101 protein-coding genes and 1 riboswitch (2 of these 102 cut by a window edge) are annotated in these 113,726 nt (G+C 70.3%); of the genes, 79 read left to right on the top strand and 22 right to left on the bottom strand.

Annotation, left to right across the window (positions count from 1 at the left end; all coding sequences use genetic code 11):
* A protein-coding gene (locus tag WC969_02425; protein MFA6028691.1) for an ABC transporter transmembrane domain-containing protein crosses the window boundary here: on the bottom strand, positions 1 to 368 show its 5' portion. It extends 1,243 nt beyond the left edge of the window; only the first 368 of its 1,611 coding nucleotides appear in the window; its start codon is at positions 366 to 368; its stop codon lies beyond the left edge, outside the window.
* 81 nt (positions 369 to 449) lie between these two features.
* Positions 450 to 1,187 carry a 6-phosphogluconolactonase gene (gene pgl / locus WC969_02420; protein MFA6028690.1) on the bottom strand — a complete coding sequence of 246 codons (738 nt, stop codon included), beginning with the start codon at positions 1,185 to 1,187 and terminating at the stop codon, positions 450 to 452.
* A gap of 49 nt (positions 1,188 to 1,236) precedes the next feature.
* Between pgl and WC969_02415 the strand changes: the two genes are divergently transcribed.
* Complete coding sequence (locus tag WC969_02415; protein MFA6028689.1) at positions 1,237 to 2,724, top strand: hypothetical protein; 1,488 nt, start codon at positions 1,237 to 1,239, stop codon at positions 2,722 to 2,724.
* Here the strand turns inward: WC969_02415 and WC969_02410 are convergent.
* Genes WC969_02410 through WC969_02400 form a run of 3 tightly spaced genes read right to left on the bottom strand, consistent with a single transcriptional unit; the run spans position 2,718 to position 6,999 of the window.
* Positions 2,718 to 3,698 carry a hypothetical protein gene (locus tag WC969_02410; GenBank protein MFA6028688.1) on the bottom strand — a complete coding sequence of 327 codons (981 nt, stop codon included), beginning with the start codon at positions 3,696 to 3,698 and terminating at the stop codon, positions 2,718 to 2,720. The two genes, WC969_02415 and WC969_02410, sit on opposite strands and share 7 nt — an antisense overlap.
* Positions 3,699 to 3,706: 8 nt before the next feature.
* Positions 3,707 to 5,398, bottom strand: a complete 1,692-nt coding sequence (gene ettA, locus WC969_02405) for an energy-dependent translational throttle protein EttA (protein MFA6028687.1) — start codon at positions 5,396 to 5,398, stop codon at positions 3,707 to 3,709.
* An 8-nt stretch (positions 5,399 to 5,406) separates the two neighbouring features.
* Positions 5,407 to 6,999, bottom strand: coding sequence for a glycosyltransferase family 39 protein (locus tag WC969_02400; protein MFA6028686.1), 1,593 nt, complete (start codon positions 6,997 to 6,999; stop codon positions 5,407 to 5,409).
* An 81-nt stretch (positions 7,000 to 7,080) separates the two neighbouring features.
* Here WC969_02400 and WC969_02395 point away from each other — a divergent pair, with 81 nt between their 5' ends.
* From WC969_02395 to WC969_02350, 10 genes are all read left to right on the top strand, one after another.
* Positions 7,081 to 7,251 (top strand): 4Fe-4S binding protein, encoded by a 171-nt coding sequence (locus WC969_02395; GenBank protein MFA6028685.1) that lies wholly within the window; start codon positions 7,081 to 7,083, stop codon positions 7,249 to 7,251.
* Between the two features lie 57 nt (positions 7,252 to 7,308).
* Positions 7,309 to 8,814 carry a hypothetical protein gene (locus WC969_02390; GenBank protein ID MFA6028684.1) on the top strand — a complete coding sequence of 502 codons (1,506 nt, stop codon included), beginning with the start codon at positions 7,309 to 7,311 and terminating at the stop codon, positions 8,812 to 8,814.
* Between the two features lie 34 nt (positions 8,815 to 8,848).
* Positions 8,849 to 10,486 carry an acyl-CoA dehydrogenase family protein gene (locus tag WC969_02385; GenBank protein ID MFA6028683.1) on the top strand — a complete coding sequence of 546 codons (1,638 nt, stop codon included), beginning with the start codon at positions 8,849 to 8,851 and terminating at the stop codon, positions 10,484 to 10,486.
* Positions 10,487 to 10,488: 2 nt separating this feature from the next.
* A complete protein-coding gene (locus WC969_02380; GenBank protein ID MFA6028682.1) occupies positions 10,489 to 11,295 on the top strand; it encodes an electron transfer flavoprotein subunit beta/FixA family protein in 807 nt (268 codons plus the stop codon).
* The gene (locus WC969_02375; protein ID MFA6028681.1) at positions 11,292 to 12,518 is read left to right on the top strand and encodes an electron transfer flavoprotein subunit alpha; all 1,227 of its coding nucleotides are present in this window, start codon (positions 11,292 to 11,294) and stop codon (positions 12,516 to 12,518) included. The genes WC969_02380 and WC969_02375 overlap by 4 nt, the downstream gene beginning before the upstream one ends.
* Positions 12,519 to 12,616: 98 nt before the next feature.
* The gene (locus tag WC969_02370; GenBank protein ID MFA6028680.1) at positions 12,617 to 13,219 is read left to right on the top strand and encodes a response regulator; all 603 of its coding nucleotides are present in this window, start codon (positions 12,617 to 12,619) and stop codon (positions 13,217 to 13,219) included.
* A 95-nt stretch (positions 13,220 to 13,314) separates the two neighbouring features.
* Positions 13,315 to 14,199: an ABC transporter substrate binding protein gene (locus tag WC969_02365; GenBank protein ID MFA6028679.1), complete on the top strand. Its 885-nt coding sequence runs from the start codon at positions 13,315 to 13,317 to the stop codon at positions 14,197 to 14,199.
* Positions 14,196 to 16,022, top strand: a complete 1,827-nt coding sequence (locus WC969_02360; GenBank protein MFA6028678.1) for an ATP-binding protein — start codon at positions 14,196 to 14,198, stop codon at positions 16,020 to 16,022. The genes WC969_02365 and WC969_02360 overlap by 4 nt, the downstream gene beginning before the upstream one ends.
* Positions 16,019 to 17,593: an ATP-binding protein gene (locus WC969_02355; protein ID MFA6028677.1), complete on the top strand. Its 1,575-nt coding sequence runs from the start codon at positions 16,019 to 16,021 to the stop codon at positions 17,591 to 17,593. The genes WC969_02360 and WC969_02355 overlap by 4 nt, the downstream gene beginning before the upstream one ends.
* Complete coding sequence (locus WC969_02350; GenBank protein ID MFA6028676.1) at positions 17,590 to 18,759, top strand: glycosyltransferase 87 family protein; 1,170 nt, start codon at positions 17,590 to 17,592, stop codon at positions 18,757 to 18,759. Before WC969_02355 ends, WC969_02350 begins: the two co-directional genes overlap by 4 nt.
* Before the next feature lie 12 nt (positions 18,760 to 18,771).
* On the opposite strand, the gene WC969_02345 is transcribed toward WC969_02350, so the two are convergent.
* A complete protein-coding gene (locus WC969_02345) occupies positions 18,772 to 21,321 on the bottom strand; it encodes a M3 family metallopeptidase (protein MFA6028675.1) in 2,550 nt (849 codons plus the stop codon).
* Positions 21,322 to 21,512: 191 nt separating this feature from the next.
* On the opposite strand from WC969_02345, the gene WC969_02340 reads away from it, so the two are divergent.
* From WC969_02340 to WC969_02290, 11 genes are all read left to right on the top strand, one after another.
* Complete coding sequence (locus WC969_02340; protein MFA6028674.1) at positions 21,513 to 22,541, top strand: 4Fe-4S dicluster domain-containing protein; 1,029 nt, start codon at positions 21,513 to 21,515, stop codon at positions 22,539 to 22,541.
* Positions 22,542 to 22,552: 11 nt separating this feature from the next.
* Positions 22,553 to 23,404, top strand: coding sequence for an FAD/NAD(P)-binding protein (locus tag WC969_02335; protein ID MFA6028673.1), 852 nt, complete (start codon positions 22,553 to 22,555; stop codon positions 23,402 to 23,404).
* A 1-nt stretch (position 23,405) separates the two neighbouring features.
* Positions 23,406 to 24,155: a hypothetical protein gene (locus WC969_02330; GenBank protein MFA6028672.1), complete on the top strand. Its 750-nt coding sequence runs from the start codon at positions 23,406 to 23,408 to the stop codon at positions 24,153 to 24,155.
* On the top strand, positions 24,152 to 25,474 hold the full coding sequence (locus tag WC969_02325) for a Ni/Fe hydrogenase subunit alpha (GenBank protein ID MFA6028671.1): 1,323 nt from the start codon (positions 24,152 to 24,154) through the stop codon (positions 25,472 to 25,474). Before WC969_02330 ends, WC969_02325 begins: the two co-directional genes overlap by 4 nt.
* 119 nt (positions 25,475 to 25,593) lie before the next feature.
* On the top strand, positions 25,594 to 26,055 hold the full coding sequence (locus WC969_02320; GenBank protein ID MFA6028670.1) for a hydrogenase maturation protease: 462 nt from the start codon (positions 25,594 to 25,596) through the stop codon (positions 26,053 to 26,055).
* Positions 26,052 to 27,014, top strand: coding sequence for a gluconeogenesis factor YvcK family protein (locus WC969_02315; GenBank protein ID MFA6028669.1), 963 nt, complete (start codon positions 26,052 to 26,054; stop codon positions 27,012 to 27,014). The genes WC969_02320 and WC969_02315 overlap by 4 nt, the downstream gene beginning before the upstream one ends.
* A 7-nt stretch (positions 27,015 to 27,021) precedes the next feature.
* Positions 27,022 to 27,693 carry an autotransporter outer membrane beta-barrel domain-containing protein gene (locus tag WC969_02310; protein MFA6028668.1) on the top strand — a complete coding sequence of 224 codons (672 nt, stop codon included), beginning with the start codon at positions 27,022 to 27,024 and terminating at the stop codon, positions 27,691 to 27,693.
* A 6-nt stretch (positions 27,694 to 27,699) separates the two neighbouring features.
* Positions 27,700 to 29,106, top strand: a complete 1,407-nt coding sequence (locus WC969_02305; GenBank protein ID MFA6028667.1) for an SH3 domain-containing C40 family peptidase — start codon at positions 27,700 to 27,702, stop codon at positions 29,104 to 29,106.
* Positions 29,107 to 29,187: 81 nt separating this feature from the next.
* Positions 29,188 to 30,357 carry a hypothetical protein gene (locus WC969_02300; protein ID MFA6028666.1) on the top strand — a complete coding sequence of 390 codons (1,170 nt, stop codon included), beginning with the start codon at positions 29,188 to 29,190 and terminating at the stop codon, positions 30,355 to 30,357.
* Between the two features lie 89 nt (positions 30,358 to 30,446).
* Complete coding sequence (locus tag WC969_02295) at positions 30,447 to 31,625, top strand: phosphoserine transaminase (protein MFA6028665.1); 1,179 nt, start codon at positions 30,447 to 30,449, stop codon at positions 31,623 to 31,625.
* Positions 31,622 to 32,572: a hydroxyacid dehydrogenase gene (locus WC969_02290; protein ID MFA6028664.1), complete on the top strand. Its 951-nt coding sequence runs from the start codon at positions 31,622 to 31,624 to the stop codon at positions 32,570 to 32,572. The genes WC969_02295 and WC969_02290 overlap by 4 nt, the downstream gene beginning before the upstream one ends.
* Before the next feature lie 62 nt (positions 32,573 to 32,634).
* Here the strand turns inward: WC969_02290 and guaB are convergent, their stop codons facing one another.
* Positions 32,635 to 34,092 (bottom strand): IMP dehydrogenase, encoded by a 1,458-nt coding sequence (gene guaB, locus WC969_02285; GenBank protein ID MFA6028663.1) that lies wholly within the window; start codon positions 34,090 to 34,092, stop codon positions 32,635 to 32,637.
* 192 nt (positions 34,093 to 34,284) lie between these two features.
* On the opposite strand from guaB, the gene WC969_02280 reads away from it, so the two are divergent.
* Positions 34,285 to 35,541, top strand: coding sequence for a DUF1015 domain-containing protein (locus WC969_02280; protein MFA6028662.1), 1,257 nt, complete (start codon positions 34,285 to 34,287; stop codon positions 35,539 to 35,541).
* A gap of 97 nt (positions 35,542 to 35,638) precedes the next feature.
* Here the strand turns inward: WC969_02280 and WC969_02275 are convergent, their stop codons facing one another.
* Positions 35,639 to 36,460, bottom strand: coding sequence for a hypothetical protein (locus tag WC969_02275; GenBank protein ID MFA6028661.1), 822 nt, complete (start codon positions 36,458 to 36,460; stop codon positions 35,639 to 35,641).
* Between the two features lie 156 nt (positions 36,461 to 36,616).
* Between WC969_02275 and WC969_02270 the strand changes: the two genes are divergently transcribed.
* The 6 genes from WC969_02270 (at position 36,617) to arsB (ending at position 42,749) form a co-directional block, all read left to right on the top strand.
* Positions 36,617 to 39,580 (top strand): M3 family metallopeptidase, encoded by a 2,964-nt coding sequence (locus WC969_02270; GenBank protein ID MFA6028660.1) that lies wholly within the window; start codon positions 36,617 to 36,619, stop codon positions 39,578 to 39,580.
* Positions 39,581 to 39,694: 114 nt separating this feature from the next.
* A complete protein-coding gene (locus WC969_02265) occupies positions 39,695 to 39,988 on the top strand; it encodes a metalloregulator ArsR/SmtB family transcription factor (GenBank protein MFA6028659.1) in 294 nt (97 codons plus the stop codon).
* Entirely contained in the window at positions 39,985 to 41,004 is a 1,020-nt protein-coding gene (locus WC969_02260) for a permease (protein MFA6028658.1), read from the top strand. The genes WC969_02265 and WC969_02260 overlap by 4 nt, the downstream gene beginning before the upstream one ends.
* Positions 41,005 to 41,014: 10 nt before the next feature.
* Positions 41,015 to 41,254, top strand: a complete 240-nt coding sequence (locus WC969_02255; protein ID MFA6028657.1) for a thioredoxin family protein — start codon at positions 41,015 to 41,017, stop codon at positions 41,252 to 41,254.
* Entirely contained in the window at positions 41,251 to 41,703 is a 453-nt protein-coding gene (locus WC969_02250) for an arsenate reductase ArsC (GenBank protein MFA6028656.1), read from the top strand. The genes WC969_02255 and WC969_02250 overlap by 4 nt, the downstream gene beginning before the upstream one ends.
* Positions 41,700 to 42,749, top strand: a complete 1,050-nt coding sequence (arsB, locus tag WC969_02245; GenBank protein MFA6028655.1) for an ACR3 family arsenite efflux transporter — start codon at positions 41,700 to 41,702, stop codon at positions 42,747 to 42,749. Before WC969_02250 ends, arsB begins: the two co-directional genes overlap by 4 nt.
* Positions 42,750 to 42,860: 111 nt before the next feature.
* Here arsB and WC969_02240 read toward each other — a convergent pair whose 3' ends face one another.
* The 3 genes from WC969_02240 to WC969_02230 form a co-directional block, all read right to left on the bottom strand.
* Positions 42,861 to 43,553, bottom strand: a complete 693-nt coding sequence (locus WC969_02240; GenBank protein ID MFA6028654.1) for a Bax inhibitor-1/YccA family protein — start codon at positions 43,551 to 43,553, stop codon at positions 42,861 to 42,863.
* A gap of 14 nt (positions 43,554 to 43,567) precedes the next feature.
* Positions 43,568 to 44,338: an SDR family oxidoreductase gene (locus WC969_02235; protein ID MFA6028653.1), complete on the bottom strand. Its 771-nt coding sequence runs from the start codon at positions 44,336 to 44,338 to the stop codon at positions 43,568 to 43,570.
* A gap of 190 nt (positions 44,339 to 44,528) precedes the next feature.
* Positions 44,529 to 44,894 carry a hypothetical protein gene (locus WC969_02230; protein MFA6028652.1) on the bottom strand — a complete coding sequence of 122 codons (366 nt, stop codon included), beginning with the start codon at positions 44,892 to 44,894 and terminating at the stop codon, positions 44,529 to 44,531.
* 166 nt (positions 44,895 to 45,060) lie between these two features.
* Between WC969_02230 and WC969_02225 the strand changes: the two genes are divergently transcribed.
* Positions 45,061 to 46,842, top strand: a complete 1,782-nt coding sequence (locus WC969_02225; protein MFA6028651.1) for a rhomboid family intramembrane serine protease — start codon at positions 45,061 to 45,063, stop codon at positions 46,840 to 46,842.
* A 331-nt stretch (positions 46,843 to 47,173) separates the two neighbouring features.
* On the opposite strand, the gene WC969_02220 is transcribed toward WC969_02225, so the two are convergent.
* Positions 47,174 to 48,955: a metallopeptidase TldD-related protein gene (locus WC969_02220; protein MFA6028650.1), complete on the bottom strand. Its 1,782-nt coding sequence runs from the start codon at positions 48,953 to 48,955 to the stop codon at positions 47,174 to 47,176.
* Between the two features lie 26 nt (positions 48,956 to 48,981).
* Positions 48,982 to 50,694, bottom strand: coding sequence for a metallopeptidase TldD-related protein (locus WC969_02215; protein ID MFA6028649.1), 1,713 nt, complete (start codon positions 50,692 to 50,694; stop codon positions 48,982 to 48,984).
* Between the two features lie 226 nt (positions 50,695 to 50,920).
* Here WC969_02215 and WC969_02210 point away from each other — a divergent pair, with 226 nt between their 5' ends.
* From WC969_02210 to WC969_02140, 15 genes are all read left to right on the top strand, one after another.
* Positions 50,921 to 54,622, top strand: coding sequence for a S8 family serine peptidase (locus tag WC969_02210; protein MFA6028648.1), 3,702 nt, complete (start codon positions 50,921 to 50,923; stop codon positions 54,620 to 54,622).
* Positions 54,623 to 54,668: 46 nt separating this feature from the next.
* Positions 54,669 to 55,061 (top strand): response regulator, encoded by a 393-nt coding sequence (locus tag WC969_02205; GenBank protein MFA6028647.1) that lies wholly within the window; start codon positions 54,669 to 54,671, stop codon positions 55,059 to 55,061.
* A 113-nt stretch (positions 55,062 to 55,174) separates the two neighbouring features.
* The gene (gene trxA / locus WC969_02200) at positions 55,175 to 55,498 is read left to right on the top strand and encodes a thioredoxin (GenBank protein MFA6028646.1); all 324 of its coding nucleotides are present in this window, start codon (positions 55,175 to 55,177) and stop codon (positions 55,496 to 55,498) included.
* Entirely contained in the window at positions 55,488 to 56,027 is a 540-nt protein-coding gene (locus WC969_02195; GenBank protein ID MFA6028645.1) for a TlpA disulfide reductase family protein, read from the top strand. Before trxA ends, WC969_02195 begins: the two co-directional genes overlap by 11 nt.
* A 22-nt stretch (positions 56,028 to 56,049) precedes the next feature.
* Entirely contained in the window at positions 56,050 to 58,665 is a 2,616-nt protein-coding gene (polA, locus tag WC969_02190) for a DNA polymerase I (GenBank protein MFA6028644.1), read from the top strand.
* The gene (locus tag WC969_02185; GenBank protein MFA6028643.1) at positions 58,662 to 59,501 is read left to right on the top strand and encodes a rhomboid family intramembrane serine protease; all 840 of its coding nucleotides are present in this window, start codon (positions 58,662 to 58,664) and stop codon (positions 59,499 to 59,501) included. The genes polA and WC969_02185 overlap by 4 nt, the downstream gene beginning before the upstream one ends.
* Complete coding sequence (gene coaE, locus WC969_02180; GenBank protein ID MFA6028642.1) at positions 59,498 to 60,109, top strand: dephospho-CoA kinase; 612 nt, start codon at positions 59,498 to 59,500, stop codon at positions 60,107 to 60,109. The genes WC969_02185 and coaE overlap by 4 nt, the downstream gene beginning before the upstream one ends.
* Positions 60,106 to 61,467 (top strand): transcription termination factor Rho, encoded by a 1,362-nt coding sequence (gene rho, locus WC969_02175; protein ID MFA6028641.1) that lies wholly within the window; start codon positions 60,106 to 60,108, stop codon positions 61,465 to 61,467. Before coaE ends, rho begins: the two co-directional genes overlap by 4 nt.
* A 211-nt stretch (positions 61,468 to 61,678) precedes the next feature.
* Positions 61,679 to 63,505, top strand: a complete 1,827-nt coding sequence (locus WC969_02170) for a hypothetical protein (GenBank protein ID MFA6028640.1) — start codon at positions 61,679 to 61,681, stop codon at positions 63,503 to 63,505.
* Between the two features lie 44 nt (positions 63,506 to 63,549).
* Positions 63,550 to 64,785 carry a S1 RNA-binding domain-containing protein gene (locus WC969_02165; protein MFA6028639.1) on the top strand — a complete coding sequence of 412 codons (1,236 nt, stop codon included), beginning with the start codon at positions 63,550 to 63,552 and terminating at the stop codon, positions 64,783 to 64,785.
* 28 nt (positions 64,786 to 64,813) lie between these two features.
* Complete coding sequence (locus WC969_02160; protein MFA6028638.1) at positions 64,814 to 65,887, top strand: hypothetical protein; 1,074 nt, start codon at positions 64,814 to 64,816, stop codon at positions 65,885 to 65,887.
* 1 nt (position 65,888) lies between these two features.
* Positions 65,889 to 66,791 (top strand): metal ABC transporter substrate-binding protein, encoded by a 903-nt coding sequence (locus WC969_02155; GenBank protein ID MFA6028637.1) that lies wholly within the window; start codon positions 65,889 to 65,891, stop codon positions 66,789 to 66,791.
* Positions 66,788 to 67,630, top strand: coding sequence for a metal ABC transporter permease (locus WC969_02150; protein MFA6028636.1), 843 nt, complete (start codon positions 66,788 to 66,790; stop codon positions 67,628 to 67,630). Before WC969_02155 ends, WC969_02150 begins: the two co-directional genes overlap by 4 nt.
* Positions 67,631 to 67,650: 20 nt before the next feature.
* The gene (rsmH, locus tag WC969_02145) at positions 67,651 to 69,051 is read left to right on the top strand and encodes a 16S rRNA (cytosine(1402)-N(4))-methyltransferase RsmH (protein MFA6028635.1); all 1,401 of its coding nucleotides are present in this window, start codon (positions 67,651 to 67,653) and stop codon (positions 69,049 to 69,051) included.
* 6 nt (positions 69,052 to 69,057) lie between these two features.
* The gene (locus tag WC969_02140; protein MFA6028634.1) at positions 69,058 to 69,888 is read left to right on the top strand and encodes an RsmE family RNA methyltransferase; all 831 of its coding nucleotides are present in this window, start codon (positions 69,058 to 69,060) and stop codon (positions 69,886 to 69,888) included.
* Here WC969_02140 and WC969_02135 read toward each other — a convergent pair whose 3' ends face one another.
* On the bottom strand, positions 69,889 to 70,794 hold the full coding sequence (locus WC969_02135; protein MFA6028633.1) for an RluA family pseudouridine synthase: 906 nt from the start codon (positions 70,792 to 70,794) through the stop codon (positions 69,889 to 69,891).
* Positions 70,795 to 70,902: 108 nt separating this feature from the next.
* Between WC969_02135 and rpmE the strand changes: the two genes are divergently transcribed.
* The 23 genes from rpmE (at position 70,903) to WC969_02020 (ending at position 93,397) form a co-directional block, all read left to right on the top strand.
* Positions 70,903 to 71,289, top strand: coding sequence for a 50S ribosomal protein L31 (gene rpmE / locus WC969_02130; GenBank protein ID MFA6028632.1), 387 nt, complete (start codon positions 70,903 to 70,905; stop codon positions 71,287 to 71,289).
* A gap of 265 nt (positions 71,290 to 71,554) precedes the next feature.
* Positions 71,555 to 72,610 (top strand): peptide chain release factor 1, encoded by a 1,056-nt coding sequence (gene prfA / locus WC969_02125; protein ID MFA6028631.1) that lies wholly within the window; start codon positions 71,555 to 71,557, stop codon positions 72,608 to 72,610.
* On the top strand, positions 72,611 to 73,501 hold the full coding sequence (prmC, locus tag WC969_02120; protein MFA6028630.1) for a peptide chain release factor N(5)-glutamine methyltransferase: 891 nt from the start codon (positions 72,611 to 72,613) through the stop codon (positions 73,499 to 73,501).
* 303 nt (positions 73,502 to 73,804) lie between these two features.
* Positions 73,805 to 75,055, top strand: a complete 1,251-nt coding sequence (gene murA / locus WC969_02115; GenBank protein MFA6028629.1) for a UDP-N-acetylglucosamine 1-carboxyvinyltransferase — start codon at positions 73,805 to 73,807, stop codon at positions 75,053 to 75,055.
* 235 nt (positions 75,056 to 75,290) lie between these two features.
* Entirely contained in the window at positions 75,291 to 76,634 is a 1,344-nt protein-coding gene (locus WC969_02110; GenBank protein MFA6028628.1) for a Mur ligase family protein, read from the top strand.
* The gene (locus WC969_02105) at positions 76,631 to 77,587 is read left to right on the top strand and encodes an ROK family protein (GenBank protein ID MFA6028627.1); all 957 of its coding nucleotides are present in this window, start codon (positions 76,631 to 76,633) and stop codon (positions 77,585 to 77,587) included. Before WC969_02110 ends, WC969_02105 begins: the two co-directional genes overlap by 4 nt.
* 245 nt (positions 77,588 to 77,832) lie before the next feature.
* Complete coding sequence (locus WC969_02100; protein MFA6028626.1) at positions 77,833 to 79,701, top strand: hypothetical protein; 1,869 nt, start codon at positions 77,833 to 77,835, stop codon at positions 79,699 to 79,701.
* Positions 79,698 to 81,167, top strand: coding sequence for an RNase adapter RapZ (locus WC969_02095; protein MFA6028625.1), 1,470 nt, complete (start codon positions 79,698 to 79,700; stop codon positions 81,165 to 81,167). The genes WC969_02100 and WC969_02095 overlap by 4 nt, the downstream gene beginning before the upstream one ends.
* A 5-nt stretch (positions 81,168 to 81,172) precedes the next feature.
* Positions 81,173 to 81,898 (top strand): nucleotidyltransferase family protein, encoded by a 726-nt coding sequence (locus tag WC969_02090; protein MFA6028624.1) that lies wholly within the window; start codon positions 81,173 to 81,175, stop codon positions 81,896 to 81,898.
* Complete coding sequence (locus tag WC969_02085) at positions 81,895 to 82,518, top strand: hypothetical protein (protein ID MFA6028623.1); 624 nt, start codon at positions 81,895 to 81,897, stop codon at positions 82,516 to 82,518. The genes WC969_02090 and WC969_02085 overlap by 4 nt, the downstream gene beginning before the upstream one ends.
* 28 nt (positions 82,519 to 82,546) lie before the next feature.
* Positions 82,547 to 84,121, top strand: coding sequence for a proline--tRNA ligase (gene proS, locus WC969_02080; GenBank protein ID MFA6028622.1), 1,575 nt, complete (start codon positions 82,547 to 82,549; stop codon positions 84,119 to 84,121).
* Positions 84,122 to 84,385: 264 nt separating this feature from the next.
* Positions 84,386 to 85,351 carry an SDR family oxidoreductase gene (locus tag WC969_02075; protein ID MFA6028621.1) on the top strand — a complete coding sequence of 322 codons (966 nt, stop codon included), beginning with the start codon at positions 84,386 to 84,388 and terminating at the stop codon, positions 85,349 to 85,351.
* Positions 85,348 to 86,415: a dTDP-glucose 4,6-dehydratase gene (rfbB, locus tag WC969_02070; GenBank protein ID MFA6028620.1), complete on the top strand. Its 1,068-nt coding sequence runs from the start codon at positions 85,348 to 85,350 to the stop codon at positions 86,413 to 86,415. The genes WC969_02075 and rfbB overlap by 4 nt, the downstream gene beginning before the upstream one ends.
* A gap of 11 nt (positions 86,416 to 86,426) precedes the next feature.
* Positions 86,427 to 87,011, top strand: a complete 585-nt coding sequence (locus tag WC969_02065; protein ID MFA6028619.1) for a thymidine kinase — start codon at positions 86,427 to 86,429, stop codon at positions 87,009 to 87,011.
* 179 nt (positions 87,012 to 87,190) lie between these two features.
* Positions 87,191 to 87,682 carry a hypothetical protein gene (locus WC969_02060; GenBank protein MFA6028618.1) on the top strand — a complete coding sequence of 164 codons (492 nt, stop codon included), beginning with the start codon at positions 87,191 to 87,193 and terminating at the stop codon, positions 87,680 to 87,682.
* Complete coding sequence (locus WC969_02055) at positions 87,657 to 88,427, top strand: hypothetical protein (protein ID MFA6028617.1); 771 nt, start codon at positions 87,657 to 87,659, stop codon at positions 88,425 to 88,427. Before WC969_02060 ends, WC969_02055 begins: the two co-directional genes overlap by 26 nt.
* A 54-nt stretch (positions 88,428 to 88,481) precedes the next feature.
* Positions 88,482 to 88,823, top strand: a complete 342-nt coding sequence (locus WC969_02050) for a LysR family transcriptional regulator (protein MFA6028616.1) — start codon at positions 88,482 to 88,484, stop codon at positions 88,821 to 88,823.
* Complete coding sequence (gene moaC, locus WC969_02045) at positions 88,823 to 89,296, top strand: cyclic pyranopterin monophosphate synthase MoaC (protein ID MFA6028615.1); 474 nt, start codon at positions 88,823 to 88,825, stop codon at positions 89,294 to 89,296. The genes WC969_02050 and moaC overlap by 1 nt, the downstream gene beginning before the upstream one ends.
* Positions 89,293 to 89,817, top strand: a complete 525-nt coding sequence (locus tag WC969_02040) for a MogA/MoaB family molybdenum cofactor biosynthesis protein (GenBank protein ID MFA6028614.1) — start codon at positions 89,293 to 89,295, stop codon at positions 89,815 to 89,817. Before moaC ends, WC969_02040 begins: the two co-directional genes overlap by 4 nt.
* Positions 89,814 to 91,019 (top strand): gephyrin-like molybdotransferase Glp, encoded by a 1,206-nt coding sequence (glp, locus tag WC969_02035; GenBank protein ID MFA6028613.1) that lies wholly within the window; start codon positions 89,814 to 89,816, stop codon positions 91,017 to 91,019. The genes WC969_02040 and glp overlap by 4 nt, the downstream gene beginning before the upstream one ends.
* On the top strand, positions 91,016 to 91,993 hold the full coding sequence (moaA, locus tag WC969_02030) for a GTP 3',8-cyclase MoaA (protein ID MFA6028612.1): 978 nt from the start codon (positions 91,016 to 91,018) through the stop codon (positions 91,991 to 91,993). Before glp ends, moaA begins: the two co-directional genes overlap by 4 nt.
* Entirely contained in the window at positions 91,990 to 92,418 is a 429-nt protein-coding gene (locus tag WC969_02025; GenBank protein ID MFA6028611.1) for an MOSC domain-containing protein, read from the top strand. Before moaA ends, WC969_02025 begins: the two co-directional genes overlap by 4 nt.
* The gene (locus WC969_02020; protein ID MFA6028610.1) at positions 92,411 to 93,397 is read left to right on the top strand and encodes a putative sulfate/molybdate transporter; all 987 of its coding nucleotides are present in this window, start codon (positions 92,411 to 92,413) and stop codon (positions 93,395 to 93,397) included. Before WC969_02025 ends, WC969_02020 begins: the two co-directional genes overlap by 8 nt.
* Here WC969_02020 and WC969_02015 read toward each other — a convergent pair.
* The 5 genes from WC969_02015 to pal form a co-directional block, all read right to left on the bottom strand.
* Positions 93,373 to 94,596 carry a hypothetical protein gene (locus tag WC969_02015; protein MFA6028609.1) on the bottom strand — a complete coding sequence of 408 codons (1,224 nt, stop codon included), beginning with the start codon at positions 94,594 to 94,596 and terminating at the stop codon, positions 93,373 to 93,375. The two genes, WC969_02020 and WC969_02015, sit on opposite strands and share 25 nt — an antisense overlap.
* Before the next feature lie 127 nt (positions 94,597 to 94,723).
* A complete protein-coding gene (locus WC969_02010; GenBank protein ID MFA6028608.1) occupies positions 94,724 to 95,254 on the bottom strand; it encodes a hypothetical protein in 531 nt (176 codons plus the stop codon).
* Positions 95,255 to 95,361: 107 nt separating this feature from the next.
* Complete coding sequence (tolB, locus tag WC969_02005; protein MFA6028607.1) at positions 95,362 to 96,642, bottom strand: Tol-Pal system beta propeller repeat protein TolB; 1,281 nt, start codon at positions 96,640 to 96,642, stop codon at positions 95,362 to 95,364.
* Positions 96,639 to 97,490, bottom strand: a complete 852-nt coding sequence (gene ybgF, locus WC969_02000; GenBank protein MFA6028606.1) for a tol-pal system protein YbgF — start codon at positions 97,488 to 97,490, stop codon at positions 96,639 to 96,641. Before ybgF ends, tolB begins: the two co-directional genes overlap by 4 nt.
* A complete protein-coding gene (gene pal, locus WC969_01995; GenBank protein MFA6028605.1) occupies positions 97,487 to 98,050 on the bottom strand; it encodes a peptidoglycan-associated lipoprotein Pal in 564 nt (187 codons plus the stop codon). The genes ybgF and pal overlap by 4 nt, the downstream gene beginning before the upstream one ends.
* 130 nt (positions 98,051 to 98,180) lie before the next feature.
* On the opposite strand from pal, the gene WC969_01990 reads away from it, so the two are divergent.
* From WC969_01990 to WC969_01955, 8 genes are all read left to right on the top strand, one after another.
* Positions 98,181 to 100,256 (top strand): hypothetical protein, encoded by a 2,076-nt coding sequence (locus WC969_01990; GenBank protein ID MFA6028604.1) that lies wholly within the window; start codon positions 98,181 to 98,183, stop codon positions 100,254 to 100,256.
* Positions 100,257 to 100,313: 57 nt separating this feature from the next.
* A complete protein-coding gene (locus tag WC969_01985; protein MFA6028603.1) occupies positions 100,314 to 101,276 on the top strand; it encodes a polyprenyl synthetase family protein in 963 nt (320 codons plus the stop codon).
* Entirely contained in the window at positions 101,273 to 101,707 is a 435-nt protein-coding gene (locus WC969_01980; GenBank protein ID MFA6028602.1) for a PqqD family protein, read from the top strand. Before WC969_01985 ends, WC969_01980 begins: the two co-directional genes overlap by 4 nt.
* Positions 101,708 to 101,720: 13 nt before the next feature.
* The gene (locus tag WC969_01975; GenBank protein ID MFA6028601.1) at positions 101,721 to 102,404 is read left to right on the top strand and encodes a response regulator transcription factor; all 684 of its coding nucleotides are present in this window, start codon (positions 101,721 to 101,723) and stop codon (positions 102,402 to 102,404) included.
* The gene (locus WC969_01970; GenBank protein MFA6028600.1) at positions 102,401 to 103,123 is read left to right on the top strand and encodes a hypothetical protein; all 723 of its coding nucleotides are present in this window, start codon (positions 102,401 to 102,403) and stop codon (positions 103,121 to 103,123) included. Before WC969_01975 ends, WC969_01970 begins: the two co-directional genes overlap by 4 nt.
* A gap of 168 nt (positions 103,124 to 103,291) precedes the next feature.
* Entirely contained in the window at positions 103,292 to 104,113 is an 822-nt protein-coding gene (locus WC969_01965) for an XdhC/CoxI family protein (protein ID MFA6028599.1), read from the top strand.
* A complete protein-coding gene (locus tag WC969_01960) occupies positions 104,110 to 105,651 on the top strand; it encodes a glycosyltransferase family 39 protein (protein ID MFA6028598.1) in 1,542 nt (513 codons plus the stop codon). Before WC969_01965 ends, WC969_01960 begins: the two co-directional genes overlap by 4 nt.
* Positions 105,648 to 106,364, top strand: coding sequence for a polyprenol monophosphomannose synthase (locus WC969_01955; protein MFA6028597.1), 717 nt, complete (start codon positions 105,648 to 105,650; stop codon positions 106,362 to 106,364). Before WC969_01960 ends, WC969_01955 begins: the two co-directional genes overlap by 4 nt.
* A gap of 240 nt (positions 106,365 to 106,604) precedes the next feature.
* Here the strand turns inward: WC969_01955 and WC969_01950 are convergent, their stop codons facing one another.
* The gene (locus tag WC969_01950; GenBank protein MFA6028596.1) at positions 106,605 to 107,471 is read right to left on the bottom strand and encodes a CsgG/HfaB family protein; all 867 of its coding nucleotides are present in this window, start codon (positions 107,469 to 107,471) and stop codon (positions 106,605 to 106,607) included.
* A gap of 94 nt (positions 107,472 to 107,565) precedes the next feature.
* Positions 107,566 to 107,671, bottom strand: a riboswitch (cyclic di-GMP riboswitch).
* Positions 107,672 to 107,850: 179 nt separating this feature from the next.
* On the opposite strand from WC969_01950, the gene WC969_01945 reads away from it, so the two are divergent.
* Genes WC969_01945 through WC969_01935 form a run of 3 tightly spaced genes read left to right on the top strand, consistent with a single transcriptional unit; the run spans position 107,851 to position 111,978 of the window.
* Entirely contained in the window at positions 107,851 to 109,608 is a 1,758-nt protein-coding gene (locus WC969_01945) for a hypothetical protein (protein ID MFA6028595.1), read from the top strand.
* Positions 109,605 to 110,117, top strand: coding sequence for a hypothetical protein (locus tag WC969_01940; protein ID MFA6028594.1), 513 nt, complete (start codon positions 109,605 to 109,607; stop codon positions 110,115 to 110,117). The genes WC969_01945 and WC969_01940 overlap by 4 nt, the downstream gene beginning before the upstream one ends.
* A gap of 43 nt (positions 110,118 to 110,160) precedes the next feature.
* Positions 110,161 to 111,978: a hypothetical protein gene (locus WC969_01935; protein MFA6028593.1), complete on the top strand. Its 1,818-nt coding sequence runs from the start codon at positions 110,161 to 110,163 to the stop codon at positions 111,976 to 111,978.
* A 60-nt stretch (positions 111,979 to 112,038) separates the two neighbouring features.
* Here the strand turns inward: WC969_01935 and WC969_01930 are convergent, their stop codons facing one another.
* Positions 112,039 to 112,965: a nucleoside monophosphate kinase gene (locus WC969_01930; protein MFA6028592.1), complete on the bottom strand. Its 927-nt coding sequence runs from the start codon at positions 112,963 to 112,965 to the stop codon at positions 112,039 to 112,041.
* A gap of 225 nt (positions 112,966 to 113,190) precedes the next feature.
* A protein-coding gene (locus WC969_01925; protein ID MFA6028591.1) for a peptide MFS transporter crosses the window boundary here: on the bottom strand, positions 113,191 to 113,726 show its 3' portion. 856 nt of this gene lie beyond the right edge of the window; only the last 536 of its 1,392 coding nucleotides appear in the window; its start codon lies off the right edge, out of view; its stop codon occupies positions 113,191 to 113,193.

The raw sequence follows: 113,726 nt of genomic DNA, 5'->3' as shown, positions 1-113,726 counted from the left end.
GGGAGGGCCGTCGGAGCGGAGGCGGCCGCGGCGGCCTGTGCCGACGCTCCGGGAAGCATGCGGACGGCGGGAGCGGCGGCGGTGAGGAAGGCCGCCGGCTTCGCCGTGTCCGTCGTCAGGCCGCGGTCCGAGCGCGGCCGGAGGGAGGGAAGGGCGGGGAGGATCGTCGGCCCGATGAGGAGGCCCGGCGCGGAGAAGGAGGCGGCGCTCGAAGGAAGACGGACTCCGGAGGGCGCGAAAGCGGGAGCGGTCGTTCCCTGCGGGACCGCGCGGACGACGGTCTGGGCGAACGCCGACCAGGGGCCGGACCCCGGGGCTCCGAGGGTCAGGAGGGCGGTGAGGACGAGCGCCACGCCCGGGCGTCTCATGCGAGGATATTGTAGCGGCGCGGCGCTCAGGAGGGGCGGGTCGAACGGGCCCGCGGACGACGGCAATGGCCCCAGACGCTTCTAGGACCGGGAGGAGGGGATGTCTTGCGCGGCGTCGCGGTCGGCGAGGACGCTCAGCCGCCGGGAAGGGCGCAGGAGCGCTGCCGGGAGGGTCCGCGGCTCCGCGCTCACGTCGAGCAGGGCGCGCAGGGGGCCGGCTTTCCCTTCCCCGGAGACGAGCAGGACGGCGTGGCGGGCCGCGTCGAGGAGCGGGAAGGTCATCGTCAGCCGGGCATAGGGCGGCTTGGGTCCCCGCACGGCGAGGACCCAGCGCGTCTTCTCCTCCAGAGCGGGCGAATCCGGGAAGAGCGAAGCCGTGTGGCCGTCCTCCCCGAGACCGAGGAGGGCGAGGTCGAAGGAGGGCGAGGCGCCGGCGAAATGGCGGCGCAGCTCGTCTTCATGCCGGCGCGCGTCGTCGTCGGGCGACCCCCCGACCGGCATCGCGTGGACCTGCTCCTTCGGGACCGGGACGCGGTCGAGCAGGAGGTCGCGGACGAGGCGGACGTTGCTCTCGGGGTGCGTCGGCGGGACGTGCCGCTCGTCGCTGAAGAAGACGTGCGTGCGTTCCCACGGCAGCCCCACCCCCGCGGGGCCGGCGAGGAGGAAGAAGAGGGCCTTGGGAGTGCGTCCGCCGCAGAGCACGAGCCGGAAGACCCCGCGCGCGGCCGCGGCGAGGGCCTCCTCGACGACCAGGGCGGCGGCGGCCCGCGCGAGCGCGGCGGCATCGTCGAAGACCCGGACCTCGGGACGGGGGTGCATGCGGGGATTGTATGAAAACAGGGCCGTCGTTTTTTCTAGAGTGATGGCGATGGGGCTCCTCCTGCTCGCCGGCATCCAGCTTTTCGGCCTTCTGCTCTACGCGGGCAGCCTGGGCGGGCCGCCGCTCTGGGACGACGTGGCTTACGTCGTCCGCCAGCCCTTCCTCATGGAGTGCTCGAACCTTCCGGCCGTCTTCGCTCCCGCCCACTTCACCCACGTGCTGCCGGTGAGCAATGCGGCCCGACCGCTCTGGCTCGCTTCGACCCTCGCGGCCCGCTGCGCCTTCGGCCCTTCCTTCACGGGGCTGCGCCTCGTCGCGCTCCTCTGGCATCTCGCCGCGGCCTCCCTGGTCGCGGGCGCGGCGTGGGAGCTCCTGCGCCGGCGTCGCGCGGCCTTCCTCGCGGGGCTTCTCTTCGTCGCCCATCCCGTCCTCGGCGAGGCGGTGCGCTTCGTCAGCTTCTCGGCCGAGTGCATGGCGCTCTCCTTCGTCCTCCTCGGCTTCCTGCTCTACCGCGGAGCGCAGCGCGCGCGCGGCTGGAAGAGCGCGGCACTCGCGGCGGCGACGGGCGCGGCCTACCTCTGCGCGATGCTCTCCAAGGAGAGCGGCGTGGTCCTGCCCCTGCTCCTGCTCCTCTCCGACGCGCTCGTCCCCGTGGAGGGCGGCTGGACGCGGCGCGGGCGCGCGGCGGCCTGCGCCGCCCTGCTCCTCCTCTTCGGCGGCTACCTCCTCTTCCGCGCGCCCCGCGCCGGCTACGCCTTCGGCGGGCGCGGCGACCTGCTCAGCGAGCTCGCGCGCGGCGCCGCTCCGCTCGCGCCGGCCGCGGAGGGCTACGCCGTGCCCCCGCCCGTCGAGACGGACCCGATGCCCTGGCAGGAGGTCTACGCGCGTCCGTCGGTGCGCCTCTACACGATGTCGAAGGTCGGCGCGGACTACCTGCGCCTGCTGCTCTGGCCCGTGCGCCTCCAGGCGGACTACGCGCCGACCCCGGTCCGGTCCTGGACGGGGGCGCTCCCCGCCTGGAGCCTCGGCCTTCTGTGGCTGGGCGTCGCCTGGTCCCTGCGGCGCCGCCGTCCGGCGCTCGCGCTGGGCCTGTTCTGGGTCCCGGCCGCGCTCCTGCCGGTGAGCGGGCTCGTGGAACTGCGGAACCTGGAGGCCGAGCGCTATCTCTACGGCGCCGCGGCCGGCTTCTGCCTCGCACTCGCCGCGGCCCTCGAGGCCGCCGCCGAACGGGCTGGAGGCCGACGGGCGGAGGCGGCCGCGCTCTGCGCGGGGCTGCTGCTCGCCGGTCTCTACGGGACGAGGACCGTGCTCCGAGGCCGCGTCTACCGCGGCGAGGAGGAGTTCTTCGCGGCGATCGTCGCCGCCGACCCGGGGGCGGCGCGCGCCCGCTTCAACCTGGCGTCCTTCTATGCGCGCCGCGGCCGCCTGGGGGAGGCGGAGACTCAGCTGCGCGAGGGCCTGCGCCGGTGGCCGGAGAACAGCGCGGCGAACCGGCAGCTCGCGCGCGTGCTCGAGGAACGGGGTTCGACTTACTGAAGGGCGGCCAGCAGGCGTGCGGCCGCGGCGGGATCCTTCCCCGGCGAGAAGCGCAGGAGCTCCGCGTGCGAGAGCGCACGAAGGGCGGCGCGCAGGCGGGAGAGCGCGGACGACGGCAGGACCCGCGCGGCCTCCAGGCTCGGCCGGAGCACGTATTCCGACATCTGAGCGATGCCGTGCCCGACGACGAGGGAGAGCGCGAGGGCGGCGGCCGCCTCGGCCCAGGAAGCCTTCTCGATGGACAGCGTCCCTCCGACCGGTCGGCCGACCAGCAGCCAGCGCAGCGGGACTCCGGAGCGGACGCGCCCGCGGAAGAACTCCACGTCGACGACGCGCTTGAGCCCGTGGGCCCGGCGCCGGAACGGCCGGACGAGCGCCTCGGGCACCCCGCGCAGGTCCGCGCGCTCGCCGAAGCCCCAGCGCAGCGGGAAGGCGGTCAGGATCCCCCGGCGGTCGAGCAGCGGCGTGTCCTCGGAGACGACGTTCAGGCTGGTCCCGCGCAGGAGCTCGAGGGCGAGCGTGCTCTTGCCCCCGCCGCTCGGCAGGAGCAGCAGCCCGCCGTCCCCGTCCCTCTCGAAGCCCAGGGCATGGACGCGGTGCAGCCCGCGCCGGTCGAGCTCTTCGCCCGCGCGAGAGAGAACGGCGAGGTAGGCGAGCTCGCGCAGGAGCTCCGGGTCCTCGCACCAGAGGGTCCCGGAGCGCGCGCGGTAGTCCCAGCGGACGACGGCGCCCTCAGGGTAGCGGATCTCGCGCAGGGGGCCCGCGTCGCGGACGGCCCAGCGGCGCGCGCGCAGCGTCGGGAGGGCGCCCGCGAGCGGCGGCGGGGGGAGGGCCCGCCTCAGCATGAAGCGCAGCGGCGCGGAGACGTCCCCGCCGTCCGCGAACCAGGCGAAGTCGCGGCGCAGCTCCTCGAGCGCCGCCGGATCGCCCTCGAGGAGGACCCCGACGCCGTGGAGGCTCAGGCGGCAGCCCATCTCCGGGCTCAGTGCTTGAGGGCCTTGTAGTGGATGCGGCGGGGCCGGACGGCGTCCTCGCCGAGGCGTTTCTTGCGGTCTTCCTCGTACGACGAGTAGTTCCCCTCGAACCAGCGCGCCGTACTCTCGCCCTCGAAGGCGAGGATGTGCGTCGCCAGGCGGTCGAGGAACCAGCGGTCGTGGGTGATGATGACGCAGCAGCCGGCGAAGTGCGTCACCGCCTCCTCGAGCGCGCGGATGGTGTGCACGTCGAGGTCGTTGGTGGGCTCGTCGAGGAGGAGGACGTTGCCGCACTCCTTGAGCATGCGCGCCATGTGCAGGCGGTTGCGCTCGCCTCCGGAGAGGCCGCTCACCGGCTTCTGCTGGTCCTGCCCCGAGAAGCCGAAGCGCGAGACGTAGTGGCGTGAGTTGACCTGCACCTTGCCCAGCTGAACGAGGTCGAGGCCGTCGGTGACGGCTTCCCAGACGTTCTTCGAAGGGTCGAGGTTCGAGCGGTCCTGGTCCACGTAGCCGAGCTTCACGGAGGGGCCGACGGTCAGGGTCCCCGCGTCCGGCTTCTCCCGGCCGGTGAGGAGCCGGAAGAGGGTGGTCTTGCCGGCGCCGTTGGGGCCGATGACGCCGACGATGCCGTTGGGCGGCAGGCGGAAGCTGAGGTCCTCGAACAGGAGCTTGTCCCCGTAGGACTTGCTCAGGCCCTTGGCTTCGATGACGACGTCGCCCAGGCGCGGGCCCGGCGGGATGTAGATCTCGAGCTCGTCGGCGCGCTTTTCCGGGGCCTCCTCGAGCATCTGCTCGTAGGCGGAGAGGCGGGCCTTGCTCTTGGCTTGGCGGCCCTTCGCGCCCATGCGGACCCACTCGAGCTCCTTCTCGAGGGTCTTCTGGTAGCGGCTCTCCGACTTCGATTCCTGGGCGAGGCGGTTCTTCTTCTGCTCGAGCCAGGACGCGTAGTTCCCCTTCCACGGGATGCCCTCTCCGCGGTCGAGCTCGAGGATCCAGCCGGCGACGTTGTCGAGGAAGTAGCGGTCGTGGGTGACGGCGATGATGGTGCCCTTGTAGCGGCGCAGGTGCTCCTCGAGCCACTCGACCGACTCGGCGTCGAGGTGGTTGGTGGGCTCGTCGAGGAGGAGCACGTCGGGCTCCTGGAGGAGGAGGCGGCAGAGGGCCACGCGGCGCTTCTCGCCGCCGGAGATGACCCCGCACTTCGCGTCGGGCGGCGGGCAGCGCAGCGCGTCCATGGCGAGTTCGAGCTTATGGTCGAGCTCCCAGGCGCCGACGGCCTCGATCTTCTCCTGGAGCGCGCCCTGGCGGTTGAGGAGCTTCTCCATCTCCTCGGGCGACATCGGAGAGGAGAGCTTGTCGCTGACGGCGTTGAACTCGTCGAGGAGCGCTTTCGTCTCGGCGACGCCCTCCTCGACGGCTTCCTTGACCGTCTTCGCGGGGTCGAGCTTCGGCTCCTGCTCGAGCAGGCCGACGGTGTAGCCCTTGGAGAAGGTGACCTGTCCGGAGCAGTCCTTGTCGATGCCGGCGATGATGCGCAAGAGCGAGCTCTTGCCGCTGCCGTTGTCTCCGAGGACGCCGATCTTCGCGCCGTAATAGAAGGAGAGATGGATGTCCTTGAGGACCTGCTTCTTCGGGGGATAGAGGCGGCTGACTCCGACCATGGAGAAGATGATCTGCTTGGTGTCGACGGTGGTTGCCATGTCGGAGATTATAGTATTTCGACGAAGGAGAGCTCGTCGAGCGGCTCTCTCGAGAAGGCGAAGGGGAGGAAGCCCGTCACGTCGCAGTGGAAGCCCGCGTCGCTGGCGCCCGCGCTGTCCAGGCGCAGGGGCAGGCGATGCCCGACGGAGAAGACGCGCACGTCCGCCTTCATCGGACGGGACGGGCGCAGGATGTTCGAGTTGACGGCGGGGACGACGGCGACGTCCCCCCGGCGCAGGACGTTCCAGCCGGCGGGCTTCTCGAGCGCGCGGGCGCCGGCGCGCTCCATGTAGAACTGCAGGCCCCAGTGCCCCGTGAAGAAGACGCGTCGGCCCTCTCCGACGAGACGGGCGGCTTCGACGGAGGCCTCCTTCTGCGCGGCCGCGTAGCGGTAGTCCACGGCGCTGAGGCCGGCGCCGAACGCCAGGACGGCGGCGAGACCCGCGGCGTGAAGCGCGGCCAGGCGCCGCTGGGACCAGCGTTCTTCGAGCTGCGCCGCCAGGCCGAAGACGAGCGGCGGCAGGAGGAAGAGCGTGAAGCGGGCCATGACCGACCAGTAGAGCGACTGCAGCAGGAGTCCGCCGAAGGCCCAGACCGCCCAGAAGGCGCCGGCCTTCGAGCCGCGCGCCTCCAGGAGGATGCGCCAGAGTCCGAGCGCGGCGCCGGCCGCGAGGAAGAGCCCGAGCAGGCGGTCGGCCGCGCGGACGCCGGGGAGCAGGTCGAGCGCGGGGAGGAAGAGCGCGGCCGCGCCGAGCAGGGCGAGCGCCGCGGCGCGCCGGCCGCACAGGAGCCAGGGCCAGAACGCCGTGACGAGGCCGCAGCCGCCGAGGAAGGCGAGCAGGGAGCGGGACTTGTGGGTCCACGCGGAGGTCGGCAGGCGCGCGGAGGCTTCCGTCACGGCGGCCGCCGCCCGCAGCGCGGCGCCGGAGGCGTCCGCGAGCGCGTAGACGGCGGCGCCGGAGAGGGCCAGGGCGGCCCAGAGCGCGGTGCGCGTCCGGCCCGCTCCGCCGCGCCAGGCGTAGACGAGCGCCGGCGGCAGCAGGAGCACGGCGTTGTACTTCGAGAGGAGCGCCAGGGCGAGGAGGAGCGCCGAGCCCCAGAACCAGCGGCCGTCGCGTTCGTCGACGCCGCGGACCAGCGCGTAGAGCCCCGGGAAGGCGAAGGCCGCCAGCAGTTTCTCGGGCATCAGATGCTGCAGGGGGAGCGACCAGGCGGGGGAGGCGATGAGGATCAGCGTCGGGAGCAGCGGGCGGCGCAGGAAGCGCGCGGCGAGGAGATAGGCGCCGAGGGCCGCGGCGGCGTTGAGGGGGAGCAGGAGCAGGCGCATCGCGGCCTCGCCTCCGTCCGTCAGCGCCCAGGTCCCCGCCAGGACGTAGCCCCAGAGCGGCGGGGTGTTGTTGATGGAAGCCATCGGGACGAGCGTCCCGTACCAGTCGAAGGCGAAGGCGAGGGGGCGGCGGGGGTCGGAGAGGATCTGGCGGGCGATGGCGAGGAAGAAGGGCTCGTCGATGTGCCAGGGTTTTGCGAGCCAGAGCGCCGGCAGGAGCGCGGCGACGGCGGCGACGACGAGGAGTTCCCGGCGGCGGGTGTCGGGGCTCATAGGGCGCGATTCTACCTTTATACGGGGACCTGTCGTCCCTGAAGTTGGTATAATAGACGTACGCCGGATTTCGGAGGAGAAATGGCCTACAAGATCGCCGAGAGCTGCACCGCCTGCGGGACCTGCTTCGACACCTGTCCGTCCGAAGCCATCATCAAGGGAGAGCCGCGCTACAGCATCGATGCCGAGAAGTGCATCGACTGCGCCGCCTGCGAGGCTTCCTGCCCCGAGAAGGCCATCGCCGCGGCCTGAGCGTCGACGACCGCCGCAGCGTCGACGACCGCCGCCGGGAAGAGTGAGCGCCCGAACATGAGCCCTCGCGCACTCCCGGCGGCGCTTTTTTGCCTCCTGTTCGCCGTCCCGTCGGTCCCGGCGTCGGCCGTGGGTGCCCGCGCCGCGGGCTTCACCGCCGCGGCGGGAAAAGTCGACATCACGCCGGACCTCGCGCGCGAGCATGTGCTCCTCGCCGGCTACGGCGCGAAAGGCCGCCGGGCGGCGGGCGTCCGCGATCCTCTCTACGCGCGGGCCGCCGCGCTCAGCGACGGGGAGCGAACCGTCGTCCTCCTCTCCCTCGACTCCCTCGGGCTCTTCCGCGAGGACGTGCTCGAGCTGCGCCGCCGCCTCGGCCTCGAGGACGGGCGCCGCTTCCTCTTCGTCACCGCGACGCACGATCACTCCGCGCCCGACCTGCTCGGCCTCTGGGGCCCGCTGCCCGGCGTGCGCGCGCGCGCCAACGACCGTTATCGCGAACGGGTCCTCGCCCTCTGCGAGGGGCTCGTGCGCGGTCTGCTCGCGCGCCTGGAGCCCGTCGAGCTCGTCGCCGCGCGCTCCGAGCTCGACCCTCGCGGGCTCTGCGGGGACCTCCGAGACCCGGCCGTTCTCGATCCCGAACTCGGCGTCCTGCGCCTGCGCGCCAAGGACGGCCGCGCCCTCGCGACGGTCGTGCGCTGGTCCTGCCACGCCGAGGCGCTCGGCCGCGACAACCTCCGGGTCACGGCCGATTATCCGGGCGCCCTCTGCGGCCGCGTCGAGGCGCTCGGCGGGGGGACCTGCGTCTTCCTTCCCGGGGCGATGGGGGGGCTGCTCAGCCCCGACGTCGACCGCCGGGGAGGTCTCGAGAAGGCCTACGCCGAGTCGGACCGGGTCGGCGAGAGCGTCGCAGCGGCCGCGCTCGCGGCCCTGAAGCGGGGGGAGACGGCCGCGTCGGGGAGGGTGGACTTCTCGACCCGGACGCTGCTCCTCGCCGTGGACAACTCGCGCTACCTGCTCTTCCTCCCCGCGCTCGCGCGCGGACACCGGCTCTTCGAGGCCGACGGCCGCCCTCTCCGGCGTGCCCCCTGGCGCCTGGCCCTGCGCCATCTGCTCCTCTTTCCGCTCCCCGAGCGCCTGCGGCCCCGGCTGGAGAGCGAGGTCTCGCTCGTCCGCCTCGGACCGGTGGCCATCCTCGGTCTGCCGGGCGAGCCGTTCCCCGAGCTCGTGCTCGGCGGCTACGACGGGGCCCTGGCGTTCGGCGCTCCGCTCATCCGGCCGGAGAACCCCGCTCCGCCCGCGCTGGAGAAGGCGCCGGAAGGCCCGTACCTGCGCTCGCGGCTCCCCCGCCACGGCTGGGTCGTCGGCCTCGCCGGCGACGAGCTCGGCTACTTCGTCCCGGACTACGATTTCCGCGCTACCCCGACGCGCAGCATGCTCCCCCGCCCGAAAGGGGGGCACTATGAGGAAACGAACTCCCTCGGGCGGCGCGCGAGCGACGCCGTGCTCTCCGCGGCCGGGGAGCTCCTGACGCCCCGCGCCCCGGCACGGCGCGGCCCGATGTAATAGAATACGCCCCGGATACTCCAGAGAGGCCTCCATGCCCGGACTCGACCAGACGACGCGCGGCCTGATGCTCGACAGCCTGCGCCATTACGCGAAGCGGCGCACGCCCTATGACGAACTGCGCCGGCTCGACCGCGACAACGAATTCCCCGCCGAGGTCCTCAAGGAGATGTACGACCCCGAGATCCTCGGCGTCCACCTGCTGCTCATCCCCAAGGAGTACGACGGGCTGGGCGGAAGCCCCTTCGACATCTACCGCATCTGCGAGGCGCTCGCGCACATCGACCTCGGCATCGCGACCTCCGTGTTCGCGACCTTCCTCGGCACCGACCCCATCCGCGTCGGCGGCACCGAGGAGCAGAAGCGCCACTGGTTCGGGCGCATCGCCAAGGAGCGTCTGCTCGTGGCGTACGGCGCCACCGAGGCCGACGCGGGCAGCGACCTCGTGGCCCTGACGACGAGGGCATCGCACGTCGTCAAGAACGGGAAGATCGCCGGCTACCGCATCACGGGCAACAAGCAGTGGATCTCCAACGGCGGCGTCGCCGACGTCTGCACCATCCTGGCGGCGACCCCCGGCGGGCCGTCCTGGTTCGTCGTGGAGAAGGGGACGGAGGGATTTACCGCCAACCACCACGAGGACAAGCACGGCATCCGCCTCAGCAACACCGCGGCCCTCGCGCTCGACGACGTCCTCGTCCCCCCCGAGAACCTCATCGGCGGCGTCGAGGGGCAGGGCCTCCTCCAGGCCCAGGCCGTCTTCGGCTACACCCGGCTCATGGTCGCGGCCTTCGGCCTCGGCGCCGGCTGGGAGGCGCTCGAGACCGCCATCCGCTACAGCCAGCAGCGCATCCAGGCCGGCGGCCCGCTCTCGAAGAAGCAGGGCTACATGCTCAAGCTCATCGTGCCCAACGCGGTGCGGCTCGAGGCCGCGCGCGCGTACCTCGAGGAGGTCGCGCTCCGGCTCGAGGGCGAGCACGGGCTGCAGACCGAGGGCGCCATCGCGAAGCTCGCGGCTTCCGAGTCCGGCAACAAGGCGGCCGAGGACTCCATCCAGGCGCTCGGCGGCTACGGCTACACGAAGGACTTCCCCGTCGAGAAGATCAAGCGCGACGTCAAGATCACCTGCATCTACGAAGGCACCAGCGAGGTCCTCGAGATGACGGTCTGCCGCGGGCGCTGGCAGGAGCACCTCAAGTCGCGCGGACAGTATTACGAGGGGCAGGCCGCCCAGATGGATGCGCTCCATGCCGCTTCCCCCTCGGTCGGGGCGGACTGCGCGGCCCTCGCGCTGCGGGCCCTCAACCGGATCCTCGAGGAGTGCCGCGTCCAGCGCCTGACCCGCCACCAGCACGTCACGATGCGCCTGGGCGAGTACATCACGGCTGCGGAGACCTGCGCGGCCTTCTGCCGCGCCTCCGCCCGGCCGCACTACAGCGAGACCGTCCGTTTCGACTCCGAGGCCTGGCAGGCGATGTCGCGCCTGTACGCGCGCGAGACCGCGCTCGACGTCGCGCTCAAGGGCATGAAGCTCGTGCTTGGAGCGGGGTCGGCGCCCGCCGGGCTCCTCGACGCGCTCGCCCTTCCGGCCATCATGGCCCGGCAGGGAGGATCCATCGAGGACGGGGAGCTCGCCGCGCGAAAACTCACCGAAGTCTTCCGGGGGAGATAGCCATGCGAACCGTGGTCTGCGTCAAGCAAGTCCCCGACACCACCGAGGTGAAGGTCAATCCCGAGACGGGCACCCTCGTGCGCGCCGGGGTCCCCAGCATCCTCAACCCCTACGACCATTACGCCGTCGAGAAGGCCCTCGAGCTCAAGAAGAAGCACGGCGGCGAGGTCACGGTCGTCACGATGGGCCCTCCCCAGGCGCGGACCGTGCTTCAGCTCGCGCTCGCGCTCGGCGCCGACCGCGCGGTGCTGCTCAGCGACCGGCTCTTCGCCGGCTCCGACACCTGGGCCACCTCCTACGCGCTCGCCCGCGCCATCCGCAAGCTCGGCAAGTACGACCTCGTGCTCTGCGGCCAGCAGGCCATCGACGGAGACACCGCGCAGGTGGGCCCCGGCGTGGCCCAGAGCCTGCACATCCCCCAGATCACCTTCTGCGACTGGGTGGAGGTCGACAAGCGCACGCTCCGGGCGCAGCGCCACATCGACGACGGCACCGAGGTCGTCGAGACGAAGCTCCCCGCGCTGGCCTCGATGACGATGCCCCACGACTTCAAGCCGCGCCATCCCTCCTTCACCGCCGTCGCCAAGGCGCTCGACAAGGTCCTGGAGACCTGGAGCGCGGCCGACATCGGAGCCGAACCCGAGAAGGTCGGCCTGAAGGGCTCGCCCACGCAGGTGGACCGGGTGTACGCGCCGCCGCTGCGCGAGAAGGGCGTGATCTTCACCGGCAGCGCCGTGGAGCTGGCCGGCAAGCTCCTGGAGATCCTCCACAAGGAGAACTTCGTGAAGGCGGGCGGGGGTGGGAAATGATCGAGATCACCTCGCAGTGCACGGGCTGCTCCCGCTGCGTCCCGGTCTGCCCGTTCGGGGCCATCCACGTGGAGGACAAGAAGGCCCGCGTGGGCGACGGCTGCACCCTCTGCGGCGCCTGCGTCCAGGTCTGCGCCCTCGACGCGATCAGCATCAGCCGCGAGGAGTCCTCGGCGGACCTCTCCTCCTTCAAGGGGCTCTGGGTCTTCGTCGAGACCGCGCATGCGCTCAAGCTCGGCAAGGGCGGCGCGCTCGAGTGGGCCGACGCTAAATACGTGAAGTCGGTGACGCAGGAGCTGCTCTCGGCCGGCCGGCGCCTCGCCGACGAGCTCAAGGAGGAGCTCTGCGCGGTGCTCGTGGGAGACGGAGTCGAGCCCTTCATCGGGGAGCTCGCGGCCTACGGCGCCGACAAGGTCTACGTCGTCGATCAGCCCGCGCTCAAGGACTACAACACCGACACCTACGCGGCGGTGCTCATCGGGCTCATCACCCGGCACAAGCCGAGCATCGTGCTCTTCCCGGCGACCTACCAGGGGCGCGACCTCGCGCCGCGCATCGCGGCCGAGATCTACGCCGGCCTCACCGCGGACTGCACGGGCCTCTCGATCAAGAACGGACACCTCCTGCAGACCCGGCCGGCCTTCGGGGGGAACATCATGGCCGACATCCTCTGCCCGCGCAAGCGGCCGCAGATGGCGACCGTGCGCCCCAACGTGCTCAAGAAGACCGAGCCCGACCCGCTGCGCAAGGCGGCGATCGTGCGGGAGAGCCCGAAGATCGACGAGAAGATGGTCCGCGTGCGGACCGTCGAGCGCAGGGTCACCGCGGTGCACGGCCAGCAGAAGGTCGACGAGGCGGCCGTGGTGGTCTCGGGCGGCCGCGGCGTGCGCAGCAGGGACCGCTTCAAGACCCTCGAGGACCTCGCCGAGCTGCTCGGCGGCGCCGTCGGGGCCTCACGCGCGGCCGTGGACATGGGGCTCAAGCCGAAGGCGAACCAGGTCGGGCAGAGCGGCACCACCGTGTCGCCCCGGCTCTACATGGCCTGCGGCATCTCGGGGGCCGTCCAGCACATCGTGGGCATGCGCTCCTCGGACGTCATCGTCGCCATCAACAAGGACCCCAACGCGCCGATCTTCGGCGTCGCGAAGTACGGGATCGTCGGGGACCTCCACGAGATCCTGCCCAAACTGGTCTCCGCGTTGAAGGATCGGAAGACGAAGTAGCCGCGCCGAGCGGATCACGCCCCCCTTCCAGCTCTTAAGGAAAGGGGGCGTGATTTTTCCCTTGATTTACAATCGCCCAAAAAGTAAACATATCGAATATGAAAAACACAAAGCGAGCTTTCGGCACCACGGACATCGCGCGGATGTGCTACGTCACCCCTCCCACCGTCGGCCGCTGGATCGAGGAAGGCAAGCTCCCCTGCTTCCGCACCGCGGGCGGGCATCGCCGGGTCTGGGACAAGGACCTCGTCGAGTTCCTGAAGAAGCACAACATGCCCGTCCCCCGCGAGCTCAAGGCCGGGCGCGCCTTCCGCGTGCTGGTCGTCGAGGACGAGCCCACCGTGCGCCGGACGCTGCTGCGCCAGCTGAGCGCCCTCTTCCCCGGCATCGAGACCCACGAGGCCGTCGAAGGCTTCGAGGCCGGCCATAAGCTCGCCCAGCTCGCGCCCGACCTGGTTCTGCTCGACTTCTATCTCCCCGGCATGGACGGCGGACGCATCTGCCGCCTCATCCGCTCCGACGAGAGCCTCAAGCACGTGCGCGTCCTGGCCATCAGCGGCCGGGACCCCGAGAAGACGCGGCAGGCCTGCCTCGACTCGGGCGCCGACGACTTCCTCGCCAAGCCCTTCACGGCCCAGGAGCTTCGGGCCCGCGTGCTGCCCTTCCTCCCCCAGGAACTCGCGGAGAGGATCCCCGAGTGAAGTCCGCGTCGTACGGACTGCCGGCGGCGGCCCTGCTGGCCGCCGCCGCGGCCGCGTCCGTCCGGACGGGCGGGAGCGCGCCGTTCGGGTGACGCATGCCTTCTAGACTCCTCCTCGCCGCCCTTCTCTTCTCCGCCATGGCCCGGCCCGGCGCGGCCGCCGCCGGGGAAGGGGCCCGCATCGTCGCGGTGCTGAGCTCGGACGCGAAGCCCTACTGGGAGGCCTTCGAGAGCTTCCGGAGAGAGGTCGGCGTCCCCGTGACGCTGCTCCAGCTGCGCGAGGGAGCCGTCCAGCTCCCCGCGGACGCCGCGGTCGTCGCGGCCTTCGGCGGCCGCGCGGCCCAGCAGCCTTACCCGTCGGGCGTCCGGCTCATCTACTGCCTCGCCCCCGGCAAGACGGTCTCGCGCGGGAGCTACGAGCTGCCGCCGGTGAAGATCCAGATGACGGGAGACCCCGACGCCCTGGTCTCCCGCCTGCTCGAGCTCCAGCCCAGGCTCAAGCGCCTCGCCGTGTTCTGGTCGCAGGGAGAGAACGAGCACAAGCACAAGGAGCTGCGCCTCTCCTCCCGCGACCGCTTCGAGGTCGTCTCCGTGCGTGTCCGATCCTCGGAGGAGCTCTATGAGGCCCTGCGCGGGCTCAAGGGACGCGTCGATGCTCTGTGGATGACGCCGGACCCCGCTCTCGTGAACGCGGACAACTTCGAGGCCCTGCGCGAGTATTCCTGGGCGAACGCCGTGCCCTTCTACTCCCCGACCGAGGGGCTCGTCGAGAAGGGCGCCTCGGCGTCGATCTCCGCGAGCTACGCCGAGATCGGCCGCGCGGCCGCCGGGGCCGCACGGGACGCCCTGGCCGGTCTGCCGGTCGCCGAGGATATCCACCCGGAGAAGGTCTCCGTCACCTTCAGCGCCTCGGCCGCGAAGCGGGCCGGCCTCGCGCCTCCGGTCGAGACGCTCAAGCGCGTCGAGAGCCTCCTGCCGTGAGACTCTTCGCCAAGTTCCTGCTCGGCCTCGCCGTCGTCATCGCGCTGACCGCCGCGGGCATCCTCTGGTACGCCGGCCGCTCGGTGCACGCGGCGCTCGTCGACGAGACCGTCCGGGCCGCCCTGCGCCTGGGCGACGAACTCGACCGCCGCATCGCTCCCGGCTTCGAGACGCGCGGGGAGGCGGAGCTCACATCGGCCCTGCTCAAGCTTCAGCGCGATACGGGCGGACTCGGCGCCTTCATCGCCGATATGGAGGAACGAGTCGTCGCCCACACCAACGTCGCGGAGCAGGGGGGGACGCTCGCGGACACCTGGGAGCTCGCGGCCCATAACGCCGAGAGCCCGCGCATGCGCGAATTCTCCGTCCGCGGCGAGCCCGCCCTCGAGCTCGCCATCCCCCTGCGCGAGCAGGCCGCGAGCGCCGGCGAGGAGTACATGCTCGACCGGCCGAGCGGGGCGCGCCGCCTGGGCACCGTGTTCCTGAACCTCCCCCTCGCGAAGACCCTGCGTACGCAGGCCGAGATCCTCAAGGGCCTGCGCTTCGTCGTCCTCTTCAGCGTCGTGCTGTCGGCCGCGATCGCCGCGACGCTCATCGGAGGCATGCTCGTGCCGCTGCGCCGCCTCTCCGCCGCGGTCGACGGCGTCGGGCGGGGCGATTACGGCGTGCGCGTCGCGGAGGAGTCCTCCGACGAGCTCGGGGACCTGGCGCGCAGCTTCAACCGCATGGCGGAGGACCTTTCGCGGACCGTCGTCTCGAAGGATTTCCTCAATCGCATCCTGGAGAACATCCAGGACCTGCTCGTCGTCACCGACGCCGAGGGGCGCGTCCGCCTCCTCAACCGCACCGTCTGCGAGACCCTCGGCTACGCCGCAGCGGAGCTCATCGGCCATCCGGCGCGGATCCTCGGCGAGGGCCCGGGCGAGGCGCCGCCCTCGTCTTTCAATTGGGAGGACTGCTCGCAGTCCGTCGAGAATCTGGAACTGCGTCTGCGCCAGAAGAAGGGCGCGGAGATCCCCGTCCTCCTCTCGGCCTCTCCGCTGCGCGACGGCGCGGGCCGCGTCCAGGGTCTCATCATCATGGCCAAGGACATCCGCGAGCGCAGGAAGTTCGAGCAGCAGCTGCGCATGACGGAGAAGCTCTCGGCGGTCGGGCGCCTCGCCGCGGGCGTCGCGCACGAGATCAACAACCCGCTCGGGGTCATCCTCGGCTTCGCGCAGTCGGCCGGCCGCCGCATCCCGCCCGGCGACCCCCTGGCCCTGCCCCTCTCCTCCATCGAGCGGGAGGCGCTGCGCTGCCGCAACCTCGTGCAGGACCTGCTCACCTTCTCGCGCCAGGAGCGCGCGCGCAAGGAGCCCGTGGCCGTGGCGGCCCTCTTCGACATGACCGCCCCCATCATCGAGAGCATCGCGCGCTCCCACGGGGTCCGCGTCGAGCGCTCCAGCGAGAGCGGGCTGAGCGTCGAGGGGGACGTGAACCAGCTCCAGCAGGTCCTCATCAACCTCTGCTCCAACGCCGTCGACGCGATGCCGGAGGGGGGGACGCTCACCCTGCGCGGCGCCCGCGTCCCCGGCGGGGAGGTCGTCCTCGAGGTCTCCGACACGGGGACGGGGATGGAGGCCGAGGTCCGCGAGAAGATCTTCGAGCCGTTCTTCACGACCAAGCCGCCGGGCAAGGGGACGGGGCTCGGCCTCGCGCTGGTGCACGAGATCGTCGGCCGGCATCACGGCGGCATCCAGGTGCGCAGCGAGATCGGCCGCGGAACGACCTTCACCGTCCTCCTGCCTTCCTCGAGCGGCGCGGCGCCGAAGGAGGACGCATGAGCGCGCAGACGGCGAACATCCCCATCCTCGTCGTCGACGACGAGCGCGGCATCCGCGACCTGCTCGTCTACGAGCTCGGGAGCCGCGGCTACCGGGTCGTCCCGGCGGGGGACGCCGCCGAGGCCCTGCGCCTCTTCCGGGAGGGGGACTTCCCGATCGTGCTCAGCGACGTCCGCATGCCCGGGATCGACGGCGCCCGCCTCCTCGAGGAGATCAAAGCGCTGCGTCCCGCCACGGAGGTCATCCTCCTGACCGGCTACGGGACGCTCGAGTCCGCCGTCGCCGCCATGAAGCGGGGCGCCTACGACTACCTTCAGAAGCCCTTCGACGTCGAGGAGCTCGCGGGCCTGATCGCGCGCGCGCTCGAGAAGCGCGAGCTGACGGCGCTCGTGGCTCTCCACGAGGCCAGCCGTGCGGTCTTCCGTACCCTCGAGCTCGAGCGCCTGCTCCCCGAGCTCCTCGACCTCGCGCTCAAGGTCCTGCAGGCGGACGGCGCCGCGCTCTTCGCGCTCGACGAGGGCGGCACCCCGGCGCTCCTGAGCACGCGCGGCGAGCCGGGCTCCGTCGCCGCCGCCTCCGGCGCGGCCCGGCGCCTGGCCGCCGAGAAAGGAAGACCGCTCGGGACCCTCTGCCTCCCTTCCCAGCCCGCGGCGGACCCGCGGCTCAAGGACCTCGAGGGCTTCTCCGCGGCGCGCGGGCTCTTCTTCGCCCCGCTCTGCGCGGGCGGGCGCAGCGTGGGCCTCCTCTGCGCGGTGCGCATGCGCGCCGACGCCCCCACGGGCTTCCTCGACCTGCGCCATGCCGACATCTTCTGCTCGCAGCTCGCCCAGGCCCTCGAGAACGCCATGGCCTATCGCCGCCTGCGCCAGGCCCAGGAGCAGCTCGTGCGCTCGGAGAAGCTCGGCGCCGCCGGGCTCCTCGCCGCCAGCGTGGCGCACGACCTCAACAGCCCGCTCACCGGCATCCTCGGCATCACGCAGGTCCTCCAGGAGCAGCCGGGCCTCTCCCCGGGACTGCGCGCGGACCTCGAGATCATCGCCGAACAGTCGCACCGCTGCACGCTGCTCGTGCGCGGCCTGCTCGGCTTCTGCCGCTCCGACAGCGCCCGTCTCGAGGACGTCCCCGTCCTCAAGGGCCTCGAGGCCGTCCTGCGCCTGCTGCGCCGTGAGCTCTCCGAGGCCGGCATCGAGCTGGTCCGGGATTTCCCCGAGGAGGGGCCCCACGTCCGAGCCGACCCCCTGCAGCTGCAGCAGGTCTTCCTCAACCTCGCCGTCAACGCCATCCACGCCATGCGCGAGCGTCCGCGCCGGCGACTCGAGGTCGGCGTGACGCAGGCGGGCGGGGAGGTGCGCGTCGTCTTCCGTGACTCGGGACACGGGATCCCGGAGGACAAGCTGCGCGCGGTCTTCGAGCCCTTCTACACGACGAAGACGGAGGGCGAGGGGACCGGCCTGGGCCTTTACATCTGCGAGCGCATCCTCGCGCAGCACGGCGGCGGCATCGGCGTCGAGAGCCGGGCAGGAGAGGGGACGACCTTCACCGTGCGCCTCCCCGCGGGCGGCGGCGCGTGAGCCGCGCGCTCCCGCGCTGGGCGCTCCCCGCGCTCGCGTTGCTCCTCGCGCTTCTCGCCGCGGCCGCGACCGACGTCCGGCGCACCGGCTGGGACTTCAAGGCCTACCGGCTCTGCATCGACTCCATCGCGCGGGGGGAGAGTCCCTACCTCTCCGACCGCGTCGTCGACGGGATCCCTTATCCCTGCACCTACCCTCCGCTCGCCTACGACCTCGCCCGACCCTTCGCGCTCGTCGGTCCGGAGAACGGCCTGCGCCTTTGGAACGCCTCGAAGGCCGTGGTCCTCCTCCTGCTGCTCCTCCTCTGGGCCCGGCTCCTGCCCGGCGGCCTCGGCCTGCCCGGGGCGCTCTTCATCCTCGCCGCCTTCGGCTCCCCGTTCTGGGCCGACTTCCGCTGCGGCAACGCCGCGGTCTTCGAGCAGGGCCTGCTCTGGGCGGGCCTCGCCGCCCTCGTCTTCGAGCACGACGGACTCTTCGTGCTCTGCGTCGCCGCCGCCGCGCAGGCGAAGATGCTGCCGGCGGCCCTGCTCGTCCTGCTCCTGCTGAGGCCGAAGCCGCGCTGGGGCCTCTTCGCGGGCGGCTGCGCCCTCTTCGCCGGGTTCTGGTCGCTCAACCGCCTGCTGCACGGGCAGATGGCGCTCGACTACCTGCGCATGCTCTCGGCGCCGGAGAAGGCGTGGCGCTGGGAGCGGGGGGCCGGGAACGCCTCCGGCTACGCCTTCCTCACCGAGTGGGTGGACCTCCTCGGGGTCGGCGGCCCCGCGCGCCTGCGCGCCGCGCTGGGCTCCTGGGCGCTCTGGACGCTGGGGCTGCTCGCGCTGAGCGCGCCGCGCCTGCTCGCGCTCGCGCGGCGCTGGGAAGGGGACGCCCGCGCACGCTTCGAGACGGTCGCGCTCGGGACGCTGCTCTACGCGCTCGTCGTCCCGCGGATGAAGGACTACTCCTACATCCTCCTTCTCCCGCTCGCGCTCCACGCGCTGCGCTGCGAGCGTTCGAAGGTCCTGCGCGGACTCCTGCTCGCGGCGGCGATGGTGGCCTCGGCGAAGGGGCTCGCGGTCCGGCTGGGGCTGGGGGCGTTCGCCTTCACCTTCGAGTACTTCCGGCTCTACACCCTGCTTCTCTCCTGGGCCGCGCTCGCGCGCCGAAGGGAGCCCGAGACGGCGTGAGCGTCGGAGCCCTCAGGTCGTGGCGGGGGCGGCGAGCTTCGCCGAAAGGGCTTCGGCGAGGTCGAGGAGGACCCGGACCTGGACCGCGGGGTCCATGCGGTAGGGGTCCGGGGAGCGCGGGGAGAACCAGGACGACGGCTTGTACCATTTGAAGCGGACCTCGCGCAGCGCGCCCTGCGCCTCCCAGAGGTAGAACATCGTCCGGTAGGGCCCCATCGAGAAGAGCACGACGGGGATGCGGGGGTTCGAGCCGCGCTCGATGGAGAGGCGCAGGCCCTTGTCCATCAGGGCGCGCACGCGCTCCTTCTCCTCCGTCAGCGCGGCGGTGATGGGGTCGAAGAACTCCGGCGGCAGCTTCTTCTCCACCTGGACCTCTCCGGCGGACGTCTTCTCGGCCTTCCCCAGGCCGAGGAAGCGCATGAAGGCCCGCTCGTTCGGCTCGCGGCCCAGGAACTCCTTCATGGACGCGTTCTCGTCGCGGCTCGAGCCCTTCTCGAGGATGGCCCTGCGGTAGGCCCCGCCGGTCGCGGGGTTCAGGACGCCCTCGGCCTCGAAGCGGGAGAAGAGGTCCTGCGCGAAGACGAGCGACCAGAGGTAGCTGTAGTAGCCCGCCCCGTAGCCGCTCATGAGGTGGCCGAAGCTCGCCTGGAAATGCGTGCCCGGCGGCGGCGGCTCGAGCCCCAGCGTCGTGAAGACCTTCGCCATCACGGCCGTCGTGTCGACGGGGCCGGGGAGGAGGTTGAAGAGCATGTCCATCATCGCGAAGCCGACCTGCGAGAGGTTCCCCGTCGCCGACTGGAAGTTCCGCGCGGCGAGCATCTTCTCGAGGAGCTCCTTGGGGAGCTTCTTGTCGGGGTCCCGCCAGTGGCCGGAGAGGCGTTCGAGGACCTCGGGGCGCCAGACGAAGTTCTCCATCATCTGGGAGGGCGCCTCGACGAAGTCGAGGGCGACGCTCGTGCCGGCGTGGTCGCGGTAGCGCGCCTTCGTGAGCGTGCCGTGCATGAGGTGGCCGAACTCGTGGAAGAAGGTCTCCACGTCCATGAGGGTGAGGAGTGCGGGGTGGCCGGGGGTGGGCTTCGAGAGGTTCGCGACCATGGCCTCGATGGGGCGGCGGTAGCCGCCGTCCTCGAGTTCGTGGCCCGAGATGACCCCGAAGGCGGCCGCGTGGGTGTACTTCCCCTCGCGCGGGAAGAGGTCGAGATAGAAGTAGGAGAGGACCTCGCCGCTCTTCGCGTCGGAGATCTCGTAGAGCTGGACGTCCGGATGCCATGCGGTGCGCGTGCCGTTCTCCGCTCGCACCGCCCCTGCGGCGCCAGGACCCGCCGCAGGGGTCTGGTTCGGGAGCTGGCGGAAGCGCACGCCGAGGAGCTCCTGGTAGACCTCGAGCGTCCCCGCGACGACGCGGTCCACGGGGAAGTACTGGCGGACCTGGTCCGCGTCGAAGGCGTAGCGCTCCTGGCGGAGCTTGTCGGCGTAGTAGGCGGTTTCCCAGGGCTCGACGCGCGCGGCATCGGGGACCTCGCGGCGCTTCTGCTCGAGCAGGGCCTTGCGTTCCTCCTGGACGGCGGGCCGCAGTCCGCGCTTGAGCCGGTTGAGGAAGCTCACGACCTTGAGGGGGCTCTCGGCCATGTTGTCGGCGAGCGCGAGATGGGCGTAGGTCCGGTAGCCGAGGATCTTCGCGAGCTTCCCGCGCAGGGCGAGCTCCTCCTCGAGGAGGGGGAGGTTCTTCTCCGCCGCGCGGTTCTGGTACTTGTAGTAGAGCTGGCGGCGCAGCTCGCCGTCCCGGACGTAGCGCATGAACGGGACGTAGCTCGGCTCCTTGAGGTCGACGACGGCCCGGCCCTGCGCGTCGCGGGGGAGGGCGTCGAGGAGGTCCTGGGGGAGCCCCGTCAGTCGTCCGGGCTCGACCGCGAGGGCGTCGTCCTCGGCGGCGATGTTCTGCTCGAAGGCCTGCTCGAGCTCCGCCATGCGCTCGCGGATGGCGCGCAGGTCGGAGCGCTGGGCGACGGGGAGGTCCTTGCCGCTGCGCTTGTAGCTCTCGAGGGTGTCCTCGAGGATCATCTTGTCCTCGCCGGAGAGCGCCTCGCCCTTCGCCGCGTATTCCTTGTACGCCGTGTAGAGGTCGTCGCGGTCGGCGAGGTCGAGGCCGAAGCGGCCGATGCGGCGCTCGATGGCCTCGGCCATGCGGCGCACGCGCCGGTCGGGCGAGACGGCCGAGAGGAAGGTGAGAGGGATGGCCGCCTCGGCGTAGCGCGCCTGGGCCGAATCGAGGGCCTTTACGGTGTTGGCGAAGGTGCGCTCGGCGGCGGGGATGGCCGTCACCGCGTTCACCGCGGCGAGGTAGTCGCGCTCCGCGGCCTTGTAGGTCTCGGCCATGCGGCGCGTCGAGAGGGAGAAGTCGGGGACCTGCGGGGCGAGCGCGGCGCCGACGGCGCCCTGGGCGGCCGCGCCGGCCGCGGCGCCGCCGACGGGCAGCGGCAGGGCCGGGACGACGATCTGGGCGCGGGGGGCGCCCGCGAGGAGGATGAGCAGCGCGATGGAAAGGCGGAGAGGGGTGGGCATATATACGGATTATAAGGAGTGGAGTCGGGTGCCGTAGGTGCCCTAGGACCCAGGAACCGGGCGCCTTTGGACCCCCGTCCGCGCAGTACGCACGGCCTATTCATCGTTTACAAGTCTTTTGTAAAATGACCCCGGTCGCTTATACATCCGTACCGCGCTTTTTCGCTAGAAATCCACCCAACGGGGGACCCATGAGCGTCTCGTTCATCAAAGACAACGACTTCAAGGGCTTCGTCACCGCCCTTATCAAGTCGAAGCCCGTCTACGGCCCGGTCGCCAAGCGCAGCAAGTTCGTCTTCGGCCGGCTCGAGACGCCCGAGGAGCTTCGCCTCGACTACGACGTCACCCTCCTGCCGCCCAAGAAGCTCTTCTTCCCGACGGCCCAGGACCTCGTCCGCTTCGACGGGAACCGCTACGAGGGCTGCATCAAGCCCGAGGAGAAGGTCCTGCTCGGCGTGCACTTCTACGACGTGAAGGCGCTCGACATGACGGACGTGCTCTTCACCGAGAAGAACCTGGACTGGAACTACATGGCCCACCGCGAATGCACGACGGTCGTGGCCTCGAACATCCAGGCCGCCGCGCCGCGCTCCTTCTGGGCCTCCATCGCCCCCGAGGTGAAGCCCAAGGGCCACGACGCCTTCCTCACGAAGGTCGCCGGCGGCTACGTCTACGAGGCCCGCACGCCCAAGGGCGAGGCGCTCCTCAAGCAGGGCTCCTTCGCCAAGGCCTCCGATGCGCAGACGAAGGAAGCGCAGAAGGTCAACGAGGACGTCCTCAAAAAGTGCCCTGAGACCCTTCGCCACGACGCGAAGGCGGTCGCGAGCAAGGTCCGCGGCTCCTTCAAGAAGGAGGAGCTCTGGGCCAAGTTCGCCGAGGACTGCTTCTCCTGCGGCTCCTGCAACACGGTCTGCCCGACCTGCTACTGCTTCGACGTGCAGGACGCCTGGAACGTGGACCAGAAGTCCGGAGCGCGGACCCGCTACTGGGACGCCTGCCTCACCGAGGAGTTCGCCGTCATCTCGCACGGCGCCGGCGCCGGACACAACTTCCGCAAGCAGCGCGGCGACCGCTTCCGCCACCGCTTCATGCGCAAGTCCGTCTACCTCAACGAGAAGCTCGGCGGCCCCGCCTGCGTGGGCTGCGGACGCTGCAGCACGGCCTGCACCGTCGACATCGCCGACCCGGTCCGCGTCCTCGACGCGGTCATGGCCGCGTAAGGAGAGCGAACATGGCAAGCACCTGCTGCTGCGAAGAGAAGACCCAGAAGCCGAACATCTTCCTCCCGCGCGAGGCGACGATCGTCCGCGTGGACAAGCCCACGGACATGGAGCGGCACTTCACGCTGCGCATGGCCGACGGGCAGCCGATGGAGTTCCAGCCCGGGCAGATCGTCGAGGCCTCGCTCTTCGGCTTCGGCGAGATCCCGCTCGGCTTCGCGAGCTCCCCGACGCGCAAGAACACCTTCGACCTCGTCATCCGCACGGTCGGACGCGTCTCCGGGGCCATCAACAAACTCGAGAAGGGCCAGTCGATCTTCATCCGCGGACCGCTCGGGCGCGGCTTCGACCTGGACAAGCTTCGCAACCGCGACCTCCTCATCATCGCCGGCGGCATCGGGCTCTGCCCGACGCGCAGCCTCATCCAGTACGTCATGGACAAGCGCTCGGAGTTCAAGCGCTTCATCCTGTTCTACGGGACGAAGGACCCCAAGCAGCAGCTCTTCCTCGAGGACCTCTCCCAGTGGCGGGGCTCCAAGGAGGTCGAGTACCACGAGACCGTGGACAAGGCCGACCCGTCCTGGAAGGGGAACGTGGGCGTCATCACGACCCTCTTCAAGAAGACGAAGATCGACCCGGAGACCCGGGTCGTCGTCTGCGGCCCGCCCATCATGTTCCGCTTCGTCATCGCCGAGCTCGACAAGCTCGGGGTCCGGCGCGAGAACGTCTTCGTGGACCTGGAGCGGCGCATGAAGTGCGGCGTGGGCAAGTGCGGCCACTGCCAGATCAACGACAAATACTGCTGCATCGACGGCCCCGTGTTCTCCTTCGCGGAGCTCCAGGGCCTCGAGGAGGCGATTTAACATGGCACGACCCAAGGTCGCGTTCTTCGACTTCACCTGCTGCGAAGGCTGTCAGATCGAGTTCACCAACTACGGGGACGCCGCCTTCCTCGAACTCATCAAGCACGTCGACGTCGTCGAGTTCCGCGAGGCGATGAGCGAGAAGACGAAGGACCCCATCGACATCGCCCTCATCGAGGGAAGCTTCTCCCGCGAGGCCGACCGGCCCCGCCTCGAGGAGATCCGCAAGCGCGCGAAGATCGTCATCGCCTACGGGCAGTGCGCAACGACCGGCGGCATCAACGCGCTCAAGAACCACACGACCGACTACAAGAAGTGCGTCTACGGCAAGGACGCCGAGATGCCGCACCTCGACAGCCAGAAGGCGCTGCCGGTCGACGCCGCCATCAAGGTCGACTACAAGGCGTTCGGCTGCCCGGTCAACAAGTACGAGGTGTTGCAGATCGTCTCCCATCTCCTGCACGGCAAGGAGCCGGTCATCCCGACCTACCCGGTCTGCGTGGAGTGCAAGCGCCGCGAGACCGTCTGCCGCTACCAGGAGGGCGACCACTGCCTCGGCCAGGTCGCGCGCGCCGGCTGCGGCGCCCCCTGCCCGGCCGACGGCATCCCCTGCGAGGCCTGCCGCGGCTTCGCGGATTCGCCCAACGAGCCCGCGCTCGAGAAGGCCCTGCGCTCGGCCGGACTGCCGGAGCGCCGCGCGAAGGAGAAGTCGCGCATGTTCACCGCCAACCAGAGGAGCGACTCGAAATGAGCACGGCCACCCAGGACGTCAAGATCAGCGTGCACCATCTGACCCGCGTCGAGGGTCACGGCAACATCGTCGTGGACGTGCGCAAGGGCAAGGTCGAGAAGTGCGAGTGGCACGTCCCCGAGGCCCCGCGCTTCTTCGAGGCCATGATCCGCGGACGCCACTACACCGAGGTCGGCCGCATCACGAGCCGCATCTGCGGCATCTGCTCGGTCGGCCACACCCTGGCCTCCCTCAAGGCGACCGAGGCGGCGCTCGGCATCCAGATCAGCGAGCAGACCTTCAAGCTGCGCGAGCTGCTCAAGCATGCGGAGAACTTCGACTCCCACATCCTCCACGTCTACTTCCTCGCGGCCCCGGACCTGCTCGGCGTGCCCTCGGTGTTCCCGCTGGTCGCGACCCACGGTCCGGTCGTCGCGCGCGCCCTGCGCCTCAAGCGCCTGGGCCACGAGTGGGGCTCGCTGCTCGGCGGGCGCACGACGCATCCGACGAAGGCCGTCCCCGGCGGGTTCTCCTCGCTGCCGACGCGCAAGGAGCTTTCGGAGCTCAAGGCGAAGATGCTGGCGGCGATCCCGGACCTCGAGGAGACGCTCAAGACCGTCGCCGCGCTGGCCCCCAAGTTCCCGGCCTTCGACCGGCCGACCGAGTACATCGCGCTCGCGTCCGACAAGGCCTACGCGGTCTACGACGGCGACATCCAGTCCTGCATGCCCGACGGCAAGAAGCAGCGCTATAAGGTGGCCGACTACCGCAAGGTCACCAACGAGTTCATGACGCCGCTCTCGACCGCCAAGTACTGCAAGAACAAGCTCGACAGCTACGCGGCCGGGGCGCTCGCGCGCTTCAACAACAACTACGACCTCCTCCACCCGGAGGCGAAGAAGGTCGCCCAGGCCCTCGGCATGAAGCCGGTCTGCGGCAATCCCTACCTCAACACCGCGGCCCAGGTCATCGAGATCGTCCATACCTTCCACGACAGCCTGCGCATCGTCGACGAGCTGATCGCCTCCGGCATCAAGGACGAACAGCCGGTGAAGCCGACGAAGTACGCGACCGGCGCCGGCGCCGTCGAGGTCCCGCGCGGCATCCTGTTCCACGAGTACAGCTACGACAAGGACGGGATGTGCACGGGAGGGGACTGCATCATCCCGACCAACCAGAACCACGCCAACATCCAGAAGGACTTCGACAAGCTCCTTCCCGAGATGCTCGCGGGGGGAAAGTCCGAGAAGCAGATCGAGCTGGCGATGGAGATGCTCGTGCGGGCCTACGACCCCTGCATCTCCTGCTCGACGCACTACCTCGACGTCAAGTTCGTCTAGATAAGGACCTCTTAGTCCTTATTGCCTCCCCTGCGGGGGAGGGCAGGGAAGGGGGGATCCTCCCTCATCCCGGCCCTCTCCCGAAGGGAGAGGGAGGCAGTAAGGAAAGAACGAACCCCTTGAAATACCTCATCGGCGTCGGCGTGTACGTCGGCTATGACGACAGCGTCGGCCTGCGCCTCATCGAGCACGTCTCGGAGGGGGGGCTCGAGAAGGGATTTCGCGCCGTCGAGATCGGCGGGAACATGCTCAACCTCTTCTCCTACCTCGAAGCCGGGGTGGAGAAGATCCTGGTCGTCGACAGCGCGAAGATGGGGAAGGCGCCCGGCGACTACATGTTCTTCAAGCCCGAGCAGGTCGAATCCCAGAAGGTCCTCGCCGGCGTGAGCACCCACGAGGGGGACGTCCTCAAGACCCTCGAGCTGGCCCGGCAGACCGGCTACCGCATCCCGCCCATCGAGTTCATGGGCATCGAGCCCAAGCGCGTCGAGCCCGAGATGGGGCTCTCGCCCGAGCTCGAGCGCCGCCTCCCCGAGTACGCGGCGGCGGCCGTCGAGCGCCTCACGCGGGGGACCGCATGAAGAAGGTCGTCACCGTCGGCGGCGGCACGGGCCACTACTCCATCCTGCGCGGGCTCAAGAACTACGACCTCGACCTCACGGCCGTCGTCTCGGTCGTCGACAACGGCGGCTCGACCGGCGAGCTGCGCACCGACTTCGGCATCCTCGCCCCCGGCGACATCCGCAACTGCCTCGTGGCCCTCTCGGACGAGACCGAGCTGCGCGACCTCGCGCGGCTCTTCGAATACCGCTTCCCGCTCAAGTCCAAGCGCCTGGGCAACCACAACGTCGGCAACATCATCCTCGCCGCGCTCACCGACCTCTGCGGCGACATGGCCGCGGCGGTGAAGGTCGTCTCCAAGATCCTGCGCATCCGGGGCCGCGTCCTCCCCGTCTCCCTCGATTCCGTCGAGCTCTACGGTCGCACGCGCGCCGGCCGCGTCCTCGAGGGCCAGCTCGAGGTGAGCTACCCCGAGCGCAAGGACCATATCGACGAGCTCTGGCTCAAGCCCGCCGCCGAGGTCTACGCCGATTGCGCGGACGCCCTGCGCTCGGCCGACCTCCTGGTCATCTGCCCGGGAGACCTCTACGGCAGCGTGCTCCCCAGCTTCCTCACCCGGGGAGTGCGCGAGGCCCTGCACTCCTCGCGCGCCCGCATCGCCTACGTCTGCAACCTCGTCACCAAGCAGGGGACGTACGGCTTCAAAACGAGCGACTTCGCCCGCGAGCTCACGCGCTACTGCGGGCGCCGCCCCGACTTCGTCATCTACAACACGAAGCGTCCCTCCCGCGTCGTCGTGGACAAGTACCGCAAGGAGGCGAGCTACTTCGTCGAGCCCGATCTCCCGGTCCTGCGTACTCTCTGCGGACGCGCCCTCGGCGCGAACCTCCTCCTCGAGTACGACTCGGGCGACAAGCGCATCGTCCGCCACGACTCCGAGCGCACCGCTCGGATGATCATCGACCTGCTGCGCGGCTGAGAGTCTGATGTCGAGATGGAGGAGCGTCCTGCCGGTCTTCCTGGGCGCGACGCTCTGCGTCGGGCCGGCTCGCGGCGCCGAGCCCGCCGCGGCCGACAAAAAGGCCGTCGAACCGGCGTCGATCCTCGACACCCTGGAGGTCGGCCTGCGCGGCAGCGTCGGGCGCGAGGCGAACTCGCGGGACTACGACTGGGGGCCGACGCTGAGTCTCGGCCTCTTCTCCAGCGGCCCGGACGCCCGCAACCGGTTCTGCTACGAACTCGAATACAGCTACAACGACGCCTTTTCCGAGCTCCGCGGCGACGCGTACACCCAGCAGACGCGGGTCAAGACCTCGGAGCTCAAATACGCCAAGGTCTCGCTCCTCAAGCTCGCCGGCCGCGACCTGCGCGAGCGCTTCCATTTCACGCCCTATCTCACCGGCGGCGTGCAGTACGTGGACTCGCGGGAAGAGACCCGGGAGGAGGACGAGGACGGCGAGCTCGCGCTCACGGAGCGGCGCCGCGAGTCCTACTGGGCCCCGACCCTCGGCGCGGGGGTCGAGTTTGCCCTCGGCTCCCGGACGACGCTCGCGCTGGACTACGACCGGAACTTCGAGAGCGGGAACCGGCGCATGCACCGCCTGAACCTCGAGCTCAAGGTGCGCCTGTTCGGGGACGACGAGGAGAAGGAGCGCTGACCTCGCATGACTGATCGAGAACGAAAGCTCGCCGGCCCCGTCCTGTTCTTCGCCTGCGCCGCGGGCTGCGCCGTCCTGTTCGCGGTCGGGGCGATGCTCATGCGTGGACGCTCCTCCGGGTCCGGCGGGGGGCTCTTCATCGGTTCCGAAACGGCGTTCTCGGCCGCGGAGAAGCCTTTGTCCGAGGTGAAGCCCCCGGCCGGCTCCGCGAACGTCGCCGACGGGGAAGGGGAGCGCGAGACGGCTTCGCCGCCGGAGCGCGCGAACCCCTACCGCGATCCCCCGGCCCCTCCGCCCCCGGGAGCCCGCCCGCGCTCGGCATCCGCTCCCGCGTTCGCGCCCGACTTCGCGCGACCCGCGACTCCTTCCGCGCCGCCTTCGAGCTCGGTCCGGGCCTCCTGGAAGCCGCCCATGGACCGGACGCGGCTCGTCACGCGGGGCAGCGGCCGCGGCGAGCCCGTCGGCATGCCCGACGGCTCCGGTGCGACGGCCGCCTATGCTCCGAGCGCCGCTCCCTCGTCCGCTGCCGCGCGGCCGCGCGAGGCGGCCGCGGATGCGCGCGGCCTCGGAGAGTCCGCGCGGGCGACGGCCGGAGGGGCGCTCCCCGGCGGGACCCCGCGCCCGCTCCGGGGCGGCGCGGCCGGGGTCGTCTCCTCCTTCTCCCGCGGCGCGGTCCGGGGGCTCCCCGCGGAGTTCGCCGCGCCGACGCCGGGACCCGTCGCCGCGGTCCCGGCGTCCTCCGGCGACGAGGTGGGCCGCACGCTCTTCGCCCGCGCCGCCGGAGCCGACCTGCGCTCCAAGCCCGTCGACCGCGAGGGCAGCGACGACCTGCGCCTCTCCCAGCTCGTCTCCGGAGAGTCTCTCAAGGTCCTCGGCGAGACCAAGGACGGGTGGGTCCACGTCCAGTCCCAGCGCCTGACGGAGTTCGATCCCAGGACCGGAGACTGGAAGAACACCGAGGGCTGGGTGCGCCGGGAGAACCTGGGCTCGGATGCTTCCCTCTCCATCCCCCGCGAGCCCGTGCCTCCGAGCGGCGCCCGGCAGGCCTTCGTCGAAGCGCTGAAGAAGTTCGAAGGCACTCCGTACGTCTGGGGCGGCACGAACCCGGGCAAGCAGGGCGGCGTGGATTGCTCCGGCCTCATCGTGGCCGCGCTGACCGACATCGGGGTGCGCCGCGTGCCGCGCACCGCCGCGGACCAGGAGCGGGCGGCTCAGAAGCTCGCCGACCCTTCCCAGCTCCAGCCCGGCGACCTGATCTTCGACGGGAACCCCGCCCACCATGTCATCGCCTATCTCGGAGGCGGCCAGACCATCGAGGCCATGGACCGCAAGCACGGCGTGGTCCGCATGGGCCTCAAAGAGCGTCTCCAGTCCGTCAAGCAGCCGTACTACGGCGCCCTGCTGTCGCAATAGCCGGCGGGATCTTGGACGGAAGGAACGGGTGGAATCCCGGACTGGGCCATGCTATCCTTACTCCCCGGACGAACCCTCCCCATGACGCGCTCCCCCTTCCTCTCCGCCCTGACGCTCCTCGTGCTCCTGCTGCGTCCGGCCTGCGCCGTGGAGCTCGCGCCCGACGCCCAGCGCCTGCTTCAGAAGGGACTCGACGGCATCTACCGCATGGACTTCGACGGGGCCGACCGGGCCCTGCGCCAGGTCGCCGAGCGCAGCGGACATCCCTACGCCTATCTCGGGCTCGTCGGCTCCTCGATGACCCGCTTCGTCTACGGGACGGAGCAGAGCGACCTCTCCCTGTTGACCGACTTCGATCGCCGGGTCGAGGAGGCCGCGGAGGCCTCCGAGCGCTGGCTCAAGGCCCATCCCAACGACCCGCAGGGCCTGCTCGCCCTCGGAGCCTCCTACGGCATCGCGGCGCGGGTGCAGGCCCAGCGACTGCAGTGGATCAAGGCCTATATCAGCGCGCGCAGGGGCATCAAGAACGTCCGCGCGGCCCTCGAGGCCGACCCGAAGCTCGGCGACGCCTGGCTGGGTCTGGGGATGTACGACTATTACAGCGACACCTACCCGCGCTTCATCGGCGTGCTCGCCAAGATCGTCCTGCGCGGCAGCCGCGACCGCGGGATCGAGGAGCTGCGCCGCTGCGCGAAGGAAGGGAGCTTCGCGCGGACCGCCGCTCAGCTCATCCTCGTCGAGGTCTTCACCGAGGACCGCTTCGGCTCCCGCGACCCGCGCGAGGCCGTCCGCCTCATGGACGACATCCGCGGGAAGTATCCGCGCAGCGCGATGCTCCATGCCGCCGAGCTCGTCGCCCTCTTCGAGGACGGACGCATGGAGCTCTTCAACGACGGCGTCGAGGAGTTCCTCAACCGCGTCCGCGACGGGGGCTATGAGCCGATGCAGCTCGCCAAGGGCCTGCTCATGCGCGGCACCGTCCGCTGGTCGCAGGGACGCCGGGCGGAGGCGCTCGAGGACCTGCGTGCGGGCGCTCAGGTGCGTTACAAAGGAGGACCGGCCCGCTGGGCGGTGTGGTCGCGCATCCGCTCGGCCCAGCTCCTCGACCTCCTGGGCCGCCGGGACGAGGCGCTCGAGGAGTACCGGGCGGCGGCCGCCGAGCCGGACCACTGGGGACTCCTGGAGTTCGCCGAAGCCGGGCTCAAGAAGCCCTGGACCGCCGAGAAGCCGGGCCATATCTCGCCCTTCTGACGGACCCCAAGGGACGAGCCCCGCAGGCCTCAATCATGTTATCATTGCCGCATACGACTCCCCCGACAGGGGGAAACAGGAGAGAGTCCATGCAGAAACCCGCCGTCAAGACGAAATGCCCTAATTTCTCGTCCGGCCCCTGCGCCAAGCGCCCCGGCTGGACCGTCGACGCCCTCAAAGGCGCCCTCGTCGGCCGCTCGCATCGCTCCAAGGAGGGCAAGGCCCGCTTGAACGAGGTCTCCGAGCGCATGAAGCGCGTGCTCGGCCTGCCGGCGGACTACCGCATCGGGGTCGTCGCCGGCTCCGACACCGGCGCCGTCGAGCTGGCGATGTGGACCCTGCTCGGCCCCCGCCCCGTCGACATCTTCGGCTGGGAGTCCTTCGGCAAGGGCTGGATCACCGACGCGGTGAAGTACCTCAAGCTCCTCAACGTCCGCGAGTTCAAGGCCGACTACGGCAAGATCCCGGACCTGAGCAAGGCCGACTTCTCCCACGACGTCATCTTCACCGCCAACGGCACGACCTCGGGCGTCAAGGTCCCGAACTACGACTGGATCAAGGCCGACCGCGAAGGGCTGACGATCTGCGACGCCACCTCCGGCATCTTCGCCATGCCGATGGACTACTCGAAGCTCGACGTCATCACCTTCTCCTGGCAGAAGGTGCTCGGCGGCGAGGCCGGCCACGGGGTGCTCATCCTCTCCCCGCGCGCGGTCAAGCGCATGGAGGAGAACGAGCCCAAGGTCGCCTGGCCGCTGCCCAAGACCTTCCGCCTCAACGCCGAGGGGAAGCTCAAGCCCGGCGAGCTCGAGTACAACACGGTGAACACGCCCTCCATGCTCTGCGTCGAGGACGCCATCGACGCGCTCAAGTGGGCGGAGTCCATCGGCGGCTGCAAGGCCCTGGTCGCCCGCTCCAACGCGAACCTCGCCGTCCTCGAGAAGTGGGCCGCGAAGTCCGACTGGATCGACTTCCTCGCGGAGTCCAAGGAGATCCGCTCCAACACCTCCGTCTGCCTCAAGATCAAGGCCGACTGGTTCACCCGCCTGCCCGACGAGGAGAAGACGAAGGCCGCCAAGAAGATCACCTCCATGCTCGACAAGGAGGGGGTGGCCTACGACATCAACTCCTACGGCAAGGCCCCGGCGGGCATCCGGGTCTGGTGCGGCGCCACCGTGGAGGCCTCCGACGTCGAAGTCCTCACGGGGTGGCTCGACTGGGCCTACGACGCCGTCGCGAAGGAATACTCCAAGGAGACCGTGAAATGAAGAAAGTCCTCATCGCCGACAAAGCCGACGCCATCTGCGAGAAGGTCCTCAAGGAGCGCGGACTCGAGGCCGTGAACAAGCCGGGCATGAAGCCCGAGGAGCTCAAGGCCTGCATCGCCGACTTCGACGCCATCATCGTGCGCTCGGCCACGACGCTCACCAAGGACCTCGTCGCGGCCGCGAAGAACCTCAAGGCCGTCGCCCGGGCCGGCAGCGGCGTCGACAACATCGACGTCCCCGCCTGCACCGAGAAGAAGGTCGTCGTGATGAACACGCCCTTCGGCAACACCGTCTCCACCGGCGAGCACGCCCTGGCGATGATGTTCGCGCTCGCGCGCATGATCCCGCAGGCCAACGCCTCCACCCACGCCGGCAAGTGGGAGAAGAAGAAGTTCGAGGGCGTCGAGCTCACCGGCAAGACCCTCGGGGTCGTCGGCTGCGGCAACATCGGCGGCGTCGTCGCGGACCGGGCCATGGGCCTGAAGATGAAGGTCCTCGTCTACGACCCGATGATGACGACGGAGCGCTCGCGCGAGCTCGGGGTCCACATGGTGAGCTTGGACGAGCTCTACGCGAAGTCCGACTTCATCACCTTCCACGTGGTCATCAACGACTCCACGCGCGGCATGCTCAACAAGGCCGCCATCGCCAAGATGAAGAAGGGCGTGCGGCTCATCAACTGCGCGCGCGGCGGCATCATGGTCGAGGCCGACGTGAAGGAGGGCCTGCAGAGCGGTCAGATCGCGGGGCTCGCCTGCGACGTCTTCGTCAAGGAGCCGGCGACCGAGCACATCTTCTTCGGCATGGAGAACGTGATCGCCACGCCCCACATCGCGGCGTCCACGAAGGACGCGCAGATCACCGTGGCGCGGCAGGCCGCCGAGCAGATCGCGGACTACCTCCTCACCGGCAAGAAGACGCACGCGATCAACGGGGACAAGGTCTAGAGCTCTTCGACCCGTACAACCCCTCTCCCTGAGCTCAGGGAGAGGGGCTGTCTTTTGCGGTCCTAGCTCTTCTGCGTGTAGTTGGGGGTCTCTTTGGCTATGGCCACGTCGTGCACGTGGCTTTCCCTGAGGCCGGCGTTGGAGATCCGGACGAATCTCGCTTTGCGCCTGAGTTCCGCGAGGTCGCGGCAGCCGCAATAGCCGAGCCCGGCGCGCAGGCCGCCGGTCAGCTGGTGCAGGATCAGCGAGACCGGGCCTTTATAGGGCACGCGGCCTTCCACTCCCTCCGGCACCAGTTTCTCTTTCTCCACCCCGGACTGACCGTAGCGGTCCTTGGAACCGGCTTCCATGGCGCCCACCGAGCCCATGCCGCGGTAAGACTTGTAGCTGCGGCCCTGGTAGAGGATGATGTCCCCCGGCGCCTCGTCAGTGCCGGCCAGCAGGGTGCCGAGCATCACGCAGGAGGCGCCCGCGGCGATGGCCTTGGTGATGTCGCCCGAGAACTTTATGCCGCCGTCGGCGATGACCGGCACGCCTTTCTTCGCGGCGGCGCGGCAGCAGTCGCGCAGCGCGGTCAGCTGCGGCACGCCGACGCCCGAGATGATGCGCGTGGTGCAGATGGAGCCGGGGCCTATGCCCACCTTCACCGCGTCGGCGCCGGCCTTGATCAGGTCCGCGGCGCCGTCATGGGTGGCCACGTTGCCGGCGATGACCTCCACGTGATAAAGACGCTTGACCTCGCGCAGCGTCCGCAGCACGTTGGCCGAGTGACCGTGCGCGGAATCGAGCGAGATGACGTCGGCGCCGGCCTTCACCAGCTCCCCCGCCCGCTCGATGGCGGCGTCCCCCGCGCCGATGGCCGCGCCCACGCGCAGGCATCCCGCCTTGTCCTTGCATGCGTTGGGGTACTGGGAGCGGTTCATGATGTCGCGGACGGTGATCAGGCCCTTCAGGCGGCCCTGCCGGTCCACCAGGGGCAGCTTCTCGATGCGGTGCTCGTGCAGGATCTTTTCCGCCTTTTCCGGGGTCGTCCCGGCGGGAGCGGTCACCAGCTTCTTCGTCATGGCGGCGCCCACCTTTCGGTCCAGGTCCCTGGCGAAGCGCAGGTCGCGGTTGGTCAGTATGCCGGCGAGCTTCCCGCCGGAGACCACCACGAGCCCCGAAACGCCGTGCTTGGCCATCAGGGCTATCGCGTCCTTCAGCGTCTCATTCGGGGAAATGGTGACCGGGTCGACGATCACGCCGCTCTCGTGCTTCTTGACCTTCGCCACTTCGAGGGCCTGCTGATGCGCAGGCATGGCCCGGTGGATTATGCCGAGACCGCCTTCGCGGGCCATGGCGATGGCCAGACCGGACTCGGTCACCGTGTCCATGGCGGCCGAGACCAGGGGGATATTGAGCTTGATGCCGCGGGTCAGCATGGCGGCCACGCCCGCGTCACGCGGCATCACCGCGGACTTGGCGGGGAGCAGCAGCACGTCGTCGAAGGTAAGGGCCAGCTCGATCTTTTCCTGAAGCATGCGGTCTCCTGTATTCCCACCGACTGACGAGGCTTTCGCTTCGAGGCGACAGCGCGGGGGGGGCTGGGGGGGTCCCCTGGCCCCCGCGATGGCATGATATCATAGCGCGAGGAAGGCTCCGAGCAGGGATGGGGACTCCTGATAACGGCCATCATCGGCCTTTGCTAAAATCCCAGCTGGAGGAAAGGACCCATGAAGAAGCTCCCGCTGTTCAATCCCATCTACGGCATCCGGCCGGCGAAGGGCCGCGCGCAGGACGTCATCGCCCCGCCCTACGACGTGCTCGATTCCAAGGAGGCGCGCGAGCTCGCGAAGGGCAAGCCGCTGAGCTTCCTGCACGTCTCCAAGGCCGAGATCGACCTCCCCGAGGGGACCGACGTCCACTCCGAGGCGGTCTACCGCAAGGCCGCGGAGAACTTCGAGAAGATGCTGGCCCAGGGCGTGCTCGTGCGCGAGCAGAAGCCCTGCTTCTACGCCTACCGGCTCAAGATGGGCGCGCACGTGCAGACCGGCCTCGTGGTCGGGGCCTGCGTCGACGACTACGACGCCAACCGCATCCGCAAGCACGAGTTCACCCGCCCCGTGAAGGAGGACGACCGGGTCAACCAGATCAAGTTCGTGAAGGCGCAGACCGGTCCCGGCCTCATCGCCTATAAGCAGATCCCCGAGGTCGCCGCCGTCCTGAAGAAGACGACCGCGCTCGCCCCCGACTTCTCCGCCGAGGGCATCGGCGGGGTCGTCCACACGCTCTGGACCATCGCCGACCCGGCCGACGTCCGGGTCCTCGTGGACGCGTTCGAGAAGCAGAAGGCCGTCTACATCGCCGACGGTCACCACCGCTCCGCGGCCGCCTCGCGGGTCAAGAAGTTCATGGTCGAGCAGCGCGGCGCGGCTCACACGGGCACGGAGCCCTACAACACCTACCTCGCCGTGGCCTACCCCGTCGACGAGATGAAGATCTGGGACTACAACCGGGTGGTCAAGGACCTCAACGGCCTGACGCCCGAGGCCTTCCTCTCCAAGCTCAAGGCGAGCTTCGAGGTGACGGAGACCAAGGGCCGGGCGAAGCCCGCCGCCCGCCGGGAGTTCGGCATGTACCTGGGGGGGAAGTGGTACCGGCTCAAGCCGACCGTCCCCACGCCGACGATGAAGGACGACCCGGTGCTCGCGCTCGACGTGAGCGTGCTCTCGGACCTCGTGTTGGACCAGCTCCTCGGCATCCAGGACCTCCGGAAGTCCGACCGCGTGGATTTCGTCGGCGGCATCCGCGGCCTCAAGGAGCTCGAGAAGCGGGTGGACTCGGGGGAGATGAAGGCCGCCTTCGCCATCTACCCCACCTCGCTCGAGGAGCTCATCTCCGTCGCCGACGACGACCAGGTCATGCCGCCCAAGTCCACCTGGTTCGAGCCCAAGCTGGCCGACGGGCTCGTCTCGAACCCCCTCATCTGATCGGGAATCCCTTTCGGGATTCCCGATAGGGGAGACAAGAAGCCGCTCCCGGGAACGGGGGCGGCTTCCTGCTTGCGCGCTCAGGCTCCCCGGGCGTTCAGCGGGGATCCTGACTGGTGCCGACGATCTCGATGGGGATGAGCGTCCCGGTCGGCGCGGGGAACATCAGCACCTCGTCGCCGTCGAGGCGGAGGGCCTCGATTCCCTCGGGGACGATGAAGTCGACGTAGTAGGGCACCTCCCAGTTCATGACGCGCGACTCGCCCGCGCTGTGCGCGGGGGTCGTGAAGAAGGCGCCATGGAGCTCGGGGTAGATGTCCTTGATGAAGGCGTGCTTGCTCCCGGTGAAGTCGACGTAGGAGGTCTCGCCGGAGCGCAGGACGCCGCTCTCGACGATCTTCCGGAGGGTCTCCTCGTCCTTGATCCAGTGCCGGTAGACTTTGTTCGCGGTCTCGAGCTTCTCGATGCGGCCGGGGACGCCCGCGTATTCGGTGATGGTCTTGGTGTCGTTGCTCGCGAGGACCTTGGTCACCGTCGTGCCGTCCCTGCGGCGCGCGAGGTGGCGCGCGACGAGCTCGCGGGTGATGCGGCAGGCGGCGGCCAGCAGACCTTCGCGGCCCGCGGGCTGGGCCTCGGCGGCGACCGGGGACCCGGCCACGGCCGGGACAGCCGGCTTCGGCAGCGTCGCGGTCACGGCGATGGCGCGGTAGGCGGGCAGCGTCGAGTTCAGAGCGGAGACGTCGGAGGGAAGGCGCAGCGCCGGCGGGGCCTGAAGCGTCGGGACGGTGGGGAGGCTGCCCTGTGGGACGACGACGCGCTGGGCGAAGGCGGGGAGCGCGAGGAGGAGCAGGGCTCCGGCGAGCGGCGCGCGGCGCCGGGCCTTGGCGTTCTCCAGGGAATCCTCCTGAAAAGGCGTCATCCCTCGAAGTATGGCCCCGCAACGGGGGGGATGGGCGTGTCGAACGGCCCACTCAAGGGCCCACGAACGGCCCAGCCCGCCTTGGGACCAATACCGCTCCCCCTTTGGGCCTTTCGTCGGACGCCGGCCTCTCCCGCGCGCACTATACTCAACCCTATGAAGAAGACCCTCTCCCTTTCCCTCGTCCTCGCCATCCTCTTCCCCGCCGGCCTGAGCGCCCAGATCCGGGTCATCGCCGGGTCCGCGGCGCCGATCCTTCCGCCGAGCGCCGTCGGTTCGGCCGCGGCCCTGAAGAGCCCCGGCCTCGACTTCGGCCTCACCCCGCAGAAGATCGCCGGCATCTTCGACACCGCGAAGCTCGACCTCGTCTCCTCCCTCGACCGCGTCGCCGCGGTCCCGGCTCCCCAGCGCAGCTTCAAGAACACCGTGGCGGCCATCGAGGGCGCCTATACCCGCTACCAGGAAGCCATCACCGCCGCCGCCTTCATGTTCTCGGTCTCGCCCGACAAGGCGATCCGCGACGCGGCCCGCGACCTCGACGCGAAATCCGACGACCTCTTCATCGAGCTCTCCCAGCGCGACGACATCTACCAGGCGGTCAAGGAGTACGCCGCCAGGGGCGAGGCCCTCCAGGGCGAGGAGGCGCGCCTGCTCGAGGCGACTCTGCTCGGCTTCCGCCGCGACGGGATGGAGCTCGCGGCCGAGAAGCGCGTCGAGATGGCGAAGGTCCAGAAGCGCCTCGCCGAGCTCGGCACGGCCTTCTCCGAGAACCTCAAGGACTCCCGCGACGCGCTCGAGCTCGAAGCTTCCGAGCTCAGGGGCGTGGACGCCGACTTCGTCGCGTCGCTGCCCCGGACGGCCGAAGGCAAGATCCGCGTCGGCCTCGACTATCCGACCTACCGCCAGGTCATGCGCAACGCGCAGGAGCCCGAGACCCGCCGCCGGCTCGGGAGTCTCTTCAACAACCAGGCCGCGAAGGAGAACGTGCCCATCCTCGAGGAGGCCCTGGGCCTGCGCCAGCGCCTCGCCGAGCTCCTCGGCTACAAGAACTACGCCGAGTACGCCATCGAGCCGCGCATGGCGAAGTCGCCCCAGCGCGTCTGGGACTTCCTTCATCGCCTGAAGGACCTGCTCTTCGCCCGCGCGCAGAAGGAGAACGACGTCCTCCTCGAGTACAAGCGCCGGGAGGTCCCGGGCGCGACGAAGGTCGAGAGCTGGGACTTCTCGTACTACGCGCGCCAGCTGATGAAGGAGCGCTACGAGGTGGACTCCGCGGAGGTCCAGCAGTACTTCCCCGTGGACACCGTCGTGGCCGGGACCCTCGAGGTCTACCAGCGGCTGCTCGGCGTGCGCTTTCAGGAGACGAAGACGGACGCCGCCGGCGTCTCTTGGCATCCCGACGTCCGGCTCTTCGAGATCACGGACAAGAAGGACGGGCGGCGCATCGGCTGGTTCTACCTCGACCTGCACCCGCGCGAGGGCAAGTACAAGCACGCGGCCGCCTTCTCCATCCGCACCGGGCACGCGCTCGAGGGCGGCGGCTACCAGGAGCCGGTCTCGGCGATGGTGGCGAACTTCACGAAGCCGCAGCCGGGCAAGCCCTCCCTGCTCACCCACGGCGAGGTCGAGACCTTCTTCCACGAGTTCGGGCACCTGATGCACCAGACGCTGACGACGGCCGAGCACGCGAGCTTCGCCGGCTCGCGCGTGGCCCGCGACTTCGTCGAGGCGCCCTCGCAGATGCTCGAGAACTTCGTCTGGCAGCCCGAGGTCGTCGACCTCCTCTCCGGGCACTGGCAGGATCCGGCGAAGAAGCTCCCCCGGGCGCTGCTCGACAAGATGCTCGCCGCGCGCGGGGTCTTCTCGGCCAGCGACACGCTCGGACAGGTCGCGCTCGCCGCCCTCGACCTCGTCTACCACACCGCCGTCCCCGTCGACTCCACCGAGGTCATGCGCAAGGTCTTCGTCGAGTTCGAAGGGCAGGAGCCCGCGCCGGGCACGCACTTCCAGGCCCGCTTCGGTCACGTCATGGGCGGCTACTCGGCCGGCTACTACGGCTACCTCTGGTCGAAGGTCTTCGCCCTCGACATCTTCTCGCGCTTCCTCGCGGAGGGGATCCTCAACGAGGACGTCGGCCTCTCCTATCGCCGTGAGATCCTCGAGCGCGGCTCGAGCCGCGACGAGGAGGACTCCCTGCGGGCCTTCCTCGGCCGCGAGCCGAGCGAAGAGGCCTTCCTGCGCTCCATCGGCGTCGAGCCCGAGACCCCGGAACCCCCGTCGCTCGCGCAGTACTTCGAGAGCGCCTACGGCTTCCACTCCTGGCTCGCCGACCGCAAAGCCCTCTCCGGGAAGGAGGCCCTGCGCGCCGCGGTCATGATCGCCGCGGCCCCGCTCTTCGAGAAGGGCGCGCTCATCGTCTCCCTCGAGAAGGGCGTCCTGACCCTCATGTCGGCGAAGGACCCCATGACGGCCCCCGCCGTCCTGAAGCTCGACGCGGTGAAGGCGACCCCCGAGGCCGAACGCCTCGCCGCGCGCATCGCGAAGGCCGCGGCGCAGGACAAGGCGGAGGGGGGGATGTACTTCCGCGTGGCCGAGGTCCTCAACAACATCGCGAGCATCGTCGCTCAGGCGCCGACGCCCGAGAAGCCTCCGCTCACGAAGGAAGAGGACCTCCCGCTCGACCCCGCGCGCCAGCCGCAGGAGTACCTCGCGCGCAAGCTGCGCGACGCGATGCGCTCCGAGGACCCGTACGCGGTGCTCGCCCTCCTGAAGGAGACGCGGACCGACGCGCGCAGAGTCCTCGACTACGGCGCCGGCTCCAAGTTCCTGGAGGGCCTGCAGGCGCAGGGAGCGCTCCACGCCGCCCGCTTCATGCCCGGCCTGCTCGCCGCGGCCCAGGAGGCCGCCGGCCGGGGCGACAAGGCCGAGGTCGAGAAGGTCTTCGACGCCGCCAAGGAGTACCTCGAGTACGCCCCGGGCTGGTACACGAAGACCGCCGCCGCCTGGGAGCAGGCCCAGACGGTCCTCGAGGTCATCGCGAAGTACGGCCCCGTCGACCCCGCCACCGGCCTCCCCGTCCAGCCCGCGACGCCTGACGCTGCTCCCCCGGTCGTCCAGTAATATCTCCCTGCCGTCTGCTCGAAGCCCCTCTCCCGCCGTGCGGGAGAGGGGCGAGCGCGTAGCGCGGGGTGAGGGGCGGCGTAATCGGGCCCAGGCATTTGGTAGAATGGCCAAATGAGAAGGCCCGATTACGCCGCCCGCGCCAAGGTCCTCAAGGCCCTCGCCCACCCCACCCGGCTCCTGATGGTGGACGCGCTCACGCGCCGGGAGCTCTGCGTCTGCGAGCTCCAGAAGCTTGCCGGCTCCGACATGTCCACGGTCTCGAAGCACCTCTCCCTGCTCAAGGCCGCGGGGGTCGTCCGCGACCGCCGGCAGGGCTCCTGGGTCTACTACTCGCTGCGGTGCGCCTGCGTGAGCGGCTTCTTCAAGTGCGTCGAAGGCGTGCTCCGCGGGCGGGGGAAGCGATGAAAGGCCGGGCGAAACGGGCGCTCATCGCCTTCGCGGTCCTCATCGGATGGCTGCTCGTCTATCGGAGCCTGCCCGGGCTCGCCCGCGCTCTCGCCTACGGCGCGTTCGGCCTCGAGGAGGGTTCCCGGCTCGGCTCCGCGGTCGAATTCTTCCTCTACGACACGCCCAAGGTTCTGATGCTCCTGGTCGGCGTCGTGTACCTCATGGGGATCCTGCGCAGCTATTTCACCCCGGAGCGCACGCGCCGCGCCCTTGCGGGGAGGAGCGAGACCCTCGGCAGCGTCCTCGCGGCCCTCCTCGGCGTCGTGACGCCCTTCTGCACCTGCTCGGCGGTCCCGCTCTTCATCGGCTTCGTGGGCGCGGGGGTCCCGCTCGGCGTGACCTTCTCCTTTCTCGTCTCCGCCCCCATGGTCAACGAGGTGGCGCTCGTCCTGCTCTTCGGCCTCTTCGGCTGGAAGGTCGCCCTGCTCTACGCGGGGACGGGACTCCTGGTCGCCGTCGTCTCGGGCTGGGTCATCGGGCGCCTGCATCTGGAGCGCTGGGTGGAGGACTGGGTGCTGGCGGTGAAGCCCGGGGAGGCCGGCGAGGAGGCCGCGCCGACCTTCGACGAGCGGCTCGCGGCGGGACGGGAGGCGGTGCGCGAGATCGTGGGCAAGGTCTGGCCCTGGGTGCTCGCCGGCATCGCGGTCGGCGCCGGCATCCACGGCTGGGTGCCCGAGGCCTTCATGGCCTCCTTCATGGGGAAGGAGACCTGGTGGTCGGTGCCGCTCGCGGTGCTCGTCGGCGTGCCCATGTACTCGAACGCCGCCGGCATCATCCCGGTGGTGCAGGCCCTGCTGGACAAGGGCGCGGCGCTGGGAACCGTGCTCGCCTTCATGATGGCGGTCATCGGACTTTCATTGCCGGAGGCCGTCATCCTGCGCAAGGTGCTCAAGCCGCGGCTGCTCGCGACCTTCTTCGGGGTCGTCGCGGCGGGCATCCTGCTGGTCGGCTGGCTGTTCAACGCGGTCCTCTAGAGGAGTGGGAATGAAGATCCAGATCCTGGGCGGCGGTTGTCGGAAGTGCGCGACCTTGAAGGAGCGGACCGAGCAGGCCGTGCGCGAGCTCGGGCTGTCCTGCGAGGTCGTGAAGGTGTCGGACATGGCCGAGATCGCGCGCATGGGCGTGATGCGCACCCCGGCGCTCGCGGTCGACGGGGTCGTGAAGCTCTCCGGGCAGTTGCCGAGCGTCGAGGGCCTCAAGGAGCTCCTGAAAGGACTCGCGTGAAGAACCCACGCCCTGCGCGCGTCCTCTTCCTCTGCACGGGGAATTCCTGCCGCAGCCAGATGGCCGAAGGCTGGGCGCGGCACCTCTTCCCCGGGAGCGTCGAGCCCTTCTCGGCGGGGACCCTCGCCAAGGGGCTCGACCCCCGGGCCGTGAAGGTCATGGCCGAGGCCGGCGTAGACATCTCCTGCCGGCGCTCGAAGACGCTCGCGGAGCTCCCCGGCGGGGGCTTCGACCTCGTCATCACCGTCTGCGACAAGGCCCGGGAGTCCTGTCCGCTCTTTCCCGGTCGGACCCGGCGCCTCCATCGGAGCTTCGACGATCCTCCCTTCCTGGCGCGGGACGCGAAGGATGAAGAAGACGCTCTGAAGCCGTATCGGCGCGTCCGCGACGAGCTGCGGGCTTTCGTGGAGACCTTGCCGGCGATCCTCGATCAGGAGAACGCAAGATGAACAGCGAACCCGCCATCGCCTCGAAGCTCTCGTTCCTGGACCGTTGGCTGACCCTTTGGATCTTCCTCGCGATGGCCGCGGGAGTGGGCCTCGGCTGGCTCTTCCCGGCCGCCGTGACCGAGTTCAACGCCGCCTCCAGCGTGGGGACGACCTCCATCCCCATCGCCGTCGGCCTCATCCTCATGATGTACCCGCCGCTGGCCAAGGTGCGCTACGAGGAGCTCGGCCGGGTGTTCGCGGACAAGAAGGTCCTGGCCCTCTCGCTCGTCCAGAACTGGCTCATCGGGCCCGTCCTGATGTTCGCCCTGGCCGTGACCTTCCTGCGCGGATATCCCGAGTACATGATCGGCCTCATCCTGATCGGCCTGGCCCGCTGCATCGCGATGGTCATCGTCTGGAACGACCTCGCGAAGGGCGACACGGAGTACTGCGCGGGACTCGTCGCGTTCAACTCCATCTTCCAGGTCCTCTTCTTCTCGCTCTTCGCCTGGTTCTTCATCACCGTCCTGCCGGCGAAGCTGGGCTTGGCGGGCGCCGTGGTGAACGTCACGATGGGGGAGATCGCCAAGAGTGTCTTCATCTATCTCGGCATCCCCTTTCTGGCGGGGATGGGGACGCGCTTCGCGCTGGTCTCGGCGCGCGGGAAGGAGTGGTATCACTCCCGCTTCATCCCGGCCGTCGGCCCCATCACGCTCGTCGCGCTGCTTTTCACCATCGTGGTGATGTTCTCCATCCAGGGCCGGCGCATCGTGGGGTCTCCGCTGGACGTTTTGCGCATCGGCCTGCCGCTGCTGATCTACTTCGCGGTCATGTTCTTCGTCTCGTTCTTCATGAGCCGGCGCGTGGGCGCGGGCTATCCGGTCGCCTGCACGCTCTCCTTCACGGCGGCCTCGAACAACTTCGAGCTCGCCATCGCGGTGGCCATCGCCACCTTCGGCATCGGGCACGGCGCGGCCTTCGCGGCGGTCATCGGGCCGCTCGTGGAGGTGCCGGTGCTCATCGGCCTGGTGAACGTGGCGCTGCGGTTGAGGGGAAGGTTCTTTTAGGACGACTCACCCTCTTCGAGAGTTCGCGCTGACAAGCAGAAGGCCCGCTTTCGCGGGCCTTCTGCTTTTGCGCCCCCTCCCCTCCCGCAGGAAGGGGAGTTGAGGAAGGGGTTATTTGCGTTTCCCAGTAGCGCGCAGGATCTTCAGGAAGAGGTTGATGAAGTCGAGGTAGAGCATGAGGGCGCCGGAGATGGCCTCCTTGGTGTCCTCCTCGGTCCCCTCGTTGCCGATGATGTTCATCCCCTTGATGCGCTGGGTGTCGTGCGCGGTCAGGCCGATGAAGATGGCGATGCCCGCGTAGGTCGTGATGTAGTCGAGCATCGGGCTCTTCATGAACCAGTTGGCCATCGAGCCCAGGATGATGCCGATGAGCCCCATGAAGCAGAGGTTGCCCACCGCCGTCAGGTCGCTCTTCGTCGTGTAGCCGTAGAGGCTCATCGCCCCGAAGGTCCCCGCCGTGATGAAGAAGGCGTTGGCGATCGACGACTTCGCGTAGACCAGGAAGATCACGGAGAAGGTCACGCCGTTGAGGGCCGCGTAGAGCAGGAAGGTCAGCGTGGCCATCGAGGCGGACATCCGCATCACCCAGCCGGCCAGGTAGAACACCAGCAGGAGCTCCGCGATGAGGAGGCCGTAGAACAGGATCGAGTTCCGGACCAGGTTGAGGATCATCTGGGGGTCGTTGGCCATGAAGCCGGCGACGAGGCCGGTGACGGCGAGCCCCGCCGTCATCCATGCGTACACCTGGACGATGAAGTTCCGAGTCTCGATCGCGACCTGGTCCGCGCTGAGCGCCGTCTGCATGTTCGTCCTCCCGTCTAGAGATAGCCGACGATGGAATAGCCGCCGTCGATGAGGATCGTCTGTCCCGTGATCATCCGCGCGTCCTCCGAGGCGAGGAAGGCGGCGCACTTGGCGACGTCCTCCTGGGTGGCCGTCTCGCGCAGGGGGGCGAGCTCGCGGGTGCGCGAGAGCATGTACTCGAACTCGGGGATGCCGCTGGCGGCGAGGGTCTGGATGGGGCCCGGCGAGAGGGCGTTGACCCGGATCTTCCGGGGCCCGAGCTCGAGCGCGAGGCCGCGCACATAGGCTTCGAGCGCGGCCTTGGCCACGCCCATCACGTTGTAGTTCACGACGGCGCGCTGGCCGCCGAGGAAGGACATGGTCATCACCGAGCCCCCGTCCGGCATGTGCGGCAGGGCGCGGCCGAGGATCTTGGCCAGCGAGTGCGCCGAGACCTGCAGGGCCGTCGTGAAGTCCTCGGAGCTGGTCTGGGAGAGCGGCTTCTGGAAGGAGGTCGCCGGCGCGTAGGCGATGGAGTGGACGAGGATGTCCACCGGCGTCTTCAGGGCATGGAAGAAGGAGTCGAGCTCCTTGTCGTTCTGGACGTCGCAGCGGCGGTAGTCGAGCAGGTTGGGAAGCTTCGGCGCGAGGTCCTTGATGCGGCTGTGGTAGCGGAACTGATACGCGAGCAGGATCTGCGCGCCCTGGGCGGCGAGCTCCTGGGCGATGGCCCAGGCGATGGACTCCTCGCTGGCGACTCCGAACACGACCGCGGTCTTGCCCTTCAGACGATGGGTTCTGGACATGCCCCGATTCTAACTAATCGAAGCCGCCCGGATAAGGCCTCCCCTAAATCTCTGAACTCTGACACGGCGTCAGGCGTCGACTTTCGCAACTTATTTGGCAAATAAACCCCTTATATCGCTCGGAGTGCCTGACGCCGGAACTTATGCAACTTTTGGTGCCAGAGGGGGCTGAGGCGGACTTTTGGTTCTTCTATTCGAGGATGACCTTGAAGCGGAGGCGGAAAACGCCCAGGGCGGCGGCGTCGGAGCGGCCCATGAAGGTCCCGGCCAGGGTCGCGAAGCGGCCGAGCAGGCGGACGGGCGCCCGCGCGGCCGAGGCGTCGGCGCCGAGGCGGACGATGTTCAGCGGGCGGGAGGCGCTCTCCGCGAGCGAGGGGCCGCGCTCGCCGCACGAGAGCAGGGAGAGGCGGACGCGGCAGGGGGGCTGTTCGCAGAGGCCGGGGACGACGTGGTCGATGAGGAGGACCGGTGAAGCGTCCGGTGAGGCCTCGGCGCGCGCGGCGGACAGCGCGAGGAGCCCGAATCCAAAATAGAGCGCAGCTCGAAGGTGTCTCATCTCGGCGTCCTCCCGACTCCCGGCTCCGTCCCTTCCTCCGCAGTGTAGCCCCGGACCCGTGTCCCATTTGTTTCCGTTCCCGGCAGCCCTCGTTTTCGCGCAGTATTTCCGTAACCGCCGGTCTTTGCGCTTGACGCTCGCGGGTGCGACTGTTAAATTAGGGGCAATGATCCCCATCCCTTACGCCGACGAGAATCCGGCCCCGAGCCGCAAGACGCTGACCATCACCCTCATCGTCCTCAACCTCGTCGGGCTCCTGTTCTCGTCGCCGCATTTCGTGGAGGCCTACGGCTTCATCCCCTATCACTCGGGCAGTCCGGAACGCTGGCTCTTCTCGCTCTTCATGCACGGCGGCCTCATGCATCTGGCCGGGAACATGTGGTTCCTCTGGCTCTTCGGCGACAACGTCGAGGCTCGGCTGGGGCGCTGGTTCGTGCCTTTCTACCTCGCCGCGGGCTTCGCCGCGCACTGGGGCTTCATGTCCTTCAACCCGGGGACCTTCGTCCCCGCCATCGGGGCGAGCGGGGCGGTGAGCGGCGTCATCGGCCTCTACCTCGTGCTCTTCCCCGGCGCTCGCATGAAGTGCTTCATCCTCGTGCCCTCCCGTCGCGGCGGCGGCATGCTGCACTACAGCATCAGCGCGCTCGTCTTCGGCGCGCTCTATCTGGGCTGGGAGTACCTGCAGCTCGCGCTTCTCGGCGAGCGCGACGGCGTCGCGCACAGCGCGCATCTGGGGGGGGTGGCCTTCGGCCTCGTCGTCGGGGCTCTCGTCCGCGCCCTCGAGCCCGGCGCCTCCAGCGGGCTCTCCGGCGAGCGGGGCGCGCGCCCCGAGGACGCCGCCTCGGCCCCGAAGAGGAAGGAGCTGGAGGCGCTCGTGCGCGCCGGCAGCGAGGACGCCGCGCTGCGCGGCTACGTCGACGCGGTGCGCCGCGACCCCTACTTCGCGCTCTCGGCGCCGGCCCAGCTCTGGGTCGCGGACCGGCTCGCCCGGCACGGCCATCCGCACCTGGCCAAGGACGCGCTGGAGCGCTGCGTCATGCGCGCGCCGCTCGACCCGCTCTGCGCGCACGCCCAGCTCCTGCTCGGCTGGGTCCAGGAGAGCCACTATCACGACTACGCCGCCGCGGCCGCCGCCTATCGCGCCGCCGCGCGCCATCCCCGCGCCGACGAGGCGGTCCAGAAGGACGCCGGCGAGCGCCTGAAGAAGCTGGAAGGACTCGTGACCCGGACCTTCACCGACGCGCCCGAGGCGCAGGAGCCCTGCTGGATCCTGCGCGAGGACCACGCCGCCGATTTCGCGGGAGACGCCGAGCCCGGCGTGCTGGGCAAGGCCCTGCCGCCCGGGGAGGCCTCGAAGAAGGCCGACGCGCTGGAGCGGGAGGGGACCCCGGTCCTCGTCGTCCCCGACGGGCACCTCCTGCCGCTGCCCAAGGCGCGGCTCGCGCTCGGACTCAAGGTGGACGCCGAAGGGATGCGATTCCGCTGCGCGGACGGGGGGGAGGAGCTCCTGCGCTGGCCCGAGACGACGCTCATCGCCGGCTGCGGGGTGCGCATGGAGAAGCTGGAGAAGGAGGGGCTCGGCCTCTTCGAGACGGAGGTCTTGGCCGGTTCCCTCGGGCCGCTCGCGGGCGCCCAGCGCACCTATCGCGGGGTGAAGGCCGTGCTGCCGCTCCTCGAGGTCTTCGGGCGCGAGGGCGCCGTGCGCCTGCGCTGGGCGGCCTCCACCGAGCCCGACCCCTCGGCCGAGAAGCTCGCGGAGTTCTACGGACAACTCCAGCAGGCCGTCCTGCTCGCGCCCAACGTCCCCGTCGACCGCGGCGCCCAGGCCGCCTTCCGCCGCGAGCTCCCCGAAGAGGTCGTCTTCGACAAGATGGAGCGCCTCGACGCCTACCTGTCCTGGCAGCTCCAGCTCGCCGACCTGCGCCGCTCCGTCGCGGCATCCGCGTAAACGCCGCCTTCGTCGCGGCGCGCTCCGTGCGTCGTGCAATCCTCTCGCGCCGCGATATCAGGCACCCCCCAGACGTTGACGGAGTGGAGGGGCGACTCCACCAGGCCCCAGGAGCGGCCTGTCTGCGCCGCGTCCCGTCGCTGAGATTCCCTCTTCAAGATATGTCGTAAGCCCGAGAAGCCGCTACACGGGCATCACTGCGCAGACATACCGCGAGCCGGGCGTGCGGGAAGCCGTCCCGACGCGCCCGTGAGGGGGGCCCCACGGCTTGGGGGGAGCGAAGCTCCGAAGGGCCGGGCGCACGGGAGGGATTCCCGCACGCCCGGCTCTTCTACTTGTCGAAGTAGGGGTGCTTGAGGTAGGGCGGCTTCTCGGGCTTGCGGTCCGTCTTCTTGAACTCCATCTCCGCGAGCAGGACGTCGGGCGAGACGATGCTCGCCTGGGTCTGGCCCCGGCTGACTTTGTAGGGGCCGAGCTGGTAGTAGTTGTAGACCAGCGTCCGGTCGGAGGCCAGCGCGATGTCGCGCAGGGCCCGCAGCGAGACCCCCGAGAACTGGGCGCTGCGCAGCAGCTCCTCCTTGCCCGTCTTCACGTCCACCTTGTAGGCCAGCACCGGCGCGGCCAGGAGCTCGTCCTTGTCCTGGTCGTCTTCTTCCCCGAGTCGCCGGATGACGATGCCGTAGGGGAGGCCGAAGTCGGCGGCGCGCTTGAGGAGCTCCTTGCGCAGGTCCGCGAGCGGGATGGAGGAGCGCGGGACGACGAACAGGTTCGAGATGTGGGCGGTGGGGAACTCCCAGAACGCGCCGCGGCCGTGGCCGTTGGAGCCCTCGCGCTCCTTGATGGGCTCGCGCCCCATCGGCAGGTCCTTGAGGAGTCCCTTCTCCGCGATGCGCACCGGCCTCGCCGCGATCCCCTCGTCGTCGTAGGCGTAGGTCCCGAGCAGCGGCTGGCCCGCGGCGCTCTCCGCGGAGGGGTCGTCGGTCACGTCGAAGAGAGGGGAGATCACCCGCAGCCCCAGGCGCGGCGCGAGCTCGCCGCTGCCGAACTCGCCCTTCACGCCCTCGTCCTCGATCCAGAGCTCGCGCGGGAAGGAGACGTTGTGCGCGAGGAGCTGGTTGAAGAACTCCCCGGCGGCGGGGCCCTCGAGGAGGACCGGGCCCACATAGGGCTCCGCGACGGTCGCGGAGGCGAGGTCGGTGACGTCCTGTGCGAGCCGCGCGGCCTCGGCTTCCAGCGCGGGGAGGTCGGGGAAGTCCTCGATGCGGCGGCGGATGACGCGCCGACGGTCCTTGACGGTCATCCCGTCCTTCGCCTGCCCCGAGGCGGAGACGAGGAGCTCGAAGTCGTCGTCGGGCTGGGCGAGGCGGCGTCCCTCGCTGTCGGCCAGCCGCGTCGTGCGGCGCGAGAAGTAGAGGCCCACCGAGGAGCGCTGGACGGCCGGGTACTTCCGGAACACCGCGGAGAGGCGGCGCACCCGCTCCTCCCAGAGCGGCTGGTCGAGGACGGCGCCGCTCGAGGGGAGGCGGGCCGAAGAGACCGGGTCCTTCGAGAGGTCGGAGATCTTCTCGGTGATGTTGCGCGTGTGCCGGTAGGCCTCTTTCTGCGAGAGCTTCTCGAGCGCCTGCTTGTAGGCCTGGTCGGCGGTCAGCCAGAGCGCCCCGCGCACGGCGTCGTAGTCGTCGTCGATGGGGCCGACGTCGGTGAACGGCTGGTAGTGCCAGTAGTCCTTTCCGACGTAGTGGGCGTTGTCGAACTCGCGGCTTCCGATGCGCAGGACGGTCCGTACGCGGCGGGAGCGGGAGCGGTTGGGGTCCTTGAGGGCGCCGAAGACGCCCTCGATCTCGAGGCGGTCGTCCTCGACGACGGTCGCCGAGACGAAGTAGGGCTTGCCGAGCTTCTGCATCTCCAGTCGCTCGACCGAGCGCTTCACCTCGTCGCCCATCGCGCGCAGGACGGGGTCGTCGCCCTTCGCGGACGGGCCCGCGTGCGCGGCGGCGTCGCGCACGCGCGCCGACCCGACGCCGTCGTTCGCGGCGTCCGCCGCGAACGACGAGGGCGCAAGCAGGGCGAGGAGCAGGAGCCCCGCGGAACTCCGGAGGGAGAGGGTTCTCATGGCCGAGGGAGCGGAGTTTCGCGCGTTCATGGCTGGCCTCCGCCGGCGTAGGGGGGCGGCAGGACGGGCGGCTTCTCCGAGGACTTCGCCTTCTTCTCCACCTCGATCTCGCTGACGAGCACGCTCGGCGCGACGGCCGAGACAGGCACCCAGCCGGATTCGGCGCCGCAGGTCCCGTTGAAGACGTCGTCGTCGTCGGCCGCCGCGATGATCTTGCTGAAGGAGGTCAGCGGCGTGCCCACGATGTCCACGCCGCGCACGACCTCGTCGGGCCTGCCGTCGGGGTAGACGCGGTAGACCAGGAGCGGCATGACCTTGAAGGACTGCGGCCCCTGGCGCTGGGTCCCGGTGAAGCCCCCGGAGATGTCCTCGAAGACGAGCCCGTAGGGCTTCTTCTGGCGGCGGATCTCCTCGATGAGCTTCTCGCGCAGCCGCGGGTAGGGCACCTTCTCGGCGGCGGTGACGATGAGGTTGCCCATGCGCGGGATGACGCCGAAGCCGGGGGAGCGTCGGCCGTGGCCGTTGCTGTGATCGAAGCCTTTGACGGGGAGGCGCGACATGAGGAAGGTCTTGAGGACGCCGTTCTCGATGAGGGAGACGCGCCGGGCGGGGACGCCTTCGTCGTCGTAGCGGTAGGACCCGCGCAGGAAGGTCCGGCCGAAGCGCTCGCGCAGGGGGTCGTCGACGACGCTGAGGAAGGGCGCGACGACCTCCTTGCCGAGCATCTTCGTGAAGGTCTGTCCCTCGTCCTCCATGCGCTGGCGGTGGCCCTCGAGGCGGTGGCCGAGGATCTCGTGGAAGTAGACGCCCGTGGCGCGGGCGCGGATGATGGCCGGGCCGGTGTAGGGCTCGACGAGGGGGGCTCCGCGCAGGGCCTTGAGCTCGTCGGCCGCGCGCCGCAGGTCGGAGAGCATGAGGTCCTCGGAGGGGAGGTCGCCGACGGAATCCCCGTCGTAGCTCTTCGTGCGCTCGAGGTCCATGCCGTCCTCGGTGCGGCTGGAGAGCGAGTAGCTCAGGCGCACGAAGCGGTTGCCGTCGGCGACGCGGGTCCCCTCGCTGGTGAGCGTCCAGCGGTTCTCGGTGCGCAGGGAGAGGCGGACGCCGGAGTCGAAGACGAAGGGGTAGGCCTTGATCGCCGCGCTCAGGCGGCGCAGGCGGCCCCGCCAGGGCTCGAGGTCGAAGACGGGGGCCGCGACCAGTGCGAAGCCGGTCGCGGGGGGCTCGAGGGAGAAGTCGTCGGACTTGTCCTCCTCCTCGGCGGTGACGGCCTTGTTGGTGGCGACCTTCGTGTAGCGCTGGACGGCGTCCTTGTAGGCGTCCTCGGTGCGCAGCCAGAGGTCGGTCCGCAGGCCCGCTTCGTCGTCGTCGACGCTGAGCTCGGTGAAGTGCTGCTGTCCCTGCCCTTCGGACCAGGACTCCTTGCCCTTGATCTGGTGGGTGTTGTCGAGCTTCCGGTCCCCGACGCGCACGTCCACGTCGACGCTGCGGTAGTGGTGCTCGGCCTCGCCGGTCAGCGCTCCGACGTAGGCGGTGACGTCGAGGGTGCGGACGTCGCGCACCTGGTAGCCGAGGTAGTAGAGCGGGGCCTTCTCCGCCTTCTGCAGACCCTTGAAGGCGCGCGCGAGCTCGGTCTCGACCGCCCGCATCATCGGGTCGGGGCCCGTCGGAGCCGCTCCCGAGGAGGCGGCGGACGCCGGAGCGGGGAGGAGCAGGAGGAGCGTCAGAAGGGTGGAGAGCATGTGCCGAGCATAGCTAATTTCCGCGCGACCCAGCGCGGTCGATAGGCGCAAAGGACCCAGGAACTCAAGCCGCTCCAAAGGACCCCCCTCGGGGGGGCCCTAGGACCGCCGCATGGTGGGTCGAATGTTTCGCCCTCCTTGGGCCCTCCGACCCGAACGCTTTGCGCGAAGCCTCCCTATAATAAGGCCAGCAGACTCCGTGCGGGTCTGCGCAGGAGACTGAATCATGGACAAAGCCAAGCGCATCCTCGCCGGCGGACTCTCCGCGGCCCTCCTCCTCCTCTCCCCCGGCTTCGGCCCCTACAGCGCCCTCGCCCAGACCGTCACCGGACGCGTCTCCGCGGTCCCGACCGGCGCGGGCATGACCGGCGCGGTCGGCGTCGTCTCCACCGTGAAGGTCTCGGGCGGGCTCCAGCTGACGCCGGGCATCGGCGGCTCCCTGGCCACGATCGTGCCGGGCGCGTCGCCGGTCGTGCGCACCGCGGTAATCCCCGGCAAGACGGCGGCGGCCTTCACCGGGGTCCGCTACGACGCCGGCGCCGTCCGCGCCGAATATAAGAAGGGTTCCTCGCAGAAGGGGGGGATGCCGGTCGAGAAGCCGGCGAAGGACGACGGCCCGGACTCGACGAACGGCACCGACGACCTCGGCAACCCGAGCCGCCGGGACAACGACGACGGCCCCGACTCGGTCTCGGACGGCTCGGACAACGACCGCTCGGGCAACGACGGCCTCTTCAAGTCCTTCTTGAAGGACTCGAAGGCCTTCGCGGCGCTCAAGGCCGTCTTCTCCAAGAGCTCCAAGAACGGCAAGAGCATGCCGGTCGAAGAGCCGGCCGGGGACGACGGCCCCGACGGCACCGACGGCCTCGACGACCTCGGCAATCCGCGCCGCGGGACCGATCGCGGCGGCCCCGACGACGTCTGGGACGGCTCGGACAACGACCGCTCGGGCAACGACGGGCTCTTCGCCACCCTCGACTTCGCCAAGAGCTCTTCGAAGAACGACAAGAGCATGCCGGTCGAGAAGCCGGGCAGGGACGACGGCTACGACGGGAGCCGCAACATCGACGACCTGGGCAACCCGAGCCGCCGCGACAACAACGACAACCCCGACTCGGTCTGGGACGGCTCGGACAACGACCGCTCGGGCAACGACGGGCTCTTCACCCCGGTGCTCAAGGGCGTCCGGCTGCTCTTCGGACGCCCCGTCGACCCGGTCCCCCCCGGCAACAATCGAGGGGGGGGAGGCGGGGGAGGCGCTCCACGCGTACGCCTGTTCGGGTACGCGGCGCCCATCCTCCTCGGTGGGGCGGCGGCCATCGCTTCGGCGGCGGCCGCGCTCACTCCGATGACGATGGTCGCCGTGTACCTCGGGCTCGTCGTACCCTCCCTGGTCCTCCATGAGATGGGGCACGCCCTCGCCGCCGACATCCTCGGCGACTCGAGCGCCCGGCAGGCCGGCCGGCTCGGCTTCGGGTTCCGGGACCTCCTCACCCACATCGACCCGCTCTTCACCGTCGTCATCCCCGTGGCCGGCATCCTCCTCAGCATGAATTTCCTCGGCGTCCCGCTCCTCATCGGCGGCGCCCGCCCGGTGCAGGTGCAGTCGGGACGCTTCGCCGACCCCGTCCGCGACATGGGGGTCGTCGCCGCGGCCGGGCCGCTGGTCAACTTCCTCCTCGCCGCGGGCTTCGGCGGCGCCTACGCCCTGCTCTCCGCGGTCGGCGCCGTCGCGGTGCTTCCCGCCCTCGCGCTCGGCGTCTGGTTCAACGTGATGCTCGGCGTCTTCAACATGCTGCCGACCACCTTCTTCGGCGCCGCGATGCTCGACGGCGGCCACGTGGCCCGCGCGCTGGCCAAGAAGGCCTTCGGCGAGACTTTCGCGCTCCGGGTCTTCGGCGGGCCCGACGGCTCGATGAGCGCGACGACCCGCGTCCTGCACGCGGTCGGCTTCATCGCCGCCCTCTCCGCGTTCGGCAACGGCCTCTACGCCCTCATCAACGGCCTGGCCGGCGGGCTCCTGCCCGGCGGCTCCCCGTCGTTCATCGAGGCCTCGTCGCTGCTGCCCGGACTCGCCGCGCTCGGAGCCCTGCTCGGCCGCATCGTCTCCCACGGCTCCGACGACGACGTCCTGCCGCCCGCCGAGCCCGGCGCCGAGATGCCGGTCCCCGTGGACCTCATCGTCCGCTTCGAGGGCGCGCCCAGGGCGCTCACCCAGGACCTGCACATGAGCTTCGTGCGCGGCTCGGCCTTCGGCGCCCGCGGGTACACGCAGGCCTACCGCACCGCCCAGGCCGCCATCGTCGGCGACCTCGAGAACGTGGGCCTCGACGCGATGACGCTCGCCTCCTACGGCGCCACCCCGATCGCGACCTATCGCCGCATCAACGCGGCCACGCTCCGCGTCCCCGCCGACTCCTCCGCCGCGCTCCGCGCCGAGCTCGAGCGCCGGGGCTTCAAGGTCTATGACAACGCGGTCCGCCGCATCTATCCCCCGGTCGAGGAGCCGAACCGGCCCGAGGAGGGCTCGCCCGCGGCCCGCGGCGCCGTCACCATCCCCGAGACGCTGAAGCTCTCGACCATGGACCAGGTCCACGCGCTCGCGCGCGCGAGCTGGGGCGCGCCGGCCATCGAGATGGGCTTCTTCGGCAAGCTCGCGATGAGCATCCTCAGCCGCTTCGGCCTCGCCGACCTCCCGCAGCCGCGCATCGCCGTCATCGACACGGGCACCGACACCCGCCATAAGATGCTCAAGGGCGTGCGCAACATCAACGCCACGGGCGGGCAGGGGACCGAGGGCTGGTCGCCGGAGGCCTCCGAGGAGAACAACGACGACAACGGGCACGGCACCTGGGTCACCTCGATGGTTCGGGCCTTCGCCCCCTGGACCACGAACATCACGCACTACAAGGCCTTCCGGGGCGGCAGCGCGACCACCGACGACATCCTCAAGGCGCTCACCGTGGCCGGCAACGACGGCGCCCTCGTCATCTCCAACTCCTGGGGCGACGACGAGGGCGATCCCGAGGGGCCGGACACCCTGCTCGTGAGGAAGCTCGCCGAGGAGGGCCATGTCATGGTCTTCGCGGCCGGCAACGCGGGCTCGGGGAAGAACACGGTCGGCGCGCCGGCCATCACCTACTACCGCGACCCCAAGACCGGGGCCCCGCGCGTCCTCGCGGTGGCCGCCACCGGCCGCGACGGGAAGGTCGTCTACTTCTCCTCGCGCGGCAAGGGCAGCCCCGTCACCTCGCGGGACCCCAAGTATAAGGACTGGCCGCAGCGGCCCGACCTCGCCGAGGAGGGCTCCAACACCGAGGGCGCCTGGCCCACGAACCAGCGGCCGGGGCGCGTGGACCCCGTCTTCGGGCCGGTCAGCGCCATCTCGGGCACCTCGATGTCCACCCCCAAGATCGCCGGGACCATCGCGATGCTCGCCCAGTTCTTCGGCGTCACCGAGGTCGGCGAGAAGCTCGACCTCATCGTCAACGCGGTCATGAGCACGCTCGTCAACCCGCTCGGGCAGAAGCCCGACGACATCGGCCTGGGCTTCAACTCCGTCTTCGCCGCCTACACCGAGATCGCCAAGACGCTCGAGCCGGTCACGCCCAAGCTCATCGCGCGGCTCCTGCTCGGGATGACGACGCTGTCCGCCGCGCGTCAGGCGCGCCTCGACGCCGCCGCCGCCGTGCCCGCCGAGGTCCTCGACGAATATCGGCGCATCCGTGGGGAGATCGGGGGCGCCGGCGCGCACCTTGCGCTCGTGCAGGAGCTCGGCATGCCGCCCACGGGCGCCGACGCGGTCCTCGCGGGCTACCTCCTCTCCGGCGCCGCGCGCGCGGCCCAGCTCGAGCGGCAGCACCCCGGCCTGCGCTACCGGACCTCCCTGGGCGGACGCGTGCGCCTCAAGCTGCGGGGATTGATCTAGGACAATGCGCTGAAAGCGCGCAAACGCTAAACTCAGGATAGAAACCATGTCCACCGCCACCAAGACCACCATCCTTCTCGTCGACGACGACCGCCATTTCCTCGAGACCCTGACCGACGCCATGTCCCTCAAGGACGCGGAGGTCCACGGCGTCTCCTCCTGCTCCGAGGCTCTCACGCACCTGCAGGCGGGGCACGTCCCCTCGGCCATCCTCCTCGACGTCCTGCTTCCCGACATGCACGGCTTCGAGTTCTGCCGCCTCCTCAAGCGCTCCCCGCGCTGGAAGAAGATCCCCGTGGTCCTGCTCTCGGCCAAATACACGGAGCCGGCCGACCGCGCCGAAGGGCTCCTCTGCGGGGCCGACGCCTATCTCTCCAAGCCGGTGCACCCGAACACGATCCTCGACGAGATGGACTACCTTCTTGACAGGACGCGCTGACCCCTGCTAATATCGTTCCGTCGTCGACGCTGACCGTCCGCGCTCACTGCCGCAAACGCCGAGCCCTGCCCCCAGACACCACCATACCGTCCCGCCGAGGAGACTCCTCTAAAATGGCCGAACTCCAGCTGACCGACGATAGTTTCGAGAAGGAAGTCCTGAAGAACCCCCAGCCCATCCTCGTGGATTTCTGGGCCCCCTGGTGCGGCCCCTGCCGGATGCTCTCGCCCATCATCGACGAGCTCGCCAAGGAGTTCGCGGGCAAGGTGCGCGTCGCGAAGCTCAACACCGACGACCATCCCAACGCGGCCAGCCGCTTCAACATCTCGGCCATCCCCACCCTGCTCGTCTTCAAGAACGGGAAGGTCGAGCACCAACTCGTCGGCGTGCACTCGAAGGCCGACATCAAGAAGATCCTGGACCAGGTTGCGGGCTAGAGGGATCGTCGCCGCGGCCGCCCTCCTCGCGCTGAGCGCGGCCGCCTGCCGGAAGCCGGAGGCCGTCGAGCCGCCCGAGAGGGCCCCGGCGAAGGCCGAAGCCCCGGCCGCCCCGGCGTTCGAGCTCAAGGGTCTCGGAGGCGGGACGGTCCGCCTCGAGGACCTGCGCGGGAAGGTGGCGCTCGTGGACTTCTGGGCCACCTTCTGCGAGCCCTGCCGCGAATCCATGCCCGAGCTGCAGGCCCTTTACGCGCGCAGGAAAGGGCAGGGCTTCACGGTGCTGGGCGTGAGCATGGACGCCTATCCCGGAGAGGTGGGGGCGTTCGTGAAGGCGCTCAAGGTGGACTACCCCATCGCGCTCGACCCGGAGAACCGGACCCGCGCGCCCTGGGGGGTGCGCGGCCTGCCGACCGCGGTGCTGCTCGACCGCGAGGGCCGCATCCGGCGCCGCTGGCTCGGGACCGACGAGTCCGCGGCCCGGGAGATGGAGGAAGCCGTCGCCGCGCTGCTCAAAGAGGAAGCCCGCTGAACTTTCCGCCGCATCCCCGCAGATGAGAACCGAAGGCCGCATCTACCTCGTGGACGCCCACGCCTACCTGCACCGGGCCTACCACGCCATGCCCCCGCTCAAGAACGCGGCGGGCGAGCCCGTCGGCGCCCTCTTCGGCTTCGCGAAGACCCTGCTCGGACTCATCCGGCGGGAGAAGCCCGACTACTTCGCGGTCTGCTTCGACGCCCCCGGCCCGACCTTCCGGCATAAGAAGTTCGAGCAGTACAAGGCCACGCGCAAGCCGACCGAGCCCGACCTCAAGAGCCAGCTCAAGCTCTCGCGCGAGCTCACGGCCGCCATGGGCCTGCCCTGCGCCGAGCTCTCCGGCTGGGAGGCCGACGACATCATCGCCACGCTCTCGCGCCGCGCCGTCGCCGCCGGCCTCGAGGTCGTCGTCGTGAGCGGCGACAAGGACGCGCTCCAGCTCGTGGGCGGCCCGGTGAAGGTGCTCAACGAGGCCAAGGGCGTCGTCTACGACCCCGGACGGGTCTCCGAGAAGTTCGGAGTGCCGCCGGAGCGGATCGTCGACTATCTGGCCATCGTGGGGGACTCCTCCGACAACGTCCCCGGCGTGCCCGGCATCGGTCCCGTGGGCGCGGTGAAGCTCTTGATCCGCTTCGGCTCGCTCGACGCGGTCATCGAGGCGGCGAAGAAGGGCGATCCCGCCATCCCGGCGAAGGCCGCGGCGTCCCTGCGCGAGAACGAGGAGAAGGTCCGCTTCGGCCGCGAGCTCGTCACGCTCGACGCCGACGCGCCGGTCCCTCTCGAGGTTTCCTCCTGCCGTCTCGACTTTCGCCCGCGTCCCGAGCTCTCCGGCCTGCTCGAGCGCTTCGAGTTCCACAGCCTGCGCCGTGAGCTGGGCGTCGGCGCCGCGGTCCCCGCGGTCCCGGCGAAGGGCGCGGAGCCCGCGCCCTCCGCGCTGAAGATCGTCCCGGCGAAGGAGCTTCTGAAGGCCGCCGCGAAGGCCGAGGTCTTCGGCCTCGAGGCCGCGGCCGCGGAAGGCGACCTGCTCGACGCGGGGGGCTGCACGCTCGCCCTCGCCCTGCCCGACGGACGCGCCGCGCACTTCGGGACCGCCGAACTCCGGACCCACCGCGCCGCGCTCGCGGAGCTGCTCTCCGGAGCGGCCCTCAAGTGCGCCTACGACCTCAAGGACGCCGGGCGCCTGCTTTCCTCGGCCGGTCTCGAGCTTTCCGGCCCCGTCTTCGACTGCCGCCTCGCCGCCTGGTGCCTCGACCCCGGGCGCGAGCGCCTCGACCTCCACGCCCTGCTCGGCTCCCGCCCCGGGCCTCAGCTCGAGGAGAAGCCCTCTCCGGAAGCCCGCGCCGCCGCGCTTCCCGCGCTCGCCGCCGCGCTCCGCGCCGACCTCGAGGCGGGGGGGCTGCTCAAGGTCTACGAGGGACTCGAGCTTCCGCTCATCGCCATCCTCGCGGACATGGAGCGCGCCGGCATCGCCCTCGACGTCGAGTACCTCCAGGGCCTGCGCGAGGAGTTCGCGGAGGTCCTTTCCGGTCTGCAGAAGGAGACCGACGCGCTCGCGGGCTGCGAGACCAACCTCAACTCCCCGAAGCAGATCGGGGAGCTGCTCTACGGGAAGCTCGGCCTCAAGCCCTTCAAGAAGACCAAGGGCGGCGCCGCCTCCACCGACGAGGAGTCCCTGCAGGCGCTGGCCGCCGAGCACCCCGTACCGGCGAAGATCCTCGCCTACCGCGAGGTCGCGAAGCTCCAGTCCACCTACGTCGAGGGCCTGCTCTCCAAGGTCAGTCCCTCCACGCGCCGGGTGCACACCCACTTCGAACAGACCGGCACCGCGACGGGGAGGCTCTCGAGTCAGGACCCCAACCTCCAGAACATCCCCGTGCGAACGCCGCTGGGTCAGAAGATCCGGCGCGCCTTCGTCGCCGGGAAGGGCCGGGTCCTGCTCTCGGCCGACTACTCGCAGATCGAGCTGCGCGTGCTCGCCCATCTCTCCGGCGACCCCGCGCTGCGCGCGGCTTTCTCCGGGGGGGAGGACGTCCACCGGCGCACCGCCGCCGAGGTCTTCGGCGTGAAGGAAGCCGAGGTCACCCGGGAGATGCGCCGCCGCGCCAAGGCCGTCAACTTCGGCATCATCTACGGCCAGACGCCGCACGGCCTCTCGCGGGAACTCGGCATCCCGATGGCCGAAGCCAAGGACGTCATCGAGCGCTACTTCGCCCGCTACAAGGGCGTGAAGACCTGGATCGAGAAGACGCTCGAGGAGGCGCGCCGCGAGGAGTCCGTGCGCACCCTCTTCGGCCGCGTCCGACGCCTGCCCCAGATCAACGAACGCAACTTCAACGTGCGCAGCTTTACGGAACGCGCCGCCGTGAACACCCCCATCCAGGGCACCGCCGCCGACCTCATCAAGGCCGCGATGATCGCCGTCCACGCGGGCCTCGCGAAGCAGGCGGGCGGGAAGGCGCGGCTGCTCCTGCAGGTGCACGACGAGCTGCTCTTCGAGCTGCCCGAAGGCGCGCTCGAGCCCTTCGCCCGCTGGGTGAAGGGGGAGATGGAGGGGGCCGTGCGGCTCGAGATCCCCGTGCTCGTGGACCTCAAGGCCGGCGCGGACTGGCGGGACATGGAGAAGCGCTCATGAGCAGGAGTCTCGAGCACGCGCCCCTGGACTTCGGCCGGATGTCCTCGACGCTCAAGGCGCTCATCGTCGCGAATCTGGTCATCTACGGCCTGGGCCTCCTCGTGGGCGGGGATTTCACCCGCCTTTTCGGGCTGGTGCCCGCGAAGGTCGTCGAAGGGCGCTGGGTCTGGCAGCCCTTCACCTACCTCTTCCTGCACGGCGGCTTCGTCCACCTCCTCTTCAACCTGCTCGCGCTCTGGATGTTCGGCATCTCGGTGGAGGCGGCCTGGGGGCCTCGCGAGTTCCTGCGCTACTACTTCATCTGCGGCGTCGGCGCCGGGCTCGTGAACATCGCCGTCGCGCCGCACTCGCTGGTGCCGATCATCGGGGCCTCCGGGGCGATCTACGGCCTGCTCGTGGCCTTCGCCATGCTCTACCCGGAGGCGGTGGTCTACCTCTACGGCTTCTTCCCGGTGAAGGCCAAGCACATGGCGATCCTCTTCGGCCTCGTCGAGTTCTTCGCCGGCGCCGCGGACTTCACCCCCGGGGTCGCGCGCCTGGCGCACCTGGCCGGCATGGTCATCGGCTTCGTCTACATCCGCTGGTGGTGGATCATGAAGATCCGCGCCAAGGCGCTGGTGGGGGACCTCATGCCCCGGGGCCCCGTGCCCGTCGAGCGCGCCGCCCGGCCGGCGCCGCGCAAGCCGCGGCGGGCGCCGCTCATGGTCCGCACGCAGGAAGAGGAGATGGCCGAGGTCGACCGCATCCTCGACAAGATCCTCGAGCACGGCGAGTCCGCGCTCACCGACGACGAGCGCGCGACCCTGCGCCGCCATAAGCCGGGAGGGGACGCGTGAAGGCCCGCCGCTCCCTGAGCGTCGGACTCACCGGCGGCATCGCCGCGGGCAAGAGCGCGGCCCTCTCGGCCTTCGCGTGCCGCGGCGCCTGGACCCTCTCGCTCGACGCGCTCGCGCACGAGCTCTCGCGCAAGGGCGGCCCCCTTCATCGGAGCATCCTGCGCGCCTTCGGGCGCGGCGTCCTCGCCGGGGACGGGACGCTCGACCGGGCGCTCCTCGCGCGGCGCGTCTTCGCCGACCGCCGTCTCCTCGCCCGGCTGGAACGCTCGACGCACCCGCTCCTGCTCGCCGAGATGCGCCGGCGACTCGCGCGCTGCCGCGCCGAGGTGGCCGTCGTGGACGTTCCCCTGCTCTTCGAGAAGGGTTTGGGGAAGGATTTCGACCTGACCGTGCTCGTCGCCGCGCCGGAGCGCGTGCGGCTCGCGCGCGCCGTCGGCCGCGGCATGACGCGCGCCGACGCGCTGCGACGCCTGCGCAGCCAGTGGCCGCAGGCGCGCCGGGAGAAGCTCTCGGACGTCGTGCTGGAGAACGCCGGAAGCCTCACGTCGCTGAGGAGCGCCGTTGCGGAGTGCCACGAGGCCTTCCGCCTGATGGCGCGATCCCGATGAAAGACAAAGACCCGAAGGAGACCGACCCCATGGAGACGACCCCCGCCCCCGCCCAGAAGACCACGAGCGGCTCGTCCGCGCCAGCGGACAACACGAAGCAGCTCGACGTCTCGGCGCTCAGCAAGCGCACCATCGCCGACCTGCTCAAGCTCGGCGAGGAGATGAAGCTCGAAGGCATCTCGGGCCTGCGCAAGCAGGAGCTCATCGTGAAGCTCCTCGAAGGCCAGGCCAAGCGCAACGGCACCATCTACGACGAAGGGGTGCTCGAGGTCCTGCCCGACGGCTTCGGCTTCCTGCGCTCGCCCGACTACAACTACCTCCCGGGTCCCGACGACATCTACGTCTCCCCCTCGCAGATCAAGAAGTTCGGCCTGCGCAAGGGCGACACGGTGGCCGGCTACGTGCGCGGCCCCAAGGACGGGGAGCGCTTCTTCGCGCTGCTGCAGGTCTCCAGCATCAACGGCGTGCCGGGCCAGGACCTCCAGTCCCGGATGGTCTTCGACAACCTGACGCCGCTGCACCCGAACAAGCGCTTCAACCTCGAGACGACCAAGAGCGAGCTCACCACGCGCCTGCTCGACCTCATCTGCCCCATCGGCAAGGGGCAGCGCGCGCTCATCGTCTCTCCGCCGAAGGCCGGCAAGACCATCATGCTGCAGAAGATCGCCAACGCGGTCGCGATCAACCACCCCGAGTGCGTCCTCATCGTCCTGCTCATCGACGAGCGCCCCGAGGAGGTCACCGACATGCGGCGCTCGGTCAAGGGCGAGGTCGTGGCCTCGACCTTCGACGAACCCGCCGACCGGCACGTGCAGGTCGCCGAGATGGTCATCGAGAAGGCCCGCCGCCAGGTCGAGATGGGCAAGGACGTCGTCATCCTGCTCGACTCGATCACGCGCTTGGCGCGCGCCTTCAACACGGTGACCCCGTCCTCCGGCCGCGTCCTCTCGGGCGGCCTCGAGGCGACCTCGCTGCAGCGCCCCAAACGCTTCCTGGGCGCCGCGCGCAGCATCGAGGAGGGCGGCTCGCTGACCATCATCGCCACCTCGCTCATCGACACCGGCTCGCGCATGGACGAGGTCATCTTCGAGGAGTTCAAGGGCACCGGCAACTCGGAAGTGGTCCTCGACCGCAAGCTCGCCGACCGCCGCGTGTTCCCCTCGATCGACATGAACCGCTCCGGCACCCGCAAGGAGGAGCTGCTGCTCTCCGAGGACGAGCTCAACAAGGTCTGGATCCTGCGCAAGATCCTGGCCCCGCTGAACTCGGTGGAGGCGATGGAGCTCCTGCACGACAAGCTCCTGACCACGAAGTCCAACAAGGACTTCCTGAAGTCGATGGAATTGTCGAGCATGTAAGTCGTTCGTCCGAAGCGGAAAGGGCCGGGGCGCGAGCCCCGGCCCTTTTTTCACCGGGTCCGGATCCCGCTCGGTCGCGATGATCATGCGGGCGATCCGATTTGTATAGCTTTGCAGGAGGGCGTCAACCGGGAGGGATAGACCCTCTTTCCCTGGGATCCTGGGTATTTCCTCCGTTTCGCCATGGGCGTTCTTCTGTTTCACTATCCCCATGAACACCCAGTCCTCGGCGCCTCGTCCCCTTCGTCTCCTCGCCGCCATCCTTCTCCTCTGCCCCTCGGCCGCCTGGGCCCAGGTCGTCGCGGCCCCGGTCGCGGCGCCGGTCGCGCCGCCGGCCGCGGCGTTCGCGGCCGCGCAGCCCCTCGCGGCGTCCACGGTCCTCCTGCCGCTCTCGACGGCGGAAGCGTCGCTGCGCTTCGCGGAATTCTTCGCGGCGCCCTGGCCGGATATGAAGTCGCTGCTGCCCGCTCTGCCTTCCCTGCACGATCCCGCAGTGGCGCGCATCTACACGGAAGCCGTGGAGAGACTGCTGAAGACCCCCGGCAACGCGACCCTCGAGCCGCGGCGGGCGTTCAAGCTTGCGGTCCTGCGCTCCCCCGTGCTGCAGGCGGCGCTGCCCGAGAAGCTGCGCGAAGCCGTGGCCGCCGAGCAGGAGAAGATCGATCGGCAGCGCTGGACCAAACTGAGCGCGGAGATCGAAGACACCGTCAGCGGATGGACCGCGGGCGAGGATGCCGCGGTCCCGTTCGATCCGGCGCCGAGCCCGCTCGGGTCGGCGAACGCCCTGGTCCTCGCGCAGCCTCTGGGCGCTTCGGTCGCGGCGGATGAGGGGCTGGGCTCGCGGCTCTTCGTCGCGCTTCCTTCCCGCGTGCGGTCATCTTTGGCGCGGCGGAGCCCGGGGTTGCGCGCCGCCCAGATAAGCTCCCTGTCGCGCGAGATCGCCGCCCTGCTGCCGGAGGAGTCCTTCGCCGCGATGGCGTCGCTGCCGCAGACCTCTCAGGATTACATCGTCGGGGACATGCTTCCCAAGGCGCCCGAGGCGGCCGAATCCGCGGTACGCGAGATCGCGCGGCATCCGGAGTGGCCCGACTATATGGTCAACGGCGCCCGATCCGATGCGGACAAGCAGGCTTGGTTCGTGCGGCTCGCGGACGTCAAGGCCAAGCTCGAGGAGCTCGCCTCGCTGCAGAACGAGGACGACCCCGCGCGGGAACGGGCGATGGTGCAGCTCGGGCTGGGCGTGCTTCACGCGTTCTCCTACGGATTCGCCGGAGGCTTGAAACATCGCCATCCCGACGCGGGGCACGATTCCCTCTCCGGCGGCGACCGCGCCTTCGCCGATCTCGCGACCGCGCATCTGCGCAGCGCCCTCGCCCTCTTCGAGGGGGCCGGACAGGAGGACGCCGCGCTGCTCACGCGCTTCCTGCTGGGGAAGCATGCGATCAACGGACGCGTCGCCTACTCGAATCCCGGGCTTTACGAGCGGAGCGGCCGGAAAGTGCCCGAGGAGCCGGAAGCCTTCTCGTACGAGGCGCTCGCCGGAGAGATGCTGAGCTCCGTCCTGTCGACGCTGGGGCCCGGGGCCGCGGGCGCGGGGCATAAGCTGCGGGAGCTGTATTTCGAGACGCTCTACTTCATGGAGATGCTGGGATCCAGCGGGCGTGAGCCGGATCTCAACCCGTTCAGGCTCAGAGGTCCGCGCGCGGACCCGGAGCGCCGCGCCCAGGCGCTGAGGGACCTGCTTACCGACTATCTGCTCGGCGCGCCGGCCGAGCGCATCGAGGCTCAGCTCTCCGCCGGTCATCGATACGCTCTCATCGAAAGGCTGCTCGGGAAACTGCGCTGGGCGCTCCAGGACCTGGGAGACACCCGGCTGCGCGACGCGCTGTTCGAGCATCCCGGCCGGCGGCTCACTTATGCGCGTCTCATTGAGATCCTCATCGCGGACGCCGACTGCGAGCGGCTGCGATCGATCAGCGCCGCCCTGCCCGGGCCGGGCGCTGTTCGCGCGCTCAGCGGAGAGGCCGCCGGGCATTGAGGCATCCGGCGCCGGAGGCATGCTTATTGCGATATAATCCCTCGATGATGGAGCGCGACGAGACCGGATCGGAAGAAGACTTCTCCAAGCTGCTCGGCGACTCGCTCAAGGACGGCGAGAAGACCTACGACGCGGGCGACCGCGTGCGCGCGGAGATCCTCACGCTCGGCGGCGAGGACGCCATCGTCGCGCTCGGCCCGGGCAAAGAGGGCGTCGTGGCCTCCGGCGAGCTGGCCGGCCGCAAGACCGGCGAGAGCGTGGACCTGTTCGTGACCTCGGTCCGGCCCCATGAGATCCGCCTGTCGGTCCATCCGACGGACAAGAACATCGCCCAGGACCTCCGGGAGGCGTTCGAGACCCGACGTCCCGTCGAGGGCCGCGTCGCCGAGGTCTGCAAGGGCGGCGTGCGCGTGAGCGTCCGCGGTAAGAGCGCGTTCTGCCCCATCAGCCAGCTCGACCTCAAGCGCGTCGAGACGGGAGCGGAGTTCGTGGGCCAGACGCTCGCCTTCCGCATCACGGAGTGGGCCGAGGGGGGGCGCAGCGTCGTGCTCTCGCGCCGCAAGCTCCTCGAGGAGGAACAGGTCCGCGCCGTCGCCGACTTCTTCGAGCGCAACCCCGAAGGGTCGGTCGTGACGGGGACCGTCACGCGCCTCGAGAAGTTCGGCGCGTTCATCGAGCTGCTGCCCGGCGTCGAGGGGCTCGCCCACGTCTCGGAACTCGCCTGGTCGCGCGTCGAATCGCCCTCCGACCTGCTGGGCGTCGGCCAGAGCGTCTCCGCCAAGCTCCTCAAGCGCGAAACGGTCGAAGGCCGCCTCAAGATCTCGCTGTCGCTCAAGCAGGCGACGCAGAAGCCCGCGGCCGGCTCGGCCGCCGCCGATCCGTGGGCGAAGTACGCCGCGGGCCAGGTCCACGAGGGCAAGGTCACGCGCAAGGAGCCCTACGGCCTGTTCGTGCAGCTCGAGCCCGGCGTCGTCGGCCTCCTCCACCAGTCGAGGACCGTCGACGACCCCGAGTTCCAGCTGGAACGCCGGAAGGTCGGCGACGCGCTCACGGTGGAGGTCGTCGAGGTCAAACTCGAGGAGCGCCGCATCTCCCTGGGGTTGCCGCGCGACCCGGACGCCGAGGAGTGGCTGCGGCGCCCGCAGGAGGGCGAGACCTTGTCCAACTCCCTGGCCGAGCAGTTCAAGGCCGCGCTCGCCAAGAGCAGCCGCGGAGCTGAGCGCCGCGCGCGGCCGGGCCGGGACGCTCGTCCCGGCCCTTCTCTTGCTCCCGGACTTTGAGCGATAATGGAGCGTCGGAAGGGGTGACATGAAGTTCCTGTTCGTGCTGCTGTTCACGGCCGCTTCCGGGAGCGCCGCCCAGGCCGCGACGGGCAGCGCGTTCAACCCGGACATCTCCGTCATCGGGCAATTTCTGGGCGCCGCCGGCAACGGGAGCAAGGAACCGCGGCCGTTCAATCTCAAGGAGGCGGAGATCGGCCTGCAGTCCGTCGTGGACCCCTACGCCCGGGCGGACTTTTTCCTGAGCGCGAATCCCGAGGGCTTGGAGGTGGAAGAAGGCTACCTCACCTGGCTCACGCTTCCCTGGGGACTCCAGGCCCGGGCCGGGAAGTTTCGGATGGAGTTCGGCAAGTTCAACAGGACGCACCCCGGCGAGACGCCCTTCGCCGACCGCCCCCTGGCCGCGGCCGCGTTCCTCGGCGACGAGGGGCTCAGCGAGGCGGGGGGGCACGTCAGCTGGCTCGTCCCGAACCCGCTGGACCTCTTCCTCCAGCTCGACGCCCAGGTCGCCAACGGGCCCGCAGCCGACCGGAGCCCGGCCTTCGCTGAGGGGCGCAAGCGCGACCTCCTTTATCTGACCCACGCGAGCCTCTATGCCGACCTTACGCGCGCGCAGAACGTCGCGGCCGGGCTCTCCTACGCGCACGGGCCCGACGGGGCCACCTTCGACTCCGTCAGCCAGTCGTCGCACGCCCTCGGCACGGACCTCTTCGGGGTGGACTTCACCTATCGCTGGCGGGAGCCCTCGGACAAGGACCGGTCCCTGACCTGGCAGACGGAGTACTACTGGGCGAACCGCGAGGCGGTGGACCCCGCGGACGCCGCGCGCAAGCAGGACGCCTGTCCCTGGGGCGTCTTCACCTACGCGGATTGGCAGTTCGCCCGGCGATGGCACGCGGGTGCGCGCTACGACTACACGAAGCTCGTCTCGAACACCCAGCGTCGCCGGGGGGAGCTGGCCTTCCTGACCTTCACGCCGACGGAGTTCAGCCTGCTCAGCCTCCAGGGCAAGCACGTCCTCAACGAGTTCGATCAGCATGAGTGGACGATGTTCTTCAAGTTGACCTTCAACATCGGTCCGCATGGAGCCCACCCGTTCTGATATGAGAAAGACACTCCTTTCCTCCTGCGTCGTGCTGCTCCTGCCCTGCTCCTCGTGGGCGGTACTCCGGGTCGTCACGACCACGCAGGACCTGGCGGCGCTCGCCCGGGCGGTGGGCGGAGACCGGACGGAGGTCTCGGCCATCGCGGGGGGCGACGAGGACCCGCACTTCGTCCAGGCCAAACCCAGCTACATCCTGAAGCTCAAGCGCGCCGACCTCTTCATCCAGGTGGGGCTCGAACTCGAGCTCGGCTGGGCGCCGACCCTGCTCAACTCCGCGCGCAACGCGAAGATCCTTCCCGGGAGCGCGGGCTTCATGGAGGCCTCGGCCGGCTGCGACATCCTGGATCTGCCCGGCGGGCAGGTCACCCGCGCCGAGGGCGACGTCCATCCCTTCGGCAATCCCCACTATTGGCTCTCCCCCGAAAACGGCGGGGTCATCGCCCGGAACATCGCCGCGAAGCTCAGGGCCCTCGATCCGGAGCATGCCGCGGCCTATGACGGGAACCTCGCGGCCTTTCTGTCCCGGCTCGACGCGGCGCGCAAGCGATGGTCGGCCGAGGCCGCCCGCCTCAAGGGCGTCGAGGTCGTCACCTATCACCGCTCCTGGCCCAACTTCGCGAAGAGCTTCGGCCTCGAAATCGTGGATTACGTGGAGCCCAAGCCGGGCATCCCTCCTTCGCCGAAGCATACGATCGAGCTTATCCGGAAGATCCGGAGCCGGAAGATCCGCCTCATCATCATGGAACCTTACTTCGACCTCTCCGCTCCCCGTCACATCGCGAAGGAGTCCGGAGCCGCGGTCCTCGTCCTGCCGCCTTCGGTCGGCGGCGCGAAGGGGATCGAGGACTACATCGGCCTCTTCGACTATGACCTGGCGCGGCTCTCCGAGGCGCTGAAATGAGGGAGGTACTGGAGCTTCTGGCCGCCCCGGTCGCGGCGAGCCTGGTCCTGACCGGCATCCTGACCTACTTCGGCCTTCACGTGGTGGAGCGCGGAGTCATCTTCGTGGACCTCGCCATCGCGCAGGTCGCGGCCCTGGGCGCCACGTTCGCGGTCTTCTTCGGGCTCAGCCTGCATGGGGGGGCCGCCTACGCCTGTTCGCTCGGGCTGTCCTTCGGGGCGGCGATCCTCTTCTCCAGCGTGCGCGGCGAGAAGTTCCGCATCCCGCAGGAGGCCATCATCGGGATCACCTACGCGGTCTGCGCCGCGGCCTCCATCGTCGTGATGAGTCAGTCCCCGGAAGGCGGCGAGCACCTGAAAGACATGCTGGTCGGCAACATCCTGACAGTCGGCTGGGGCACCGTCGGGAAGACCGCCGCTCTTTATCTGGCGATCGGCATCCTGCATTGGGCGTTTCGCAGACCTCTCCTCGAGATATCGCAGGATAGCGCGGCGGCGGCCAGGGCGGGCCGCAGGATATGGGCCTGGGACCTGTTCTTCTACGGCACCTTCGGCCTGGTCGTCACCTCCGGAGTAGCGATCGCGGGGGTCCTCCTGGTCTTCAGCTATCTGATCGTTCCCTCGGTCACCGCGATGCTCTTCACGCGCCGGCTCGGGCCGCGGCTCGCCATCGGCTGGGCCATGGGCACGCTCGTCAGCGCCCTGGGGATGGCGTCCTCCTACCGCCTGGACCTCCCGACGGGCGCGACGATCGTCGTCACCTTCGGCGTGGTCCTGACGCTGACCGCGCTCGCGTACTGGGTCTGGAATAAGCTCGTCGGACGGGAAGCGGTCGCGTAGTTCTTCGACCGGAGACAGCCATGATCCCCGTCTGCGCCGCGGTCCTCCTGCGCTCCGGCAAGGTCCTGCTCGCCCGCCGCGGGCCGGGGCGCCGGCACGCGGGTCGGTGGGAGTTCCCCGGCGGCCGCATCGAGGAGGGGGAGAGCTCCGCCGCCGCGCTCGCGCGCGAGCTGCGCGAGGAGCTCGGCATCGCCGCCGAGGTCGGCGCCGAGCTCGCCCGGACCCGCCACGTCTACGATTTCGGCGAGATCGAGCTCATCGCCCATCTCGTCTCCAGGTTCACCGGGGAGCTCACGCTCACCGACCACGACCAGTTCGCCTGGGTCGAGGCGCGGAAGCTCCTCGAGTACGACCTGGTCCCCGCCGATATCCCCATCGCGAAGGTCGTCGCGGCGCATCGCCGGCGCGGCCGCTACAAGGGCACGCACCCGCGGAGCTTCCAGGAGAAGTACAAGGAGCTCGGCGCCGACCCTGAGGAGATGGCCAAGGCGGCCGCGCGGGGCTCGACGCCGGCGGGCGCGCACCTGCCCATCATGCTCGAGGAGACGGCCGGGGCGCTCGAACCCCTGTCCGGAGCGACGGTCCTCGACTGCACGCTCGGCTGGGGAGGGCACGCACGCGAGCTCGCGCGTCGCGCGGGGCCCGAGGGCTCCGTGATCGCCCTCGACCGCGACGGCGAGGAGCTCGCGCGCACCGAGGAGCGCCTGCGCCGCGACGGGGTCGCTCTCGTCGCACGGCAGAGCGATTACGCCGACGCGAAGAGGGTCCTGGAAGGCCTCGGGACCCCGGTCGTGGACGCCCTGCTCGCGGACCTCGGGGTCTCCTCGATGCAGCTCGACCGGCCGGAGCGCGGGATGTCCTTCAAGACGGACGGCCCGCTGGACATGCGCATGGACCGCTCGCGCGGCAAGACCGCCTCCCAGTGGCTCGCGTGCGCTTCGGAATCCGAGATCGCCGACGCGCTCGTCCGCTATGCCGACGAACCGGACGCCCGGGCGATCGCGTCCGCGCTGGCCGCGCTGGCCGCCGAAGGGCGCACGCCGAAGACGACCTGGGAGCTCGTCTCCGCCGTCGGGGTCGCGAAGGGTCTGGGCCCGGGTCCCTTCCGCAAGAAGGACGCCTTCTCCGTCCACCCCGCCGCTCGGGCCTTCCAGGCCCTGCGGATCGCCGTCAACTCCGAGCGCGACTCGCTCGCGCGCCTGCTGCGCGACCTGCCGTCCCTGCTGCGCCCCGGCGGCCGCGCCGCGTTCCTGACCTTCCACTCCGGCGAGGAGGCGCTCGTCGAGGCCTCCCTGCGCGAGGGAGCGGCCGCGGGGCTCTGGCGCGCGCCGCTGGAAGCCCCGCGCAAACCCTCGCCCGAAGAAGTCCGCCGCAATCCCCGTTCGCGCTCGGCGCGGCTCTGGCGAGCCGTCCGACAATGAGGCCCTATGCCTAAAATGGACCCGTTCTTCCACTCCCGCAGGAAGTCCCCGCGCGGCTTCGACGCCGCGCCGCGTGCGCCGCGGCCCCCGATGGGCCGCTTCGACGCGGCGGGGGACCCGCCCCTCGAGTTCCCGACGCTCCAGCTCGGGACGCCGTTCGCCTTCGACGCGGCTCTGGCCCGGCGGCTGGCCCGGCGCGAGGTCAACGAGAAGGAGGCCTTCACCGTGCGCGACGCCTCGGGGATCTTCTTCCGCGCGAGTCTCAAGGAGCTGCGGGCGGACGGCGGCACGGCGGTCGCCTACGAGCGCCTCATCGTCTCGCCCGAGCCGAGCGTCGAGATCACGCTGGCCTGCGCCGTGCTCGCGCGCCAGAGGATGATCTTCGTCGCGCAGAAGGCCACGGAGCTGGGGGTGAGCCGGATCGTGCCTCTGCTCACCGAGCACTCGGTCCCGGCGCAGGGGCTTGAGCACGAGAAGGCGCACGCCTGGCCGGGGCAGATCCTCCGCGCGGCGAAGCAGTGCCGCCGGAGCTCGCTGCCGGAGCTCAAGGCGCCGATGACGCTCGACGCGTTCCTCGCCTCTCCCATGTCCGCCGAGGCGGAACTGCGCCTGTGCCTCGACAACGTCGGGGGAACGTCGCCCGCGCCGGCCGCGGCGCCGCGCCGGATCCTGCTCCTGGTGGGACCGGAGGGCGGCTTTTCCGACGCCGAGAGGAAGAAGCTCGAAGGGAAGACGCTCTCCTGGCTCCTGGGCGGCCGCGTCCTGCGCGCGGAGACCGCCGTGCTGGTGGGCCTCTCCGCCGTGCAGCTCTCCTGGGGAGATTTTCGAAGGACCTGATCAGCTTTCGGACTTCGTGCGCAGGACGGCCGGCGCGGGGGCCTCGACGATGAAAGGCGCTCCGGTCGCGGGGTGGGGGAGCTCGAGGCGCAGCGCGTGCAGGAGATAGCCCGCGTCGCCGGGCACGGCCGCTCCGTCCGTGCGGAAGCCGCCGCCGGGGGCGTAGAGCGGGTCGCCGGCGAGCGGGTGTCCGCAGGCGGCCAGGTGGATGCGGATCTGATGGGGCCGGCCGGTCTCGATGCGGACCTCGACCAAGGTCGTCTCTTCCCGTCGTTCCAGGACGCGGACATGGCTGCGAGCGCCCTTCCCCTTCGGGCTGGCGGCGTGGACGGTCCCGAGCAGGGGGTGCGGGATCGGGCCGATGGGGACCTCGACCTTGAAGAGGTCCCGTTCGGGCAGGCCTTCGGCGAGCGCGCGATAGACCTTCACGACGTGATGCTCGCGCCAGAGCCGCTCGAGCGTGTGCGCGGCGGCCGGGGTCTTCGCGAAGAGGACGACGCCCGAGGTGCCTCGGCCGAGACGATGGACCGGCGCCGCGGCGGGATGCGTGAGCCGCACCCGCGCGAGCAGGGTGTTCTCGAGGAAGCCCGCGCCGGGGAGGGTCGGCAGGCCGGAGGGCTTCGCGACGGCCAGAAGATGGGGGTCCTCGTGGAGGACGGCGTAGTCGAGCGGTGCGTCGGGCTCCTCCCAGGGAGGGCGGACCCAGGTCACGGTCTGGCCCCGCCGGAGGATCTCCCCGGGCCCGGCCGGGCGGCCGTCGACGAGCACCCGGCCCTCGGCGATCCGGGCGGCCCACTCCGGGGCTCCGGTGTGGCCGTAGCGTTCGCCGAGGTGCTCGACGAGCGCGCGGCCCTCGGCGCGCCGGTCGATGCGTTCGACGTAGGTGCAGCCCTGGTTGAGGGGCATGGGGCCTCCATTATACCCGCCGGGAGGCTCCCTTCGAAGGGGATTCCCCAAACGCTCTGAAATAGGTATAATGGTGGAACAATCTCCGACGGAGAAGGACGAACTATTATGAAAACCGGTGTCCACCCCAGCTACTACAACTCCCAGGTCGTCTGCGCCTGCGGCAATACCTTCACCACCCGCTCGACGAAGAAGGTGATCAAGCTCGAGATCTGCGCGGGCTGTCACCCCTTCTACACGGGCAAGCAGCGCCTGCTCGACACCGCCGGCCGCGTGGAGCGCTTCCGCAAGCGTTTCGCGAACACCGAGGGCAAGACCGTCGAGCGCAAGAAGGCCGAAGTGAAGATGAAGAAGCTCGACGCGGTCATGTCGCGCAAGATCGTCCGCAAGACCCTCTCCACCGCGCCGACGCAGGAAGACGTGAAGAAGGGCAAGAAGCCCGCCGCCGGCGCCCCCAAGGACGCCGCCGCCGCCAAGAAGCCGGCGAAGGCCTAGCTTCACGTCCGCGACGAGCCCGCGCCGACAACGGCGCGGGCTCGTCATTTCTCCCCTCGCCCGCCATGCCGGGAGAGGGGGCGGGGGTGAGGGCGGCGCAGGCCGCCCTCCCTCTCGAAGAAGGGGTGGGTAGAACTCCACAACGGAAGCTCGACCCCCTCTCCAGCCTCGCCGGCACCCCGGCGCTGATAGTGCCGGGACCGGGCCGTGAGGAAGCTGATAGCCCGGACTCCCCGCGGGGGGGAGCAGTAAGGAAAAAAGACACATGAAAGACTTCGAGGACATCGAGAAGGAACACGCGGCCCTGGAGGCCGAGTTGAGCGCCCAGCCCCAGCCGGGGCCGGAGCGCCTCTCGGCGCTCATGAAGCGCCACTCCGAGCTCGCTCCGCTCGCCGCCCGGATCCGGGAGCTCCGCAAGGTCGAGCGCGACCTCGCCGAGGCCGAGGCCGTGCTCGCCGGGCCCGACGCCGACCTGCACGAGCTCGCACGGGCCGAGAAGTCCGAAGCCGAGGCCCGGCGCGAGGAGATCCGCTCCGCCATCCGCATGTCCCTGCTCCCCAGGGACCCCGACGCCGACAAGAACGTCTACCTCGAGGTGCGCGCGGGCGCGGGCGGCGACGAGTCCTCGCTCTTCGCCGCCGAGCTCGTGCGCCTCTACACCCGCTTCGCCGAGGGCCGCGGCTGGAAGGTCTCCATCGTCGAATACTCGAAGACCGGGCTCAAGGGCGCCAAGCAGGCGGTCATCCACATCCGCGGCGAGGCGGTCTACTCCTGGCTCAAGTACGAGGGCGGCGTGCACCGCGTCCAGCGCGTGCCCGTCACCGAGGCCTCCGGGCGCATCCACACTTCGACGGTGACCGTGGCCGTGCTCCCCGAGACCGAGGAGAAGGACGTCGTCGTCGACACCAAGGACCTCAAGGTGGACACCTTCCGCGCCGGCGGCGCCGGCGGGCAGAACGTCAACAAGGTCGAGACGGCCGTGCGCATCACCCACATCCCCTCGGGCGTCGTCGTGGCCTGTCAGGAGGAGCGTTCGCAGGGCCAGAACCGCATGCGGGCGATGTCCATCCTGCGCGCCAAGCTCGCGCGCGCGGCCAAGGAGCAGGCCGTCAACGCGCAGGCCGCCGACCGCCGCCGCCAGGTGGGCAGCGGCGACCGCTCCGAGAAGATCCGCACCTACAACTTCCCGCAGAACCGCGTCACCGACCACCGCATCGAGCAGTCCTGGCACAACCTCCCGGTCCTCATGGAGGGGGCGATCGCGCCGATGCTCGAGGCCCTGCGCAAGGACGAGATGGACCGGCTCCTGGCCGGCCGTTAGATGAGCCGTCCTCAAGCCATCACGACCGTCTCCGGTTGGCTCCAGCGCGGCGCCGAGCACCTGCGCCGCCAGGGCGTCGACGAGTGCGAGGCCAACGCCGAGTTCATCATGGCGCACGTCCTCGAGCTCAAGCGCCCGGGCGTCCTCGCGCAGGGGACGCGGACCCTCGACGAGAAGCAGAAGCACCAGTTCTGGCACCTCATCCTCGAGCGGGCCAAGCGCCTCCCGCTCGCCTACGTGCTCGGCGAGCAGCCCTTCCTGGGCTTGGACTTCCTGGTGACGCCCTCCGTCCTCGTGCCTCGGCCGGAGACCGAGGGGCTCGTCGAGGCCGTGCTCGAGGAGCTCGGCGGGACGAAGGGGCCGCAGCACATCCTCGAGGTCGGCACGGGCAGCGGCTGCATCAGCGTCGCGCTCGCGGTGCGCCTGCCCGAGGCCTTCCTCTACGCCACCGACATCAGCCGCGCCGCGCTCGAGCTCGCCGAACGCAACGCCCGCCGCCACGGCGTCGAGCGCCGCGTGCGCCTGCTGCGCGAGGACCTCTTCCGCCCCGAGGCGCGGCCCACCCCTTGGGCCGACGCGCTCGTCTCCAATCCGCCCTACATCCCTTCCGGCGACCTTCGCGGCCTCTCCGCCGAGGTCCTGCGCGAGCCCTTCCTCGCGCTCGACGGGGGCAAGGACGGGCTCGACGCCGTGCGCGCCATCGCGGCCTCCGCGATCCGCCTCCTCAAACCCGGCGGTCTGCTCGCGCTCGAGATCGGCTCCGACCAGGCGGAGGCCGTGCGGGGCATCCTCGCCCGCCAGGCGGCCGCCGGCTGTCCGTTCGAGGAGCCGCGCATCCGCAAGGACCTGCAGGGGCTTGATAGGGTGGTCTTGGCCCGACGTTGCTGCTGACGTAGAGTGAACCCTCACCCCCAGCCCCCTCTCCCTGGCCTCAGGGAGAGGGGGAGTTTTTAGGCGCTCGCTTGACCGGGCGTTGGGGCAGGGCAACGCCCTTCACGGGTGCGGCGCGGCTCGCGGCCATCAGTAGCTTATATTGATACAATCATACGCACGCGCCCGCCCGCGAAGGGCGGCGCCTCAGGCGCCGCCCTTCCCTCACCCCCTTCCCTCGCCCCCGACCCCTCTCCCGCGGGGCGGGAGAGGGGAGAGGATGGATGAGGATCGAGCGAGATTCGTCGAAGAGGAGCATGAACGGTGGATAAGTTCATCATCGAAGGCGGACGGCCGTTGAAGGGCAGCGTCGCGGTCAACGGCTCGAAGAACGCGGCTCTCCCCATCCTCATCGCCACCCTGCTCACCGACGAACCCTGCGTCCTCGAGAACGTCCCGAACCTGCGCGACATCCGCACGACCTACCGTCTGCTCGAGACCCTCGGCAAGAAGGTCGTCGTGCGCGGGAAGACCGTCCGCGTCGAGTCCCGCGAGCGCCTGAAGACCCGCGCTCCCTACGACCTCGTCAAGCAGATGCGCGCGTCCATCCTCGTCGTGGGTCCCCTGCTCGCGCGCTTCGGCCGCGCGCGCGCCGCGCTGCCGGGCGGCTGCGCCATCGGCCTGCGTCCCATCGACATCCACCTCAAGGGCTTCGAGGCGATGGGGGCGCGCACGCGCACCGAGGGCGGCGACGCCGTCCTCGAGGGCGACCTGCGTCCGACCCGCGTGCGCCTGCGCTTCCCGAGCGTCGGAGCCACCGAGAACCTCATGATGGCCGCCGCCGCCGTCCCCGGGCGCACGGTCGTCGACAACGCCGCGCGCGAGCCGGAGATCGCCGACCTCGGGCGCTTCCTCGCGGCGCTCGGAGCGAAGGTCCGCGGCGCGGGGAGCTCCCGCGTCGTCGTCGAGGGGACCCTGCGCCTGCGCGGCGCCCGCCATCGCGTCATCCCCGACCGCATCGAGGCCGGGACCTTCCTCCTCGCCTGCGCCGCCGCCGGCGGGGACGCGACCCTGCTCGGCGCCCGCGCCGACGACCTGCGCGCGCTCGTCGCCGCCGTGCGCAAAGCCGGCGTCGAGGTCCGGGCGTCCCGCCAGGGCCTGCGCGTCCTCTCCGTGGGGCGGCCGCGCGCCGTCTCCGTGCGCACGGAGCCGCACCCCGGCTTTCCGACCGACCTGCAGGCGCCCTGGATGTCGCTCATGTGCCTCTCGCGGGGGAAGAGCCGCATCCGCGAGGAGATCTTCGAACGCCGCTTCCTGCACGCCGCCGAGCTCGCGCGAATGGGCGCGCGCATCGAGGTCGCGGGGACCGACGCCGTCGTCGAGGGCGTCCCCGCCCTCTTCGGAGCGCCCGTGATGGCTTCCGACATCCGGGCCGGCGCGGCCCTCATCGTCGCGGCCCTTGCGGCCCAGGGGACCAGCGAGGTCCAGCGCGTCTATCACATCGACCGCGGCTACGAGCGCGTCGAGCTGCGCCTGCGCCGCCTCGGAGCCCGCATCCGGCGCGTGAACGCATGACGACCGCCGTCCGCCCCGACGTCCTCCGAGGAGTGGGTCCGAGGAATATCGCACTTTCTGGGCGCGCGATTTTTGGAGCGAGCCGAGGCGCGAGGAGCGCGCGATGCTGACGCATCGTAAGCGAGGAGCAACGAAGGCGCAGCCCGAAAGCGCGCGCCCCGCTCCTCGATTGGCGACAGGGAGAGCGGGCGGCCCGATTCCGGCCGGGTGCCGCGTTGCTCGTCGCTCGGATAGCTTGAGCTATCCGAACTCCTCGCGCCTTGCCCACGGCGCAGACTCGGGCCGCCAGAGAGCGCGATATTCCTCGGACCCACTCCTGTGGCTCGAATCCAGCCAGGAGACGCGCTGGGAGTTCGGCCTCGGCCGCATCCGCGGGCTCCTTTCCCGGCTCGGCGAGCCGCAGCACGGCTTTCGCGCGGTGCACGTCTCCGGCACCAACGGCAAGGGGACCTTTTGCGCCCTCCTCGCCGCCGCCCTGCGCGCGAGCGGCTACCGGACGGGACTCTACCTCTCTCCGCATCTCGCCGACCTGCGCGAGCGCATCCAGGTCGACGGGCGGCCGGTCTCTCCGGCCGGTCTGCGCCGCGCCCTGGAAGCCGTGCGGACCGCGGAGCGGGAGCGCGCGACCTTCTTCGAGCTTCTGACGGCCGCCGCCTTCCATCATTTCCGCGAGTCCGGCGTCGAGGTCGCCGTCATCGAGACCGGGCTCGGCGGGCGCCTCGACGCCACCAACGTCCTCGAGGAGCCGCTGCTCTCGGTCATCACCTCCGTGGGCTTCGACCACGTCCAGCTCCTCGGCGACACGCTCGCGGCCATCGCCTCCGAGAAGGCGGGCATCCTGAAGCGGGGCAGCGCGGCGCTCAGCGGCGAGACCGCCGCCGAGCCGCTCGCCGCCATCCGGGCCAAGGCCGACGAGCTCGGCTGCCGCGTCGAGACGCCGCGAGCGCGTCTGCGCTCGGTGCGGACCGACTGGAAGGCCGGGCGTCAGGAGCTCGAGGACGAGAAGGGTGCGCGCTGGACGCTCGCGCTGGCCGGCCGCGCCGCCGCCCGCAACGCGGCGCTCGTGCTCGACGCGGCGCGGGTCCTCGAGACGCGCGGGCTCCGGCTCCCGAAGAAGGCGCTCGCGAGGGCCTTCTCCGAGCTGCGCTGGGCGGGCCGCTTCCAGATCCTCACGCTCAAGGGCCGCCGCCGCGGGAAGACCCTCGTCCTCGACGGAGCCCATAATCCTCCGGCGCTGGAGGCCTTCCTCGAGACCTGGCGGGAATCCCCGTTCTCCCGCGAACGCGCGACCTTCATGGTCGGCATGCTCGCGGACAAGGACCACGCCTCGATGCTCGCGCGCCTCGCCCCGGCCGCGCCGGAGTTCATCGCGGTGCGGCCCCCGTCCCCGCGCGCGCTCGCGAGCGCGGAGGTGTCCCGCGCCCTCGCCGCCGGGGGAGGCCGCGCGCTCGGCCGGGCGGCGGACGTCCGCGGGGCCCTGCGTCTGTGGCTCGCGAAGGGGGCTCCCGTGGGGGTCGTCTGCGGCTCGTTCTATCTCGTCGGCGGCGCCCTGCGCTGTCTCTCGGAGGACTTCGCATGAAGGGACGATTCGGCGTGGGCGTCGACGTGGGGGGGACTTTCGCGAAGATCGTCGCCGTCGCGCCCGGGGGGAAGGTCCTCGAGACGCTGCAGATCCCGACCGAGGTCGCCTGGGGCCCGCGCTCCTTCGTCCGCCGCACGGCCGAGGCCGTGCGGGCGCTCGAGCGGCGCCTCGGCCGCCGCGCCGCCGCCCTCGGGCTGGGCGCCGCCGGGGACCTCGACGCCGCGCGCGGGCGCCTGCGCTTCGCTCCGAACCTGCGGGACTTCGAGGGCTACCCCCTGCGCGACGCGCTCGCGCGCGCGCTGGGCCGGCCCTGCGTCGTCGAAAACGACGCGAACATGGCCGCCTGGGGGGCCTACGTCGTCGAGCTGGGCCGGCGTCATCCGGACGTCCTCGCGCTCACGATGGGCACCGGCATCGGCGGAGGCATCGTCCTCGGCGGGCGGCTGCATTCCGGCGCGACCGGGACCGCGGGGGAGTTCGGGCACATGACCGTCGTCCCCGGAGGAGCGCTCTGCAGCTGCGGCGCCCGCGGCTGCCTCGAGGCCTACGCGGGCCGCCGCGCCGTGGCGCGCCAGGCGCGCGAGCTCCTCGCCGCGAACCCGCGCCGGCGCTCCCCTCTGAGGGTCCTCGCGCGGCGGCTCGACCCGCGCGACGTCTCCGAGGCCGCGCGCTTCGGCGACCCGCTCGCGCGCGAGGTCTGGCGCGCCGTCGGCCTCGCGCTCGGGCGCGGCATCGCGAACCTCGTGCTCGCCTTCAACCCCGACGCGGTCGTGCTCACGGGCGGGGTCTCCCGCGCCGGCGCGCTCTTCATGCCGGCGCTCGAGGCGGAGCTGCGGCGCAACCCGTTCCGGGCCCCCTTCTCCCACGCCCGCGTCGTCGTCGGCCGGGTCGAGAACATCGGCGCCGTCGGCGCCGGCCTGCTCGCGCTGGAGCCCCGGAGGCCGCGCTGAGTCCGCTCGTCCTCGCGCTCGCCCTCCTGCTCCCCGCGGCCCCTTCCGCCGCGCAGGAGCGCACCGTCCTTTCCACGGAGCCGATCGTCCTCCCCGCCCCTCCGACCACCGGCTACCTGCGCTTCTCGGCCGACGAGGTCGAGTTCTACAAGACCACGGCCACCGCCGACGCCACCCTCCTGCAGCTGCGCGGGCACGTCATCCTCAACGAGTCCACCTGGACCGTCCGCGCCGGCGACCTGCTCGTGAACCTCGACTCGCGCACGGCCGTCGTGGAGAGCGGGCTCGAGATGGACGACGGCAGCAGCGTCATCTACGGGCGGTCCGGGCTCTTCGACCTCGAGAACAACGAGGGACTCATGCAGGGCGCGAAGGCCGGCTATCCGCCCTGGCGCATCCGCGCCTCCGAGGCGGAGTTCTTCTCCGACCGCCGCGTCGTCTTCCGCAGCGCGAACTTCACGAGCTGCGACGAGCCGAGCCCGCACTATCGCTTCCGGGCCTCGAGCGTGCGCGTGCGCCCCGGCAAGTACATCTTCGCCTGGAACCCCGTCTTCTTCGTCGGACGCGTCCCGCTCTTCTACAGCCCGTTTTTGTGGAAGTCGCTGCGCAAGAAGCACCTGGTGCACACCCGCGTGAGCCCCGGCTACGACCGGCGCAACGGCGCCTTCGCCCGCACCACCACGCTCTACTCCTTCGCCCCCTGGGCCTACGGCAAGCTCTACCTCGACTATTACGGGGCGCAGGGGCCGGCGGTGGGCACCGAGCTCCAGCACCGTCCCTCCGAGGATCTGCGCGGGGTGCTCTACGCCTACCGCATCCGCGAGACGAACTCGGGCCGCGAGCGCTGGACCGTGCTCGGCAGCGAGTACGCGACGCTCGGCTCGAGCTACGCCTTCCAGGGCCGCCTGCAGGCGCAGTCCGACGCCGAGTTCAACAACCACTACCAGCGCTCCAACGCCTTCCGGGTCACGCCCCAGCTCGACAACTCCGCGGCGTTCGTGCGCCGTGGAGAGCTGACCACGACCCGCATCTCCTACTCCCGCGTCGACGTGCGCGACCCCGCCGACACGCGCTTCCTGCGCGAGGGCGAGAGCATGCCGCGCATCGAGCTGCAGACCGCGCCGCTCGGCCTGCGCGGGGTCCCCTGGCTCGCGACCGTGAACCTCTTCGCCGACAACCGCTACGAGCGCCAGCGCAATTTCCTCCAGCGCTCGGCCGGGGCCCGCGCCGAGACGACGCGCACGCTGAACATCGTCCGCGGCCTCAGCCTGACGCCGCGCTTCGCGCTCAGCGAGACCTACGAGAGCCGCCGCGACGCCGCGGCGAGCTTCACCTCCACGCGCACCTACTACGACGCCTACACGGGCCGCTATGAGCTCGGAGCGGACCTGCGCCTGAACTCGCGCGTCGGCTACTGGGACGCCGACTACGCCCGGGTCAAGCGCACGAAGCCCGGCACCTTCGAGGGGGACGCGGGGGCGCCGGACTACGGGGTCGAGAAGGACCTGATCTCGCTGCAGCACACCCTCCTGCCCTGGCGCTCGCTCGTCGTGCGCAGCGGCACGGGCTACGACTTCCGCAAGAACCGCGACCAGTCTATGGGCTTCCGTCGGCGCGTGCAGCCCTTCTTCGGCGACTTCAACTGGAGCGTCGGCGGGGGCTGGCAGGTCTCCATGCGCGACGAGTACCAGCTCGACGAAGGGAACCGCTCCTTCCTCGTGCAGGCCGACTGGGGGGACCGCCGCTCGAACTTCGCCGGCTTCGGCGTCGTCCACACCATCGACCGCGCGGGGACCTACCTCGCGGGCATGGAAGGCGGCTGGGCCCCGAGCTCCGCAACCTGGCGCTATACCGGGGCGCTGCGCTACGACGTGCGCAACGACGGGGGCCTCCAGTTCAAGGACATCCGCGCCTTCGAGAAGGAGCTCACCGTCGTCAAGGACTTCCACGATTTTCAGGCGCGCGTCCTCTTCCGCGTGCGTCCCGGGGGCATCAAGGAGGTCGCCATCCGCGTCGAGATGACGGGCGGAGGCGACGTCGCGCGCAAGATCATCAAGAAGGGCTGGGAATCCGAATGGTTCCCCTGGCGCAAGCACACGACCGAAGAGGAATGAGGCCGACCATGACCAACGAGACGGCGACCATGGAAGACGCGCTGCAGGATCTTTTCCGGGGACGCTTCGGCGCCCCGCCGGACTCCGTCGCCCCGCTCAAGGGCGACGGCTCGAACCGCCGCCTCTTCCGCCTCCGGGGGGGGGAGCGCAGCGTCATCGGCGCCTTCGGCCCCGATCCCAAGGAGAACCGCGCCTTCCTCGCCTTCTCGCGCCACTTCCGCGCGCAGGGCCTTCCGGTGCCCGAGATCTACGCCGACGACGCCGCGCGCGGGCTCTACCTCGAGGAGGACCTCGGGGACACGACCCTCTTCGACTTCCTGGTCTCCCGGCGCACGGGCGCGGGCTTCCCGGAGGAGGCCGTCGCCGCGTACCGCAAGACGATCCGCGCCCTGCCCCGCTTCCAGGTCGAGGCCGGCCGCACCCTCGACTACGGGCTCTGCTACCCGCGCGCGAGCTTCGACAAGCAGTCGATGATGTGGGACCTCAACTACTTCAAGTACTACTTCCTGCGTCTGGCGGGCGTCGCCTTCGACGAGCAGGGGCTCGAGGACGACTTCCAGCGCTTCTCGGACTTCCTGCTCGGCGCCGAGCGCGACTACTTCCTCTACCGCGACTTCCAGTCGCGCAACGTCATGCTGCGCGAGGGCGAGCCCTGGTTCATCGACTACCAGGGCGGGCGCAAGGGCGCGCTCCAGTACGACGTCGCCTCCCTGCTCTACGACGCGAAGGCGGACATCCCCTTCGCCGTGCGCGACCACCTGCTCGAGGAATACCTCGAAGAGCTGGGAAAGCGCGTGCGCGTCGACCGCGCGAGCTTCCTCGCGCACTACCACGGCTTCGTCTTCATCCGCCTCATGCAGGCGCTCGGGGCCTACGGCTTGCGCGGCTTCTACGAGCGCAAGAGCCATTTCCTTCAGAGCATCCCCTACGCGATCGCCAACCTCGAGCACCTGCTCGGGACCGCGGAGCTCCCCGTCGAGCTTCCCGCGCTGGTCGGCGTCTGGAAGAGCCTGACGGGCTCCTCGCGCCTGCGCCAGTTCGGCGACGCGGCGCTGAAGCTGAAGGTGCGCATCGAGAGCTTCTCCTACCGCACCGGGGCCCCGGCCGACGAGCGCGGCCACGGCGGCGGCTTCGTCTTCGACTGCCGCTCCCTTCCCAATCCCGGCCGCGAGGAGCGCTTCAAGCGCCTCGACGGCCGCGACGGCGCCGTGGCCCAGTATCTGGGCAAGGAGCCGGCGGTCGGGCTCTTCCTCGAGCACGCCGCGGCGCTCGTCGAAGGCGCCGTCGAGAACTACCGCCAGCGCAACTTCACCGACCTCTACGTCGCCTTCGGCTGCACCGGCGGCCAGCACCGCTCGGTCTACCTCGCCGAGCGCCTCGCCGAGCGCCTGCGCGCGAAGGGGGTCTCCGTGGAGCTCCGGCACCGCGAGCAGGAGCGGCGCGAGGCCGCGGACGGAGCCGCGTGAAGGCGATGGTGCTGGCGGCCGGCGAAGGCCGCCGCCTGCGTCCGCTCACGGAGCGCACGCCCAAGGCCCTCGTGGAGGCCGGCGGGAAGACGATGCTCGAGCGCGTCCTTCTGCGTCTGAAGGCCGTCGGCGTGCGCGAGGTCGTCGTGAACCTCTGGCATCTGGGCGCCCAGGTGGAGGACTACCTGCGCGCGCACGACGGCTTCGGCCTGCGCGTCGCGTTCTCGCGCGAGGAGCGGCTCCTCGACACGGGCGGCGGGCTCAAGAACGCCGGGAGCTTCTTCGACGACGGGAAGCCCTTCTTCCTCCATAACGTGGACATCTGCACCGACTCCGACCTCGGGGCGATGCTCCGGGCGCACGAGGCCTCGGGCGCGCTCTCGACTTTGGCCGTGCGCTCCCGCCCGAGCAGCCGCTACCTCCTCTTCGACCGGGACGGGCGCCTGCGCGGCCGGGACGCCCCCGCGGAGGGGGGCATCCAGTGGGCCGGAGCGCCCGCCGAGGGCGTCGAGCGCCTGGCCTTCGACGGCGTCCATGTGATCTCCCCGCGGCTCTTCGCGCGCATGAGCGAGGAGGGCGTCTTCTCCATCAATCAGACCTACCTGCGCCTGGCCGGGGAAGGTGAAGTCCTCCGCGCCTTCCGCAGCGACGGGAGCTTCTGGGCGGGCATCGACACGCCCGAGCGGCTCGAGCGCCTCCGGAAGCATCTCTCCGAGACGGGAGGGGCGTGAGCGGACTCCTGCTCGCCGCGTTCCTGGTCCTCCCCGCGGCGGCGGAGGAGCCGCCTCCCTCGGGCCTGACGGACTGGGTGAGGAAGGACGTCGCGGACTTCTTCGGCGCCCTGCCCGTCGCCGCCGCCGAGCTCGGCTCCCCGAACCTCTCAGCGGGAGGGGGCGTCGGCGCCCTCGACCTCCCGCCTCCGTCCTGGACGCGCCGGTCCGTCCCGTCCGGCGACCCGGCGCGCTCGTCGGGCGCGCCGGTGGTCTCGGCCGCCGACGGCTTCTTCAGGATGCTGCCGGCGCAGGCCGCGGCTGTTCTCCACTCGGCCAGTGCCGCGGGGTCCAGCGGGGTCCCCGCGGTGCCCGAGCCCGACCCCGCCTCTTTGGCGCCGACCTCCCCGCTCCCCGTCCCCCCGGCCGACGACGCCCGGGCCGCGGACGGGACCTCCCGCGCGGCCGGGGATGCCGCCGGGAGCTCCTCCTCTTTCGGAGAGTCGCTGCGCAAGGGCGGCCGTCCCGCGAAGGGGGCGAAGGCCCCGCTCGCCCGACCGAAGCCCTTCGGAGCCGTCGGCGCCACTTCCGTCGCGCCGAGCGCCATCGAGCCCACGCCCATCCGCTCCGGGCGAGAATGATAGAATGTCTTTCCTCTAGGAGCCCCATATGAGCAAACCGACGCCGACACAGCCCCAGCGCCAGCAGCCGACCACCGACCGCGACGGCCTCACCCCGCGCGCTCAGGACTACGCGCAGTGGTACCTCGACGTGGTCCGCCGAGGCGAGCTCGCCGAGCACTCCGCGGTGCGCGGCTGCATGGTCATCCGGCCCCACGGCTACGCCATCTGGGAGCGCATGCAGCGCGAACTCGACGACCGCTTCAAGGCGACCGGCCACGTCAACGCCTACTTCCCGCTCTTCATCCCGCTCTCCTTCCTGACGCGCGAGGAGAAGCACGCCGCCGGCTTCGCCAAGGAGTGCGCGGTCGTCACGCACCACCGCCTCATGTCGAAGGACGGCGAGGTCGTCGTGGACCCCGAGTCGAAGCTCGAGGAGCCGCTCGTCGTCCGGCCCACCAGCGAGACCATCATCTGGGCCCAGTACAAGAACTGGATCGAGAGCTACCGCGACCTCCCGCTCCTCATCAACCAGTGGGCGAACGTCGTCCGCTGGGAGATGCGCACGCGCCTCTTCCTGCGCACGACCGAGTTCCTCTGGCAGGAGGGCCACACCGCCCACGCGACCGAGAAGGAGGCGCTCGAGGAGACCTGGCGGATGCTCGACGTCTACGCCGACTTCGCCGAGAACGTCATGGCGGTCCCGGTGCTCAAGGGCGCCAAGACCGAGGGCGAGCGCTTCGCCGGGGCCCTCGAGACGCTCTGCATCGAAGGCATGATGCAGGACGGCAAGGCCCTGCAGATGGGCACGAGCCACTACCTCGGCCAGAACTTCTCGAAGGGCGCGGACGTCAAGTTCCTCAACAAGGAAGGGAAGCTCGAGTTCGTCTACGCGACGAGCTGGGGCGTGAGCACGCGCCTGGTCGGCGCGCTCATCATGACGCACTCCGACGACTCGGGCCTCATCCTGCCGCCCAAGCTCGCGCCGATCCAGGTCGTGATCATCCCCATCCACAAGAGCGAGGAAGAGCGCGTGAAGACGGTCGCGGAGGCCCGCCGGGTCGCCGACGAGCTCAAGGCCCAGGGCGTCCTCGTGCGCGTCGACGACCGCGAGGGCGTCATGCCGGGCGCCAAGTACTACGAGTGGGAGGCCAAGGGCGTGCCCATCCGCATCGAGGTCGGTCCCAAGGACCTCGAGAAGGGCTCGCTCTGCCTCGTGCGCCGCTTCCTCATCGAGAAGCCCGGGGAGACCCCCGAGGAGCTGCGCAAGCGCCGCAAGGCCTTCGTGCCCCGCGCCGAGGCCATCGCCTCGGTGAAGCCGACCCTCGAGACGATGCAGAAGGAACTCCTCGAGCGCGCGCGGCTCCTTCGCGAGCGGCGCAGCCGGGTCATCGACAAGCTCGAGGACTACGAGGCCTTCTTCAAGAAGGAGGACGGCGGCTTCGCCTGGGTGCACTGGGCCGGCGGCCGGGCGGAAGAGGACGAGATGGCCAAGCGCTATGAGACCACCATCCGCTGCCTCCCCTTCGAGGACCAGGTCCCCGAGGTGGCCCGCGGCGAGGGCGTCTGCATCCTGACCGGGAAGCCCTCGAAGCGCCGGGTCGTGATGTCCAGATCGTATTAGAACTCCTTCCAAGGGCCTCCCTTCTGCTGCAATCGAGGCTTTCGGGCTGCGACTTCGGTGCTCGGAGCTTACGTAGCCCTGCTACGCCGCGCTCCTGCGCGTCTCGTCTCGCTCCGAAATCCTCGATTTCGCCAACGAAGGTAGGCCCTTGGAAGGAGTTCTTGGGACTCCACCCGTCATCCTCTTCTCCCCGCAGGGACGAGCGCGTTTGAAAAGGTATAATCACCCCACATCGGGGCCGAGGCCCCATCTACACGAGGCTACATGGCTGATATCTGGCTGGTGACGGGCGGAGCGGGCTTCATCGGCTCCCACATCGCGGAGACGCTGGTCAAGAAGGGCAAGAAGGTCCGCGTCCTCGACAACTTCTCGACGGGGAAGAAGGAGCACATGGCCTCCTTCGTCTCCAAGGTCGACCTCGTCCGCGGCGACATCCGCGACCTCAAGACCTGCCAGAAGGCCGTGCGCGGGGTCCGCTACGTCATCCACCAGGCCGCCATCCGCTCGGTGCCCAAGTCGGTGGACCGCCCCATCGACTCCCACGGCTCCAACGCCACCGGGACGCTGAACATGCTCATCGCCTCCCGCGAGGCGAAGGTGAAGCGCTTCGTCTACGCTTCGACGAGCTCGGCCTACGGCGACACGAAGCTCTTCCCCCAGCGCGAGGAGCAGTGCCCGATGCCGGTGAGCCCGTACGCGGCCAGCAAGCTCTGCGGCGAGCACTACTGCAAGTGCTTCACCAAGAACTTCGGCTTCGAGACGATCGCGCTGCGCTACTTCAACGTCTTCGGCCCGCGCCAGGACCCCGAGTCCCTGTACTCCGCCGTCGTCCCCAAGTTCATGGAGCAGGCCTACTGCGGCGAGCCCCTCGAGGTGCACTGGGACGGCAAGCAGACCCGCGACTTCACCCACATCGCCAACGTCGTGCAGGCGAACATCCTCGCGGCGACCTCGGCGAAGGGCGTCGGCGAGACCTTCAACGTCGCCAACGGGAAGACCTACTCCCTGCTCGACCTCATCGCGGTCATCGAGAAGCTCGTGGGGCATCCCCTCAAGAGGATCCACAGCCCGATGCGCCAGGGCGACGTGCGCAAGACCTTCGCGGACGTCTCGAAGGCGAAGCGCCTGCTCGGCTACAGGCCGGCGATGAACTTCGAGCACGGCCTGCGCGACACCTGGGACTACTTCGTGAAGGACTACTTCGCGAAGAAGCACGGGCACCAAAAGTGAAGCTCCTCGTCACCGGCGGGCTCGGCTTCATCGGGTCCAACTTCGTCCGCCACCACCTGCGCCGCTACCCCTCCGACAGGGTCGTCAACCTCGACCTCTGCACCTACGCGGGCAACCCGGCGAGCCTCGCCGACCTCCGCTCCGTCCTCGCCGCGGGCCCGAGCGCGTCGAGGGCGGCGCGAAAGGAGAAATGCCTGCGCGCCGACCGGCGCTACCGCTGGGTGAAGGGCGACATCGCCGACGCGGCCGCGGTCGAGCGCGCCATCGACGGCTGCGACGCCGTCGTGCACTTCGCCGCCGAGAGCCACGTCGACCGCTCCATCCTCGAGCCCGGCGTGTTCCTGCGTACCAACGTGGTCGGCACGCAGGTCCTCCTCGACGCCGCGCTGCGCCACAAGGTGCGTCGCTTCGTGCACGTGAGCACCGACGAGGTCTACGGCAGCGTGGAGAAGGGCCATTCCCGCGAAGGCGACCGGCTCCTGCCCAACAGCCCGTACGCGGCCTCGAAGGCCGCCTCGGACCTGCTCGTGCGCTCCTACGTCGTGACCTTCGGCCTGCCCGCGGTCGTGACGCGCGCCTCCAACAACTTCGGCCCCTACCAGTTCCCCGAGAAGGCCCTGCCGCTCATGATCACGAACTGGATCGAGGGCAAGCCCTTCCCGCTCTACGGCGACGGGCTCAACGTGCGCGACTGGGTCTACGTCGAGGACCACGTCCGCGCCATCGAGTTCGTCCTGCGCAAGGGCGCGGTCGGCGAGATCTACAACATCGGCGGGACGCGCTCGCTCAACAACCGCCAGCTCGTCGAGAAGGTCCGCGGCGTCATGGGCGTCGGGCCGGAGCTCGTCAAGCGCGTGAGCGACCGCCCGGGCCACGACCGCCGCTACGCGCTCGACTGCTCGAAGCTGCTGAAGCTCGGCTTCAAGCATGCCTTTGGCTACGACGAGGCGCTGCGCGCGACGGTCGAATGGTACCGCGCGAACCCGGCCTGGTGGAAGCCGCTCAAGGAGCACCGCGGCTATAAGGGCTACATCAAGAAGCAATACACGGGGAGGAAGGGATGATGCAGGCACTCATGCGTTCGGACGACGCCTCGGCGCGCCTGCGCCCGCAGGGGCTCTCCTCGGGCTGGATCGAGGTGGTCTGCGGGAGCATGTTCTCGGGCAAGACCCAGGAGCTCATCCGCCGCCTGCGCCTGGCCAACATCGCGCGCCAGAAGGTCCAGACCTTCAACTCCGCGCTCGACGTGCGCTACGGGAAGAACCACATCATCTCCCACGACCTCGCCAAGGTCCCCTGCTGCCCCGTGAAGACGGCGAAGGACATCCTCGAGAAGGTGAAGCCCGACACGCAGGTCGTCGGCATCGACGAGGTCCACTTCTTCGGCCCCGAGATCGTCGAGGTCTGCGAGAAGCTCGCCGACGAGGGCCGCCGCGTCATCGTCGCCGGCCTCGACCAGGACTACCTGGGCCGGCCCTTCGACGCCGTCGCCCGCCTCATGGCCGTCGCCGAGTTCGTCACCAAGAACCTGGCCATCTGCGTCGTCTGCGGCGCCCCCGCCAACCGCAGCCAGCGGCTCTCGCACACGCGAAAGCGCATCAGCGTCGGGGCTTCCGACCAGTATGAGGCGCGCTGCCGAAGGTGTTTCTCGAGAGCGTGAACCCTTAGCGCGCTTCAGCGCGCTACCGAAGTCATACCGAAGGCTCCTCCTTCAGTAGGGGCCTTTGCTTTTAATCATATTTCTTTTAATTTGAATTCCGCTTTTCGCGATTTGCGAAATGAGGAATTATCTGTTATAATAACACCATGGGATTAATTAGATGCTTTAAACCTCAGGATATGGTCGTGCTGCTGAAAATGACGGCATCCAATGAACGTTCCTGGCGGCTTGTCGACCTGTCCCAGGAACTCGGCCTATCGGTTTCCGAAGTCAGCATGGCGTTGGAGCGCTGCAAGCGTTCCAGGCTGCTCGACAGTTCCCGGAAGAAGATCAATCGAGCCGCGCTTCTGGAATTCGTCGTCCACGGGCTCAAGTACGTTTATCCCGCCGAGCCGGGTTCGCTCAGTCGAGGCGTGCCTACCGCTCATTCCGCTCCTCCCCTCTCACGGGGAATCGTTTCCAACGAGAACGACCAGTATGTCTGGCCCTCCGGCGAAGGGTCCATGCGGGGACAGGCTATCGAGCCCCTGTATCCCTCGGTCCCTCATGCCGCGATGAGGGACCCAGCGCTGCACGAACTCCTGGCGCTCGTCGATGCCCTTCGGGTGGGGCGAGCGCGCGAGCGGCAGATCGCAGCCGAAGAGCTTGAGCGGCGTCTGCATGCAGCCTAGAACGCCCTCGCTCAACGTCGAGATGCTGGGTACCGTCGCCCGGGGACTTAAGGACCTGAAGGAGAAGGTCGTCTTCGTCGGCGGCGCCACGATCGATCTTTTCATTCTCGATCCTGCCGCTCCCCCTACTCGTGCGACCGACGACGTCGACTGTGTCGTGGAAGTCGTCGAGAGGTCTGAATACCACGCGCTCGAGGCTGAGTTGAGGTCCCTGGGTTTCGAGCATTCGATGTCGCCGGGTTCTCCCATCTGCCGCTGGCTCTTCTGCGGAATCAAAGTCGACGTGATGCCGGCGGAGGGCGATGTCCTGGGATTCCGCAATCGCTGGTATCGGGATGCGGTGACGCATGCGGAGCAAGTCGTGCTCCCGCGGGGGGAGCGAATCCATGTTTTCTCCGCCCCCTACCTGCTGGCTTCGAAACTGGAAGCTTTCCGCGATCGCGGGCGTGAGGATTTTCAGGCCAGCCCGGACCTCGAAGACGTGGTCGCGCTTCTGGATGGACACCCAGGGATAGAAGAGAAGATCGATGCCGCTCCAGGCGATGTGCGCCAATACTTGAAGGAGGAGTTCTCGCGCATGCTGGCGGACGGCCGATTCCTTCAGAGTTTGGAGGGGCATTTGTCTGCGGGAAGCCCCGTCGCTGAGGGGGAGAGGCGCTCGAAGAGGTGTCTGGAACTCATTCGTCGTATCGCAGGACCCGCAGGTACCGCATATGGCGGGCGCAAAACCGAAGGCCCCTCATAAAGGAGGGCCTTCGGTTTTGCGGCCTGTGTCCGATATATTTTCTAGAATACAACGGTGCAGGCACGGGTCAAGCTGAGCATAGCCGACGACCGCGGAGCGCCGTTCATGGGCGCGGGGCTCGTGCGGCTCCTGCGCGGCGTCGAGCGCAAGGGCTCCATCCTCCTCGCGGCGCGCGAGATGGGGATGTCCTACGCGAAGGCGCACCGCATCCTCAAGGCGCTCGAGTCGGCCACCGACAAGGAGTTCCTCCTGCGCCGGCGCGGCGGCAACGACCGGGGCGGCGCGCGCCTGACGCCCTACGCGCGGACCTTCGTGGAGCGCTACGAGCGCTTCGAGGCGCGGGTCGCCGACTACGCGCGCCGGGCCTTCGCCCGGGATTTCGCCGGGAGGCACTGATGCCTGTTCTCTCTCATCTCGACGCGCGCGGGAAGGCCCGCATGGTGGACGTGGGCGAGAAGCCCGTCAGCGAGCGCGAGGCCCTCGCGAGCGCCCGGGTCGCGATGCGTCCGGCGACGCGCAAGCTCCTCCTCGCGGGGAAGCTCCCCAAGGGCGACGTGTTCACCGTCGCGAAGACGGCGGCGATCATGGCCGCCAAGCGCACGGGCGAGTGGATCCCGATGTGCCACAACATCCCGCTCGACCTCGTCGAGATCCGCTTCGAGCCCGCGCCGCGCGGCGTGCGCGTGCTCGCCCGGGTCCGCACCCACGCGCGCACGGGGGCGGAGATGGAGGCGTTGACCGCCGCGGCCGCCGCCTGCCTCACCGTCTACGACATGTGCAAGTCCGCGGACCGGGACATGAGCATCGGGGACCTCCAGCTTCTGGAGAAGAAGGGCGGACGCTCGGGCCATTACCGGAGGGGGAGATGAACGCGCTGCGCATCGGGGTCCTGACGGTCAGTGATTCCTCCTTCCGGGGGGAGCGCGAGGACGCGGGCGGACCGGCCATCGTCGAGTGGGCGAAGCGGGTGGGCTGGACCGTCGAGCGCCGGGCGCTTGTTCCCGATGGGACGCGCGAGGCCGGCCGCGTCCTGCGCGCCTGGTGCGATTCGGACCGGCTCGACGCGGTGCTCACTACCGGCGGTACCGGCCTGGGACCGCGCGACCGTACGCCTGAGGCGACAAAGGCCGTCCTGGAGCTGGAAGTTCCCGGCGTCGTCGAGGCGCTCCGGGCCGAAGGCCGCCGCCACACCCCCTACGCCGATCTCTCCCGCGCCCTCTGCGGCGTTCGGGGGAAGACCTTCATCCTCAACCTTCCCGGCAGCCCCCGGGCCCTCACGGAGTCCTTCCCCCTGCTCGAGACCCTCATCCCGCACGCGCTCAAGATGATGGCGGGGGGCTGCCATCCGCCGAAGCCCGCCGCCGCCGCGCGCGGAGGAAAGCGCCGGTGATCCCCGCCGACCGGGCCCTGCGCATCGTGCGGGGAGCCGTGAAGCCCCGCGCCGCCGAGAAGGTCCTCCTGCTCGACTGCGCCGGGCGTGTCCTGGCCGAGGACCTGCGCGCGCGCGCGGACAACCCGCGCTTCGACCACTCCAGCATGGACGGCTACGCGGTCCGTTCCCGGGACACGGCCGGCGCCGCCCGCAAGCCGGTCCTCCTGCGCCTGGCCGGACGCATCGAGGCCGGCGACGGCATGCCGCCGCGCCTGCGCGCGGGCACGGCGGTCCGCATCCTGACCGGCGCCCCCATGCCGCGCGGGGCCGACGCCGTCGTCATGCAGGAGCATACGGCTCTCGCGGGCGACCAGGTCCAAGTGCTCTGCGCGGTCCGCCCGCGAGAGAGCGTGCGCTTCGCCGGCTCGGATGTGCGGCGCGGAGCTCCGCTCCTGTCCCGGGGGAGGCTCCTCGGGGCGCGGGAAACGGCCCTCCTGGCCGGTCAGGGCTTCCGCCTCGTCCCCGTCGTCCTGCGCCCGCGCGCGGCCGTCGTCTCGACCGGCAGCGAGCTCGTGGCCGACGGCGGGCCCCTCGGGTTCGGGCGCATCCGCGACGCCAACGGGCCCGGCCTGCGCGCCGCGCTCCTGCGCGCGGGGGCGCTCGTCGGCGCGCCCGCCGTCGCGGGCGACCGGCTCCCCGCGCTGCGCCGGACCCTGCGCCGCGCCCTCGCCGGTGCCGACCTCGTGCTCGTCAGCGGCGGGGTCTCGGTCGGCGACAAGGACCTCACCCGCGCCGTGCTCGAGGGGCTCGGCGTGAAGACCCGCTTCTGGAGGGTCTCCATCCGGCCGGGCAAGCCGCTCTACTTCGGGACCCGCGGCTCGACCGCGGTCTTCGGCCTGCCGGGGAACCCGGTCTCCGCGTGGGTGTGCTTCGAGGAGTTCGTCCGGCCCGCGCTCGAGCGCATGCTCGCCCTGCCGGAGCGGGAGCCCTGGCCCCTGAGCGGCCGCGTCGAGGCGGACTTCGAAGCCGAGGGACGGCGGAAGCACTACGTGTTCTGCCGCGCTCGGCGCGCGGCGGGGGACTGGAGGCTGCGCCTCATCCCGCAGGACTCGGGCATGACGGCCGCGGCCTGCCGGGGCTCGGCCCTGACGGCCGTCCCGCTGGGAGCGCGCCGCGTGCGCGCGGGCGAGCGCCTGCCCTTCCGGTTCATCGACCTATGAGCGAGGCGCTCGTCGACCGCTTCGGGCGCCGCATCGACTACCTGCGCCTCTCGGTCACCGAGCGCTGCAACATGTCCTGCCCCTACTGCGCGGGCGCGGTCCGCAAGCCCGCCCTCGGCGCACTCAGCGACGGGGAGACCCTCGCCCTCGTCCGGGAGCTGGCCGCGCTCGGGATCCGGCGCGTGCGGGTGACGGGCGGCGAGCCGCTCCTGCGCCCCGGCCTGGAGGAGCTCCTGAGCGGGCTCTCCGAGGTCCCCGGCGTCGAAGACCTCTCCCTGACGACCAATGGGCTGCTCCTGCGCGGCCGCTGCGCGGCCCTGCGCCGCGCGGGCCTGCGCCGCGTCAACGTCAGTCTCGACACCCTCCGCCCGGAGCGCTTTCGCGCCGTCACGGGCGTGGACGGACTCGCGGCGGTGCGTTCCGCGCTCGAGGAGGCCGCCGGCGGCGGCCTCGCCCCGGTCAAGGTGAACATGGTCGTGATGCGCGGGGTCAACGACGACGAGGTCCGGGACTTCGCGCTCCTCACGAAGGCCGCGCCGCTCCACGTGCGCTTCATCGAGCTCATGCCCGTCGGCGGGGACCCCGCCTTCAGCCGCGCCCGCTTCGTGCCGCTCGCCGAGACCCGCGCCGCGCTCGGGACGCTCGAGCCGGTCCCGGCCGCCGGGCGCCCTTCCGGAGGCGGCCCTGCGCAGACGTTCCGCCTGCCCGGCGCCGCGGGCACCCTGGGCTTCATCGGCGCCATGAGCGGGAGCTTCTGCGGGAGCTGCAACCGCCTGCGCCTGACCTCCACGGGACGCCTGCTCTCCTGCCTCGCCGAGAACGGCGAGGGGGCGGACCTCGCCGCGCTCCTGCGCCGGGGCGGCGACCTGCGCGCCGCGGTCCGCGCCGTCGCGGCCGGCAAGTCGGAGCGGCACCGGATGGGGAGCCCCTGCTCCGAGCAGCCGAGCGGGCGCATGTGCGCGGTGGGCGGATGAGCGGGAAGATCGTCGCCGTCTCCCTGAGTGCGCGCCGCGGCGAGAAGAAGACGCCGGTCGCGGAAGCGCTCCTCGTCGCCGAGCGCGGGCTCGAGGGCGACGCTCACGCCGGAGCCGGGCACCGCCAGGTGAGTCTCCTCGCCGCCGAGAGCATCGAGAAGATGCGCGCCGCGGGTCTGCGCGTCGGCCCGGGCGCTTTCGCCGAGAACCTCACGACCGAGGGCATCGACCTTCCCTCGCTCCCGGTCGGTTCCCTCCTGCGGGTCGGGCCCGACGCCGTCCTCGAGATCACGCAGATCGGGAAGGAGTGCCGTCAGCGCTGCGCCATCTACGAGCAGGCGGGCGACTGCGTCATGCCGCGCGAAGGGATCTTCGCGCGGGTGCGGACGGGCGGCCGCGTCCGCCCGGGAGATCGAGTTGAATAGATTCCGCGGCCTTCTCGGCGACGTCCTCGGCGCCTTCGGCGACGCGGGCGTGCTGGTCCCCATCTTCCTCGCGCTCGTCGCCCTCAACGGCCTCCCGCCGGCCCGGGCGCTGATCCTCGTCGGGCTGACCTATCTCGCCGCGGGCGCGTACTTCCGCCTGCCCGTCCCGGTGCAGCCGCTGAAGGCCATGTCGGCCATCGCCATCGCCGCGGGGCTCGACATGTTCGCCATCCGCTCGGCCGCGGTGTGGATGGGCCTCATCCTCGTGACCCTGTCCTGGACGGGGACCATCGAGAGGATCGCCGCCTGGTTCACGCGCCCCATCGTGAAGGGCATCCAGCTCGGAGTGGGTCTGCTCCTGCTCAAGTCGGCGCTCATGCTCGCCTTCCCGGCCGCGGCCCGCGCCCTGCACTCCACCGCGGGGACCGCTCCGCACGGGGTCCTGGGATTCCTGACCGCCTTCTGGGTGCTGGTCCTGCCGCAGATCCCGCTGACGCTCGGGAACTCCGTCTTCGCGACGGCCGACGCCGCTCGGGGCTACTTCGGGGAGGGGACGCGCGCCGACGCGCGCCGCCTCTCCCTCTCCGTCGGCGCGGCGAACCTCGCCGCGGGCCTGCTGGGCGGGATGCCGGTCTGCCACGGCTCGGGAGGTCTGACGGCCCACTACCGCTGCGGAGCGCGCACGGCGCGCGCCACGGCGCTGACGGGGGGGCTCTGCCTGGCGTTGGGGCTGCTCTGCGGCGACGGGGCCGCGGCGGTCCTGCGCGCCGTGCCCTCCTGGGCGCTCGCGCTGCTCCTCGTCTACGTGGGGCTCTGCCACGTCTGGCTGGTGAAGGGTCTCGCCGAGCGGCGCGCCCTCGCGCTGGCGATCGGGGCGATCGGCCTGCTCAGCGGGAACCTGGCCGTCGCGATGGGCTGCGGGCTGCTCCTGGAGCGCGTCTGCGACGGGCTGCTTCAGCCGCGGTTGGCCGCGCGGTAGCGCTCGACGGCCTCGTCGAGCTTCGCGAAGAACTCCCTGAGCAGTCCCTGCTCCCCGTTGGCCACGGCCGCGGCGCTGAGCGCCATCGGGTCGGGGTAGCGGACGCCCCGGTAGTAGATCTCGACCCGGGCGTCCCCATCCGCGGCCGGCGGTCCGATGTACGCCCGGAACGGGCCCCACTCCAGGGTATGGACGGGTCCGACGAGCGCCAGCGGGCCCAGGCGGGCCTCGAGTGCGGCGCGCAGAGCCGCGAGCGTTCGCGGAAGGTGCGCGGTGAAGTTCGCGTAGTTGTAGGAGGAGCGCTCCCCGCGCAGGAGCACGTCGAAGGACTCCGCGCAGATCTCGCTGCGCGCCCTCTCGGAGAGGAGCTCGTCCGTCCGCTGCAGGAAGTAATAGAACCGGTTGGGTCGGCCGTCCGGCATCCTCACTCGCCGGAGCTCGTCGGGGATGTCCGAGAAGTCCGCGTCCATGGCCGCGCGCACCGCGGGGTCGTCGGCGAGGCCGTGCGCGCGGTCCAGGACGTGGCCGAGCTCGTGGAGTACGGCGTTCTCCCAGTAACGGCTGTCCTGCCACTCTCTGCGGCCGCGGAAGACCCCGTCGTCGTCGAGCAGCTCGACGAGCACCTTCTCGGCGACGATGATGAGGTTCTCCTTCTTTCCCCAGGAGTGGAGGCCGCCGAGCGTGTCGTTGACGGGCTGGAGTTCCGGTCGTCCCTGCGTGACGAACTCCTTGATCTGGATGCGATAGCCCAGTTCACGAGCCGAGAACAGCACGCCGGGCGGGAGCCGGGAGACGAGGGCTCGGACCCGCAGGTAGAACTCCTCGGATGCCCCCTCGCGGACGACGAGCGCGTCCAGGGTCGCGTCCTGCGCGAAACGCACCTGGCTCTGCGCCATGGCGGAGGGGACGCGGGGCTCGAAGCGCGGGGCCGCTGCTTGCAGCGGCCCCCTCATCCCCCGGGCCCCCTCCCCCATGTAATGGGCGAGGGGGAGTGAGGGCAGCGAGAGCGAGGGGGCCGCCGTGAGCAGCGGCCCCCTCACCCCCCAGACCCCCTCTCCCATGGGATGGGCGAGGGGGAGGGAAAGCGTGACGGGCGCGAGGGGGACGGCGAGGCGCGGGGTCGGGAGGACGAGGACCTGCGCGGACGCCGGAAGGGCGGCCGCCAGGAGCCCCGCGCACGCGCGGAAAAAGAGCTTCACGAGGATAGTATGGGGGGCGGCGAGAGGGCGGGCATGGCCCGGGTGGGGAAGCGGAGCGCGGCTATGCGGCCCAGTCGGAACTGGGACTATCGTTCCTCTAAGCAGAAGGAGGACGGCGCCGCGCTGCCTAAATACCCTGTGCTCCGGCGGGCGGGCCGGCCGGGCGGCCAGGGGCCTTGCCGTTGGCCTGCTGGAGCATCAGCAGGGTCTGCGCGATGTCCAGGAGAGCTTCCTTCGAGCCGCTGAAGAGGCCGAGGCCCCCGCAGCGCGGGCCGAGCGGGATCTCGTTGGAAAAGTTGGGAGCACGGCCCCCGCGCGTGCTGTATTCGGCGACGGCGACCTCTCCGATGTCCGTGAAGTCGCAGCGCGTCGTCACGGGGCGCGTGTCGGTGGAGAGGATGGAGAGATACTTCCGGTAGGAGAAGTCGATCCCGTCGGGGCGCAGGGCATAGGTGAAGCCGTTCTCCATGCTCGCCGCGGAGAAGGCGCTCTTCTCCAGGAGCATCCCCTTCATCTGGACATCGAGGTCTCGGAGATATTCCGCGGGGGTCTTCTGCGGGAGGCCGCCGGGGGGGAGATGGCGTGCGACGAGGGTGGCGCAGCCGCAGAGGAAGAGCCCGAGGAGGGGGACGACGGCGAGGGCGATCGTTCGGCGCATATGGAGGGGCCTCAAGAACGACGATTGCGCGGCAGCGAGTCGAGCGGTGCCAGACACCCAGGGGTGCCGGGTATCCGGCACCGAGGGGACGCTGCCGCGCCTCCCTGTCAGGGGCCCCACGCGGGAGTGAACGAGTTGCCGGGGGTCTCGACGAGCGGGCGCGGGGCGGAGCCGTCGGCGTCCATGATGAAGGCCTGGCGGCGCTTGTTCCGGGTGCTCGTGAAGACGATGAAGCGGCTGTCGGGGGACCAGGAGGGCTCCTCGTTGGAGCCTTCGCCGTGGGTGAGCTGGATGAGGCGCGTGCCGGTGACGTCGACGAGGAAGATGTCCATCTTGTCGAGGCGGTTCGCACGTCCGGCGAAGGCGATCCACTCGCCGCTCGGCGCCCAGGAGGGGGAGTCGCACCAGTTCATGCGCGTGAGGCGCTTGACGCGGCCGGTGGCGAGCTCCTGGACGTGCACCTGGGGGTTGCCGGCGCGGTCGGAGACGAAGGCGATCTGCTCGCCGTCGGGCGAGAAGGTGGGGGAGGAGTCGACGCCGAAGTGAGAGGTCACGCGGGTGAGCGTCCCGTCGGCGATGCTGAGGACGTGGATGTTGGGGTTCTTCTGGGCGGAGACCGTCACCGCGATGCGGGCGCCGTCGGGCGAGAAGCCGCCGCCGATGTTGAGTCCCTGGCGGTCGGAGAGGACGCGGGCGCCGCCCTTCTCGAGGTCGTAGAGGTAGAGGTCGGGGTTGCCGGCCTTATAGCTCGTGAACGCGAGCTTCTTCCCGTCGGGGCTCCACCGGGGGAAGAGCGTGATGGCGCGGAAGGCCGTCGCCTTGCGGAGGTTCTCCCCGTCGTAATCGACGAGGTAGAGCTCCTTGCTGCCGCTCGCATCGTTGACGAAGGCGACCTGCGTGTGGGCGATGCCGGGGCGGCCGGAGAGCTGCTTGACGAGGTCGTCGGCCACGCGGTGGGCGAGCGAGCGGGCGTAGCGCTCGTTCTGGCGGTAGTAGCGCTCGAGGAGGGTCTCGCCGGAGGCGGTGTCCCGCAGGCGCACGCTCAGCGCGACCTGGTCCTGGACCTTGGAGGCCTTCGCGGTGAGCAGGAAGGCCGCTCCGGCCGTGCGCCAGGCCAGGAGCTCCTGCTCGTCCTGCCCGGTCGACGGGGCGGGTCCCTTCTCGATGATGTCGAAGTAGCGCGAGGCGAGCAGGTCGGCGCGCAGGGTCTCGCGCAGCTTCCGGCCGGTTTCGGCGTCGTCGAGCCGTCCGGGGTCCTCGGAGAGGAAGGCGGGGAGGCCGAGCGCGCGCTGCGCCCCCTCGCGGGCGCCCTCGACGCCGATGTAGACCTCGGCGGCGCGCGCGGGAGCGGCGAACAGGAGCAGGCCGGCCAGGAGCGCGAGCGTCACTTCGCCTTCGGGGCGGCGGGAGCCCGGGGCGCGGCTTTCCCGGCCTTGTCGAGTCCCTTCAGGAGCTGGGGCGCGACCTTCGCCTCGGGGCTGTTCGGGAAGTCTTCGGCGACGGACTGGAGGTAGCGGCGCGCCTCGTCGGGGTGGACCTTCAGCTCGATGAGGCAGGAGGCGTACTTGAGCCGCGCCGAAGGCGTGAGGTCGCTCTTGGGGAACTGGTCGAGGACGAGCGCGTACTGCCGCGCGGCCTGCTCGTACTTCTTCTGGGCGAACCAGGCCTGGCCGAGGTAGTAGGTCGCGAGGTCGGCGACCTCGCCCTTGGGATATTTCTGAAGGTAGAGCCCGAAGCCCTGGGCGGCGAGGTCGTACTTCTTGCCGTTGAGCTGAACGAGCGCGGAGTGGTAGATCTGGCTCGGCGAGGGACCGGAGGCCGACTGCTCGGCCTTCTTCTTGTCGTCCTCGGCCTTCTTCTGCTCGTCTTCGGCGCGCTTCTGCTCCTGCGCGAGGAGCTGCTTCTGCTGGGCCGAGATGGACTCGCCGACCGCGGAGACCTTGGCCCCCAGGGCCGCGCCCAGGTCGTCGAGCTTCGAGGAGAGCGCCGAGTTGCTCTGCTGGGTGTCCTTGAGCGACTCGTTGAGGACGCTGATCTGGCTATGGACGTCGTCGAGCTTGACGGCCAGGTCGGCCTGGTTCGACTGCAGGGTGTTGAGGGTCTTCTTGAGGCCCTGGATCTGGACGGTCAGCGAGTCGGTCTGCGCGGAGAGGTCGAGGATGTCCTTCTGCGTGGCGACGCAGCCCGAGAACAGGAGCGCCGCGGAGAACGCCGCGAGGGAGCGCGGGGGCTTCACTGGGCGGTGGAGGACGACGCCGTGCGCGCGCGGACCTTGGTCTCCGCGCGGCGGTTCTGGCCCCAGCATCCTTCGTCGCTGCGGGTGCAGGAGGGACGCTCCTTGCCGAAGGAGATGGTCCCGACGCGCTTGCCGTTGACGCCGAGGCGCAGCATGTAGTCGCGCGCCTCCTTGGCGCGCTTCTGGCCGAGCGCGAGGTTGTACTCGACGGTGCCGCGCTCGTCGGTGTGGCCTTCGACGAGGACCTCGAGGTCGCCGTGCGCCTTGAGGTAGTCGGCGTTGGCCTTGAGCGTCTCGCGCGCGGCGTCGTCGAGCGCGTAGCTGTCGTAGTCGAAGCGGACGGGCTGGAGGTCGCCGACGGCGACGTACTCCTTGCCTCGGATGGCCGCTTCCTCGACGTCGACGCCGGGGGCTCCGGCGGAGAGCGAGGAGTCCTCGGAGCCCTCGGCTCCGGAGGATCGGGCGTTGGCCTTGAGGGCCTTCTTGGGGGCGCAGGCGGCTCCCGCAAGGGCGAAGCCCAGGGCCAGCAGAAGACTGAGTCGCAGAGTGGGGTGTCGCATGGACCCATCATAGCCATCCCCGAGGGTGGCTGTCAACGAAGGAGACGGGGGTCCCCGTCGAGGATTCCCGGCAGGCGTCCCTTGACAGGCGGGGGGGAGGGCGCAATAATCCATTAAAGGAAGAGCGGAGATGAGCGAACAGGAGAAGGACCCGGGGGCACCGGACTACAAGGGCTGGGGGGAGCGTCTCCTCTACGACCCGCGCGTCTTCATGGGCGCGACCTCGGCGCTCGCCCTCGCGGTGCTCGTGGCGTGGGGCGTGCGCGGGAACCGCGCGTCCCGCAGCGAGCCCGCCCCGCTCCCCGAGACCGCCGCTCAAGCGCAGGCGCGGCGGGGCTTCTTCGCTCCGCCGAAGGTCCTCTCCTCGGAGCTCGCTTCCGCGCGCGCCACGGCCGTCCCCGCCGAAGCCTCGATGGTCCGCCGCGGGGCGGGAGGGACGGCCATCGGCGTCGCGTCTTCGGCCGAGCCCGTGCGGAGCATCCGCGAGCTGACGGGCAAGACCCTCGAGGGGACCCCCGCGGCCGGGGCCGCGGTGCCGGCGACCACCGGGGCGTCCCTCGACGAACGCATCCAGGAGGCGATCCGGGACCACGAGAAGGAGGAGCCCAAGGTCCCCGAGGCGGACGGCCCCATCGAGGGCAAGCCGCCTCTGCGGCCGCTCGACCGATTCACGAACTCCGGCTTCGTCCCGACCGGCGGCGCAGGGGGAGGCGCCTCCGCTCCCGGCGCGGCGGCGCCGCAGGCCCCGGAGGGCAAGCCGGTCCTGCAGGCGACGGGCGCGACCTCCTCCGCCCGCGCCGCCCGGACGCGGGCGTTCTTCCGACCATCGGCCGGGACGCGCGCTCTTCCGTCCCCCGGCGCTCAGTCGCTCTTCTCCGGGAGCACGCTCAAAGGTTCCGGCGAAGCGGGCGCACCCGCTTCGAGGGCCGCTTCGGGCGGACGCGGCGAGCGCCTCTCCATGGTCGGCGGCCCGACCTCGGCGGCGGAGACGCTGCCCGCGATGGCCTCCGTCAACCGCGGAGGAGGGGGCGGCGGGACGTCGACGGGAGGATCCTCCGAGAAGGAGGTGAAGCCCGCCACGAAGGCCCACATCCTCGCGGAGGCGGACAAGCGGCGCGCCCTGGCCGAGCGCTACAAGGCCGCCGTGGTCCTGCCGCTGGTGAAGGCCGAATGGTCGGAGGCCGCGTTCCCGCAGCTCCAGGAGCAGACGCGCCAGGCGGAGGTCCGTCTGCGCGGGCTCGACTCCGCGCTCATCGCCGCCCTCCCGCGCTTCGGCGACCGTCCCGACGTCGTCGCGGCCTTCAACGAACTCCACCTGATGCTGTCCGGCGACGGCCGCGACGACATCGGCGGCAACATGGCCGGCCGGCTCCGGATGTCCCAGGACCGCATCACCTCCGGGCTCCAGGACGTCGCGCTGCTCCCGGTGGGCTGCTCCTATGCCGTCCAGGTCCTCCAGCCCCGCGCCGGGAATCCGAGCTTCCCGCGCGCGGCCGTGCAGGACCTCCCGGCCCTCGGGGTCGGCCTCATCCCGGCGGGCTCCTCGACGCATCCGCAGCAGCGGATCTGGGGAGGGACCATCGACTACGCGGACGACTGCGTCGGCCTGCGACAGGCGAACAACTGCGCGTCGGGGGTGCTGAGCAGCGAGTCCGTGCACGACAGCGCCCGCAGCGCGCACAAGGAGCTCGACTACGCGGCCCGCCAGAGCTACAACGTGCGCGTCCAGGCCCTGACGGCCTCCGAGGCCGTGCCGCAGCAGCTCGCGCCCCTGGAGGCGGCCCTGCGCCGCACGGACCCGGTCCGCGCCGACGAGCTGCGCGCGCTCGGCGCGCGCGCGCGCGCCGACCTCTCGGGCGCGGCGGCGCTGCTGCCCGACCCGCCCGCGCTCTCCCGAGCGCTCGGCCTCTCGGCGGTCGGCGCCGCGGCCGAAGCGGCGCGCGGCGAGGTCCGCGCGCTGCGCGACGCGCTCAACGGCGAATACCGCAGCTATCCCGATACCCGCAACCGCCAGAACGCCTCGCTCGCGACCAACGAGTCCTTCGACGGCGCGCAGGGGGCGGCCAACACCCTCGCCGGCTACCCCGGCGCGGCCGGCCAGCCGCTCAAGGGGCTCGTGCAGTCGGGCGAGGAGTCGGTGCGGACCCTCGTCGGGCTCTGCGACGCCTATCATTCGATGTACGCCCTCGCCGGCGACGTGAAATAGCCGGGATCCCCCCGGGATTCCGGCGAGACCGGGAGCGCCATTTTGTAGACTCTACCCGTGACCCCCGCGACCACCCACGACGCCCTCGAGGAATCGCTCTCGCGCGTGCGCTCGGCCATGGGCCGGCGGATCGCCCGGCTCGGGGAACGGGTCGGCGACCAGCTCGCCGGCTACGTCGGGCGGCCGGGCAAGATGCTGCGCTCGCGCTATGCGCTGCTGCTCGGGGCCGCGCTGGGGACCCCGGCCGAGCAGACCGAGCGCGCCGCCTGCGCCGTCGAGCTCCTCCACAACGCCTCGCTCCTCCATGACGACTGCGTGGACTTCGCCGAGCTCCGGCGGGGGGAAGGGACGCCCAACGGACTCTTCGGCTCGACGACCGGCATCCTCCTCGGCGACCTGGCCTTCGCCGAGGGCCTCGACGAGGCCTTCGAACTCTCGGGGTCCTGCGCCCGCGCGCTCATCGACACCGCGCGCGAGATGACCGCCGGGGAGCTGCAGGAGGAGTTCCTGCGAGGAAGTCTCCACGTCTCGGTCGAGGGCTACTACGGGATCGCCGCGCGCAAGACCGCCGCCCTCTTCGAGTGGACCGGCGCCGCGCTCTCCGAGCTGAGCCCGCGCCCGCACCGCCGCGAGGACCCGCCGCGCCTCGGGCGCGCGGTCGGCGTGCTGCTCCAGGTCATCGACGACGTCCACGACTTCACGCTCGACCGGGAGACCGCCGGCAAGGAGCGCGGGCAGGACTTCGTGCTCGGCAAGCTCACGCTGCCCTGCCTCCTCGCGCTCGACGACCGCGCCCTTCGGCCGCGCTTCCTCGCGCTCTGGGAGCGCAGCCCCCGCGACCGCGCCGCGGTCGACGCCGTCGTCTCCCTCCTCGAGGAGGGCGGCTGCCTGGCGGGAGCGCGGAAGGCGGCGCGCGGCCTGCGCGCTTCGATGGACCCGCTGCTCGCGGGCCTGCCGGCGCGGGACGCCGTGCCGCCGCTCGCGGCTTTCCTCGACGCGATGCTGACGAGGGAGTTTTGAGCCGCTACGAACGGCTGGTCCGCCAGGCCTGGCGCAGCGGCGAGTACCGCGCCGAGGACGCGTCCGGGGGCGGGACCCTGCGCGAGGACGGAGAGGCCCAGCGCGCGCGCCTGCGCGTGAAGATGGAATGGATCGTCGAGCGCGAAGGCTGGCGTCCCTCCGCCCGCGCGGGCTCCGGCCTGCGCCTGGCGCCCCACGCGCGCTGGCGCGCCGAGGGCGCCGAGGGCCTGCTCTACGACACCCGGGCCGAACGCGTCTGGCGCGTGAGCGGTGCGGGCGCGGCCGTCCTGGGGGCGCTGGAATCCTGCGCGGACGAGGCCGTCCTGCTTGCGGGGCTGCGGGGCCGGTTCCGCGACGAGAGCGGCGACCTCGAGCGCGACGCCCGCGCGTTCCTCTCGGACCTGCGCTCGCGCGGACTGCTGGAGGGCTAGGCACTCCCTTATGATGGCACAGAAGATCCTTATCGTCGACGACAACGAGGACTGGAACGCGCTGGTCCAGCTCTGGCTCAAGAACGCCGGCTACCAGGACCTCTTCATCGCGGGCAACGGCGCCGACGCGGTCGCGCTCGCGCGCAAGGCGCTGCCCGACTGCATCCTCCTCGACCTCGTCCTGCCCGACATCGACGGGCTCGAGGTCTGCAAGACGATCCGCTCCATCCCGGCGCTCGGCAAGACCCCCATCGTGATGCTCACCGCGCACCGCAAGGACAAGATCATGGGGCTCGAGTACGGGGCCGACTACTTCGTCCAGAAGTCGGAGAACCCCGCCGAACTCCTCGCCACCCTGCGCGCGGTGTTCCGCCGCCGCGAGCTCGACAGCAACGTCTACCGCAAGGAGGACGTCTCGCTGAACATGGAGAGCCGCGAGGTCTTCTTCCACGAGGTCCACGTCGTGACGCTGACCCCGAAGACCTTCGAGCTGTTCTACTGCCTGCTCGAGCGCAGCCCCGAGCCCGTCCACAAGGACATCCTCTTCTCCGCGGTGGAGGGGAAGAAGAAGCCCGAGCTCTCCCGCGCCCTGGACATCCTCATGAACCGCCTGCGCAAGGGCCTGCCGGTCCTGCTCCAGCGCCGGATCAAGGCGGTCAAGGGCTTCGGCTACGTGTACATCCGACCCCACGAGTGAACGCGTTCCTCCTCCTGCCGGGACTCCTCCTCGTCTGCGGCGCCCGCGGCGAGGGACCGTCTCCGCGCGTCCTGCCCGCCGCCGCCGAGCCGTTGGCGCCGTGCGTGCGCCGTACCTCGGGGGGGTGGCGCGAGCCCGCGACGCTCGACGCCCTGCGCCTGTGCCAGGGGCGGCTGCGCTCGAGATGGATCGCCGGTCACGAGCGCGCGAAAGGCCGCGCTCCCGACGGGAAGGCGCTCGACGAGCTCGACGACTTCCAGCGCTCCGAGGTCCGCGGCTACCTCGCCCGGCACCCCGAGCGCGCGCACGTCGAGGAGGCCCCGGAGAAGCCCGCGCGGGAGACCGCTCCTCCGAGCGCGGATAAGACCGGGCCGGCCGCGGCGCCGGGCCTCAAGGAGCTCGGAGCCGCGCTCGAGGGCTCCTCGGAGGGCGGGAAACGCGGGATCACCCCCGAGGGGGCCCGGCAGGTCGTCGAGTATCTGACCCGCCAGCAGGGCGGCGTCTCACCCGACATGAAGCTCCTGCTCGACAGCGTCTCCCGCGACGGACCCCGCCTCCAGCACGACACGATGCTGCGCCTCAAGCGCGCCGCGCGCGAGGCGAAGGGCGCAGGCCTCGAGCTCGGCGTCGAACCGGGACTCGAGCGCTGGCTGCTCGACCCGGCGCAGGACCCGCCCGAGGATCCTTCGGGACCGAACACGCCTCCGGCGACGAACTAGCCTGGAATCTTCAGTTGGACGCGGAATTCCACCGTCGGACTGCCCTCGGCCTCCTCCATCTCGGTCCTACGCGCCGACTGAAGATCCCAGGCAACGTCCTTCCCGCCGGACTTCGCCCCGGGGCTCCGCTAAAATTGATACGCTCTGTCACCCCAGAGGGGTTCCCGCATGATGAAAGGTGAGAGGGACGTCATCCGTCTGTTCGCCGAGGCGATCGACTCGGGCGCGAGCGCCGCGCTCGTCACCGTCGTCTCGATGCAGGGGAGCACCCCCCGCGACGCGGGCGCGCGCATGATCGTCTACGCCGACGGCTCCGCGGTCGGCACGGTGGGCGGGGGGAAGCTCGAGGCCTTGAGCATCCGCGACGCCGTGAAGGCGATCGGAGAGGGGAGCAGCCGCAAGGCCGCCTACGACCTCAAGCCTGAGGGCACGGGGATGGTCTGCATGGGGCGCGTCGAGGTCTTCATCGACGTCCAGGTCCGCGAGCTCGGGCTCCTCATCCTCGGGGCCGGGCATGTCGGGGAGCGCCTGGCCGCGCTGGCCGCGGCCGCCGGCGTCCCCTGCGACGTGGCCGATGAGCGCGCGGAGTTCGCCAACCGCGAGAGCTTCCCTTCCGCGGGACGCGTCCTCGTCGAGCGGCCCGACCGGGCCGTCCGCAGCGCGAAGCCCGACGCCCGCACCTACGTCGTCATCGTGACCCGCGGACACGAGCTCGACGCCGAATGCCTCGCCGCGGCGCTCAAGAGCGACGCCGCCTACATCGGGATGATCGGCAGCCGTTCCAAGGTCCCCACCGTGTTCCGCGGGCTCAACCGCAAGGGGCTGCATCCGGAGCGCGACCCCCGCGTGCACGCGCCCATCGGGCTCGACCTCGGAGGAAAGAGCCCGGGCGCCATCGCCGTCTCCATCCTCGCGGAGATCCTGAAGGTCCATCATCGCCGCGGCGGCGGGCATCTCGCCCTGCGCGGCCGAGAGGCCGGCCGGGGATGAACCGCCGCCTGGCCGCGGCGCTCTGCGCGCTCGCCTTCGCCGTCCTCGCCTTCCTGCTCCTGCGCCGGCTCTCCGATTTCCCCGGCCTGCACGGCGACGAGGCCTGGGTCGGTCTCTACGCCGTGCGCATCCTCAAGGGAGGGCTCTACTCTCCCCATGAGATGAACACCTATACCGGTCCGCTCTACGGCTGGCTCCTCTCCGGAGTCTACCGCCTGCTGGGGGCCAGCGTCTTCTCCCTGCGGCTGCCGGGGGCGCTGCTGAACCTGTTCGCCGCCGGGCTCCTCGCGGGACACTTCTGGCGGCGCGAGGGGCCGCGCTCCTCGCTGCTCTGGCTCGCGCTCCTCCTGGGCTCCCCGCTCTTCCTGCTCAAGTCCCGCGTGGCCTGGGAGGTCTACGCGCTGCAGCCGCTGCTGCTCGCGCTCGTGTTCGCCGCGTCCCGGCGCGCGCTCGACGACGACGGCGGAGGGACGCGCAACGCCCTGCTCTTCCTCGCCGCCTGCCACCTGGGAGTCCTCAACCACTTCATCTTCTCCAGCGTGCCGGTCTCGCTGCTGGCCTACGCGGCCTTCCGTTCCATCCTCCAGCGGGATGCCCGCGCGCTCGACCTGCTCGCGCTGGCGGCGTATGCGTCCCTCCAGACGCTTCTCGTCGGGACGCTCAAGCCGCGGGTCGGCGATGCTTTCTGGCTGGAGCATCGCGCGCCGCTCTGCGCGGCCTGGCTGTCGCTGCCCTTCCTGGGAGGCGCGCTCTACCGCGGACTGCGCTCGCGCTGGCTCCCCGCGCTCGGAGTCCTCGCGACCCGGGCGGCCGCGCTGCCGGAGCGCGTCTTCTCCTCGGCGAGAGTCGTCGTCTGCGTCGGGTTCGCCGCCTTCGTCTTCTTCCATTGGATCGCGTTCATGCAGATCCTCTCGGGAGTCTCGGTCTTCATGCGCCTGACGTCCTGGGAGCCGTCCCTGTTCCTGGCCGTGCCGCTCTACGCGGGGGCCGGGCTGAGCATGGTCGTCCTGTTCTCCGAAGGCCTGCGGGCGCTCTATTCCCGGGAGGTCCCGGAGGGCCCCCGGGGGGTCGCGCTCTGGTTCCTCTGCTACGCGGCGGCCTTCCCGCTGTTCCGGACGCACAGCACGATCCGCTACTACATCCTGCCGGCCTTCCTCGCGCTGGCCGCTCTCGCGGTCCTGCTTCCTCCGCTGCTCGAGCGCCGCGCCGGCGCCCGGGCGGCGCTCTTCGCGGGCCTGTTGTGCCTGTTCACGCTCTCCGTGAAGGAGAGCTCCATGTCCGGCGTCCGCTTCCCGGTCAGCTTCCACGTCGGCTGGCGCTGGGAGAACTCGGGAGACTTCCTCCCGAAGAAGGGGCTCTACGATGAAATCAGCTCCCTGGGCTATTGCGAGTTCCACCCGGACAGCTTCATCGGGCTGCCGATGATCTTCTATTTGAACACCGAGAAGCGGGACTGTTCGCGCAGCGAGACCGTCCGCATCGAGGTCTGTCCGTCCTGCCCGCGTCCCTATTTCCGATGGGAGGCCCCGGGGAGATGAGCGGAGTCCTGCTGAGCGTCGTCCTGCCGACTTACAACGAGGCCGCGAACGTGCCGCTCATCGTCGAGCGGCTCGAGCGCGCGCTCCAGGGGATCCCGCACGAGACCATCGTCGCCGACGACGACTCCCCCGACGGGACCTGGCGGATCGCCTCCGAGCTGTCCGCCCGCTATCCCGCCCTGCGCAGCCTGCGCCGGACGCGCGAACGCGGGCTCTACCCGGCCGTCCTCGAGGCCTTCGCGCTCGCGCGGGGGGAGTACCTGGCCGTCCTGGACGCGGACCTCCAGCACGACGAGAGCCGGCTCCCCGCCATGCTCGAGCTCGCCCGCGCGCGCGGACTCCAGCTCGTGGTCGGCTCCCGGCACGCGCCGGGCGGCGGCATCGAAGGGTGGGGCCGCACGCGTCGACTCATCAGCCGCGCCGCGAACCTGCTCTCCTCGCTGCTGCTCTCCCGCGGCTCCAGCGACCTCATGAGCGGCTTCTTCCTCGTCGAGCGCAGCGCCTTCCTGGCCGCGGCGCCCCGTCTGACGCCGAAGGGCTTCAAGATCCTCATGGACCTGCTGCAGAACCTTCCCCCGGGCGCGCAGACCGGAGAGGTGGGCTACGTCTTCCGTCCGCGGACCCTGGGGGAGAGCAAGCTCGACGCGCGGGTGGCCGGACAGTTCTTCGCCGCCCTGGCCGGGCTCTCGCTCAAGCGGTTCGCTCGCCGCTGATCCGACGGTTCAGCGGCGAGCGAGGGTGAGTTTAAGCCGAACCCACGACCTCGTAGACCTGCCCGTCCCAGGAACCGTAGATGGGGGGCTGGTCCTCGGGAATCGCCAAGACCAACGGCATCCCTTCCCGGATATCCAACACCAGCAGATTCTCATCCATTAGGTCCATACGCCACCCCAGTACGCTCGAGGCATCTTGTTTAAACCCCGCCGGGAATCCCCGTTCAGGATTCCCGGCCCTCATCGGTCGCAGCGCGCGCGCAGGTCCTCGGCGGCCTGGTCCGCGTCCGAGGCGCCCTGCATCTCCTCCACGCTCGGCTTGCGGACGCCCTCCTGCTCGTAGAGCTCTCGGATGCGCCGGTAGAGGTCCTGGCGCAGGGCGATGCTCCGGACCTCGGAGCCGGGGTTGCGCGTGAGCCCGTGGGCGGAGAAGGAGGGCTCGCGCAGGCGGGCGGCCCAGAAGCGCGCTTTGAGCTCGAGCACGGTGGCCTGCAGCCGGTCCGACCGGGCCTCCCAATCCTCGCAGCCGGCCTTCCCTCCTCCGAGCGCGTCGCGCAGCGCGCCCTCCCCGGGCAGGGCGAGCGGCCCGGCCTCCCCGAGGTCGGGCGGGAGCACCACCACGTCCAGGCCGCCGAAGCCCGACTCGTCCCAGTCGCGTCGGACCTGCAGCGTCTCGGCGCCCAGTACCCGGGCGGTGACCGCGTCGATGAGGCGGGCGTTCACTTCGATGCGGCCGTCTCCAAGACCGAGGATGGAGCCGGTGAGGAGGCAGTCCACCCCGAGCACGCGGCCGACCTTGTCCGACTGGCGGCCGTCGAGGACGCCCTGCTGCGCGAGGCCCTGCTCGCGCAGGACCTTCTCGAGGAGGGTGCGCTCGACGACTTCGATGCCCGGCTGTCGGCTCAGGTGGGCCGTGATGCGTTCGGCCAGGGCCATGGACCCGCGGGTGTCCGTTCCCGCCACCGGGAGGAACGGCAGCACCGCGACGCGGCGCTTGAGCGCGCGCTCGGCGATGCGGGAGATGGCTTTGGCGGACTTCTCGTAGGGATCGGCGGCGCAGGAGGGGGGAGCGGCGAGCAGCGCTGCGGCGGCGCAGGTAAGGAACAAGGACCGGACCCCGTTCTTCGACACCCTCTCCCCCCGGAACTTCCAGCGACGGGCTGCCGTGCGCTCGGCCCCCCTTGCGGGGGGCCCGGCTTTGCTCGGCAGCCCGGCTGGCTTGGAGGGTGTCGTTCGCGGCGTCCGGCTCTCTCTGTAGCCCCGTGGCTTTGCGGCACCGGGTTTCCCCGGTTGTGCCCTGGACGATGCCTTACCAAGGATGTAACAGACGGAGAGCCGGACGTCCATTCACACGGGTGATAGGACAGGTATCATGGTTGTTACTCTCCGGGATCCTCCGACGGGGAAACCTCCGGGAAGCCCCCGAAAAAAGACCTTGCGCAGAGCCCATGCCGGGCCTATACTCATGGAGAGGCCGGCTACCCCGATGAAACCCCCCTCGGCCGCCTTGCTCGTCTTCCTGTTCGCCCTGCCGGCGGCGCGGGTCGTGCGCGCCCAGCCGGCGGTTTCGTCTTCCCCCGAGTACGCCGGCAGCCTTTCCTCCGCCCTGCTCGAGGACGCCGAGCTGCCCCCGGCGCCGGAGGGCCTCGACGCCTGGCGCGCGAACGCCCGAGACCTCTCCCAGGGGCGGCTCTCCACCGTGCCGCGAGAGGCGTACGAGAGCCGGATCCTCTCCTTCTGCTCGACGCTCGGCCTCGGCGACGAACGCGCGGGGCGGCTCCTGCTGCACCTGCGCGATCGCGTGCAGGGGCAGGCGTGGAAGCCGGAGGACGACGCTCAGCGCATCCGTCGTCTCGGTGCGAAGGACCACAAGACGGTCTCCGGGAGCCTCGACGCGCACGCCGCCGCGCTCGGCGTCGCGCACTTCGAGGCCGCGCCCGAGGGAGGCGTCGTCGCGGCCGACTCCGTCTTGGCCTTGCGGGTGCTGCGAGCGAACCTGCCCTTCGGCCGGGCTCCGCCCAAGACGGCGCTCCCGGACGCCGCTTCCGCGGACGCCCCTGTGCCCTGGAGCGAGGTCGAGAAGGTCCTCAAGTTCGGGCATCGGCCCTATCTTCCCGGCCGCACCGGCGACATGCTGGACGCGGCCATCCGCGAGCTGCGAAGTCCGCAGGGCCCCGCCGCCGTCGCCGAGGAGGTCACGCGCAGATCCCTCGAGAAGATGCAGCAGACTCCCGAGGGTCGCGAGGTCCTGCGCCAGCTCATCGGCGAGTTCGGGAGCCAAGGGAAGACCATCCTCGTGAGGTCCGAGAAGTTCGAGGGCAGCACGATCGACAGGAGCAACGGCTACGAGGGGGTCGTCGGCATCCGCGGCATGGCGTACACCGAGGATCTCATCTACGGATTCAACGAGTTGTATCTCAAGATGAAGGATCGGGAGGCGGTCGTCGACTTCCTCGCGGGGAACATGGCCCACGAGTTCCGCCACTTGGCCAATCGCGCGATGGTCAAGCGCCTCTCCCCCGACTCGCTGGAGGACGGCTTCGAGCTCTCCTTCGTCGACGAACAGCGCGCCCGGCAGACCGGTTATCTCGTCGCCGCTCGCCTGTCGAAGGACAAGGCCAACGACCACACTCAGGAGGCGGCATCGCTCGGGCAAGATTCCGCCGCCTTCTGGGACGACTTGAAGACCACCGGCTATCCGCGCTACCTGGACCTCGAGGAGATGAAGGACCCCGTGAAGGCCTACCGCGCCCGGCTGAAGGCGCTCGAGGAGGAGAAGCAGGAGACCTATCTCCCGCTCGTCCGGTTCAAGATCCCCCGGCTGCTGAGCGCGCTCGACGTCATGACGAAGAAAGAAGGGCTCGGGCCCGAGGGCGACACCGTGCGCAACGACGCCCGGGTCCTGGCCGCGACCATCCCCAACGACCTCAAGGATCTCGAGACGGCGATGAGGGACATCCAGGGGCTCCTCAAGCAGATGGAGGACCCCGCCCTCGCCCAGGCGCTGGCCCGCACACGGGAGGCCGGGGACTCGAAGGCCTTCCTGCGGCTCAAGGCCGATCTGGCCCGCGACCAGAAGAATCTGGAAGACTTGCTCCGGGTGAAGAAGATGCCGGCTCCAAAACCGCCGGCGGGTCAGCTCACCCGGGACCAGTTCTGGGCCCGCGTGAAGACGTCGGTGAAGGAGCATCCCCAGTACTGGACCGGATTCCTGAAGAAGTTCAAGCTGCCGGAGGAGAAATGAACGCCGCGCTAGCCGTCGTCTTCGCCGCCCTCGCCGCGGCATCCATGCCGTCTTCAGCGGGAGAGAAAGCCATGACGCAGTCCCCGGCCGCCAAGGCCTACGAGTGCAAGCCGCCGGCCGACTGGACGCGCAAGCCCGGCTCCGACGGCGGAGAGCGCTTCTCCAAGGGCCGGCTCAGCATCAGCGTCACCCGCTACGGCCCGGGCACGGCCTACCGCAGGCCCGAGGATTTCCTCGCGTTCCTTGCGACGATGAAGAAGGCCGAGCCGGCCGGGACCGTCGAGGTCTCCGGGAAGAAGGTCGAGCGCCTCGCGCGCAGTTACGAGCGCAGTCTCGGGGGAGACGACGCGCTCCCACGCAAGGACTGGGTCTACGAGGAGGTCGTGCTCCTGCGCCTCAAGGACGGGTTCTGGGCGCTGCGTTTCCAGAGTACCTCGCGGATGTATCCGGAAAAGCCCAAGGGGCTGCCGGAGTGGGAAGCTTTTCTGAAGGTTTTCCGTCTGCGCTGAAGGACGCCGGCGGCACGGCCGCCGACGGGGATCGGAAGACGCCATGAAGATCCTGCTCGCCGCACTGCTCTTCGCGCTCTCGCCCGCGCCGCTCCGGGCGGAGAGCACCGCCGCGCCCGTCCCCCCGCCGGTCGCGGCGGAAGCCGCGGACTTCAAAGGCGTCCTCGCCGAAGCCCTGCTCGCGGGCAGGGAGCTCCCGCCCGCCCCGGCCGAGAGCGCGGCCCTGCGCGCGCGGGCCGCGGAACTCGCGCTCGGCCGCCCCGAAGGGAAGACCCCCGCCGTCTTCGAGGGGGAGGTCCGCGCGCTGGCCCGGGACCTCGGGCTCGACGCGACACGGACGACCCGGCTCGTCAAGCTCCTCGGAGCTCGGGCCCGGAGCGCCGTGCCCGCTCGCAAGGCCGACGCCTCCGGCGCCGATGCGCGCGCGCTGAAGCCGGAGCAGGGGCTCAAGCTCCAGCTCAGCGCGCAGCTCAACGCTCAAGCGCTCGGTCTCTCCCAGGGCGAGTCCCTGCCGGGCGGCCAGCCGGCGGCCTCCCCGTCGCGCGGCGCGCTTGCGGGCCAGCCGCTGCCTCCCGCCCTCGCTCAGCCGATCCCGCCGGACCCCTCGCAGCCCGGCCTGCGGCTGAAGGCGGCGCCGATGCCGCAGCAGCCGCCGCAGACGAAGCCGCTGAGTTGGGAGGAGGTCGAGCGGGTCGTGGACGTGGGAGAGAAGCCGAAGGGCTGGCTCGATCGGATCCAGTACGAGCTCGCGCCCTACGTCGCGAGCTTCGACAGGCCGGAGTGGAAGGAGCAGCGCACGACCCGCAAGGCGCTCGAGCTCATGCAGACGACGCCGGAGGGTCGGGAGGTTTTGCGCCAGCTCGTCGACGAGCTGGGACCCAGGGGGACGCGCAAGGGCGTGAAGATCGAGGTCCGCGCCGAGGACTTCGGCGAGCGGAGCTCGATCTCGATGCGTGACGGGGTCGAGGGTATCCTCGGGGCCCGCGGGAGGGCCAGGTACACGCTGGCGCTCGACAAAGCGGACTATCACTACAGCTCGAAATACCTCGAGTTCAAGGACCAGGACATGGCGGTCACGATGCTCGCGGGGAACATGGCCCACGAGTTCCGCCACCTGGTGAACGTCGCACAGCTCAAGCGCCTCTCTCCCGAGGAAGCCATCCCTTATCAGCTCGCCTTCGTCAACGAGCAGCGCGCGCGCCAGACCGGCTATCTCGTCGCGGCGCGGCTCAACAAAGGCAAGTCCAACGACTATCTCAACGAGGCGAACGCCCTGAACCAGGACCCCGACGCGTTCTGGGACGACATCAAGCGCTCTCCGTCCTACATCCGGACGCTCGATCCCGCGGAGATGAAGGAGCCCCTCGCGGCGTACAAGAGCCGCCTCGAGGCGCTGCGCGAGGACAATCAGGAGACCCGCGAGAACATCTCCCGCAGCCTTCCCCGCGCCCTCGACGCGCTCAGCATCCTCGCGAAGAAGGAGGGCCGGGGCAAGGACGTCGCCGAGCTCCAGATGCAGGCCGCGGCGATGCTGAGGTCCTACCCCGAATTCCTCAAGGGCGGCGAGGAGCAGGAGCAGTTGATCGGGATGCTGGTCGCGCAGCTCGAGACTCCGAAGGGCAAGGAGTGGGCGACGATGCTCGCGAAGGCGGGGGATTCCGCCGCGTTCCAAGGCTACTCGGCCGACTACGAGCGCGACCGCCAGACGCTCGCGAAGGTCTTGAAGGCGACCCCCGCTCCGAAGCGCGAGCGTCCCGCGGGGAGCCTCACTTGGGAGCAGTTCTGGGCCGCGGTGAAGGAGTCCCGCGCGAAGCATCCCGCGTACTGGGTCGAGTTCGAGAAGAAGTACGGGAAGGATTAGCAGGGAATCCTGGAGGGATTCCCTGCTCTGCTTAACCGAGCTATTCCAGGCATCGAGTCCCTACCGAGGGAGGGCGGACTCGATAAGGGCCCGGACTTTCGCGTAGTTGGCTCCGATGTCCGAGCCCTCCGTCTTCGCCTCGAGCACGCGCAGGCGTTCGCGGAAGTGCTCCAGCACCGGCCGCGTCTGCCGCCGGTAGATCTCCATCCGGTTCCTGAAGACCTCCTCGGAATCGTCCATGCGGCCGCGCGCGAGGATGCGGCGCAGGAGCTCGTCGTCGGAGACCTCGAGCTGGATCATCGCGTCGATGCGGCCGCCGTCCTTCATCCAGCCCTCGATGACGCCGGCCTCCTCCAGGCGGCGGGGGAAGCCGTCGAGGATGAAGCCGCGTTCGACGACGTCCTTCTGGGCGAGGCGCTCGCGCACGATGCGGAGCACGATCTCGGAGTCCACGAGGCCGCCCTTGGCCATGGTCTCGGCGAGCCCGGGCACGGAGCCGGCCTGCGCGCGCAGAAGCTCTCCGACCGAGATGTGCACCATCCCGTAATCCTTGGCGAGCAGCTTGCCGAAGGTGGTCTTCCCGGAGCCGGGGGCGCCGGTGATGAGAAGGTGCAGCGGCTTCGCGGAGACGGGGCCGACGGCGGGGGGCGCCTCGAAGGCGGTCGGCGCCCCCCGCACCCCCCGTACCTCCTCTCCCACGAGGTGGGAGAGGGGGAGCACGGTGGGGAGAGACAGGGCGGGGGTCGTGACGGGAGAAACCTGCAGATTCTGGGCGAGGGGGGCGGCGATCGGCACGATGGAGCGCGGATCGGTCACCGCTCGCACCACACCTACGGCGCTCAGGCCCGCCGCAGGTGCGATGACGGGGACGGGGAGGACGACCGCCTGCTGCGCGAAAACGGGGCCGGGGAGGACTCCGGCCAGGAAGCTGTAAAGCGCCAGGCAGGAGGCGCTTTTAAGGAGGGTTTTGAGGCCCCGGCTATTCATACGCCAAGGATGCCCTGAAAGGGGGGTGCCGACCACCCTCGGGAGGCCTATTGAGGGGTGGGTCCTTTGGGAGGGGGCAGGGGGAGGGGGGTAATGTGCTGGGGGAGCTCGAGCGATTCTTTATGAAAACCAAAGGCCCGCTTGCGCGGGCCTTTGCTCCGAGCGGGACTTCCCCTACCCTGCCCTCCCCGTAGGGGAGGACATTATGGAAGAACGAGCCCCGATCTAAACGTCGACGGTTTCTTCGTGTCCGTGCCCGATCGCCCGCTTGAGGGGCTTGATCAGCGCGAACATGCAGAGGCCCGCGCCGGAGGCCAGCGCGCAGAGCATGATGAAGAAGCTCTCGTGGGACATCTTCTCCCAATAGCCCCCGATGAAGCCGCACATGTAGTTGCCGAAGAAGCTCGAGAGGAACCAGGCGCCCATGAGCATCGAGACCATCCTCGCCGGGGCGAGCTTCGTGACCAGCGAGAGCCCGATCGGGGAGAGGTAGAGCTCTCCCACTGTCAGGATCGCCGTGCAGAGGGTCAGCGACAGCAGCGACGCCTTGCCGCCGGCGGCCACGACGCGGGAGCCCGGGATGAGCACGAGGAAGGAGACCCCCAGCAGGATGCAGCCGATCGCCATCTTGGCGACGCTGGAGGGCTCGGACTTCCGCTTCTCCTGCCACTTCCAGAAGGCGAGGATGATCGGGGTGAAGACGACGATCATCGCCGCGTTGAAGGCCTGATACCAGGTCGCGGGCATCTCCCAGCCGAAGA

Source organism: Elusimicrobiota bacterium (genome assembly GCA_041660925.1).
Lineage (GTDB): Bacteria > Elusimicrobiota > Elusimicrobia > UBA1565 > UBA1565 > JBAZUV01.
Note: the sequence above shows the minus strand (reverse complement) of the source record. Positions and strands in the feature narration are given on the sequence as shown.

What these genes read in the sequence shown, in the direction of transcription:
- WC969_02170 (MFA6028640.1), top strand. Translation starts at nt 61,679, where the DNA reads ATGAACACCCAGTCCTCGGCGCCTCGTCCCCTTCGTCTCCTCGCCGCC.
- WC969_02060 (MFA6028618.1), top strand. Translation starts at nt 87,191, where the DNA reads ATGGTCGTGCTGCTGAAAATGACGGCATCCAATGAACGTTCCTGGCGG.
- WC969_02165 (MFA6028639.1), top strand. Translation starts at nt 63,550, where the DNA reads ATGATGGAGCGCGACGAGACCGGATCGGAAGAAGACTTCTCCAAGCTG.
- WC969_02305 (MFA6028667.1), top strand. Translation starts at nt 27,700, where the DNA reads ATGACTGATCGAGAACGAAAGCTCGCCGGCCCCGTCCTGTTCTTCGCC.
- WC969_02225 (MFA6028651.1), top strand. Translation starts at nt 45,061, where the DNA reads ATGATCCCCATCCCTTACGCCGACGAGAATCCGGCCCCGAGCCGCAAG.
- trxA (MFA6028646.1), top strand. Translation starts at nt 55,175, where the DNA reads ATGGCCGAACTCCAGCTGACCGACGATAGTTTCGAGAAGGAAGTCCTG.
- WC969_02415 (MFA6028689.1), top strand. Translation starts at nt 1,237, where the DNA reads ATGGGGCTCCTCCTGCTCGCCGGCATCCAGCTTTTCGGCCTTCTGCTC.
- WC969_02235 (MFA6028653.1), bottom strand. Translation starts at nt 44,338, where the DNA reads ATGTCCAGAACCCATCGTCTGAAGGGCAAGACCGCGGTCGTGTTCGGA.
- WC969_01955 (MFA6028597.1), top strand. Translation starts at nt 105,648, where the DNA reads ATGAGCGGAGTCCTGCTGAGCGTCGTCCTGCCGACTTACAACGAGGCC.
- pgl (MFA6028690.1), bottom strand. Translation starts at nt 1,187, where the DNA reads ATGCACCCCCGTCCCGAGGTCCGGGTCTTCGACGATGCCGCCGCGCTC.
- arsB (MFA6028655.1), top strand. Translation starts at nt 41,700, where the DNA reads ATGAACAGCGAACCCGCCATCGCCTCGAAGCTCTCGTTCCTGGACCGT.
- WC969_02395 (MFA6028685.1), top strand. Translation starts at nt 7,081, where the DNA reads ATGGCCTACAAGATCGCCGAGAGCTGCACCGCCTGCGGGACCTGCTTC.
- WC969_02240 (MFA6028654.1), bottom strand. Translation starts at nt 43,553, where the DNA reads ATGCAGACGGCGCTCAGCGCGGACCAGGTCGCGATCGAGACTCGGAAC.
- WC969_02215 (MFA6028649.1), bottom strand. Translation starts at nt 50,694, where the DNA reads ATGCTCTCCACCCTTCTGACGCTCCTCCTGCTCCTCCCCGCTCCGGCG.
- WC969_01975 (MFA6028601.1), top strand. Translation starts at nt 101,721, where the DNA reads ATGGCACAGAAGATCCTTATCGTCGACGACAACGAGGACTGGAACGCG.
- WC969_02315 (MFA6028669.1), top strand. Translation starts at nt 26,052, where the DNA reads ATGAAGAAGGTCGTCACCGTCGGCGGCGGCACGGGCCACTACTCCATC.
- proS (MFA6028622.1), top strand. Translation starts at nt 82,547, where the DNA reads ATGAGCAAACCGACGCCGACACAGCCCCAGCGCCAGCAGCCGACCACC.
- WC969_02345 (MFA6028675.1), bottom strand. Translation starts at nt 21,321, where the DNA reads ATGCCCACCCCTCTCCGCCTTTCCATCGCGCTGCTCATCCTCCTCGCG.
- WC969_02140 (MFA6028634.1), top strand. Translation starts at nt 69,058, where the DNA reads ATGCCTAAAATGGACCCGTTCTTCCACTCCCGCAGGAAGTCCCCGCGC.
- WC969_02135 (MFA6028633.1), bottom strand. Translation starts at nt 70,794, where the DNA reads ATGCCCCTCAACCAGGGCTGCACCTACGTCGAACGCATCGACCGGCGC.
- WC969_02090 (MFA6028624.1), top strand. Translation starts at nt 81,173, where the DNA reads ATGGTGCTGGCGGCCGGCGAAGGCCGCCGCCTGCGTCCGCTCACGGAG.
- WC969_02365 (MFA6028679.1), top strand. Translation starts at nt 13,315, where the DNA reads ATGCCTTCTAGACTCCTCCTCGCCGCCCTTCTCTTCTCCGCCATGGCC.
- WC969_02410 (MFA6028688.1), bottom strand. Translation starts at nt 3,698, where the DNA reads ATGGGCTGCCGCCTGAGCCTCCACGGCGTCGGGGTCCTCCTCGAGGGC.
- WC969_02155 (MFA6028637.1), top strand. Translation starts at nt 65,889, where the DNA reads ATGAGAAAGACACTCCTTTCCTCCTGCGTCGTGCTGCTCCTGCCCTGC.
- WC969_02270 (MFA6028660.1), top strand. Translation starts at nt 36,617, where the DNA reads ATGAAGAAGACCCTCTCCCTTTCCCTCGTCCTCGCCATCCTCTTCCCC.
- ettA (MFA6028687.1), bottom strand. Translation starts at nt 5,398, where the DNA reads ATGGCAACCACCGTCGACACCAAGCAGATCATCTTCTCCATGGTCGGA.
- WC969_02075 (MFA6028621.1), top strand. Translation starts at nt 84,386, where the DNA reads ATGGCTGATATCTGGCTGGTGACGGGCGGAGCGGGCTTCATCGGCTCC.
- WC969_02150 (MFA6028636.1), top strand. Translation starts at nt 66,788, where the DNA reads ATGAGGGAGGTACTGGAGCTTCTGGCCGCCCCGGTCGCGGCGAGCCTG.
- moaA (MFA6028612.1), top strand. Translation starts at nt 91,016, where the DNA reads ATGAGCGAGGCGCTCGTCGACCGCTTCGGGCGCCGCATCGACTACCTG.
- WC969_01945 (MFA6028595.1), top strand. Translation starts at nt 107,851, where the DNA reads ATGAAACCCCCCTCGGCCGCCTTGCTCGTCTTCCTGTTCGCCCTGCCG.
- WC969_02375 (MFA6028681.1), top strand. Translation starts at nt 11,292, where the DNA reads ATGATCGAGATCACCTCGCAGTGCACGGGCTGCTCCCGCTGCGTCCCG.
- WC969_02280 (MFA6028662.1), top strand. Translation starts at nt 34,285, where the DNA reads ATGAAGAAGCTCCCGCTGTTCAATCCCATCTACGGCATCCGGCCGGCG.
- prfA (MFA6028631.1), top strand. Translation starts at nt 71,555, where the DNA reads ATGAAAGACTTCGAGGACATCGAGAAGGAACACGCGGCCCTGGAGGCC.
- WC969_02340 (MFA6028674.1), top strand. Translation starts at nt 21,513, where the DNA reads ATGAGCGTCTCGTTCATCAAAGACAACGACTTCAAGGGCTTCGTCACC.
- WC969_02010 (MFA6028608.1), bottom strand. Translation starts at nt 95,254, where the DNA reads ATGCGCCGAACGATCGCCCTCGCCGTCGTCCCCCTCCTCGGGCTCTTC.
- WC969_02095 (MFA6028625.1), top strand. Translation starts at nt 79,698, where the DNA reads ATGAGGCCGACCATGACCAACGAGACGGCGACCATGGAAGACGCGCTG.
- WC969_02290 (MFA6028664.1), top strand. Translation starts at nt 31,622, where the DNA reads ATGAAGAAAGTCCTCATCGCCGACAAAGCCGACGCCATCTGCGAGAAG.
- WC969_02330 (MFA6028672.1), top strand. Translation starts at nt 23,406, where the DNA reads ATGGCACGACCCAAGGTCGCGTTCTTCGACTTCACCTGCTGCGAAGGC.
- WC969_02380 (MFA6028682.1), top strand. Translation starts at nt 10,489, where the DNA reads ATGCGAACCGTGGTCTGCGTCAAGCAAGTCCCCGACACCACCGAGGTG.
- WC969_02230 (MFA6028652.1), bottom strand. Translation starts at nt 44,894, where the DNA reads ATGAGACACCTTCGAGCTGCGCTCTATTTTGGATTCGGGCTCCTCGCG.
- moaC (MFA6028615.1), top strand. Translation starts at nt 88,823, where the DNA reads ATGCCTGTTCTCTCTCATCTCGACGCGCGCGGGAAGGCCCGCATGGTG.
- WC969_02255 (MFA6028657.1), top strand. Translation starts at nt 41,015, where the DNA reads ATGAAGATCCAGATCCTGGGCGGCGGTTGTCGGAAGTGCGCGACCTTG.
- WC969_02065 (MFA6028619.1), top strand. Translation starts at nt 86,427, where the DNA reads ATGCGTTCGGACGACGCCTCGGCGCGCCTGCGCCCGCAGGGGCTCTCC.
- prmC (MFA6028630.1), top strand. Translation starts at nt 72,611, where the DNA reads ATGAGCCGTCCTCAAGCCATCACGACCGTCTCCGGTTGGCTCCAGCGC.
- polA (MFA6028644.1), top strand. Translation starts at nt 56,050, where the DNA reads ATGAGAACCGAAGGCCGCATCTACCTCGTGGACGCCCACGCCTACCTG.
- WC969_02220 (MFA6028650.1), bottom strand. Translation starts at nt 48,955, where the DNA reads ATGAGAACCCTCTCCCTCCGGAGTTCCGCGGGGCTCCTGCTCCTCGCC.
- WC969_01935 (MFA6028593.1), top strand. Translation starts at nt 110,161, where the DNA reads ATGAAGATCCTGCTCGCCGCACTGCTCTTCGCGCTCTCGCCCGCGCCG.
- WC969_02325 (MFA6028671.1), top strand. Translation starts at nt 24,152, where the DNA reads ATGAGCACGGCCACCCAGGACGTCAAGATCAGCGTGCACCATCTGACC.
- WC969_02160 (MFA6028638.1), top strand. Translation starts at nt 64,814, where the DNA reads ATGAAGTTCCTGTTCGTGCTGCTGTTCACGGCCGCTTCCGGGAGCGCC.
- WC969_02025 (MFA6028611.1), top strand. Translation starts at nt 91,990, where the DNA reads ATGAGCGGGAAGATCGTCGCCGTCTCCCTGAGTGCGCGCCGCGGCGAG.
- WC969_02390 (MFA6028684.1), top strand. Translation starts at nt 7,309, where the DNA reads ATGAGCCCTCGCGCACTCCCGGCGGCGCTTTTTTGCCTCCTGTTCGCC.
- rpmE (MFA6028632.1), top strand. Translation starts at nt 70,903, where the DNA reads ATGAAAACCGGTGTCCACCCCAGCTACTACAACTCCCAGGTCGTCTGC.
- WC969_02040 (MFA6028614.1), top strand. Translation starts at nt 89,293, where the DNA reads ATGAACGCGCTGCGCATCGGGGTCCTGACGGTCAGTGATTCCTCCTTC.
- rho (MFA6028641.1), top strand. Translation starts at nt 60,106, where the DNA reads ATGAAAGACAAAGACCCGAAGGAGACCGACCCCATGGAGACGACCCCC.
- WC969_02355 (MFA6028677.1), top strand. Translation starts at nt 16,019, where the DNA reads ATGAGCGCGCAGACGGCGAACATCCCCATCCTCGTCGTCGACGACGAG.
- WC969_02210 (MFA6028648.1), top strand. Translation starts at nt 50,921, where the DNA reads ATGGACAAAGCCAAGCGCATCCTCGCCGGCGGACTCTCCGCGGCCCTC.
- WC969_02275 (MFA6028661.1), bottom strand. Translation starts at nt 36,460, where the DNA reads ATGACGCCTTTTCAGGAGGATTCCCTGGAGAACGCCAAGGCCCGGCGC.
- pal (MFA6028605.1), bottom strand. Translation starts at nt 98,050, where the DNA reads ATGCGACACCCCACTCTGCGACTCAGTCTTCTGCTGGCCCTGGGCTTC.
- WC969_02310 (MFA6028668.1), top strand. Translation starts at nt 27,022, where the DNA reads ATGTCGAGATGGAGGAGCGTCCTGCCGGTCTTCCTGGGCGCGACGCTC.
- rsmH (MFA6028635.1), top strand. Translation starts at nt 67,651, where the DNA reads ATGATCCCCGTCTGCGCCGCGGTCCTCCTGCGCTCCGGCAAGGTCCTG.
- WC969_01990 (MFA6028604.1), top strand. Translation starts at nt 98,181, where the DNA reads ATGAGCGAACAGGAGAAGGACCCGGGGGCACCGGACTACAAGGGCTGG.
- WC969_02400 (MFA6028686.1), bottom strand. Translation starts at nt 6,999, where the DNA reads ATGAGCCCCGACACCCGCCGCCGGGAACTCCTCGTCGTCGCCGCCGTC.
- WC969_02265 (MFA6028659.1), top strand. Translation starts at nt 39,695, where the DNA reads ATGAGAAGGCCCGATTACGCCGCCCGCGCCAAGGTCCTCAAGGCCCTC.
- WC969_02105 (MFA6028627.1), top strand. Translation starts at nt 76,631, where the DNA reads ATGAAGGGACGATTCGGCGTGGGCGTCGACGTGGGGGGGACTTTCGCG.
- WC969_02185 (MFA6028643.1), top strand. Translation starts at nt 58,662, where the DNA reads ATGAGCAGGAGTCTCGAGCACGCGCCCCTGGACTTCGGCCGGATGTCC.
- WC969_01930 (MFA6028592.1), bottom strand. Translation starts at nt 112,965, where the DNA reads ATGAATAGCCGGGGCCTCAAAACCCTCCTTAAAAGCGCCTCCTGCCTG.
- WC969_02260 (MFA6028658.1), top strand. Translation starts at nt 39,985, where the DNA reads ATGAAAGGCCGGGCGAAACGGGCGCTCATCGCCTTCGCGGTCCTCATC.
- WC969_02205 (MFA6028647.1), top strand. Translation starts at nt 54,669, where the DNA reads ATGTCCACCGCCACCAAGACCACCATCCTTCTCGTCGACGACGACCGC.
- WC969_02370 (MFA6028680.1), top strand. Translation starts at nt 12,617, where the DNA reads ATGAAAAACACAAAGCGAGCTTTCGGCACCACGGACATCGCGCGGATG.
- WC969_01940 (MFA6028594.1), top strand. Translation starts at nt 109,605, where the DNA reads ATGAACGCCGCGCTAGCCGTCGTCTTCGCCGCCCTCGCCGCGGCATCC.
- WC969_02335 (MFA6028673.1), top strand. Translation starts at nt 22,553, where the DNA reads ATGGCAAGCACCTGCTGCTGCGAAGAGAAGACCCAGAAGCCGAACATC.
- WC969_01960 (MFA6028598.1), top strand. Translation starts at nt 104,110, where the DNA reads ATGAACCGCCGCCTGGCCGCGGCGCTCTGCGCGCTCGCCTTCGCCGTC.
- WC969_02295 (MFA6028665.1), top strand. Translation starts at nt 30,447, where the DNA reads ATGCAGAAACCCGCCGTCAAGACGAAATGCCCTAATTTCTCGTCCGGC.
- guaB (MFA6028663.1), bottom strand. Translation starts at nt 34,092, where the DNA reads ATGCTTCAGGAAAAGATCGAGCTGGCCCTTACCTTCGACGACGTGCTG.
- WC969_01965 (MFA6028599.1), top strand. Translation starts at nt 103,292, where the DNA reads ATGATGAAAGGTGAGAGGGACGTCATCCGTCTGTTCGCCGAGGCGATC.
- WC969_02300 (MFA6028666.1), top strand. Translation starts at nt 29,188, where the DNA reads ATGACGCGCTCCCCCTTCCTCTCCGCCCTGACGCTCCTCGTGCTCCTG.
- WC969_02385 (MFA6028683.1), top strand. Translation starts at nt 8,849, where the DNA reads ATGCCCGGACTCGACCAGACGACGCGCGGCCTGATGCTCGACAGCCTG.